Raw genomic sequence first — 115343 nt, forward strand, 5'->3', positions numbered from 1 at the left:
ATCTGCGTGGGCGCGGTCAGTTGAAGAAGACGATTCCCGACTACCATGCTCGGCTGGATCGCGAGCTTGATTGCATTAAGGCCATGAAGTTTCCGGGCTACTTCATGATCGTGTGGGACTTTATCAAGTATGCGCGGGAGCAGCATATTCCGGTGGGACCGGGGCGTGGATCGGCAGCGGGATCGCTGGTGGCGTACTGCATGGAGATTACGGATATCGATCCGCTGCAGAACGAGTTGCTGTTCGAGCGGTTCCTGAATCCGGAGAGAATTTCGATGCCAGATATCGATATCGACTTCTGCATGAACCGGCGCGGCGAGGTGATCGAGTACGTCAATCGCAAGTATGGGCGCGACCAGGTGGCGCAGATTATTACGTTCAACACGATGGCGGCGAAGGCGGCGATCAAGGACGTTGGACGTGCGCTCGACATGCCGTATGGTGAGGTCGACCGGATCGCGAAGATGATTCCGCCGACGATCGGGATCACGATTGGGCGGGCGATGACGGAGTCGCCTACGCTGGGGCAGGCTTACGACAGCGATCCGAAGATCAAGGAGCTGATCGACGCAGCGCTAAGGCTTGAAGGGCTGGTGCGGGGAGCAGGTGTTCATGCTGCGGGCGTGGTGATTGCGCCGAAGCCGTTGACGGAATTGGTGCCAGTGACGCGGGCGAAGGACGACTCGATTGTGACGGCCTATGACATGGGCGCCATCGAAAAGATGGGCCTGTTGAAGATGGACTTCCTCGGGCTGACGACGCTGACGGTGATCGACGATGCGCTGAAGCTGATCAAGCAGACGACCGGGATTGAGGTCGATATGGCGACGATCGATCTGGATGATACGCACGTGTATGAGCAGGTGTTTCACCGGGCGCTGACGTCGGGCGTGTTCCAGTTTGAATCGGGCGGGATGCGGGATGTGTTGCGGCGGTACAAGCCAAATACAGTCGCGGATCTGACGGCTTTGAATGCGCTGTATCGACCGGGTCCGATCCAGGGCGGGATGGTCGATGAGTTCATCGAACGCAAGTGGGGGCGGCGCGAGGTTTCGTACGAATTGCCGGAGCTGGAACCCATTTTGCAGGAGACCCTGGGCGTGATGTTGTACCAGGAACAGGTGATGCAGATCTCCAATCGGCTTGCGGGTTTCTCGCTTAGTCAGGCCGATATGTTGCGACGGGCGATGGGTAAGAAAGACGTTGCGGAGATGACGAAGCAGAAGGTGCAGTTCATGGCCGGCGCTGCCTCGCTCAAGCACCCGAAGGAAATCGCGGGGAACATCTTCGACCTGATGGCGAAGTTCGCGGAATATGGATTTAATAAGTCGCACTCGGCGGCGTATGCGCTGCTGGCGTATCACACGGCGTGGCTGAAGACCCACTATCCGGTGGAGTTTATGGCTGCGCTGCTGACGAGCGAAACGTCGAAGCCGGAGAATGTGGTGAAGTACATCTCGGAGTGCCGCGAGATCAACATTCCGGTGGTGCCGCCGAATGTGCAGGTATCCGATGCGAACTTTACCCCGGTGAAGACTGAGGCTGGTGCGGCGATTGGGTTTGGACTGGCGGCCATTAAGAACGTTGGACATAATGCGATTGACTCCATCATCGCGGCTCGTACGGCGCTGCAGGCAGAGGGTAAGGCGGGGTTCGCGAACGTGTGGGAGTTCTGCGAGAAGGTGGACCTGCGGCTGCTGAACAAGCGAGTGCTTGAGTCGCTGATCAAGGCTGGTGCGATGGATTGCTTCGGCGGGCGTGCGCAGGTGACGGCGGCGCTCGACAAGGCGATGGAGCGGGCCCAGAAGGCGCAGAGGGATGAGGAGTCAGGGCAGCATGGGCTGTTCGGGATCTTTGACGATGGGCCGGTGAATGTTGCAGCGAGTGAAGATGCGCTGCCGAAGGTGCCGGAGTGGGATGAGCACACGCGGCTACAGAACGAGAAGGATGTGCTGGGCTTCTTCGTGTCCGGGCATCCGATGGATAAGTACCGGGAGAAGCTGCGGAACCTGAAGGTCGTCGACACGGCGACTGCTTGCGAGATGAAGCCGGAGCCGCAGGTGTTCAAGCGTGGGCGCAGCGAGGAGCCGCAGAACGAGATCCAGATTGCGGGCGTGATTACACAGCTTAAGGTGGCGAAGTCGAAGCGGTCGGGCGAGATGTATGCGCAGGCGGCGCTTGAGGATACGGTCGGGAAAATCGAACTGATCGCGTTTCCGCAGAGCTATGAGAAGCTGGCGGAGAAGCTGAAGATCTCGGTGCCGGTGCTGGTGCGGGGGGTGCTGCGGGGTGAGGAGGATTCGGCCCCGAAGCTGGCGGTGTCCTCGATCCAGGCGCTTGAAGATGTGAAGATCAAGCTGCCGGACTCACTGCGGATCAAGGTGCCGCTGCATAGTCCGGATACGGCGCTGCTTGAGAAGCTGCTGGCGATCCTGAGGGGAGCTCCAGGGAATGGGAAGCTGCTGCTGGATCTCGAGGAGCCGGGCGAGTTTTGCGCCGTGCTGGAGCCGCATGACGTGCGGGTCGCTGCGGATCGGCTGTTTATCGATAACGTCGAGGAGTTGGTGGGAATTGGTGGAGTACGCGTTCTGGACTAGTGCCCCAAGCGCAGGTGGGAAGAAATTACCCGATCTAGTTACTTGAGTAATCAGGCTGCCTTGCAGCGTTGAGCTGGGGCGTGGAGGAATAAGGCTCACTTTGCGGTATTTATTGCGGATACCCATTACTTTGACGAATAAAGAAAATGTGCCGATATGAATCCAGCGCATAGACGTGTTACTTTAGTTTTGTTACTAATGTAACTATGTCTCAACCACATTTCCGGTTTCGAACCTCTGTTTTGTCTACATGTACGCTATTCGTGTCGGTTGCCTCCATCTTGCTGATCAACAGTTCTTCGCCGCTGCGGGCTGCGTGGGCTTCCTCATCGACTCGCACAGCGCCAGGGGCGTGCACCGCAATCAAGGATTTTCAGCTGGCTGGCGGGAAGGTACTCGGGGCGCAATCGATTGAGGCGGGCGACACGTCCGATCTTCCGGCAGGGGTGGGGAGTGCCTCGTTACCGGCGTTTTGCAGAGTGACCGTCCAGATGACGCCGACATCCGACTCCAATATCGAGATGGAACTCTGGTTACCGGAGAGCTGGAATGGCAGCTTTCGCGGTGCGGGCAATGCGGGTTTTGCCGGGTCGATCGACTACCTTGCGTTGTCCGAGGCGCTGATGCAGGGCTATGCGGCCGCAGCCACGGACGCTGGCCACACCGATGCTGCTCTTAGCGGCGGCTGGGCGCTGGAACATCCTCAGAAGGTGATTGATTTCGGCTATCGCGCGGTCCACCTGATGACCGAGGCTTCGCACCAGATTGTGCGTGGGTTTTATGGCGCGCCCGCAGCGCACTCCTTCTTCTCATCCTGTTCGGACGGCGGAAGAGAGGCGTTGATGGAAGCACAGCGCTATCCCGCGGACTATGACGGGATCGTTGCCGGTGATCCGGCGTATGACTGGACTGGTTTGATGACCAATGCGTTCAACAATGAGAAGCAGCGGAAACTGAACCCGCTTAGCTCAATTTCAACAGCGCAGCTTGCAACGATCAGTTCGGCGGTTCTGGCTGCCTGCGATGCTTTGGACGGTGTGCGCGATGGAATCATTGGAGATGCGCGGCAATGTTTCTTCGATCCCGAGGTTCTGACCTGTAAGGACAAGCAGGGGACGGCTGGAGCGAATAACTCCTGCCTGCTGCCTGTGCAGGTGGCTTATCTGAAGGCACTCTACGCTGGTTCGCACACACGCGACAACGAGGTTATCTTTCCTGGATATCTTCCGGGAGGGGAGCTTGGTGCGGGTGGCTGGGCGACGTGGATCACGGGTGGTGGGCAACTGCCAATCCCCGGCATGACGATGTACGAGCAGGGTTACTTCGCCAATATGGTTTATGACAATGCTTTGTGGACGGGAGACTCTGTCACTTCGGATGAGGCTTACCAGCAGGCAAATGCTGTGACGTCTGTTGCCGTCGATGCGACGAATCCGGTATTGACGCCGTTCTTCAAGCGTGGCGGAAAGCTCATTATGTATCACGGCTGGAACGACCCGGCGGTCTCGCCGCTCAGTTCGATCAGCTACTTCAATAGTGTGTCTGCTGCTACGAAGGGCGAGGGGAATACGTCCATGCGGCTGTATATGGTTCCGGGAATGCAGCATTGCATTGGCGGCTCTGGGCCGACCTACTTCGGCCAACTTGGCTGGTTCGACGGTGAAGGCACCGATGATGCGCACCATGATGTGAACCTGGCGATGGATGAGTGGGTGAAGACGGGAAAGGCGCCTGAGGCGATCATCGCCTCGCAATACACTGCTGCGGTGGCTGGAGGTGCAAGTGCGATGACGCGTCCGCTGTGTCCTTATCCGCAGATCGCGGCGTATCGCGGTAGCGGCAGCACGAATGATGCGGCAAACTTCGCTTGCACACAGGCGCCGAATGTCGCTATTCCTCCTCGTATGCCGCCTTCTGGTTCAGCGATACGGTAAGGGATCGATTGAGTCGCCGTCGATCGCGGGGGGTACATTGCGTCTGCGCGTGCGTACCACTAGACTGAGGACTGCATGGCCGACCTAGAGAGCAGCAGAACGATTCAGGCACCTGTTCCAGAAGCATGGATCAAAACGGAGCTCGCGCGTAACGCTCAGCGCCCACATCCGATGGACTTCATCAACGGACTGTTTACCGACTTCAGCGAGATTCACGGCGACCGTGCTTATGGCGACGACTCGGCGATGACCTGCGGGATGGCTCTATTCCATGGCGAGCCGGTGCTGGCGATCGGGAACCTGAAGGGACGGACGCTGAAGGAGCGCGTGGCGCGGAAGTTCGGCAGTCCTGATCCTGAGGGCTATCGGAAGAGCCTGCGGGCGATGAAGCTGGCCGAGAAGTTTGGACGGCCAGTGTTTACGTTTCTGGATCTTGCGGGAGCGAATCCCGGGATCGGCGCGGAAGAACGCGGTCAGGGCGAGGCGATTGCGCGAAACCTGTTGGAGATGTCGCGACTGCGGGTTCCTACGATCGCGACGATTACGGGTGAAGGCGGTTCGGGCGGTGCTTTGGCGCTGGCTGTGGCTGACCGTGTGCTGATGCTCGAGAATGCGATCTACTCGGTGATTTCGCCGGAAGGTTGCGCGTCGATCATGTGGAAGGACGCGACCAAGAAGCAGCAGGCTGCAGCGGCGCTGAAGTACACGGCGAAGGATGCGAAGGCGCTGGGCTGCGCGGATGACGTGATTCCTGAGCCTGAGGGTGGAACACAGGCTGATCCTGCGGCGGCGATGGCGCTGGTCGATCAGCGGTTGCGACATCATCTTGGCGACCTGCGCGGTTTGCCGGTCGAGGTGATGCTGGATCGCCGGTATGAGAAGTTTCGGAACATGGCGCAGTTCTATACGACTGCCTAAGCAGCAACAGGGAGTTCGCCTCATTGCCGCAATTCGCTTCAACGAGTACGCCGAATCGCAAACTGCGGCGATCGCTCCAGTTCGCGCTGTTTATTGCGTCGCTGCTGTGGTTCACGCTCTCTGAAGCGCTTGCAGGGCGCGCTGCGCGAGGGCTGACGAATCGCTTCGATATCGAGGATGCTCGACCTTTGCTGTCGGGGCTGTTCCTTATCTTCCTGCTCCTTGTAGGTTTTACGTTGTTGGCGTCGATGTCGCGCATCGGTCGCGTGACGTTGCGGAGTGCGCTTGGTCTGCCGAAGCGTCTGACTTCGGGGCGCGAATGGCTGCTTGGTGCGGCGATTGGCTGGGGAATCGCGGTGGCTTCAGTGCTGCCAATGGCGCTGGCGCGGGCGTTGCATGTGCGGTTCTGGACGGATCATCGGGCGTTTGGCTTGCTCGGCTGGCATGTTGCGGCACTGCTTTTTTCGACGCTGGCTCTCGAGGTTGCGCTGCGTGGGTTTGCGTTTCGACGGCTGATCGAGGCTGTTGGTGCTGGTTGGGCTACAGCGCTGATGGCAATTCTGCTGGGTATCGCGCATGGAATCAGCCCGGACTCAACGGGTATCAGCATCCTGGTGACGATGATTGGGAGCGTTCTGCTGTCGGTTGCGTGGCTGCGAACGCACGGGCTTTGGCTTCCGTGGGGATTGCACTTTGCATGGAGCGGCAGCCTGGCGCTGATCTTTGGGCTTCCGGTTCGCGGTGTGAGCACGTTTTCTTCTGTGGTGCAGACGCGGGCGATCGGCTCGGCGTGGCTGACTGGCGATGATTTCGGCCCGGAAGGCGCTCTGTTTACGGCTGTTGTAGTGCTTGTAGCGATCGTTATTTTGGTGAAGACTACGGATGATTACGCGTGGGATTACACGCGGCCTGAGCTGGTTGCTGCGGGTTATGAGGTGAATCCTGATTCGCCTGCGGAGCATGTGGCGATGGAGCGTGATGCGGCTGCGAGGGCTCCTTCGCTGGTGCAGATACTGCCCACTACTTCGGAAGCTATTTCGGTGGATGGCTACCCACCCCCTCCCCCCCGCCCCTAAGTACGAAAGTATTCAAAACAGAGGTTTTAGGTCCGCGCATCGGTGCGGTGTGCGGACCTGTGCAGCGTGAGGCGGGGGGCTGCGGAGGCTTGTGTTTGTCAAGTTTGCGGGAATGGTTTTGGACGCCTGAGCCTTGGGGCGCTGGTGGCGATTTGGGCGAAGTGCTCGACGATGGGGCGGGTATCGCCGACTGTTCTGGCCAGTTCAATATTGCTGACGATTTTTGCGCTGCGAAAGGGGATGCAGACGACTCCGGGGACGGCGATGCGTTCGACACATGCGGGGGCAACCGAGACGCCGAGACCAGCTCCGACGAGGCTGAGGATGGTGAGCCAGTGGGAGGCTTCCTGGACGATGCGGGGGCGGAAGCCGTGCTCCTCGAAGAGGGTGAGGGGTTTTTCGAAGGCCCGTGCGCCGGCGGTTCGGGGGTAGTAGACGAAGGGGTCGTCGCGTAGTGAGCCGGGTGAGATGGTCTTCTGGTGGGCGCAGGGGTGCGAGGTTGGGAGGACGGCTACGTAGGGCTCGGAGAAGAGGGTGGTGACGTGGAGCGTCTTGACGGCGTCGCCATCGCGAAGGATTCCGGCGTCGAGGGTTCGGTTTTCAAGGCCCTGCATGACATCTGCGGTGAACGACTCGTGAAGGTGGAGATGGACGCGGGGATAGGCGTTGCGATAGGCGCGGAAGATTGCGGGAAGCGTTGTGAGAACTGCGGAGCCGACGAAGCCGATGTGGAGCGAGCCGACCTCTCCCTGACCAATGCTGCGGGTCTCTTCGATGTCGCGCTGAACATTGCGGAGGGTGCGGCGTGCGCGTTCGAGGTAGGCTTCACCGGCGGCGGTGAGCTTGACGGAGCGCGAGGTGCGGATGAAGAGGGTGTAGCCGAGGATGGATTCGAGGCTACGGATCTGCTGCGAGAGCGGCGGTTGCGAGAGATGCAGGCGCTCGGCGGCACGGCCGAAGTGCAGTTCTTCGGCGACGGCGACAAAGTAACGGAGGTGGCGAAGCTCTACATCCTGATCCATAGGTTTGAAGTCATGATTGCATGGAACAAGATATTGGACGTCATGAAGTGGCGCTGGCACACTCTTTGTAGAGGTTGAGCGATATGTCGAGCAATGCGGTGAAGTATCCAGAGGCTGATGGCGTGGTGCCGGTGATCGAGATTCGCGCCCTGGTTGCGGGGGAGGATGCTGCGGGGTTTCGGAGCTTTCGGACTTTGAACGAGGAGTGGATTACGCGTTTCTTTACGCTGGAAGCGAGGGACGTTGAGACGCTGGGTGACCCTGAAAGCCTGATCCTGGGCAAGGGTGGGCAGGTCTTTATGGTGTATGCGGATGCTGAGGCAGTGGGGTGTGTGGCGCTGATCCCGATGAACGATGGGGTGTATGAGCTATCGAAGATGGCGGTGTCGCCGAGGCTGCGCGGGCTGGGAATCGGCCGGCGGCTGATCGAGTATGCGATTGCTCAGGCAAAGGCGATGGGGGTGCGATCCCTGTTTCTGGGGAGTAATACGAAGCTGGCAAATGCGGTTCACCTGTATGAGTCGGTTGGTTTTCGGCATGTGCCGGTTGCTTCGTTGCCGCCGATGGCCTATGGGCGGGCTGATGTGTTTATGGAGATGCCGCTGTAGAGCAGTTCCGCTTACCTCGGTCGGCCAAAGAATAAGACGTAGCCGTCAGGGTCGCAGATCTCAAAGCCGCGAAGGCCATCGTGGGTGTCCTCGAGGGGCATGCTGAATACAGCGCCTTGATCGGAGAATTCCACGGCGAGTGCATCGGGATCAGGCGAGTAGACGTAGGCATCCCACCTCATGGAAGGGTTACGTCTAGAGTTTGGCAGGGGCGTTGTGTCTCTATCAGACTTGACGAAGAGTTGTGCGCCTTCGCGACCTAGGATGGCAAAGAAGGGGTTTTCGTCCGGCTGCTGAAAGGTTGGCTCGAAGCCAAGCTTGTCACGGTAAAAGGCGATGGTTTGATCGACGTTGCTGACAATGAAGAATGGCGAAATCGCGAGGATCGCTGGTTCTGTCATACGCGTGACCCTTCCTGCCAGGAATCGATGTTGAGTAGCGACGCTGAAGCGATGCTGTCTATTTGTCGAGACGTGAGGATCACTCTGATTAAAGACTGCCAAGTAGGCTAGAATGATATTTGTGGCCGAAATACGTCTCTCAGTGAGAACGGTTCACGAAGTTGATTCTGTCGAGGATAAAAGAGAATGGCAAAGCGTCGTGGAAATCCGAATTGGGGTAAGCCTGAGCCGATCGGCCCGGTGGTCCCCACTGTTACATCGTTCGAGATGGTTGTCAAAGAGTTCAAGCTGACCCCGGACCAGTACATCCGGTCGACTCGTCTGCGGGAGTGGGCGCGGCGGAACAAGAACTCAAAGTACATCCCGGAGGCCCTCTTAGAGGCCTGGGGCTTTGAGATCGAGTCAACGCTGTAGATTTCTGGTTGTGTTTGCAACGATGCCGCCCATGAGGCGGCATCGTTGCGTTGGCGATTCCTTTTCTAAGAACCCCATTGCAGGTCCGAGCCGTCCTCCGGATAACAATGGAAAAGCACGTATTTTTTGTTGTTCGCCATGAGGCAGGACCCCTCGTAGTGGATTCCGTCCACTGGTGTCGCCTGACCGTGATACACCTTATGACCTGCCTTGATGGCGGGAAGTCTGCTGGCCCAATCGGCCATATGTGGCAGGGTGACCTGTTCATGCCAGGCAGCGCTACAGGTGGCTATGAAGCGATTGCCGCCACCCTTCTGCCTGGAACCAATGGGCTGGTCGGGGTGCTGATGCTTCAGTTGATCCTTATCGAGGCGGACACTGACGCCGAGCATGAGTAGCCTCACTGTCGACGAATCGCCCTCGAGGGTCAAGAGTGAACGCGCTGCGCCGTTATCCGCCGGAGGCTTCTGGATCTCCATGGGGCGGCTCAGAGTTGTTGCGATGATGGCGGCTGCCTGTATGACGTCAGCTTCCAGGTTGGGAAAGGAAAGAGCGTTCAACATTATGAAGATTCGCTCATAGTTGTCCTCCTTGGCTTCGAGAGGGCGTCCAGCGCCTAGCTTCATGGTGGTCAGTATGGAATGTCGCTGTGTTTCAACGGCTCTTTGGAAGCCATTTTTCTGTTGTAGGTTCATGCAATGGTGTGCCGCCGAGAAAAGGGCGAATCTCTCCTTAGATTTTTAATGTGCCTGGCGAAAGGAGGAAAAGCGCTACAAGACTGCAAAGAGATGAGGATCTTTCGCGTGCCGAGCATCTACTCTCTGCGGGCATTTGCGATGGGGCCTGAAGGTACGTCTCATCCTGAGGGTGCCGTCGCATGAAGTCAAGTGATTGGTTTCGGCGCTGATGACCTGGGCTGACCGACTAAGATAGGTAGAGGTGACGTGCATGTTTGCTGATGTTGAAGCGGCGGTAGCGGAGATTCGGGCGGGGCGGATGGTGGTGGTCGTCGATGACGAGGATCGCGAGAACGAGGGCGACCTGACGCTGGCGGCTGAGTTTGTAACGCCTGAGGCGATCAACTTCATGGCGAAGTTTGGGCGAGGGCTGATCTGCCTGACGCTGACGGAGGAGCGCGCGGACTACCTGCGGCTGGGACCGATGACGCAGGAGAATACGTCTCGCTTTGGCACGGCGTTTACGGAGAGCATCGAGGCGCGCGAGGGTGTGACGACGGGGATCTCGGCGGCGGACCGGGCGCACACGATCAAGGTGGCGATCGATTCGCGATCGACGGCGCGGGATCTGGCGAGGCCTGGCCATGTGTTTCCGCTGCGGGCACGCAAGGGTGGCGTTCTGGTTCGGGCAGGGCAGACGGAGGCTTCCGTTGACCTGGCGCGGATGGCCGGACTGGTCACGGCGGGCGTGATCTGCGAGATCATGAACGAGGACGGAACGATGGCACGGGTTCCGGACCTGATCAAATTTTGTGAAGAGCACGAGATGTTGATGGTGACGGTGGCGGACCTGATCCGCTATCGGCTGCAGCACGAGCGGTATATCAGCCGGGTGGCTGAGTCGGTGATGCCGACGGTGCATGGGGACTTCCGGATGATTGCGTACGAGAGCGAGGTCGAGGGCGACCAGTCGCATGTGGCCCTGGTGTTTGGCGATGTGACGGGTGAGGGTGATGTGGTGCCGGTTCGGGTACACACGCACTGCCTGGCGGGGGATGTATTTGGGACGACGCTTTGCGATTGCCGGGCGGTGATGGACGAATCGCTGCGCATGATTGCGGAGGCTGGACGTGGAGCGCTGGTGTATCTCCACAATGGCACGAAGGGATTTGGGATCGATGCGAGCGTGACCCCGGCTCGGGTGGTGCTGCATCGTGAGGCTCGCGGGAAGGACCGCGCGGATGACCGCAGCCATCGGACCCTGCGGCAGGTTGGTCTGGGTGGGCAGATTCTATCGGACCTAGGGATCCACCGAATCAAGCTGCTGACGAATACGCCTACGCATGTTCCGGCGCTGCAGGGCTTTGGGATCGAGATTGTGGAGCAGCTTCCGGTGGCTGTTGGCGTGAAGGCTTAACGCGGATCAGTGCGAATGAGACGGATTTACTTGCAATCGCGCTGAGGGTTTACCGCGGATGGCGCGGAGGTACGCGGATAAGTGCGGATAAGGCTATTTGGTTTTAGGTCCGTGTCCTCCCGTACTGATCGGTTTTACGGTTTTGCTTAGGGGATGGTCAGGTTGAGGGTTACGTTCCGGGTGAGGGGCGTGCCTGCGGTGGAGCTTGCGGTGACGCTGTATTGATAGGTGCCCGAGGGGGAGATGTGGAGGTTGGGGTCTCCGCCGCTGCCGCAGCCTGTGGCGACAAGCATCATGGTGCTGAAGAGGAGTGCGAGGAAGAATGAGGCTGGGTGGCCAGCCAGGCGGAGGCGCTTGCGCATTCCCCAGAAGAAGAGCGCGGCGGGAATGAGGATGCAGAAGGTGGTGGCCTCGCGGGCCTCGTGGAGTGGCGAGGTCCGAAGTCTGGATGAGGTGACGGTGTTGATGGTCACGAAGGCGGACTGCGCGGTGCCGCTGAGGGTGACGCTCGAGGGCAGCATGGAGCAGACGGCTCCGGGGGCGGCGGTGACGGCGTTGCAGGTGAGGACGACGGTGCCGGTGTAGCCGTTGAGCGGGGTGACGGCGAGGGTGTAGGTCGCGGGTCGCGTCTGGTCGACCGTGATGCTGGCGGAGGAGGTACCGTTGACGGTAAGGCTGAATGAGGCGGTGCTGGGGGTGATGGTGGTGATGCCTATGCCGGTGAGGGCTATGGCGTTTGGCGAGGTGGGATCGGAGCTGCTGATGGTGAGGGTTCCGGCGCGGGTGCCTGTGGCGGTGGGTGTGAAGGCGAGGGTAACAGAGCAGCTTGCGCCTGCGGAGAGGGTGGTGAAGGAGCAAGGGGCGGTGACGGCGTAGTCGCCCGTAGTGGCGAAGTGGATGCCGGTGATGGAGGCTGTACCGGTGTTGGCGAGGGTGAGCGAGAGGCTGGCGGTGGTGTTAACGAGGGTGCTGGCGAAGGCGAGAGTTCCGGGGTTGATCTGGAGGCGCGACTGGACGCCTACGCCGGTAAGGGTGGCGATGAGGGGCGTGGCGGAGACGTTGCTTGGGAGGCTTAGGGTGCCGGGGCGGATGCCGGTGGTGGTTGGGGTGAAGGTGACGGCGATGGTGCAGCTTGCGTTGGGGGCGAGGGCTGAGCCGGTGGCGGGGCAGGTGTTGGTGGCTGCGTAGTCGCCTGTGGTGGTGATGCCGTTGAAGGTGGCGGCCGTGGTGCCAGCATTGGTGATGAGGATGGGCAGCGTAGCGGAAACGCCGACGAGGGAGGTGCCGAAGTTGAGTGCGCCGGGCTGGAAGACGAGGGTGGAGGGGCTGGCGGTGCCGAGAAGGCTGAGGTATTCAAGCGAGGTACTGGAGTCGGAGGTGATCTCGACGGCGCCGATGCGCGTGCCTGCGGGTTGGGCGGAGATCTGCGGGGCAAAGGTGATGGTGAGGAGACAGCTTGCGCCGGGGACGAGGGTGGCGCAGGGGCCGGTGGCGGTGAAGCCCGGGGTGGTGGTGAGACCGGCGATGTGAAGGACGGTGTTCCCAGTGTTGGCGAGGGTGACGAATTGCGGGGCGGAGGTGAAGCCGATCGGCGTGGTGGCGAAGGTGAGGGAGTTCTGCGAGGCGGTGAAGGCTACGAGGGGGGCGGCGTTTGCGGGCGCGGTGACGGCGGATGGGGCGGCGGTGCCGGTGAGGTCGATGAGGTCGGGGCCGGAGACGGCGTCACTTTCGATGGTGAGGAGACCGCTGTCGGTGGTGGCGGTGGGTGATGCAGTGCCGCTGGCGACCTGATTGAGCGGCGTGTAGGCGAGGGTGACGGTGCAGCTCTGGCCGATGGTGAGGTTGGTGCCGCAGGTGGTGGTGGAGAGGAAGGGCCACTGGCTGGTGACGCGGCGGATGGTGATGGTACTGGCGGTGGTCGACGCGGCGGGGCTGGAGGTGTTGGTGAGGGTAAGGACCTGCAGGGCAGACTGGCCTGAGGGGACCTGGCCGAAGTTGATGAGGCGGCCGGGGGAGAGATTGCCCGTGATGGTGAGGGAGTTGGTGCCGGTGCCGTAGCCCTGAACGATGCCGAGGCCGTTGATGGTGGCTGAGCCGTCAGTAGGGGTGGCCTGGGCGAAGAGGGTTCCGGTGATGGGGCCGTTGGTGAGTGGAAGGAAGGACACGGAGAAGTCGCAGCTAGCGTTGGGGGCGAGGCCGGCGCAGGGAGGGCCAGAGAGGACGAATTCTCGGGGCAAGGCTATGGCGAGGGCGAGGGACTTTGCAGTGAGATTGTTGATGGTGAACTGGCGGGTTCCGCCGAGGCCGTTGACGGTAGATGGGCCGAAGTTTGCGGTGTTGGGAAGGATCTGGAGGCCGGAGTTCTCGGTGGTGTAGGTGGCAGAGAGCGGCACGGCGTAGGTGGTGGTGAGTGGGCTGCCGCCGGAGGTTGTGGTGATGGGGACACGGAGGGTGTCGGTGAGGGTGGCGGTCGCCGGGGTGTAGGTGACGACGATGGTGCAGGTCGCGGCGGGCGCGAGGGTGCCGCAGAAGCTTATGGCGGTAAAGGCGGGAATGAGTGGGGTTGGGATGCCTACCTGGAGTGGGGTGCTGCTGGTGTTCGAGACGGTGATGGTCTGCTGGGTGGCCGTGCTGCCGGGAACGTTGTTGAAGACGAGGGTGGCGGGGTTGAAGGCAACGCCGGGGTCGGCCGAGGCAAAGCCGGTGAGCGAGGCAGTGACGGTGCCGACGCCGGTGGGGAGGGTGAGGGTGCCTGTTCGCTGGCCGGTGGTGGTGGGGGCGAAGAGGACCTGGACGAAGCAGGAGGCGTTGACGCCGAGGTTGCCGTTGCAGGGCGCGCCGCCGGTGGGCGCGGTGCTGAGGATGAAGTCCCCGGTGGCGGCGGGTGCCGAGACGCTTATGGGAACGCTGCCGGGAGTGGCGTTGGTGAGGGTGAAGAGGGTGGGAGCGCTCGAACTATGGACGGCGATGGTCCCGAAGTCCTGGCTGAGTGGGGTGAGGATCAGGCCCGAGAGGGCGACGCCGTTCCCGGTGAGATTGAGGAGGTAAGGATTGCCGGAGGTCGAGGAGGCGAGGGTGAGGGAACCGGTCTGCGGACCGTTGGCTGTGGGGGTGAACTGGATGCCCAGCCAGCAGTTGATGCAGCTTCCTGTGGTGGCGGGGAGGAAGCTCGAGGGAGGAAGCTGACCGTGTCCGTAGCCGATGTCTTCGACGAGTACGACCTGAAAGGTTGAACTGAACGTGGCTGCGGTGAAGGTTGTGAAAGGCTGCGTCACTTTGAACCACTGCACGGTGGGTTGGCCGAGAGGAACGTTGCCGAGGTCGAGTGTGCCGTTGTTTGCGGTGAGGATCGGGGTGCCGGTGCCGCTGAGCGAGACGTCCGTCGATGTGGTGTTGCTGCCCGCAGTTACGGAGAGGAGGCCGTTGCGGACCCCGGGCTGTGAGGGGGCGAGGGTGAGGACGGCGCTGCAGGATGCTCCGGCGGCAAGGGTGGCTGTGCAGCTTGTCTGGTCGGTGAAGTCGCCGGTGAGGGCGAGCGCGAGCGAGAAGGCTGCGGTGCCGGTGTTCTGGATGGTGACGGTCTGGGTGGAAGTGGAAACGCCGGTGACAACGACGGCGTTGGCGAAGGCGATCGCGCCTGGGGAGACGCTCAGGGTCGGGTTGGGGGTGCTTCCGTTGACGCCGGGCTGCGGGATGGTCTCGCCGGTGACGAGGAGGGGCAGACCGTCGACGGTGAGGGTCTGGGAGTCTGAGGAAGTTGTCGCGGTGGCCTGATAGCCGAACTGGAGCAGGCAGATGGTACGCGGTTCGAGTTGGGCGGGGCAGTGGTCAGTGACGCTGAAGGGGGAGCTTCCCGCGAGGCTGATGGTGGTGTGGGAGAGGGTGGTGGAGGAGTTGTTTGAGATGTAGAGGTGGCGCGGGGAGGTGAGGCCGCCGCTGAACTGGGTGCCGAAGTCGATCGTCGCCGAGGAGAGGCTGAGCGGTGCGGCCTGGGCGTAGCCGGTAAGGAGGACGTTGCCGGTGCCGACGATCCAGAAGGCCTGGGCGATGCCGTCTTTGGTGGGGTCGCTGGCGGCGGTGAAGCTGAGGGTGATCTGGCAGGTTGCGCCGGGTGCAAGCTGCTTCGAGGAGGTGAGGCCAGCCACGGTGCAGGTGCTGGAGGACTCGGCGAAGGTGTAGGGGGTAAAGCCGGGGCGGCTGCTGAGCGAGGAGGTAAAGATCTGGGTGGTTGGACCTAGATTGGTGACGGTGATAGTGCGGGTGAGGGGCTGGTCGGCGGCGGTCTGGATGCCGAAGTCGAGCTCCTTTGGCGAGAAGACGATGGTGCTGGTTGCGGCGGTGATTGCGCTTATGGCGGCGGTCTGGGGAACGGCGTTGCTGGCCTGGGCGGTGATGCTTCCTGGACCTGCGCCGGTGAGGAGGAGGTTGCATTCTCCGCCAGCCGGGAGGGTTGTTCCGCAGGTGCTGGCCACGGTGAAGTTCTGGGCGGTGACCTGAAGGGTTTCGGCTTCGGTTGAGCCTAGATTGCGGAGGACGATGCGAGGGGCGGCATCGGTCGAGAGGGCGAGTGCGGCCCCGGCGGTTGGCGTGATGCGGGCGAGGTAGGCGGCTGATCCTGCGCAGAGACTGCCGTCGCAGGAGCCGGGGGTGAGGACGGCATCGTGGATGCTGGACAGGAGTGCATTCGTGGGGGCGTTGTTGATGGGGAGGTCGAAGGTCTCCGTGGCGAGGAGCTCGCCGCTTGCTGTCGGAGCGGCGCCACCGGCAAAGATGGCTGCTCCGGTGGTGTCGACTGCGAGTGAGGTGAGGGTGAGGGGCAGGCTGGCGAAGCCGGGATTCGCTGCGGCTAGTCCTCCGAAGCGTGCTGTTTGGTCGACGAGGGTGGCGGCCTGGGTGCCGGAGACGCGCACGGCGAATCCTGTGCCGATGCCGCTGAGTGGGGTGAGCGGGAGCAGTGGGACGGAGAGATTGCCGTCTATCCAGACCTTTCCAGAAGCGGTGGCGAGCGAGGATTGCGTGCCGGGTGCGATGACGGTCGACGAGATGACGGCGCTGCCGTCGAGCGGCATGCGGAGGAGGACTTGATAGGGCAGGTTGGCGAGCGGTGTGGGGGCGTTAAGGATGGGGAACTGGCCGAGGGCTACAGTTCCAGAGAGCAGGAGGTTGCTGGTTGCGGCGTCGATGGCGACGGAGCTGATGCCTGCACCGGGAATGAAGGTAGAGAAGGTGATGCCATCGCCTGCCGGGGTGAGTTTGATGAGGAAGCCGGAGGTCGGCGCGAGGGCTCTTGGGATGAGGGCGGCGATGGTGGGAAAGCCCGGCGCGGTGGTGAAGCCTGCGATGTAGGCGTTGTCGGTGCTATCGGCGGCGATGGCTGCTGGGGTGGTGTCGCCGGTGGCTCCGCTGAGATAGGTGGCGTAGAGGAGACGGCTGCCGTTCGCGGAGAACTTCTCGACGAAGCCGTTCTGTGTGCTGCCAAAGGCGGGGGCCTGGATGATGCCGGAGGGCGTGACGGGCAGGGTGCTGCCGTAGGTGAGGCCGGTGATGAAGACGGCATCGGCGGTGGCGGCGATGGCTGCGGCAGCGGTTCGGCCTGAGCCACAGTAGGTGGCGAATTCGAGGTTGAGGCTGGAGTCGTACTTGGCTACGAAGGAGTTGACGGAGGTGTCGGCCGGGTTGCGGAAGGCCGCTCCAGCGGTAGCGGTGAGGGCGCCGGAGGTGGTGGTTCCGGTGATGTAGACATTGCCGGAGGGGTCGAGGGCCATGGCGAGGCCTGTGTCACCTGGAGCGCCGAGCAGCGCCTGCGCGAGGATGGTGGTCGCGGTGGCGTTGGTCTTGAGGAGGCGAACGCCGTCCTTCTGGTCGAGCAGGAGGTAGAGGTTGCCTGCGCTATCGGCGGCTACGGCGTTGAACTGGCCCTGCTGCTGGACGGCGCGGAGACCGGCGAAGGTGATCTGCTGGGGGCCTGTAGTTTGCGCGCGGATGGTCGGAGCAAAGGAGAGCAGGAGAACGGCGGCGAGCGCTGCGAGGGGCCGGGATACTTTTATCATGGTTTGTGGCCGCGGTGACTGCACAGGTTGCGGCCTGACCTTCAATATCCATGAGATTGCTGACGCTATGTTGTCTTGATTTGAAAAAGGGTGACGAGCAGTACTATATGTCCCAAATTGGGAATTACAACGCTTTAGTTTTGTCGAGCGCGTCGTGAGCGGGATCATGCGGCCTCGGGTGCAGCAGGGGTCCGAAGCCCCGCGCATACATCTCATCGGCAAACTGGGCGTGATCACGATATTGAATGGTCTTCATGCCGAACTCCTGGGCGGCGGCGATGTTGTCGGCGCGGTCATCGACGAAGAGGATGCGGTCAGGGGCGGTGGCGAGGCCTTCTGTGGCGTGCTGATAGATGGCGCGCTCGGGCTTGGCGATCTGGAGGGCGTGGGACCAGGTGCAGTGGTAGAAGCCGCTGAGCCAGTCGAACTTCTTGAGGAGACCAGCGGCCATGGCATCGCCGAGGTTCGAGAGGATGCCGGTGCGGATGCCGGCCTGCTGGAGGGCGCGGGCCCACTCAACCATGGGGTAGTTGAGGTCGGTCCAGAGGTCGGTGTCTGTGGCGACGAGGTCGGCGATTTGCTCGGGCGTAAACGTGAGGCCGTTACCGGCGGCGACCAACTCCCAATAGGCGTAGGCGATGTGGGTGCCGCGGTCGTACTCGTGGCGATGGGCCCAGTATTCGCGGTGGAGTGACTCCTCATCGAGGCCGGTGATGGTGCGCATGCGGGCCCAGGCCTTGGCGTTCGGAGGGCCGGAGAGGACGAGGCCATAGTCAAAGAGGACGGCGTCGATGGGCGTGGTGATCTCTAAGGAGGTTTCGATGGTGTTGGACATGGCATGTTGATTGTAAGGGAGCGATAGCATGGAGGGGTGACGGATCGGTTTTCAGCGCGGACGAGTTGGGATACGGGGGAGAGTTTGCTGTCGGCGGCGGTGCGCGCGGCGCGTGAGGCTGGTCGGACGCTGATCGATCTGACGGTGTCGAACCCTACGGTGTGTGGGTTTCGCTACGATGAGGCAGCGATCCTCGGTGCGCTGAGGGCGGGTGAGGGGATGCGGTACGACCCTGATCCGCGGGGGATGCGGTCGGCGCGGGAGGCGGTGGCGGGGTACTACGCGGACCATGGGGCGGATGTGGATCCGGATGCGCTGGTGCTGACGACAAGCACGAGTGAAGGGTACGGGTATCTGTTTCGCTTGCTTTGCGATGCGGGGGACGAGGTACTGGTGGCGCAGCCGGGGTATCCGCTGTTCGACTTTCTGGCAGACCTTGAGGATGTGCGACTGCGGACGTATCCGCTGTTTTATGACTACGGGTGGTGGATCGACTTTGCGGAGCTGGAGCAGAGAATCGGGCCGCGAACGAAGGCGATCCTGGTGGTTCACCCGAACAATCCAACAGGGCACTGGACGGCGCGGATGGAGCGCGAGCGGCTTCGGGAGATCTGCGCGCGGCATGGGTTGGCGCTGATTGTGGATGAGGTATTTCTGGATTATCCGCTGGTGGAGTCGGCTGAGGCGGTGAGCTTTGCTGCGGAGGCTAGTCCGGTGCTGACGTTTGTGCTGAGCGGCATGAGCAAGATCGCCGGACTGCCGCAGATGAAGGTGGGGTGGCTACTGACGCTTGGGCCGGACGGGTCGAGGCGGGAGGCGCTGGCTCGGCTGGAGGTGATTGCGGATACGTTCCTGTCGATGAACGCGCCGGTGCAGTTGGCGCTGCCGCACTGGCTGGATGGACGGTGCGGGATCCAGGAGCAGATTTTAGGGCGGGTTCGGGGAAATCTGGCTGCAGTTGAGGGGTGTGGAATGCAGGTGCTCCAGACGGAGGCTGGGTGGAGCGCGGTGCTGCGGCTGGGCGGAACGGCGGAAGGATTTGTGAACGGCGTGGGTGTGGTGGTGCATCCGGGGGCGTTTTACGGGCTGGCGGGGGAGAACCGGAAGGTGGTCAGCCTGCTGACGCCTGAAGTGATCTTCAGAGCAGGAATGGAGCAGTTAGTCGATGCTACTTTCGTTAGTAGCTAGATTGGTTCGCTTTATCTGTAGGTTTCAGTTATAGGCATAGGAGGTTCATTCTAATAATCTTGAAGAAATGGGTTTGTCTCGCGTTCGACGCCAATGAAGGTGTTGCCGCCGTGACCGGGGACTACTTTAGTACTTTCGGGAAGGGTGATGAGGCGGCTCTGGATGGAGTCGATGAGGGTCTTGGTGTCGCCTCCGGGGAGGTCGGTGCGGCCTACGCTTCCGGCGAAAAGGGTGTCTCCGGCCAAGAGGAGGTTTTCGCCGGGGATGTGGAGGCAGACGCTACCCTCGGTGTGGCCGGGGGTGTGGATGATGGTGCCGCTGATGCCCGTGACGGCAATCGTCTGGCCATCGGCGAGGTGGCCGTCGGGTAGAGCTACTTCAGGTGTGGCGATGCCGAGCCAACCGGCTTGTTCGTCCATCATGCGGACGAGAGGGATGTCGCGCTCGTTGTAGAGGATGGGCGCGCCGGTAAGGCGCTTGAGGTGCTGGGCTCCGGCGATGTGGTCGATGTGTGCGTGGGTGATGATGATCTGCTTGACGGTGAGCTTGTGACGGGCGAGGACGGCGAGGATGCGGGGGATGTCGTCGCCGGGGTCAATGACCATGGCTTCGCGGGAGGTCTCATCGCCGAGGATGGAGCAGTTGCACTGGAGGGGGCCGACGCGGAGAATCTCGTGGATCATGAGTCTAGTTTAGAGCCCATGATGCAGAAAGCGCAGACCCTTAGGCCTGCGCTTTCGAAGTTGCTGAGGCTGCTTACTTCTTTGGGGTTGTCTGGGACGAGGGCGTGCCGGAGAGTACGGAGTGGTCACCGGAGGCGCGAGAGAGCAGGATGGTGAGCGCGATCGAGATGAGCATGAAGAGAACGGCCGCATAGGCAGTCAGCTTGGTAAGCAGGTTGGCCGCGCCGCGAGGACCGAAGGCGGTCTGCGAACCCTGTCCGCCGAAGGCTCCGGCTAGGTCGGCCGACTTGCCCTGCTGAAGCAGGACGACACCAATGAGGAAGAGGCAGACGATCACATGGATGACAACGAGCAGATAGATCATCGGGTTGTTTCTAAACCTTCTTGCGGCAAAATGTTGGCTTGATGTGGAGGAGTTGAACCCCAAGGCGTACGGCCACAGCACCTCAGTCCGTCTATAAGTGTACCACCGGGGTGGGACGGCTTATAGACGAACCTGCGAGCGCATCGGCTGCCCTACTCGCGGGTGAGGGTGCCGTTGACCAGGCGCATGATGGCGGTGGGGTTGGACTGTTGGAGCTCAGCGGGGAGTGCGGCGTTGGGGAAGTCCTGGTAGCAGACGGGGCGGGTAAAGCGGAAGATGGCCTGGGTGCCGACGGAGGTGGAGCGGCCGTCGGAGGTGGCAGGGAACGGACCGCCGTGGACCATGGAGTGGCAGACTTCGACGCCCGTTGGATAGCCGTTGAAGAGGATGCGGCCTACCTTGGTTTCGAGGACGCGGATGAGGTCGTGGGCGTTGGCGATGTCAGCTTCGGTGCCGTGGATGGTGGCGGTGAGATGGCCCTGTAACTTTTTGGCGGCGTTGAGGAGGTCGGACTCGGCTCCATAGTGGACGAGGAGGGTGGTGGGTCCGAAGACCTCTTCGCCCAGCTCGGGGTTGGCGAGGAAGTCGGTGAGGGTTACGGCGAAGACGAGCGCGGAGCCCGTGGCGATGCCGGGTTGTGCGGGCGTGTGGATTCCAGCGACGAGCTGGGCCTGGCCCTCGGCGAGACGTTGCTGGACGGCCTTGTTGTACTTGGTGGCGATGCCCTCGGTGAGCATTCCGTTCTGTCCGAGCGTGGAGACGCCCGTCTGGAGGGCTTCGGTGAAGGCGGCGCTATCGGCCTCGGGGATGAAGACGACGCCGGGCTTGGTGCAGAACTGGCCGGAGCCGAGGGTGAACGATCCCTGCAGGCCTTGTGCGAGTTGCGCGCTGCGTTCGCGCATGGCGTTGGGCAGGATGAAGAGGGGATTAGTGCTGCCCATCTCGGCGTAGCAGGGGATTGGTTCGGGGCGACCAGCGGCGAGGCGCATGAGGGCCTGACCGGCGGGGGCGGAGCCGGTGAAGGCTACGGCCTTAATGGTGGGGTGCTGAACGAGGGCTACGCCGATCTCGATGCCGCTGTCGAAGAGCAGGGAGAAGACTCCTGCGGGCAGGCCAGCGTTCGCGACGGCCTGACGGATGATGAGGCCGACGAGTTCGCTGGTTCCGGGATGGGCGGGGTGTGCCTTGACGATGACGGGATTGCCCGCGGCGAGGGCAGAGGCCGTGTCTCCACCGGCGACCGAGAAGGCGAGGGGGAAGTTGCTGGCACCGAAGACGGCAACCGGGCCGAGTGGGCGGAGCATGGAGCGGAGGTCGGCGCGAGGAAGTGGCTTGCGGTCGGGCAGGGCGAGGTCGATGCGGGCGTCGACCCATGAGCCTTCGTCGAGGAGATCGGCGAAGAGCTTGAGCTGGCCTGTGGTGCGGCCTAACTCTCCTGTCAACCGGGGCAGGGGCAAGCCGGACTCCTGGTTGGCTCGGGCGATGATGGCTTCGCCTTGTGCGGTGAGGCCGTCGGCGATGCTGCGGAGGAAGGCGGCGCGCTGTTTGCCGGTGAGGGCGGCGTAGGCGGGCGCGGCTGTGGCGGCGAGTGCAGCGGCCTGATCGACATCAGCCGTGGTCGCGGAATGGAATGCCGGTTCGAGCTTCGCGCCCGTGGCAGGGTTGATGCCGTAGAACTCTTTGCCGGTAGAGGCTGGGTGGTGTGTGCCGATGAGCGAGAGACCGGCGAGCTTCAGTTCCTGCGTTTCCATCTGATACCCCTTGTGTCGATTGGTACTACCTTACACATTTTGGCCGATGAGGTTTGTCAGGGCGATCATGTCGCCACCACTAAGAATGTAATCGTTGCGATCCCATGCGAGGCCGATGCCGTTGCCGGGCGTTTTACTTACCCTGAGGCGCGTCATTGTGGGCTCGCCGAGACCGACGATCTGGCCTTCGGCCGAGGTGAACTCCATCACGATGGTGCGGAGGGGCGGCCTTCCGGCCTGGCGACGCTTACCATTTTCGAGGTGGACCATGCGGACCTCTTTCATGCACCAGTCGCTGGCTTTGTACTCGGGGGTGTAGGCGATGAGCATGACGGAGGCGGTCTGCATGGCATTTTTGTAAAGCGCCTCCCAATCGCTTCGCCGTGCTCCGATGGGGAAGGCCTTTGTCTCGGAGCGCATGTGGGGGCGCATGTCGGGTGCGATATCGAGGGTGACCTTTGGCTTGTTGTGAATGGGAGCGGGAACGGGAACAAGACGAGCTACGTGGAAGTCGACATAGACGGAATCGGGGTAGCCCAGCTGGTAGCGATTCATGAGTTGGTGGCGAAGCCATGTGGCAAATTCGTAACCATGATTGGCCATGGCGAAGCTCATAATGATCCTGGCTGACATGTCGGTCTCTCCCTGAAACTGGATTCTATCCGAGCTTGATTGCAGGTGCGTCAGTCGCCCTTGATCGTATCGGGCGACGGATGTTCCCTCAGTTTGATTAGTATGGGTTGACCTTACAGGTGAGGAAAAAGACATGACGGCGTATATCGGGGCTTTGGATCAGGGAACGACGAGTACGCGATTCATGGTGTTCGACCGGTTGGGGCGCGTGGTGTCGATGGCGCAGAAGGAGCATGAGCAGATCTATCCGCATCCGGGTTGGGTGGAGCACGATGCGCTTGAGATCTGGCGGCGGACGCTGGAAGTGATCGATGAGGCGTCGGATGCGCGAGGCTTGCGGCCGAAGGACTTTGCGGCGATTGGAATTACGAATCAGCGGGAGACGACCGTCGTCTGGAACAAGGAGACGGGGCTGCCGATCTATAACGCGCTGGTGTGGCAGGACACGCGGGTAGCCGATTATGTGACGCGACTTGCAGCGGATGGTGGCAAGGACCGGTTCCGCGCGAAGACAGGTTTGCCCCTGACTACGTACTTCAGCGGGCTGAAGATTCGGTGGCTGCTCGACAACGTCAAAGGTGCACGGGCTGATGCAGAGGCAGGCAAGCTGCTGTTCGGCAATATGGATGCGTACCTGATGTGGAACCTGACGGGCGGTGCGAACGGCGGCATCCACGTGACGGACGTGACGAATGCGAGTCGGACGCAGTTGATGGGTCTGGCAACGCTCGACTGGGATGAGGAGTTGCTGCGGGAGTTCGAGATACCCCGCGCGATGCTGCCGGAGATTCGATCTTCGAGCGAGGTCTATGGGGAGATGACGCGGACGCATCTTGCGGGGGTGCCGATTGCGGGAATCCTCGGGGATCAGCATGCAGCGCTGGTGGGACAGACATGCTTCAAAGCTGGCGAGGCAAAGAACACCTATGGAACCGGGTGCTTTCTGCTGCTGAATACGGGGGAGACGCCGGTGCAATCGCAACACGGATTGCTGACCACCGTCGGTTACAAATTCGGCAAGCAGCCTGCGGTGTTCGCGCTTGAGGGAAGCATCGCGATTACGGGTGCGCTGGTGCAGTGGATTCGGGACAACCTTGGCTTGATCAACAAGAGTGAAGAGATTGAGTTGCTGTCGAATACAGTGAAGGATAACGGCGGGGTTTATTTCGTTCCGGCGTTTAGCGGTCTCTATGCGCCGTATTGGAAGGACAGCGCGCGTGGGGTGATTACGGGGCTGACGCGGTATGCGAACAAGGGCCATATTGCGCGGGCGGCGCTTGAGGCGACGGCCTACCAGACGCGTGAGGTGGTGGAGGCGATGGAGGCTGATTCGGGTATCTCGCTTGAGCAGTTGCGGACGGATGGTGGGATGGTGGCGAACGATCTGTTGATGCAGTTTCAGGCGGATATTCTGGACCGGACGGTGGTACGGCCCCTGATCAAAGAGACGACGGCGCTTGGGGCGGCGTATGCTGCGGGGTTGGCGGTGGAGTTCTATAAGGATACGGATGATCTGATTGCGAACTGGTCGATCGATCGGACGTGGCGGCCGCAGATGGAGGATGCTCAACGGGATGAGCACTACCGGCAATGGAAGAAGGCGGTGACACGGTCGTTCGATTGGGTGGATTAGAGGCGTCAGCAAAAGCAATCGCAGGTCCTTCGACTGCGCTCAGGATGACAGTACCTGTTGATGGTTCACGGTGTAGGAAACGGTACGAGGAGTAGGAATGATTTCACCGTTCTTTGGCGAGTTTATGGGTACGTTGGTGGTGATCCTGCTGGGCGAAGGGGTGAACGCAGCGGTGACGTTGAAGCGGTCGAAGGCGGAGGGTGCGGGGTGGATGGTGATCGCCGCGGGGTGGGGATTTGCTGTTTTCTGCGGCGTGGTAACGGCGATTGCGTGCGGGAGCCCGGGTGCGCATCTGAACCCGGCGGTGACGATTGCGGTGGCGATCAAGACGGGGGATTTCTCGCATGTTGCTTCGTTTATCGTGGCGCAGTTTCTTGGGGCGTTTGTGGGAGCGGCGGTGATGTGGCTGTTCTATATGCCGCACTGGGAGTTGACGGAGGACAAGGCGGCGAAGCTTGGTATTTTCTGCACGTCGCCTGCGGTGCGCAGCCCGGTGTGGAACCTGTTCTCGGAGATCGTAGCGACGATGGTGCTGCTGCTGGTGATCGGGTCGATCGGGGCCAAGACATTTGCGCCGATGGGACCTGCTCCGGGGTTGGCACCCTACCTTGTGGGCATACTGGTGTGGTCGATCGGGCTGTCGCTCGGTGCGACTACGGGTTATGCGATCAATCCGGTGCGTGACTTTGGACCGCGACTGGCGCACTTCCTGTTGCCGGTTGCCGGCAAGGGTGGGTCGGACTGGGGCTATGCCTGGGTACCGATTGTGGGGCCGACGGTGGGCGCTGTCGTGATCGGGCTGTTCCTCAGGTACTCTGGCATTTGAGTGCTATACGCGGCATTGGCATCTCATAGATATGAGGACCTGTGGATGACCCGCGCTGAGATGTTCGCGTTGTTGGATGGCGAATTTGATGTACTGGTAATTGGTGGCGGGGCGACCGGCCTTGGCATCGCTGTGGATGCGGCGACGCGAGGCTACAGGATCGCGCTGGTGGAGGCGGGCGACTTCGCGCAGGCTACGTCGAGCCGTGCTACGAAGCTTGTGCACGGCGGCGTGCGGTACCTGGCTAGCGGGCAGATTCATCTTGTCTATGAGGCGCTGCATGAGCGCGCAGTGATGGTGCGGAATGCGCCACACCTGGTTCACCCACTGCCCTTCATCATTCCTGCAAATCATCTTTGGGAGTTGCCTTACTACGGCATGGGATTGACGCTATATGACTTTCTGTCTGGCAAGTCGACACTCGGGCCGACGAAGGTGCTAGGTAAAAAGGCGACACTGGGGCGCATCCCCGGGCTGGCGAGCAAGGGCTTGAGTGGTGGGATTTTGTATCACGATGGGCAGTTCAATGATGCCCGTCTGGCGCTGGCGCTGGCGCGGACGGCTGTCGACCATGACGCTGTGGTGGCGAACTATACGCGCTGTACGAGCCTGATCCATACAGATGGGAAGGCGACTGGCGCGGTCGTTCGGGACCTTGAGACAGGAGCTGAGACCACGGTGCGGGCGAAGGTCGTGATCAACGCTACGGGCATCTTTACGGATGAGGTGCGGCACCTTGATGAACCGGGGCTACCAGACCTGCTGACGGTGAGCCGTGGCACGCACATTGTGGTGCGGGCACAGATTCTCGGTGGCGATAACGCGATCATGGTGCCGAAGACGGATGACGGGCGCGTCATCTTCCTCATACCCTGGCAGGGGCGTGTTGTGATCGGGACGACTGACCTCCCGGCGAAGGAGTCCGTGATGGAGCCGGGGCATACGGCGGCGGAGATTGACTATCTGCTGGAGCTTGCGAATCTCTATCTTGATCGAAAGATTGGCAAGGCTGACATTCTGTCGGTGTTTTCTGGGCTGCGTCCGCTGGTAACGGGAAAGGGTTCGACTACTTCGAAGTTGTCGCGGGAGCACCACATCGATGCTTCTGCAAGCGGTCTGATCACGGTGGCCGGGGGGAAGTGGACGACGTATCGCCGGATGGCTGAGGACACGCTGAACTTCGCTATCAAGCAGGGTGCGCTGGATGCCCGGAAGTGTATTTCAGCAACGATTCGACTGCGTGGAGCAGTGGGCGTGCCTTCGGCGGATGATCGGTATCTGCGGGAGTATGGATCGGATGCTGCCGCCGTTGAGGCGCTGATTTCTAGTGAGCCTGCATTGGGGGCGCTGCTGGATGCGGAGCTGCCCTACACGTTCGCGCAGGTGGTGTACGGGGTCCGGGCGGAGATGGCGCGGACGGTTGAGGATGTGTTGTCGCGGCGAACAAGGGCGCTGCTGCTGGATGCAACGGCGGCGATGCGGGCTGCTCCGGCGGTGGCTACGTTGATGGCGCGTGAGTTGGGGTATGGGGTGGACTGGCAAAAGGCGCAGGTGACGGCGTTTCTTGCGCTCGCGAAGGCTGATTATCTGCTGGCGGATTGAAGCCTGAGGGATTCAATCCGCCTTGCTGCCAACAGCTATTTTTTAGGCATGTACTCATCGCGCAGTCGCGTCTGACGGGTCTCCATCGGGATGGCTACGCCGTCAATATAGACCTGCTTGACGCTGGTGCGCACGTCGAGCGGATCACCGTTCGCGATGACGACGTTAGCTGTCTTGCCGATGTCGAGCGAGCCGAGTTTATCGGCCATGCCCCACATCTCGGCGGGATTGATTGTGAGGGCTTTTAGGGCTTCATCGTAGGGAAGTCCGTAGGCTACAGCGAAGCCGGCGGCGTAGGGCAGGTTGCGATTGAACTCTACGGAGTACGAGGCGAAGGCTATCTTGACGCCGCGCTTCTGGAGTTCGGCGGGCATGGAGTAGACGGCATCATAGCGCTCATTCGCATCGGGAAAGTCGTAGATTGGCCCGAAGATGACAGGCACCTTGTAGGCGGCAATCTTGTCGAGGACATCCTGTGAGTGCGTGACGTGGTTCAGGACTACCTTGAGGTGGAACTCCTGCGCGAGGGCCATGGCTACCTCTACGTCATGGCCTTCGTAGGCTCCGAGGATGACGGGGCGCTCGCCCCTGAGATACGGGAGTAGAGCTTCGTTGCGCAGGTCGAACTTGCCCGTTGGGCCGCCCCCTTTCCTGCCGGTAGATTCCGTCTCATCGGCCTTTGCGCTGGCTGGCTTCTTCGCGACCTCAGCCTTCTTGACCATGTACTCCTGCGCATCAAGGAGCGCCTGTCGAAGCTGTGAGATCTCGCCCATGCGGGTGGAGGGGAAGCCTCGACCCGCTCCGCCTTCACCGCCTCGTCCACCGCGTTTGGGCTCCTGGCCGAAGTTCATGGCAAGGGCTACATCTTTGGTCACGATCATGGTGTCGCGATCGCGTCCGGCGAGTTGAATGAAGATGTCCTGACCGGGCATGGTGTCGGATGATTCGGGCGCGACGATGGCGTTGGTGACACCATTGAAGCGATCGATCGGGATGCGCTCGGTTTCGGCATGGAAGGCGTCGTAGACGTGCATCTGGGGATAGATCTCTTCACTGGTTTCGACGAGATCGGAGTTGACGCGGTCTGATTCGATCTCGACAAGCCCGAGGTTGGTTTCGGAGTCGATGAGGCCGGGGTAGACGGTCATGCCGGTGGCATCGATCTTCGTTGCGCCCGAAGGAATCTTGACCGAACTTGCAGCACCTATCGCGACAATCTTGCCGCCTTGCAGGACGATGGTGCCGTGCTCAATCACGCCGTGAGTGATGGTGAGTAGCTTGCCGTTCGTAATGGCGATGGCGGCTGAGCCTGGGGTGGTGTCGACCATCCTTGCCTGCGCGTGGAGCGAAACCGGGGTAACAAGCAGGAGAGCTACCGCTGCTGCGTGACCGATGCTGATGAGGCGGGACGAGAAGCAGATTCCTTCGCTTTGCTGCGGAATGACAAAAGAGCGCATTAGTTTCCACCTTCTTCGTCGTCTGAGCCGCCGAAGCCGCCGGTGTGCATGACGCCATTGAAGTGCGTTGTTCCAAAGCCCTTGAGGCTGGAGTCAAAGAAGAGGTCGCCGTCGATGTAGACCTTCTCAGCGCGGGCGTAGGTGGAGAGGGGATCGACGTTCCAGATGACGAGGTCGGCATCCTTACCGGTGTCGATGGAGCCTACTTTATCGTCGACGCCGATGATCCACGCAGGGTTTAGCGTGATCATGCGGAGAGCCTCTTCTTCGGTCGCTCCGCCGTAGTGGATCATCTTGCCTGCTTCCTGATTCAGCCGGCGAACCTGGTCGTTGGAGTCACTCTTGAGGGCTACGCGGACGCCCTCGTGCATGGACATGACAGCGTTCCATGGAATGGCGTCCCAAGCCTCATCCTTGAAGCCCCACCAGTCAGCGAAGGTGGCGATGGCGGTGTCATCCTTGGCGATCTTGTCGCCGACCTTGTACATCTCGAGGGCGTGATGAAAGGCACGAATCTTGTAGCCGTACTCGTGCGCGAGAGCTTCCTCGGTGAGGAACTCGTCGGCGCGGTAGCAGTGAATCTGCACATAGAGCTTGCCGCTGAGAACTTCGGCGAGCGCTTCAAGCTTGAGGTCGCGGTGCGGAACTTTCAAATCTTTGTCGCCCTTGGCGAGTTTGGCGTTGTAGTCGTCCCACTCCTTGCGATAGACCTTGGCGTCTTCAAAGGCCTGACGCATGACCTCAAAGTTGCCCATACGGGTGGATGGCACCTGATTGCGGCTGCCATAGACGCGCTTGGGGTTCTCGCCGCTGGCGAATTTAATCGAGCGCGGTGCGTTCGGGAAGAGCATCTCTTCGCGGGCGAGGCCGAACTTGTTCTTGATGACGACGGCCTGGCCGCCGATCATATTGGCGGAGCCGTGGAGGAGCAGTTCCGTAGTGACGCCGCCAGCCAACGCTTGATAGAGAGCCTTGTCGCTGTTGTCGAAGGCGTCGATCATCATCATGCTTGGGGTGACGGGGCTGGTGGCCTCGTTGACGTCGTTGCCGAGTGCGGAGTGCGAGTGCGGATCGATGATGCCCGGAGTGATGAACTTGCCGGTCGCATCGACGACGGTGGCTCCAGCGGGCGCGGCTACGGTAGCTCCGACACCGGCGATCTTGCCGTTATGGACCCATACGCTGCCGTGCTCGATGGTGCCGTGAGTCACGGTCATGACGGTGGCGTTCTTGAGAACGAGATCGGGAACAGCCTGCGCGATGGCCTGCACCGCGAAGGCGAGAAAGCAGAATGTGGCGAGGCCGGTCGTGCGTGGACGTGTCAAAACATGCCTCCAAAACTGTTAGTACGAGGGTTGCTGGAATAGGCAGATAGTAGCAGATGGCTTTGAAGCAATGCGAACAGGCGGTCTAGAATCAAGAGCTATGAAGATCCTTTTCGAGGGTATACGTGGGTGTCGCAAAGGGCCCGAGCAGTGGTTTACCGGTACTGTGTGGATCGATGAGGTGGTGGCAGGTAATGCGCCATCACGGCTGAAGGTAAATCGTGTGATGTTTGAACCGGCTGCGCGGACGGCGTGGCATACCCATCCCGTAGGCCAGGCGCTCCACGTCGTCTCAGGCGTTGGGCTTGTTCAGAAAAAAGGTGAGGCAATACAGGTAATTCGATCCGGCGATTCAGTGTGGATCGAGGCGAATGAGCTGCACTGGCACGGCGCTGTTCCAGGCCGGACGTTCGTTCATCTGGCGATGCAGGAGATGGACGAACGTGGCGTGGATGTGGTGTGGCTCGACCATGTAACCGAAGAGGAGTACGACGAGTATCAGGACGAGAGTTAGCGGCTAGGCACTCTCTTGTTCAGGCTCGTTTTCTGCGGAAGGCCCGACAATCTCTGCGGTCTCGTGAAGGTCGAGACATTCTTTGCGAATGGCTCGCAGGCCTGGCAGGATCTGGCCGAGCGGAACTGCTGAGGCCTCCGACGATCCAAGGGCAAAGTAGGCACTGCGGAAGAGCGGGTAAAGGCGGTCGTACCGGGCGACCTCTTCTGGCTGTGGGTGGAAGACCTTGAAGGGCGGGCAGAGTGTATCCTGCGCTGCTTCAATCGAGGGGAAATCTCCTGCGGCCAGAAAGGCGAAGATGACGGAGCCAAGGCTGGTCACGTCGCCATCCGGCACGAGCACCGGCTTGTTCAGCGCGTTCGCGTAGATCTGATTGAGCTTCGCGTTACGCTTGGGAATGCCGCCGCCGTTGATGACGCGGTTGATGGGTGCGCCGTTCTCTTCCATGCGCTCAAAGATGACGCGCGTGTGGAGCGCTGTACCTTCTACCGCGGCGAAGAGTTCGTCTGCTGCGGTGTGATACAAGTTCCAGCCGAAGGTCACTCCGCCAAGCTCCGGGTTGACGAGGACGGTGCGGTCGCCGTTATCCCACGTGAGGCGGAGGAGGCCGGTCTGGCCAGCGAGGTAATTTTCGGTGGCTTTGGAGAGTTCGGCAACGGTCGAGTTGGCGCGCCTGGCGATTGCGGCGAAGATGTCGCCGACGGCGGACATGCCTGCCTCGATGCCAACCTTTGCCGGATCGACTGAGCCCGGGACGACGCCGCAGACGCCGGGGACGAGGGTCTGCTGATCGCTCATGCCGATGATGCAGGTGGAGGTGCCGATGACGTTGACGACATCGCCGAGGCGGATGTTTGCGCCGATCGCATCCCAGTGGGCGTCAAATGCGCCGGTAGGTATGGGAATTCCGGCTTCGAGGCCTAGTTTTGCGGCCCAGTCTTCGCTGAGATGTCCAGCGAGAAGGTCTGAGGTTTGGTACTTGCCGACAATCTTGTCGCGAACGCCGGCGAGCAGTGGATCGATGCTGACGAGGAACTCTTCCGGCGGAAGTCCACCCCATTTTGGGTTCCACATCCACTTGTGACCCATGGCGCAGATGCTGCGGGCAATCTCGTTCGGGTCCGTCACGCCGCAGAGAGTGGCGGCTACCATGTCGCAGTGCTCGACGGCGGTGACGAATTTCGCGCGCAGCGAGGGGTTGTTACGGAGCCAGTGGAGGAGCTTGGACCATCCCCATTCCGAGGAGTAGACGCCGCCGCACCACTCGATGCCTTCGAAGCTCTGGGCGTGCGCCGCGGCCGTAATCTCTTCGGCTTCGCGGGCGGCGCGATGGTCGGCCCACAGGTAATATTCGCCGAGCGGAACGAGATTTTCCCCAACCATGACGATGCTCGAGCCGGTTGTATCCAGCGCAACGGCCCGGATCTCTGAACCCTTGATGCCGCTGACCTGGACGGCCTCGTGCATGGCCTTGGTGAGCGCGTTCATCTGGTCGTCGTGGCTTTGGGTAGCCAGATTGGGATCGGTAGCGGAGCGATGAAGATGGTATTCGGCTGAAGCCATGCCCAGTTTTCCGCGCTCTTTGTCGAAGATGGAGATACGAACGCTAAGGGTTCCGAAGTCGACGCCTGCCACTATGCTCACGGGATTTGTCCTTGTTGGAAATCGTTTACTGGCTGCCCTTTGGAGTGTAGCGCAGTGCGGCAAGGCTTGAGGAGTGGCAGTCGGACAAGGAACGTTGAGGCACGCACGACACCCTATTCTCCTGCAATTCATTGTAGGAGGATAGGGTGTCTGGCGCTGTCGTTGGTGCGGAGGGGTTAGCGGGGGAGAATGCGGGAGTTTGCGGGTACTGGAGATGGGAAGCCGAGGACAGGGTAACGGCCTTTGCCCTGATCCTGAGCCTGGCAGTGGGAGAGGCAGGTCGACGGTGGCGGGGCTACTTCGACGGAGTCCTCGCCAAGAACAGCACCCATGCGGCCACCGCTTGCGACGCGCCACACTGAGGTGCCACCGCTCTGGTGGATCTTGGTGGAATCCTGTGCGGAGTCACGGCCTACGAAGAGGGGAAAGCCATCCGCTGCCATGTTGACACGCGGCGTAATCGGCACAGGTGTGCAGGACGGCGTGAATGGACCGCCAGCAGGGCAGAGGGGAAGGGGTGGTGGGGGCGGCCCGAAGTTTGGATTGTTGAAGTAGTAGATGTTCGGCCCGAGGATGTGGGTGAAGTCGGTGGCGGTGAGGTCGGCGCGCTCGGCCTCAAGCTGGAAGATGCCGCCGGAGCTACAGTCAAGAGCCTGGATCTTGATGTCGATGCCTGGGCCGCTTCGTGCGATGAGCAGGGTGCCGCCGGAGTTCTGAACGGTGACGTCGCTGGTGAGGGTGAGGCCGCGAAGGTCTGGTGACTTGCTGGCGAAGACGACGAGCGGCGTGGTGGTGAGGCGGTCGGCTGCGGGTGCGCCGGTGAGGGTGAAGTTGCGGATGCCGAGGGTAGCGGAGTCGACGTCGAACTCAACGTACTTGCCGACAACCTTGATGGTGGTGGGAATGTTCGCGACGGCGATGCCGTTCGTGTCAACGTTTGCAGCGAGGGTGAAGCCACCGTTGACGCAGCCTGCTTCTTTTGCCGCGAAGGCGGAGGTTGTAGCTGCCGCAAGGGTGAAGGTTGCAAGGAGCTTCAGCGTGTACGTCATAAAGGCCTCTTTCTCGGATAAGTGGTGCAATGAAGCAAGTCTGCTGGAAAAGTTTCCGCTAGTTGTCGAGGTTTGATCTGAGGATTGTCTCTTCTTTGTCGCCCGTCCAAAGGGGGAGAAACAGCCGTTCTTAAATGCATAAAGCCCCACTCTGCCGTGATGAGAATCCGGGAGAGTAGGGTTTTGTGCATGATCTGAGCTAGTACATCTTTACTGGTCGTTGCCTTTGACCTGGTCCGTGGCGACGGGCTTCAGGTAGCCAAAGAGGCCGCCGGTACCGTTGGTGCCTGCCGTGAAGTACAACTCGCCGCCGGGAGTAGCTGCGGGGTCGTAGCTTCCTGCAGAGGCGCTGTTCGCAGGGCTGATGGCCCAGAGGCCGTTGATGGAGATGGTCTTGCCGGTAGCGTCCACGAGGAAGCCGTCGAACTTGCCGGTGGCGAGATCATAGGCTGCGATCGTGCCGCTGTTCTCGGTCGTACCGGCCCCTGCGAACTGACCGATGAGCAGGTCGTGGCTGAAGCTGCTGAAGTCGAGCGGCGCAAGCGCTACGCCCCACGGCGCGTTGAGCTGGTCGCCATGCTGGAGACGGCGGACGAGTTTGCCCTGGGCTGTGTAGATGTTGACGTAGCCAAGACCGGGACCATCCGTTTCGAAGGGCTTGCCCGGCTGGTGCAGGACATACGTGACGACGATGTCATTGCCAATGGCCTGCACGTTGAAGGGGACGAAGTTGCGAGGAAGGAAGATATCAGTGAAGGGCTTGTCGTTGCCGCCGTTGCGATCGTCGTTGTCGCCATCACGATCGAAGTCGGAGGAGTGATCGTCTTCGGCCCGAAGCTTCACCTTGCTGAAGGCATTGTCGTAGACATCGACGCGGCCCTTGGTGAAGTTAGCGGCGTAGAGGTAGCGCTTGCCGTCGATGAAGGCGCTGGTCAGGCCGGTGTAGCTTGAGCCGTCCGTGGTCTTGACGACCGTAATGGCATTGACTGACGGCGCGGCTGCTCCCGGGAGGATCCCCACGGCAGGGTTCCATGCGGCGATGGTGCCGTCGATGGTAGCGAAGAGGAAGGCGGCAGGCTTGCCGGAGACAAGGAAGTCGGTTGGGCTGCCGTTGGCGATGGTGCCGGTCGGCGTTCCGGTCGGGAAGGTCTTGCTGATGGGATCAGCCTTCGGGATGGTCACGACAAGTGAATTCTTGGTGCCGGCGCCGTTGTAGAGCGTGCTGAGTCCGGTGCCCTGATCGGAGATCCACCACGGGCTGCCAGAGCTGCGCGAAAGACCCCATGGGTTGACGAGTTGCGGATCGGTTACGGGTGCGATGCCGGAGGTGTTCGCGACGAGATTGACCTGGGTGTAGTGCTGACCGAGGGCTATGCCGCTCAGAGTGAGAGCAAGTGAGGCGGTTGTAGTGAGGCGTGCTGCGATGTTCATGGCAATCTCCTGATGGTGTAAGTCCCCGCGGGCCCCTTTGTAAAGACAATGCGCCGTTGCTGGTGGCTGGATAGATCGCAGGCGGGGAGAAAACTGGCTTCCAAACCTTGCCAAGCTTACGGCGCTATAGGCCGTCCGTATGTCAGTGACTTGTCACGGTTGTGTCATCGTTTCAGGCGTCTGTATGCTTGTAGAACGTGCCATGGTTTGTCGGCATCGAATGGCGCACGGTTCAACTATGCTCGGTTCTGAGTCCTCAGCCCCGCAGGGTACGGTAGACGGGATATCGATGGATGAGACGAAGAATGCGGACGAAGTAATTGTGATAACGGCTGACCCGCGGGCACTTCTGGCGGCGATCGTCGATTCCTGCGAAGACGCAATTATCAGTAAGGACCTCAACGGGATTCTCACAAGCTGGAACGCTGCGGCGAGCCGCATGCTTGGCTACGCCCCGGAGGAGATGATCGGGCAGTCGATCTTCCGGCTCGTTCCAGAGGAATTACACGCCGAGGAGACCGAGATCCTTCGTAAGATCCGCGCGGGCGAGCGGGTTCCGCAACGGAATACGTTTCGGGCTACGAAGGACGGGCGTCAGGTGCGGGTGTCGCTGGTCATCTCCCCGGTGCTGGACGAGGCCGGGCATGTAGTTGGGGCTTCGAAGATCGCGCATCAACTCTCGCCGGTCAGCCTGAACGATGAGGCGCGATTTCGTCTCGCCGCGATCATCGAGTCGTCGGACGACGCGATCGTCAGCAAGAATCTCAATGGCATGATTACGAGCTGGAACGCCGCGGCCTACCGCATGTTTGGGTACACGGAGGAGGAGATTCTCGGGCATTCCATCCTGCAGTTGATCCCCGAGGATCTGCACCCGGAGGAGGCCGACATCATGTCCAAATTGCGTGCAGGCGAGCGTATCAATCACTACGAAACGACGCGGGTCAGAAAGAACGGCGAGCGATTCCATGTCTCGCTGACGATCTCTCCCGTGCGGAATAGCGCGAATGAGGTCATCGGCACGTCGAAGATTGCGCGCGATATCTCGGATCGAAAGCAGATAGAAAATCTGCTGATTCAGTCGGACAAGATTGCGACGATGGGACGGATGGCCGCGACGATCGCTCACGAGATCAACAATCCGCTCGAATCCGTCATGAACCTGATCTACCTCGCGCGGACGAATGGCACGTGTGGCGACGAGGTAACGGACTATCTCCGAACCGCCGAATCGGAGATAGAGCGTGTGTCGCATATTGCGCGGCAGACGCTTGGTTACTACCGCGACACGGGCGCACCTGTCCCGGTGCTGCTTCACGAGGTGGTGAAGGACGTACTGACGGTCTACCAGTCCAAGCTCAACAACAGGGAGATCACTGTGGAGTGTGTCTTCGAGCATGGCCGACCGATCATGGCGAGCAAAGGCGAGATGGTGCAGGTGTTCTCAAATCTCATGGCCAACTCAATCGACGCGATGCCGGACGGTGGCGTCCTCTATGTTCGGATTGTGGAGAAGGAAGATGTGCTCGAGGTTCTGGTGCGCGACGAAGGCGTAGGAATAAGGGCGGACCATATCGGCCGGGTGTTTGAGCCGTTTTTCACGACGAAGGGGAACCTTGGCACGGGCATCGGCCTGTGGGTCTCCAGGCAGTTGATAGAAAAACGCGGCGGTCGTTTAACGCTCGAAAGCAGTACGGAAGCTGGCCATTCGGGTACAAGCGTCATGATCTCACTGCCATTTGCCGGGTCTCCGGAGCAGTAATACCCGATTTACATTGACAGCCTGTCGGAGCAGCTTATTCTGTTGCTCTGGAGACATGATGGCTGAGGTTGAAAGCGGTTCGCGCAGTGGCTCGCTCTTTTTGAAGTGGCTTGGGGGAATTCTGACGGCAGTCCTGGTGCCGGTGCTGATCTTTTACTTGACCCGGCCTGCTCCGCCTCCGCCCCAGCCAATCGCGCAGAGCGAGTTCGACGGCTTTATACAGGATGCGAATTCGCATAACCTTATTCCCGGCGCCAGGCTGACGCTAACGCTTGGTCCAAACTCCATCGTTCAGACTACGGATGGCTCCGGCAAATATTCGGTCGTGTTGCCGAGCCCGAACGCAGACGCGAGCATGGGGATGATCGCCATTACGGCAACCGGCTATGAGCCCTTCACCAACTCCGTTGAGTTGAAGCCGGGAGTCAACTACTCTGTCATTCCGATCGATGCATATCCGCCCCACGCAACGCCTGTACCCGCCAACGGTGCAGCGCCAGGAGCGGGAGCTGTTGTTGCGGCGACTCCACCACCACCGCCGCCGCCTACCAAAGTTGTGCCGTCGAATCTCACTGTCATGCGCCAGTTGCCGCCTAACTTCATCAAGGCGCAGACAGCTTTTCTGAGGCGTTAGCGTGTCACTACTTCGCGAAGAGCTGCGTCACATCAGCGAAGGCTTTGAACTCGAGAGCATTGCCGGACGGGTCGAGAAAGAACATCGTCGCCTGTTCGCCGACCTCGCCCTTGAAGCGAATGTACGGCTCGATGACAAACGCAGTGTCGGCTGCGCGGAGACGATCGGCCAAGGCCTCCCACTTATCCATTGTGAGCACGACGCCAAAGTGGGGGACGGGCACGTCGTGGCCGTCAACGGGATTGTGATGCGTGTCCTGAGTTGCAGTGCGAGGTTTGAGATGGGCCACAATCTGGTGGCCAAAGAGGTCGAAGTCGATCCACTGGGCGGAGCTGCGACCCTCGGGGCAGGCGAGGACCGTGCCGTAGAAGTGGCGGGCGGCGTCCAGGTCGTCTACAGGAAAGGCTATGTGGAAAGGGGTGAGCATGGCCTATCTTAACCCAGCGCTTGGGGATAAGTGATGCCGGGAAGAGCGATTGGACCTCCTGCCCGGAGCGCAACTGGTCCGGTTTACGGCAGGGCACCGGCAAGGGTGCAAATCGTCGTAGAATGATCCCATGGTTTTTAGCAAGGTTCTCGGCTTATCGCTTGTGGTGTGTGCTGGTCTTTCTGTCGCCGTTCCCGTGGCTTATGGTCAGGAGGACAACGTTCGCCGTGGCCGGAAGTACAAGGCTCCGCCGGTGACCTCGCACATCGAGGTTACCGTGGTGAAGTCTACCAATCACAAGCCAATCCCGAACGCGGCGGTCGTCTTCCATACGATTGTGGATGGCAAGGATGACGGCAACCTCGAGGTGAAGACCGACCCGGACGGCAAGGCGATGATCGATGTGATCCCCACTGGCAGCGATGTGCGGGTGCAGGTGATCGCCAGTGGATTCGCCACCTTCGGGCAGGATTACAAGGTCGATACGGCGACGAAGGAGATCGAAGTCGCCATGATCCGGCCGCGTGCGCAGGTCTCTGCGTATACGGATAGCAACGGTCAGCCTTCGCAGCGGAAGCCGGGCGTACAGGAGCCAAATCGACCGCCACCGCCGGGAGTTCCTCCTGCCGGATCGACTCCCCCTGCGACACCGCCGGTTCCGACGCCGACGGCCCCGCAGACTGATCCTGCTTCCGTCCCCGGATCAACCTCGCCACCGAGTCTGTAGACCGTTATGACGAGGCAACTTGCAGGACAGACCGCACTAGTAACGGGCGCGGCAAAGCGGATAGGCCGGACCATCGCCCTCGCCCTGGCTGAGGCTGGAGCAAACGTAGCAATCACCTACCGCGATTCGGCTGACGAGGCTGAGGCGACGGTTCGTGTTCTGGCAGAGTTCGATATCGAGGCAATGGCTGTCCGATGCGATCTGCAGCAGCCGGAGAGCGTGACCGAGACAGTGGCCGCCGTCGTGGCGGAGTTCGGCGGACTCGACCTGCTGGTCAATAACGCCGGGGTCTTTGCCTCTGAGGCGCTCGAGTCGATCACCGTAGATCAGTGGGACAGCATGTTCGCGACCAACACGCGCGGTCCGTTCCTCATGGCGCAGGCAGCGCTTGTGCACCTGAAGGCGCGGGGGGGCCGCATCATCAACATCGGCTCGCTGGGTGGCATTCACCCGTGGGCCACGCACGGACACTACTGCACGTCGAAGGCGGCGCTGCATATGCTCTCGCAGACCATGGCGAAGGCGTGGGCTCCCGCGGTCAGCGTGAACTGCGTCGCTCCAGGCATGATTGTGCAGGGCGAGGTGGGAGCGGCGTACGAGCACTTCGCCGAGAAAACTCCCATGCAGCGGAACGGCACGGCAGCCGATGTGGCGGCGGCGGTCCTGTTCTTCGCGACCGGACCACACTTCATCACCGGGCAACTGCTTGCTGTCGATGGTGGATTAGGGCTTTAGCGCGATTACTTTTCCGTCAGCTTTGAGAACATCCGGCTGAAGAAGCCTTTTTCTTCGCGCTCATCGTAGAGGTTGCGGGGCTCTTCCTGTTGGGGCATCGGTTTACCTTCGAAGACGGCTCGCGGATTGGTGGTGCAGAGCATATCCGCATAGTCCGCGCCATACTTCTTCGAGACAATCCTGTGAGCTTCGCTGAGGCGCGGTGGGCGCGACGTCACGTTGTGGGCGTCGGTCGCCAGAAAGTGAACCCAGCGATCGGTAAGTAACTGGTGCGCCATCTTCTCGGCGGCTTTGCCCATGCTACCCCGGACTGAGTCGCCAGTGACCTGGATCAGGACGCCGCCGCGCAGCCACTCTTCCAGTCGCGACATATCGGATTGCAGGGTCGGGTTGCGCTCAGGATGGGTCAGGATCGGCGTCATCCCGGCTAGCTGCAGCTCATAAAAGATCTCCGTCAGTCCACGTGGAAGGCCGTAGTCCGGGATCTCTACGAGCAGGTAGCTGAGATTGTTGATCGTGTAGCGCGCCGGGTTGTCCTTCGCGTCCTGAATGTTGTCGTAGGAGAGATGGAAGTCGCAGCCAAGGCCGAGCGTCAGGGGCACATTGTCGGCCGCGAGCAGATCGCGGAACTCAACCACCAGTGCCTCGTTGACCGCCGGATCGTAGACGTACTTGCCGTTGGCATGGGGAGTGCAGACGACATGGGTGATCCCGTCAGCAGCGGCAAGCTTCGCCATCGCGACAGAGTTTTCCATGGTCTTGGAGCCGTCATCGAGGCCGGGAAGAAGGTGGTGGTGGAGGTCAATCATAGATAGGTCAGACTACCACTGGGAATGCATCTCTAGACTGCGCTTGCAAGCGATTGAGCCAGCGACTGAAAGAGCAGCAAGCCGTCAGCCGAGCCGAGAATACCCTCGCTCGATCGGTCCGGGTGCGGCATCATGCCGAGGACATTGCGGCCTTCGCTCAGGATGCCGGCGATATTTTCGAGCGAGCCGTTAGGATTGGCATCGGTCGTCACCTCGCCCTCAGGTGTGGCGTAGCGAAATGCGATGCGGCCCTCCGCTTTGAGCGTGGCGAGGGTTGCATCGTCGCAAAAATAGTTCCCCTCCATATGGCCGATCGGCATCCGCAAAACCTGTCCAGCGGTGAGCGCATTCGTGAAGGGCGAGTCGATCGTCTCGGTGCGGAGGTTGATCTGCTTGCAGATATAACGCTGACTCGCATTGCGCATCAACGCGCCGGGCAGCAGGCCCGCCTCGCAGAGGATTTGAAAGCCGTTGCAGATCCCCATCACCAGACCGCCGCCCTTGGCGAATCGGGTCACGGACTGCATGATTGGGGCGAATTTGGCGATAGCCCCGGTGCGAAGATAGTCGCCGTAGGCAAAGCCGCCTGGGACGAGGATCGCGTCGCAGCCCTCGAGATCTTCCGAGGCATGCCAGAGGTAGGTGACGGGCTGCTTGAGCAGCGATTCGACGACGTTGTGCGTGTCATGGTCGCAGTTCGATCCGGGGAAGACGAGGACGCCAAACTTCATAAGCTTAAGCGTAGCAGACGAGGGATTGATTCTGAACTGCTGCATTTTCGGGCGATATACTACAGAGGTGAGCAAGACTTTTTATATCGAAACATTCGGCTGCCAGATGAACGCCCACGACTCCGAAAAGGTGATCGGGACGCTGGTGCACGAGGGCTATGCGCAGGTGCAGGACGAGATGGATGCAGGGCTGATTCTCTACAACACCTGCTCGATTCGCGACAAAGCGGAGCAGAAGGTCTTCCATCGTCTGAATGAGTACAAGAAGATGAAAGGCGAAGGAAAGAAGTTCGCCGTCATCGGCTGCGTGGCGCAGCAGGAGGGCGAGAAGATCTTTGAGCGCGCCCCCTACGTGTCGATCGTCTCGGGCTCTGCCTCCTACCGCAACCTGCCGCAGATGCTGGAGCGCCTGGAGCGCGGCGAAGAGCGCATTACCGGCCTCGACGACCGGCAGACAGACGAGACCTTCGAAACCGAGTTCGTGGCCCGTACGAACCCGCATCGCGGCTACATCACCATTATTGAGGGGTGCGACAAGTTCTGCGCGTACTGCGTTGTCCCGTACACCCGCGGCAAAGAGCGGAGCAGGGCAGCCGCCTCCGTACTCGAAGAGGCACGCCGCATCGCCGATGCCGGCTTTACCGAGATTCAGTTGCTCGGCCAGAACGTTAACTCCTACGACGATCCTTCGAACAAAATGACCTTTGCGGAGTTGCTTGGAGCCGTGGGGAGCGTTCCGGGTATTCGCCGCGTCCGCTTCACAACCTCGCATCCGCGTGACTTTACGAAGGATATCGTTGACGTCATCGATGCCACCCCAACGTTGTGCGACCACGTGCATCTGCCCGTGCAGAGCGGGTCGACCGCCATCCTGAAGGCGATGAACAGGGAGTATACCCGCGACTGGTACCTCGAGCGAATCTCCTGGATCAAGGCTGCGAAGCGCAACATCAGCATTACGTCGGACATCATCGTGGGTTTTCCCGGCGAGACGGAGCAGGATCTGGAAGACACCGCTACACTCCTTGAGGCGGTCGGCTACGACGCCATCTTCGCCTTCAAGTACTCACCTCGGCCGAACACCCCGGCCATCACCATGCAGGATTCCATTCCGGACGACGTAAAGTCTACGCGACTCCAAACCTTGCTTGATCGACAACGTGACATCCAGAGAATCAACTATCAGCGGCATATGGGTGAGAACATGGAGCTTATGGTGGAAAGTCATAACAAAGTTCGCAATCAGGTGGTCGGCCGCAGCTCGCAGAATAAGACGGTCAACTTCACCACAAGCCAGTTGATTCTACCGGCTCTTGGCAGCTATCAGCAGGTCACTATTACAGAGGCTTTTCCCAATAGCCTGCTTGGTGTCAACTAGATGAAGCCCTCTCTTGAAGTGCCACTTGAGATCGAGATGCAGATTCGCGGGTTAATGATGGATCCCGTAACGAATATGCCCATCGTGGTTCTGAAAGATGTGGCGAGTGACATGATCCTGCCCATCTGGGTTGGTGTCTTTGAGGCAAACGCAATTGCGCTGGAGCTTGAGAAGAGCAGCACGCCGCGACCGATGACGCATGATCTGTTGAAGAACCTCGCACAGGGATTGAACGCACGGGTGCAGAAGATTGTCGTCTCAGAACTGCGGGAGGACACCTTCTACGCGCTGATCTGGATGGAGCAGGCGGGCGAGATCATCGCGCTCGATGCTCGTCCCTCCGATGCAATTGCGCTGGCCCTCCGCTGGGATTGTCCGATCTATGTCCATCGCGACGTGATTGCCAACACACGACAGCTCTCAGACGGCGCGCAAAGTGTGAATACGGAAGAGCTGCGGCGATGGCTCGAAAATCTCAATGACGACGACATGGGCCAGTACAAGATGTAGTTAGTTCTGCTCTCGCGGCAGGCCGGTCAGGGTGTGCAGAAGGGTATCCCAGGCGTCGCCATATTGATCCCAGCCTCCGAGACTCCTGACCCGCAGCAAGGCTGCTTCGCTGAGTCGCTGTTGCAGCGCAGGATCATCTGCCACCTGCTGGAGACGCGATGCGAGCGCGTCCACGTCGCGGTCGGGAACGATAAAGCCCTCAACGCCGTCAGTGAAGAGATCTTCAGCTCCAGTCGCGGTAGTCGCCAGAACAGGACAGCCACAGGCCATCGCCTGACCCTGCACAAGCGCCAGGCCTTCCTCGACGCTTGGCAAAACGAGCAGGTGACTCGCGCTCATCCTCGCAGAGAGTTCCGTCTGCGGAAGCGAACCGGTAAAGGTGACATTCTCTTGCGGAAAGCGGACAAGGATGTCGCGAATGTCGTCCTGAACGCTGCCTACAATGGTGAGGTGTTTCGCGGGGTGCTTGAGGCGCGCAAAGGCCTCGAGCAGGTAGGGAATACCTTTGCGCAGGCTGACCTGGCCGGCGAACAGGACCTGAAAGCTATTCTTCGGTGGCTCTGCAGTCCGCTTGAACTGGTCGAGACGCACCCCGTACGGTATGACGTGAACCTTCTCAGCGGCCAATCCCATCTGTACAAAGGAACGTTTTGAGACGGTCGACGGCACGGTGATCGCGTCAGCCTGCTGGTAGATGGCCTCTTCGCGGATGACGATGTGTGGCTTTTCGAGCGAGGGTGACACGCCCCAGCGCTTGAATTCCTCGGCGACAATATTTTCCTGATATCGCTGATGGGTTGAACCACGGTCGCAGATAAACTTTCCGCCGGCCGCCTGGACCTTCGCCCCGGTCAGCAAGCCTGCACCGGAGATGGCAATGAATGCGTCGCATGGCTTGATGACGGCGCGGGTCCAGCGATCGAACCCTCGCGCGTTCCATGAGTTCATCTTTGCGGAGACTGCGGGCGGGTAGAAGCGGGTGCGGGCCAGAAGATAGTCGGTCGTGTGCAGCAGGGGAAAGCAGCCGACGAGGGCGTGCGGCAGACCTTCGCGCTTCAGGCGCGCCCACGGCCAGGTCGAGTAGATCTTCTGGAGGTGGTGACGGCGGTGCATCTGGTGGGCGAGTTCGAAGTGGTGGAAGACGCCGAAGACCGCCTGAACGATTCGCATGGATGGTGACGAGCCTCCCGACAAGCTTAACAGGCTCCTGCGGTTAAACTGGATGGGTACATCTGAGGCGGGGGATTCGTGAGTCTAGCTCGAGCGGTAAAGGGTGCGGTGTTCGGCAGCGTTGCCGGGTTGGAGCGGACGTTGCGGCCAGGCTCCCGTAGTACAGATCTATCCACCGTTCAGAACTTTCTGCTGTTGCAGTACCCATTGGCCTTAGGGACTGCGGTTCACGCCACGCCGCTGATTCCAGCGCTGCGAGAAGCCGTTCCCGGCTGCCGTATCGCGGTTGCAGCCAGCGGACTTGCCCTTGAAGTCTTTCGCAACAACCCGGGCGTCGACTACCTGCTGGCCACGCCGAGTCCGCTGAAGGATTTCCGCGGTGCGATCCGCTCCTTGCGGGCCCAGATCCCGTTCGGCGGCGAGAGCTTTGCCGCATTGATGACGCGAGGCAACGAGCGCACGCTGGTATCGACGGCAGCCTTTCTCAGTGGGGCGGCTATCCGGATTGGATTTACAGAGGTCCCGCAGCTCTATCAAACGGCGCTGACGTTCGATCCTGAGAGGAGCCTGATCGATAACAACCTCCGCATCGTGGAGGCCCTAGGCCATCCATTCCGGCATTGCGAGCCGCAGATGTTTCCGGGCGCGGCTGATGAAGCCTGGGCTGATCAGACGCTTCGAAGCAGTGGCGTGCGCGAGGGGCAGATGGTTGCGGTCTTCGTCACCCAAACCAGTGTGACTCAGCGGAAGAGCTGGCGAGCCGAGCGATTTCAGGCGACTGCCAACTTTTTAATCGCAGAGTACGGCGCACATATCCTCTTTGTAGGCACGGCGGCAGAGGCACAGGCCATCGAGACCCTACGGCTTGGGGTCGCAAACCCAGCCGCGACCACAAGTGTGGCCGGTGGAACGACATTGCTGCAACTGGCGGCGCTGTTGGGCCGCTGCCGCGTTGGCTTGACGCTCGACACGGGGCCGCTCCACATCGGTCGGACGGTGAAGCTGCCGATGGTGATCGTCGCACCCGCATGGTCGCCGGTCATCGAGTGGCTGCCGGTTGGCGACGCCCGCTACCGCATTCTCAAAAACGCGGACATGCCGGACTGCCCGCCGGACTACATCATCGACGAGGTCTCAGTCGACGAGGTCAAGGCTGAGCTCAGCAGCCTGATTAAGGCCTACCCGCAGACCTAGCGCTGGCTCAGTGCGTCGAGGTGCTCGAAGAATTCGGGGAACGAGATCGCTGCGGCCTCGGCTCCCATGATTTCGGTCTCGCCAGTCGCCCGGAGCGCGGCGATCGCGAACGCCATGGCGATGCGATGGTCCGACCCCGAGTCGATCGTCGCGCCGTGAAGCTCCTGCCCTCCCGGGATATCGAGGCCGTCTTCGTGCTCGGTGAATTGTGCACCCATTGCCTTCAAATTTTGCGCAACGAGGGCGATTCGGTCGGACTCCTTGACGCGAAGCTCTTTGGCGTCGCGGATACGGATGCCGTCGCGCGTGTACGGAGCGATAGCGGCAAGCACGGGCAGTTCGTCGATGATCTGCGCGGAGAGGGCGCCGGTGATGTCGATTCCCTTGAGGCCGGTCGGAGCCCGGTTGACCTGGATGGTGCCGATCAATTCGCCGTGATGCTCCTCCACATTGAGAACCTTGATGACGCCGCCAAGCGCCACAATCACATCGAGCAGCGAGGAGCGCGTCGGGTTCATCCCGATCGAATCGAGGATGAGGTTCGAATCCGGAAAGAGCAGCGCAGCGCAGAGGAAGAAGGCTGCGGAGGAGAGGTCGCCGGGCACGGTGGCGTCAATCGCCGAGAGCTTCTGGCCGCCCGCGATGGAGAGCTTCTCGCCGGTGCGTGTGAGGGTCGCGCCGAACGCTCGGAGAGCCTGCTCGCTATGGTCGCGGGTGCGCACGGACTCCGATAGTGAGGTCGTGCCCTCGGCCTGAAGACCGGCGAAGAGGACGGCGGTCTTGACCTGTGCGGAGGGAATCGGCGTGTCGAAGTCGATGGCGCGCAATGCCGTCCCGTGAATTGTGATTGGCGCGTGGCCTTCCACGAGATCAAGTTGCGCGCCCATCTGGGAGAGTGGCTTGCGAATGCGCTCCATTGGCCGGAGGGTGAGCGAGGCATCGCCGATCAGAGTGTAGGTATGCGGGTGCGGGGCGATCAGGCCCGCTAGCATGCGCATCGTCGAGCCGGAGTTGCCGCAGTCCAGTGGGGTGTCCGAGGCGGTGAAGTAGCCAGCGGTTCCGGTGACGGCGATGTACTCCTTATTGCTGGTATCGATGGTCGCGCCGAGTGCCTGCATGCAGGCCAACGATGAGTGCGGGTCTGCGCCCGTCGAGAAGTTCGAGAGCCGCGTCGTGCCGCTGGCCAACCCGGCGAGCATGGCATAGCGATGCGAGATCGACTTATCGCCGGGAAGGGTGACGGAGCCTTGGAAGGAGCGAGCGGGACGGACGATCTGCGTCGTAGCGGCAAGTGTAGACATTGCTTCCATCGTAAATCGTTACGGCCTCGGCAGGATCAGGCACGGTCGCAAAGTGACGCCTTGCGACCGTTGTCCGTCAATCCTTGGAACCTTCATTCTTGCTCTTCTCTTGGGGCTTGATGGTGTTCCGGACGACCATAAACTTATTAAGCAGATCGAACCAGAACGGCGCACCCAGCGACAGGGCGAAGCCGGTAATGATCCATCCAAAAAGCTGCTCAAGAATGTGGATCGCGTTCCATTGGCCAACGTCGAGAACCTTCGCCTTGTAGTCGGCTACGGAACCGTGCCAGCCAACCGGCAGCAGATACTCCGATGTAACGTCGTTGAAAGAGCTGACCGTCGTCTGCAACTGCTTGGTGAGATCCTTCTTCATAGTGTCTGGATTGCTGTCGGTTGAGGTCACGGTGTTCTTTGTGATGTAGCCTTGGGCGGCATTCACCAGACCCGTCCTTGCATCCCGGTCGACCCAAAGGCTCTGGCCCACGCGGATGGAGTCGACGTTAAAGATCACCGATAGCGCCAGGCCGATGACAAGCAGGATCATCTGCGTCCGCTTCTTGTACCAGCCGGAGACGCGATCCATGGCGTCGTTGTACCAGTTCTCAAGGTTGACGCGGAACTTGTCGGCGGAGTCGATCGCACCCTCCGCAGTGCTCGCGGTATCGATAAGAAGCGCTCTGAGCGCCTCTGCCGCATTGTTGTTGCAGAGACTATGGACGATCGTCCCATCAGCCGCTAGTGTCTGCGGGCCACTGCTCGCTTTGCAAAGATTTTCGAGTCGTTGCTGGATGTACCCCAGCTTCGGTGCCCCGGCAGTGTTGCCGTTGTTGAGGATGTCGACGATGGTGATGGCAAACGTCCGTGCAGGAATGTAGGCGGGTAGAAGGTATTTATCCGAGACACCCGCAATGGGCTGCATATCGGGCATTTGGAGGATACGCCGTACCACGTCGCGGAAGGGACTTAGCTTATCCGGAATGTTCGTAGCTCCATTGTCCTGCTTAGGGTCGCGATAGAGTCCTCGAACGAGGCCATGTGTATAAATCAGATCCACGAGCTTCTCTCCATTTTCGAGAGTGCCGCCTGAGAAGAGACTGCGGATGCCATGCTCGAGGTTCGCAGATCGAGCTTGAATGAGTGCGGAGAGTGCTTCAAGTGCCGTTGAGGCAATAAGGCTGAGGAGCAGATAAATAAACGCCATACCAATGGCGACGTCGAGAATGGAAGAGCCGAGCATGGAGATGCCTTTACCAGGAAGATGAACAGCAGCCTGCACCAGGGGAGAGCGCAGACTAGCAGCCGCCGTGGGCCCCGTCAATGTGGATTTGATTTGGTACTGCCGCGCGGATTTAGTGGACGCGCAGGACGACTACAGTCTCATCATCGAAATGCTCCGTACCGCCCTGGAAGAGGGCCACGGCATCAAGAATGGCATCCACGGCGGCCTCGGAACTGTCCGTCGCCGTGGGATGATGCTGCAGCAGCGTACATAGCCGGTCCGATCCGAACATCTCTGCCTTGGCGTCGTTCGCGTCCACGATGCCGTCAGAAAAGAAGACCACCAGATCGCCGGGTCGGGTCGCGAGTGTCATCTCTTCGTACACGACGTTGGGGAACAGCCCGAGCGGGAAGCCCTCGACCTCAATCGTTCGCACATCGATCGCGTTGGTGAGGCTCGTCGTCTCCGCCGTGACGAAGAGCGGCTGCACGGAGCCTGCGTTCGCGATCTGCAGCGAGCGGGTCTCGTCGTCCCACACGGCGATCAGCATGGTGACGTACTGCGAGGCCAGCTTGCGCTCCTGCAACTGGTCGTTCAGCGCGGCCAGCAACGTGCCTGCTGAGAGCTTCTGTGGAGCAAGCGATCGGAGGATGCCGGACACAAGCGCAGCGTAAAGGGCCGCCGGTGCAGCCTTGCCCGAGACGTCGCCGACAGCAAGGGCTACCTTGCCCGCACCATAGTCAAGAAAGTCATAGAGGTCGCCACCAATGGAGCGTGCCGGAAGAAAACGCGCAGCGATCTCCGCATGTGCAAGACGTGGAGGGGTAGCCGGAAGCAGACGAAGCTGGACCTGCCGCGCCATCTCCAGGTCGCGCTCCATCCGCTGCTCTTCCTCATGGATGCGCTGATAGAGCCGGGCATTGGCAATCGAGATCGCGACCTGCGCAGCCAGCGTGCTCAGGGTCGTCTGATGATCCTCGTTGTAGTAATTGACCCGGGTGTGCTCGAGATCAAGCACACCGATCACCTTACCCTTATAGATCAGCGGAACGCTCAGCTCTGAACGAGTCTCGGGGTTTTCAGCGAAGTAGCGCGGATCTTTCCGCACATCGGGTGCAAGCACCGGCGCACGCTCCTCCGCTGCCGTACCGATCAATCCCTGCCCAAGCTGCACGGTCCGTATGCGCGTAATCCGCTCACCATAGCGCGACGAGAAGCGGTGTTCAAACTGTCCCTCACGCTCGTTCCAGAGCAGGATGGTGAACATCTGGAAGTCGATCACGCGCTTCAGCAGCTGGCCGATCCGCTCCAGCAGATCGTCCAGATCGAGGATGCTTGTAATCTCGCGGGAGATCTCGTTCAGCACGCTCAGCGTCTCTGCCTGGCGCGAAACCCGCGTGTAGAGCCGTGCATTCTCAATGGCGGTCGACATGCGCGATGCGACGAGTTCGAGCAACCTGCGATGCTCGTTGGTAAAGTAGCCGATCTGTTCAGATTCTAGATCGAGCACGCCGATTACCTTATTTTTCACGATCAGCGGCACAGCCAGTTCCGAGCGAACGTTCGGATTCGCCTCAACATACTGCGGGAAGGTAGTCACATCCTCGATCAGCATGGACTTGCGCTGCAGTGCCGCCTGTCCAACAACGCCATGGCCAACCTTGATGCGCATCCGTTCGATCTCCGCCGTATGTCCACTCTGGAAACGCATCCGCAGCTCGTGCGTGCGGTCGTTCAGCAGCAAAATCGCGAAGATGCGATAGTCGATCACGGCACGAACAAGGTCAGCGACGCGGTGCATCAGCGTGTTCACATCGAGCGTGGTGTTGAGTGCATCCGCGAGGCGATGCAGGAACTCAACCTGCAGCGGTTCGAGGCGGATGTGCGGGTCGGGCGCAGGCGCAACCGCGCTCTCCTGCACAGGAGGGCGGTAGTCACCTTCGAAGTGATCCTCCGGTGCGGGTGAAGTAAGGCCGGGAGTTCCGGCCTTGCGCGGCTTGTCGGTGGTCGACATGTGTAGCGATGATTCTACGTTGGCAGGCGGGTCGGCGAAGGAAGTCAGTAGCCCGAGCCTGTTGGCTCCGCGGTGACATAGCCTGCAAGCTCCGCAACGATCTTCACACTCGCGCTCGCACCGATCCGGCTGGCCCCGGCGCGGAGCATGGCGGTTGCGTCCGCAAGCGACCGAATCCCACCCGATGCCTTTACCCCGGCGTTTGTTCCCGCCGCACCGCGCAGCAGGCCGATGTCGTCCAGCGTAGCGCCGCCGGTCGAGAAGCCAGTGCTCGTCTTCAGGAAATCAGCACCCGCAGCCAGGGCGAGCTCGGCTGCGCGTAGCTTCTCCTCGAAGCTAAGGAGGCATGTCTCGAGGATCACCTTCACGATGGCTCCGCTGCCGTGAGCAAGCTCCACGACGCCGCGAATATCCTGCTTGACCGCCTCAAAGTCCTCAGACTTGCCCGACTTCAGCAGACCAATGTTCAGCACCATATCGACGTCATGTGCCCCAAGCTTCAAGACCCGCACCGTCTCATCGCGTTTGGAGCTAGAAAGCGTGGCCCCGAGCGGGAAGCCAATGACCACACCTACCGGAACGCCCGTGCCCGCAAGCGCCTGCACCGCTGTGGCGACCCAGGTCGGATTGATCATGGCGCAGGCAAACTGATGCTCCGCCGCCTCCTCACAGAGCTGGATCACCTGGGCGCGCGTAGCATCCGGCCGGAGTAGCGTATGGTCAAGCACCGAGGCAAGGGCCTGCGGCGTGGCAAGTATCTGCGCGGCAAATGCAGCGGCGTCATAGGTCAGGTTCTGCGTAGAAGTGGTCAAGGGTGCTCCTGTCGGCGGGGGTGAGGCGCGCCGAGCGTCGTTTATACCGTCTCTGAGACTAGCTGGGTTGCGGTTTGATGCGCAAGCGCAAGGTCTTCCTTCAGGTACGCATAGAGCTGGTGGCGGCTCTCCTCGTCGCGGGCGCGCAGGATAGCGCTCGGATGAATCGTCGCCATCACATGCTCGGCGTATTTTGTGTTGATCAGCTTCCCGCGATCCTTCATCAGGCCAAAGGTCCCGCCCAGCAGGCTCTTCGCTGCCGAGGCGCCAAGGCACAGGATCACCTTTGGCCGGACCGCATCGATCTCTGCCTCGAGCCACGGCCTGCAGGCCGTAATCTCCGACATCCGCGGATTCTGGTGAAGCCGCAGCTTCCCACGCTGGACAAACTTGAAGTGCTTCACCGCGTTCGTCACGTAGATCTGAGCGCGATCGATACCAAGCTCCTCGCAGGCCTTCTGGAGCAACTTCCCGGCCGGCCCAATGAAGGGCAGCCCTTGCAGATCTTCCTGGTCCCCCGGCTGTTCCCCGACAAACATCAGGCGGGCATCCACCGGTCCATTACCCGGCACAACCTGAGTGGCGTGCTTGTAGAGATCGCATCCCTTGCAGGAGGGGAGCGCGGCCTGTATGACCTTAATCGTGTGTTCGGCGGGGACGAAGGGCTGAGCAGTTGGCTGCTGCTCCTGGCGCGTGACCATGGTGGCGACTCGATTCTGGGCCTTGGTGATGAGATTTGGAAGGAGCGAGACCTCGGGCAGATCCTTCCAATAGCGGACGGGCATCTCGCTGCGCATCGTCTCAGGATTCAGCCGCGCAGGGTTGAAGATGCTGGCGTAGTAGGCGCGCCAGAGGGTTTCCAGCTCGTCTTCGGCAGGTGCAGCCTCACGCGGCAACCCGGGCGAAAAGGTAAGGCGCTTCGTAACCGGGTCCCACGACACCGAAGCATCCGGCGTCAAAATGCTCCAGCGCAGCACCGCAAAGCGCTCAGCGAAGAACGGCGCAGCCAGCGGCAGGATACGATGGTCCGGCTGGTACCACGCAATGAAGTGCTCGCAATTCTCAGTCACCTCAGAGGTTGCCGCATCGATCTCGGGCCAGCACTCCGGAATCTCCGTCTTCGTCACGCCAAAGGGCGTCGGCGTCGCGAGCACAAGGTGGTGCTCCTCGCCAAGCTCGCGACTCCCGTCCGGCACCAGAACCGTCTCGTCGATCACCGTCGGACGACCTTCAGGGTAGCTCGGCTCGCCCGGTTCAAGCACTTTGCGGAAGCGTACGAAGGCGTGCATCTTGTGAAGGTCGCGCCGCACCTGCCCGTCAAGTCGCAAAAGCTGATCGACGTCGCGATCCACCTCGACACGCATCAGGTCGCGCTCCGTCTGTAGTCGGTACAGCAAGCGGTAGAGGAGATTCCACCGCTGCGGATCTCGGTGCGCAGACGCATACTTTGCCGCTTCCAGAAAGGTCTTCGAGGTATGCGGCGCTGTAATCGGCTGCCCGGTCGGCGTCTCATCGCTACCCAGGGACAAGGCCAGGGTGGTCGGCACACTCGCGTCTTGTAGATCGATCTCCTCTGGCCGATAGCCAAGGCGGAGCGCCTCACGTGCGGCGTCCCGCCAGGCTGCAAAGTCGGGTTGGAGGAGCAAATGCTTCATACGGCGACGTTTCCTATGATGGTCGCCGCATGTTTGGCGTCTAGATCTGTGAACATGCCAGTGGGCTGAGAATAAGATTCGTGATGTTACTTACGATCTCCTCAAAGTGGTAGCGCGGGTCTGTGGAAAGCTTCTTCCACTCGGGGTCGGCACCGAATGCCTTCCAGTTCTTGTCCATGGTTGCAAGATCAGGGAAGCTGAGCATGTACGTCAGATTCGGCATGCGCGGTCCGACCAGCGTGTCGCCATAGAAGACCTGGTCAAATCCGGCGCGCCCGAAGACCCCGAACTCACCCTTGTTGAACATCTCGACCTTGCGAACATGGTCGCGGTCGCTCGGGCTCTCATACGTCCGAAGCTGAAAGAGGCGCTTTTGATGTTGCGCGGCGGACGGTGGCGGCGTCAGCTTCGGCCAGCCCTCGAACGCCGAAAGCAGCTTGCTCTCGGTTCGCAGGAACGACGGCGCAGTCGCAGGCGCGCTCCAGAAGGGATCAGCCAGCTTCAAAAACGCCTCATCCTTACTCAAGGTCAGATCCAACGTCGTCAGTGCCTCGACTGACTTGCTCGGAATCAGCACCAGGAACGTCGGCGTCTCCGGTCCGATGTCGATTTTAAAGGCACCGATCGGGTTCATTCCCATCCGGTTGACGGTCGGAATAAGCGCGTCCGCAATGAACTTCTCGCACAGCGCAGTCTGTGGCCCCGTCTGTAGATGGTAAGTCCGTAAAAGGTAGAACTCGCGCGCACCAGCGCTGGGAGTTTGGCCGGACATCTGTCCAGTCAAGGCGAGGGCGGATGCTGCGGTAGAGGCTGTCAGGAAATCACGTCGCTGCAAAGTAGTCCTCCGGGTCAAATCTTCGGTCGCACCAGTTTAGACCGAACCGGTCAATGCGCTGAAGGGTGCAAAAAGATCGAGCTGCAAAGTTGAGGCAATCGGCACAATCGGCTGAGCGTTCGGGAGGTGGTCAGCTGTAGTCATATAGGGCATGGCGCTCTTGATACGAACGTGCAGCTTCTTGAGATCATCCAGGCCAAAACGGTGGTATTTGCGAATGGACAGAATCCGCTCGACACTCCGATAGCCAATCCCAGGCACCCGCAGCAGCGCCTCGCGTGGGGCTGCATTCACGTCAATCGGAAAGAACTCCGGATGGTGCTTCGCCCAGGTGGTCTTCGGATCTTCCGTCAGCGAAAGCTCCGGCTGCTCCGGCGTCGTAAGCTCCTCGGCCTGGTATCCGTAGTAGCGCATGAGCCAGTCAGACTGATAAAGCCGGTGCTCCCGCATCAACGGCGCAGCCTTCAGCGGCAGCCGCGCATCCGCCTCCGGGTAGGGGCTGAAGCCGGTGTAGTAGATTCGCCGCAGCTTGTACTCCCGGTACAGGTGCGTGGCTGTCGTCAGGATCTGCCGATCGTTCGCCGGTGTCGCGCCGACGACCATCTGGGTCGATTGGCCCGCCATCGCGAACTTTGGCGCAAGCGTGGACTTTTTTCGATCCTCATCCGCCTCTTCTTTCCGCGTATGGATCTGGCCCATCGTCGATTCGATCACTGCCGACTTCTTCTCCGGAGCAAGCTGAACAAGATCCTGCTGGGTCGGCAATTCAATATTCGCGCTAAGCCGATCCGCCCAAAGCCCCGCCTCGTTGATCAGCCTTTCGTTCGCCCCCGGAATTGCCTTCAAGTGGATATACCCGCCGAACTTATGCACAGAGCGCAGCGTCTTCGCCACCTGGATCAGCTGCTCCATCGTGTAATCGGGCGACTGGACGATCCCCGAAGAGAGAAACAGCCCCTCTATATAGTTGCGCTTGTAGAAGTCCAGGGTCAGGTCGACGACCTCCTGCGGTGTAAACCTCGCCCGCTGGATGTCACTCGAAACCCGGTTGACGCAAAAGACACAGTCATAGGTACAAACATTAGTCAGCAGAATCTTCAGTAGAGACACGCAGCGACCATCTGGCGTATAGCTATGGCAAATTCCCATGCCATCGGAATGCCCGACACCCTCGTTGTTTCCGGCCCGTTTTGCACCCGACGAGGCGCACGACGCATCGTACTTCGCTGCGTCCGCAAGGATCTCGAGTTTGCGCTGTACATTCATCGGAAGTCGCAAGCCTGATTATAGCGAATGAAAAGCGAACTTGGCATCTACTGTCAACTGTATGTAGCCGGTACTTTCGTTTGCAAGTAACTCGTATCCGAATGGCCAGCTTCGCTATCTAATACCCTATGAGCATTTCACCCGGAGAGCTGCGGCTCTCGGTTCTCGATCAGTCGCCGGTCTCTGCAGGCAGCACCTCAGCCGACAGCCTTCAGCGCTCCATCAGTCTCGCCCGACACGTCGACGCACTGGGCTATCACCGCTTCTGGATGTCCGAGCACCACGCTATGGAGACCCTCGCCTGTACCGCGCCCGAGGTTATGCTCGCCCGCATCGGCGCGGAGACCCGCCGCATCCGCATCGGCTCCGGCGGCATCATGCTTCCGCACTATACCGCCTTCAAAGTGGCCGAGTGTTTCCGGATGCTCCACGCTCTTTATCCCGGTCGCGTGGACCTGGGTATCGGCCGTGCCCCTGGTGGCGGGCCGGTCGAGGCGCTAGCCCTCAAGCGCGATCGCACCACCCAGCAGCACGACGATTTTCCCGACCAGGTCAGCGAATTGCTCGCATTCCTTGGTCACGACTTCCCGGTGGGCCATCCCTTCGCCCGTATCCAGGTATCTCCGAACATGCCTGGCTCGCCCGACGTGTGGATGCTCGGTTCAAGCATGTGGAGCGCCTCGTCCGCAGCCGAGTTCGGCCTTCCGTACGCCTTCGCGCACTTCTTCAGCCCGGTCAACACCCGCGCCGCTATCGAAGCCTATAAGCGTGGTTTCATGATGAGCGCCCTACGGGACGAACCCGAGGCCATGGTCGCTGTCGGCGTCATCTGCGCGGATACACAGGAGGAAGCGGAATATCTCTCCACGAGTGTGCGTCTCCTCCAACGCCGTATTCGCCAGGGCGACCGGCGTCCCATCGCCTCGCCTGAGGAGTCAATTCGTGAACTGAAGCTCTTTGGCGAGACAAGCCTGCAGGCCTCTCAGGCCGCAGAAGAGGGCGAGTGGCCACGCTACTTCGTCGGTACGCCGGAGCGTGTCAAGGAGGAGTTGGGGCAGATGGCGACGGCTCTCAAAATCACTGAGGTCGTCGTAAATACCATCGTCTGGGACCACGCAGCGCGTCTCCGCAGCTACGATCTTCTTGCGGAAGCATTTACGTTGACGAGCGTCTCACCGGATCGTCGCATTCTGTCGACAGCCGCATTCTAGTTTCAAAAAGTAAAATAAAAGCGCAAACCTATTGATCTCCTAAAACTTACCGTTATATGTTGTCTGTATGACATACAGCGGTCGTCACGCCGAGAGATGCTGTTCGCCTATGAAACTGAGATAGCCAGATCGAACAGCTGGAGAGCTTGGCATGGATGAGAGCACGATAGTGAGCCCCTCGATACATCCTGCCGTCAAGGTTGAGGATCTGCTGCATACACGTGAAGACTCTGGAGGCGTACAGCCCGATCGGGACAGTCTCCTCAGCCTGAAGATTCAACAGGCCGAACTGCAGTCGCAGATCGATGAACTTCGTCGCGGCCAGATTGAGCTTGAGGAGTCCCGTGACCAGTATATGGACCTCTATGAGTTTGCCCCGACCGGCTATGTCACCCTCAGCCTGCGGCTCGTAGTCCTCCATATCAATGCAACAGGCGCTCGATTGGTCGGATCCGACAGGACGCGTCTCTTAGGCCACCGCTTCGCTCGCTTCATCGCCGCAAAGGATCGTGATCGATACCTCACCTGCATTCGTCAATTGAAGGAAGATGGGGACCGCCGCACCGTCGACGTGGACCTTGCTCTCGAAAAGGGCGGCCGTCTCGCTGTACAGCTCGATTTGGTTCGCGTGATGCCTGCAAATTCTGACGCCACGATCCGCATAGCTCTTACCGACGTGACGGAACGAAAGCGTGCCGAGGCGGAGATAAAGCGACTCGCCTTCTACGACGCACTCACCTTTCTGCCGAACCGGCGCTTTCTGTTAGACCGGTTGGAGGTGCTGCTCACCACCATCACGTTTCGGCCGCAGCACGGCTCGATCCTCTTTCTTGACCTAGACGACTTCAAAACACTCAACGACACTCACGGACACGCCTTCGGCGACATCTACCTGCAGGAGGCAGCGCGGCGCCTCACAAGCTCCGTTCGTGCCTGCGATACCGTAGCCCGCCTCGGCGGGGATGAGTTTGTCGTCATCATCGAGAAGCTCAACGAGACTGAGATTCAGGCCGCTGCGGAGACCATGCGCATCGGCGAAAAGATCCTCCTCGCCCTCAGTGAGCCCTACCTGCTCTCCGGAATCGAATATCGAAGCACCGCAAGCATAGGGGTCAGTCTCTTTTGCGACGAGCACCTGTCCGGCGAGGAACTTCTCCAGCAGGCTGATCTTGCGCTCTACAGCGCCAAAACAGCAGGGCGTAACACCATTCGCTTCTTCGATCCGCAGATGCAGGCCACCGTCGCCGCACGCGGAGCCCTGCTCACCGATCTCCGTCGAGCCCTCCAGAACCATCAGTTTCTCCTGCATTACCAGCCGCAGGTCGATCGCCAGAGGCACTTGAAGGGTGTTGAGGCGCTGGTCCGTTGGCAGCATCCGGAGCGCGGCATCCTGTCTCCCGCGGACTTCGTTCCCTTCGCGGAGGAGAAAGGTTTTATTGATTCGCTTGGCCAATGGGTGCTCGAAACCGCCTGTAGCCAGTTAAACGAGTGGAGTCGCAAGCCCGAGATGGCGCACCTCAGCATCGCCGTCAACGTCAGCGCGCAGGAGTTCCGTCATCCACACTTTGTAGACAAAATCCTTTCCATCATCGAACGCACCGGCGCCGATCCCCGCTACCTTGTCCTTGAGTTCACCGAACGCCTGATGTTCGGCACCATCAAGGACACGCTGGCCAAGATGACCACGCTTAAGTCCCATGGTCTTCGCTTCTCGCTCGATGACTTCGGCATTGGCTACTCGTCGCTAGCATACCTGCAAAGCCTGCCGCTCAATCAACTCAAGATCGATCAGACCTTTGTCCGCAACATGGTAGCGAATCCGAATGATGTAGCGATCGCGCGCTCCGTCATCGCCCTGGGTCAGAGCCTTGGTTTGGATGTGATCGCAGAAGGTGTCGAGACGCAGGAACAGCATCGGCTCCTCGAAGCGCACGGCTGTGGCGGATATCAGGGCTTCCTCTTCGGACGTCCCGCACCTGCGGAAGATCTGCGCCTGCCCTTCTAAACACGACCGAGTAGCCGCACAGAATGTCGATTGCTTCCGGTTGAAGCTCGTTAGTGGCCGCCCGTATCCGGTGGCATGATGCGGATATCTTCCACATTACGGTAGCGCTCGGCGTAGTCCATGCCGTAGCCGATCACGAAGGCATTCGGAATGCTGAATGCCACGTAGTCCGCTTCGATTGGAACCAGGCGGCGCTCCGGCTTATCGAGGCACGTCGCGATCTTCAGCGATGCGGGCTTATGCTGCAGCATCAGACCGCGCAGATAGCTCAACGTCAGACCCGTATCGAGAATATCTTCGACCAGGATCACGTGTTTGCCTTCGATCGGATTGTCGATATCCTTGATCAGCTTGACGGCACCGGAGGAGACTCGCGCTCGTCCGTAGCTCGATACTGCGACGAAGTCGAAGGTAGCGTCTACCGTGATGGCGCGTGCAAGGTCTGCGAGAAAGATCGCCGCTCCTTTCAGCACGCCGATCAGCACGATCGACTGGTCTTTGTAGTCTTCGGAGATCTGCTGACCAATCGCGGCGACACGTTCGGCAATCTGGGACTTTGAATAGAGGATTTCCATATCGGCGGCGGGAGGGAACTGAATCGTGCTTGAAGACATGCCCTTAAGGTAAACCGAATACCCCCGGAGCGAAAGTCGACATGCACTTCGCCGCCCTCGCTATACTTTAGGTTGCGAGGCATATGTACCCCTATATCAATCTTGGCCCTATCCATCTGGGCACCTTTGGCCTGCTGTTGTGGCTTGCTGCGGTAGCAGCAACGGTCGTTCTCCATAAAAACCTTCTTCGCAAAGGTGTCGACGCAGACGCGCTCAACATCGTCGCACTTGTGGTCGTCGCAGGCATACTCGGCGCGAAGGCGTGGCACGAGCTGCAAAATCTCGCCGACCTGCGCTATGCAATGCGCCAGATCACCGCCGTTGGCTGGCACCATCCCCTCGACATCGTCGTCGGCTTCCTGCACTGGTTTCAGGCGGGCTTTGCATGGTTCGGCGGAATGCTTGCCGGCATCGCCATGCTGATGTACCAGGGCCGTGTAGCAAAGGTCGGCGGAATCCGCATGCTCGATCTCGCCGCCCCCGCCGCTGCCATCGGTTACGGCGTAGGGCGCATCGGCTGCCTCACCAGTGGCGACGGCGACTACGGCATCCCGACGACCCTCCCATGGGGCGTCCACATGCGGCCCGATGCGCTCGTCCCCACAACGCTTCTCGTCCAACCAACACCGGTCTATGAACTCCTCTTCTCAATTGCGCTGGCCTGGCTGCTCTGGCGTTTAGGAGCGAAGTCCCGACCCGTCGGCTGGCTCACCGGCCTCTACCTTGCGCTAAGCGGTCTTGGTCGCTTTCTAGTCGAATTCGTCCGCATCAATCCGCGTATCTACTGGGGCATGAGTAACGCACAGGTCGCCGCGCTTGGATCAATCGTCGTAGGTCTGATCGTCATGCTCGCCGTCCGTGGCCGTGTGCCCGCCTTGCAGGATGAGGTTGTTACGGCTTAGGAGTCTGCGCAGGTTTGGGCTGGTAGGGAGGGCGATATTCTCCAGCCGCCTTCTCCCCAACCGGCACTTTGCCGGGAAAGCTCGCTGCCAGCGCAAGCACGTCGCGGCGAACGTCCTCATACGGCGGCTCGCCATCCGGATAGAACTTGAGAAAGGTGCGGCTTCGCATATTCGGATACTCGGCGAGTGCGAAGGGACGAATGTGTGCCGCCGCCTGGTACGGAAACTGATGCGCGAAGCTGGTCGCGTCCGCCGGGTTTGCCTCAAGATCGATCGAAGGCGTAAACCGCGCCGCCTTGTCGAAGCTGTTCGTGAACAGGAAACGGAAGCGAGTCGTCGCAGCCGGTCCACTCGCCGCAAACTCGAGGATCTCGATGTGCAGCGTGCCGGAGCGGTAGTCCTCGACGACATAACCTCGTTCCAGCGAAAGGTTTGGATCGCCCGTCAACGCAATCTTCTGCACGATCACGCGCTCCCGATTGAACTCCGCCCACTGGTTCATCCCGGCGTAGGTACGAGCCATGCCGAGATGAATGGAGCCGACGTAGAGCGTGTTCAAAGCAAGACACTGCTGGTAAAGAGCCAGCGCTCCCGCAAAGTCACCCGTGACCCGCGTCGCATCCGCGGCAAGAAACAACACGCGGAAGTCGCGTGGATAAGCCGCCAGAACCGGCCGAACCGCCGCCAGTGCCGAGGCATAATCGTTCAGGCTGATGAACTGAAAAACAGGAGCCAGCGCAGCCTCCCGCTTGGCCGCATACTCGGTGGCCGCCGTCTTCCCCGCAGCCGCAACCGCATCCTGCGGCAGTGGCGGTGCCTGCTGTGCGAAACCCGAAACTGCAATCAGCAACAGCGTAAACCTGCCGAATCCCATCCCGGAAGGCTAGCACGCGGCCCCCGGGACCTGCATCGTGCATCTCCCTGGACTGGGGTCATCCGCACTGATCGGTGTCCTAAGCCTTCGCCACCCACCCACAACACTGCCATCCTGACCTCATCGGTTCGACCGCAACAAGCTCACCTGCAAATCCGTCATCCCACTCGACAGACAGCCACTTCAAGCAATCCGTTATACTCACCGTACAATGTCCCTAGAACAGACAATGCATCAAATGGCAGCCTAAGTCGCCTATTATCTTATATTTGCCATTAAGTCGTTTAGAATGCTATATTTAGCAGCATCACTTTGCTATATCGTTCATTATAGAAGGTTTACGGCCAGCATCTCGACTCGTTTTTTTCGCAATCTGGAGATTATCTGAGCAGGAAGCGAGAGCCCGGAACCTCACCCCTGCACTTCATCATGCAGCTCTTTTCGCCTGAACCACCCACGCTACCTCCTCCACCCTTACCCGCCGTCCGATCCCCAAAACCCCGCGCGCCCAAAGTAGCCTCCGCCGCCCATCTGCTCCCCATCTTCGAGATGGAGTACCGCGAACTGCGCCCCCGCGCTCCGATCCCGCCGGTCGATGTCCGCTTTCGCCGCTTCACCTCACTTAACACCACGATCCGGCTCCGCGACGGCAAGCTCCACGTTCGCCTCTCTGACCTCCTCGAGACCGCGCCCGAATCCGTCCACCACGCCATCGCCCACATCCTTCTCGCCAAGCTCTACAAGAAGCCCATCGCTCCCACCCACGCCGACCGCTATCGCCGCCATACCTCATCCGAAGCCATCTCCCGCCAGGCCGAGCACATCCGTCAGACCCGCGGCCGCAAGCGCATCTCCACCGCGCAGGGTCACCGCTACGATCTCGACGAGGTCTTCAAGACCCTCAACATCCGCTTCTTCAACGGCCTGCTCGGTCGCCCCACTCTCACCTGGAGCGCCCACGCCGCGCGCCGCATGCTCGGCCACTACGACGCCGCCCACAACACCATCGTCGTCAGCCGCGTCTTCGACCGCCCCGATACGCCGCGCTGCGCCATCGAGTACCTGCTCTACCACGAGATGCTCCACCTCAAGCACCCCGTCAGCGTTAAGGCCGGTCGCCGCTGCGTCCATTCGCGAGCGTTCCAGGCCGACGAGCGTCTCTTCCCGGAGCTCGACGCAGCGAAGGCCTACCTCCGACGCCTTTAACTCAACTCAGCGTGGAGAGGTGACCGCCTCACCTTTCGTCTCTTTGGGTGGGGGATGGGCCGCAAAGTAGGTCCGTTGATCCTCGATCAGCTTCGTCGACTCCTCGCGAATATCCCGAATCGCCTCTAGTGCCAGCTTGCGCGAGACGTTATAAGCATCATGGTCCGCGGGCGATTTGATGACCGTCGCCCAGCGCTCCGTGGCGCTCAGAAGCTTCGGCAGGGCCTTCCGCATATCTCGATGTCCCGGTCCATAGTCATCCAGGTTGTCGTCAAGCTCGTCCGCGATGCTGGTGAACTGCTCCATCAGGTCGTGCAGATCCTGCTCGCGACCGGGCTGACGCGGCTTGGCGACAAGGGTCTCAATCGCCTTCGTCCGCTCATCGAGAAGCTTCACAAAGACGAGGACACGATCCGCCGCAACATAAGCCGAGTCGCGGAGCTGATCCACCTCAGAGTCGGTCAGCGCCGGACTCTCACGCTGAGCGTGCAGCTTTGGAGTGAGCACAAAGAATAGGAAGGCGAACAGGATCGCGATACCACCGCGCCAGAGAAGCGACAACGGAGAGTCGTGGTCCATATCGATATTAATGAGCGAAGACCTGGTTCAGGAGTTCGTTTTCTACCTGCGTAAGCTGCTTCAACGTGGCTTGCAGGGACTCACGATCCTCAAAGGAGGCGTGCTGCACATACTCGTCCAGACGACGGGTTGTATGGTGCATCAGCATCTGCGCGTTCATCAGGCGCTTGGTGTCGTTGGCCAGCCCAAGGTGGATCAATTCAGCATAATGGTGCACGCGCTGCAGAGTTACGGCCGCACTTTCAGGATCTCCGGCGAGCATCTGGTGTCCGGCAAGCTCGGTCATGGCGTGGACCAGCTCGGTGTAGAGGAAGCACTGTTCGCGCGGCTTGGCCTGGAGAGCGCGAGCTTCCATCTGGGCGATTGCGTTGGCGTCGGCCAGGATCTCTTCGGTTGCTGCACGGCAGGGAATGGACGACAGGAGAGTGACGGTGAACGCGGTGATCACGAGAGTACGGAGTAAACGGCCCATAACGCACCTCTGGTGCAAAGGCGGAGCGCTTGCTACTTCGAGTGTTGCAGAGCGATGAGGCGGTGACTGGCCTCCCACTCCTGATCGGGGAACTTCCCGGCCGCTGCGGTCAGGAACTGTTTATAGAGGTCGGACGCTTGCTTCGAGTGGTGCAATGAATCGTGTGCCGTAGCCGCTAAAAAGAGGGATGCGGGAGACTGTGGCAAGACGGTAGCACGTAGAGTCAGCGCTTGCAACACTATTTCCGAATTTTTGTTGTGCGACGCGGCGAAAGCCAGATTTTGTGCTGCATCTGCCATATCGGCTGGCTTCTTGAAAGCTTTAGGACTGGTGAGTGCCTGGCTAAGCGTCGCCTGGGCCTCCGGATACTGCTGAAGAGCTAACTGGGCCTCACCTTGATCAGCGAGGAGGTTTACGTCGTGCGGGGAATGGAGCAGGAGGGCGGCGTAGAGCGGTGCAGCCTTTGCAGGCTCCTTGTTATCGCTGTAGAGATGCGCCAGCAGCCGCGTAAGGTTGTCATCCGCAGGCTTCGCGGTATGCAGGGTATCAACGAGCGTTATAGCCTCAGGTGTCTTGTCCTCGGCAGCGTAGGTCGCGGCCAGTTGGCTGGTGAGCGTCGTGTCGGCCGGATGCTTCGCAAGCGCTCCGGTAAGAAGGGTCTCAGCCTCTGGAGCCCGCTTCAGCGAGAGGAGAAGATGCGCGAGCGCGGCCGTGATCGTCGGGTTACCGTCATGCGTTTTGAGTATGCGTCGGTAGGCATTTTCGGCGGTCGGCAGATCGTTCGCAGCTTCAGCCAGCTCACCTACAAGGAGCGCGTCATCGACACTTTCAGGCGAGAGTTTCAGAGCTTCGAGCAGGTCAGCCGAAGCTGCGGCGGGGTCACTCGATTGATCGAGCCGAGCGAGAGCACGGTACGCACGAGCCTTCAGCGCCGGGTCTTCGGTTGGCAGCGTGACCGCCTTGACAAGCTCCGTGTGAGCTTCAGTAAGCTTGCCCGTGCGCGCAAGCAGGAGACCAAGCGCGAGGTGCGGCGGGAAGAAGTTCGGATCGGCAGAGATGGACTTCTGATACGCCGCGGTAGCCCCGGCGTCGTTGTTCCGTGCGTCCTCGACGTAGCCAAGGTTGTAGAGCAGCGGAGCTTCGGTCGGATACTTCTCGGTGAGTGCCGTGAGAAGCTTGAACGCTGCAGGGTAGTCCTGATTCTGAAGCGCCTCGCCAGCCTGCGTACGCAAAGGATCCGTCGTGACGGTCTCGGTCTGGCTTGCGTCCGTCGTCCCCGGAGGAAGCTGGGCAACGGCAGCGAGCGGTACCGAGAGGAGGGACAGCATTACGACAAATGTCATGCAACGATCTAGGGTGAAACGAGTCATAGGAGCCGGAATCTTCAAAGGATGAGCTTGCGGAGAAGGGGACGGCGCATAAGCAGGCCCGCCCAAAGGATGATGGCAAAGACGATCGGCGCAGGCCACGTGGGATCGCTGATGCGAAGGTGGCTGGCCACAGCTCCGCCGCAGTAAGCAGTAAGGAGCAGCGCTCCAAACACAGCGGTGCGCGGTACCAGGTAGAGGACAGCGCAGACAAACTCAATTGGCGCCAGAATGTGCAGGAAGTCGGCGGTGTAGCCGAGCTTCGCGGTGCCTGCGATAACCTCCGGCGAGCTATGCCACGCTGTAACGCTGCCAAAAAGCAGAAAGCTCGCTGGAAGGATAGAAAGGACCCAACCCAGGATGTTGAGCGCTCTGGAAGGTTGAAGATCTGCGGTGCTAGACGTCATAGAAGCTCCTTACGCTGGCGATCATTTCGGTGAGCGATTCTATCGCGCCTGTGCGTGGGAGGGAACGGGTTGATGGTGTGAAGTTGCTTCAAGCACCGGTCCCAGCCAGTGGCCGGTGTGGCTGGCCGGATTGGCAGCGATCTCTTCCGGCGTGCCAACCGCAACGATCTGGCCGCCGCCGCTGCCGCCTTCGGGGCCCATGTCGATTACCCAGTCAGCAGATTTGATGACGTCAAGATTGTGTTCAATGACCAGTAGAGATCCGCCGCCGTCGATCAACTTACGGAAGGCGTTGAGAAGCTTCGCAACGTCGTCGAAGTGGAGGCCTGTCGTAGGCTCATCGAGGATGTACAACGTACGCGAACGAGCCTTTGCGGCCGCCTCGTTCGTCGACGCTCGATTCGTCACAGAGCGAGCCGTAGCAAGGTGCGCCGCGAGCTTAACACGCTGGGCCTCGCCGCCCGAGAGCGTCGTGGCGGACTGACCCAGGCGAACATAGCCCAGGCCGACTTCGTCGAGGACGAACAGTTTATCGACAATCTTCTGATGGCCCGCGAAGTAGTGCAGCGCTTCCTTAACGGTCATGTTGAGGACGTCGAAGATGCTCTTGCCCTTATATTTCACTTCAAGAATTGCGGCCTTGTACCGTGTCCCGTTACATTCTTCGCATGGCAGTTCGATATCTGCGAGGAACTGCATCTCGACCGTGACGGTGCCATCGCCTTCACAGACATCGCAGCGACCTCCCGGAACGTTGAAGGAGAAGTTGCCCGCAGTGAAGCTCTTCCGCTTGGCATCCGGTTGTGCACTGAAGAGATCGCGGATCGCGTCGAACGCCTTGATATAGGTGACAGGATTCGAACGCGGCGTGCGTCCGATAGGCGATTGGTCGACAAGGACGACATCGTTGAGGTGCTGGACGCCCGAGAGTTCGCGGTACAGCGAGGTCGGGTCCGATCCCTCGGTCTGGCCGAGCGCCTGCATCAGGGCGCGGTACAAGACCTGGTGAACGATGGTTGATTTGCCCGAGCCAGAGACGCCGGTGACACAGCAGAGCAGGCCAAGAGGAATATCGAGATCGACGCCGCGAAGGTTGTGGATGCGTGCGCCCGTAAGCTTCAGGTGCTCACGGCCAGGCTCGCGGCGATGCTTCGGGACAGGGATGGTGAGCCGGCCGGAGAGGTACTTGCCGGTGATGGAGTTCGGATCGGCTGTCACTTCGGCAACCGTTCCCGCAGCGAGCAACTCACCGCCTAGCTCGCCTGCGCCCGGACCAAGATCGAGCAGATGGTCGGCAGCGCGGATCACATCGGGATCATGCTCGACGACGAGGATCGTGTTGCCGAGATCGCGCAGGTCTTCCATGATGCGGATCAGCTTCGCGGTATCGCGGGTGTGCAGGCCAATGCTCGGCTCGTCGAGCACGTAGAGCGCGCCAACGAGCCTGGAACCGAGGCTGGTCGCCAACTGAATGCGTTGCGATTCGCCGCCTGAAAGGGTGGAACTGAGACGGTCGAGCGTCAGGTAATCGAGACCAACCTGGTGCAGGAAGGAGATGCGCTGCCGAACCTCTTCGAGGATCTTTCCGGCGATTTCAGTCTGTGCCGGTGAGAGTTGCAGATTGTCGAAGAAGTTCTGAGCGGCCGTGATGGTGAGGGCAGCCGCTTCGCAGATATTGATGTCGTTGATCAGGACAGCGCGAGCTTCGGCGCGGAGGCGCTGGCCCCGGCACTCAGGGCACGTGGCATAGCCGCGGTACTTCGAGAGGAAGACGCGCACATGCAGCTTGTACTTCTTGCGATCAAGCTCGGCAAAAAAGCCGCGAATGCCCGGAAAGCTGCCGTTGCCATCTTCGAGGAAGACCTGCTGCGGAATGGTCAGGTCATACCAAGCCACATCCGTTGGGATGCCCTGCGACTTCGCAGCACGAAGCATCTCGCCGTGATGCGGACGGTATTTCGTCGTGGTCCAGGGAGCGATGGCACCGTCGGCAAGCGACTTTGACTTGTCAGGGATGATGAGGTCAGGATCGAAGTCGATGGTGTTGCCGAAACCCTGGCAGCGCGGGCAGGCTCCGTAAGGATTGTTGAACGAGAAGAGGCGTGGCTCCGGCTCGCGATATGCCCTGTGGCAGGTGGAACATTCGAATGCTGCCGAGTAGCGAAGATGTTTCGGCTCTTCGTCGTCACGGGGCGCGGTGTGGAACTGGACCTCGCCAGACTCGCGATAGCCGGTCTCGATGGCGTCGACGATGCGGGCGCGGGAGTCGGGGCTGATCGAGAGGCGGTCGACGAGGACGAAGATCGGCTGCGCGAAGTCCAATTCAAGTAGCGACTCCGGCGTCGAGAACTCTACGATTCTGCCCGATTGATAGAGACGGTTGTAGCCGCGGCGGCGTAGTTCGGCCAGACGATCTTTGAGGGTGTCCGTTACAGACGCAAGGCCGATCACGGAGGTCGCGACTTTTGCGGACTTCTTTGCGGCGGACTTCTTCGCAGGCTTGGGTGTTTCGACCTCGGTAGAGGTGCCCTGCATCGGCTCAAGCTTCACATCAGCTCGGACGATGGGGAAGAGGGCGTACGTACGTGTTGACTCGGGCAGCGCGAGGAGCGCCGTGATGATCTCGTCGACCGTGTCGTGGCGAACGGTGCCCCCGCAGTGCAGACAGGTGACGGTGCCGCAGCGTGCGTAGAGCAGGCGGAGATAGTCATAGATCTCGGTGGCCGTGGCGACGGTCGAGCGCGGGTTGCGGGTCTGGTTCTTCTGCTTAATCGCGATAGCCGGGGCGAGACCGTCCATGAAATCGACGTCGGGCTTTTCGATCCGCTCCAGGAACTGGCGCGCATACGCAGAGAGCGATTCGACGTAGCGGCGCTGACCCTCGGCGTAGACCGTATCGAAGGCGAGCGAGGATTTGCCCGAACCGCTGACGCCGCTGACGACGGTGAGCGCGTTGTGCGGGATGTCGACATCGATCGACTTGAGGTTGTGGGTGCGCGCCCCGCGAATTGTGATCTGGTCATTCATAGGCAAATTTGTTATGTTTCGGCGTTACGTTTGATGCGAAGGCTCTGCCATGCTTCGGCGGTAATTTCAAGCGGTTCGCCGGATTCGACGCCACCAAGTAAGAGCGCGCCTAACTGCTCCTTGGCGCGGCGCTTCTGATCCTGCCGGATGAGGCTAGCGAGGTATTCCGCCGGGCTGGCGAAGCCGTTCTCGAGCACTTCAGCATCGATGACGGCCTGTAATTCAGCGGAGAGGAGAATCGTTGCCATCGGCTAAACCTCCTGCTGTGGACGGAAGATTTCGAGGATCAGCAGGCAGGCTCCAATGACGATGCAGGAGTCCGCGACGTTGAAGTCGGGCCAGTGGTAGTGGATGATCTTGACCTCGAGGAAGTCGACCACGTGCTTGAGAACGAGACGGTCGTAGAGGTTCCCGATCGCTCCACCGAGGATCAGCGCGAGAGCAATCGAGGTTGGGTTGAGTGCCCGGCCAACGCGCCAGAGCATCACGAAGACGATCACAACAGCGAGGACCGAGAAGCCGATGAGCACATTGCGGACGAGCAGCGGCGAGAAGGACTCCCCAAGCGAGAAGGCCGCGCCGATGTTGAGAACGTGCGTAAGCCGAAAGTAGCCGGGGATCAGCGTGATCGCCGAGCCGGCCTTGATGTGCGCGACGATCCAGTTCTTGCTGAGGCGATCGGCGAGAATGACGAGCGCGGTGACGATGAGGAGCGGGAGGCGGTAGTCTCGATTACGCATCAGGCTTGCGCCTCCTTTTCATACGGGGCGAAGTGGATGGCGTCGAGGGCTTCGGCGCAGCGCAGGCAGACGGTGGGGAAGCGTGCATCGTTGCCAACGTCTTCGGTGAAGCGCCAGCAGCGGTCGCATTTGGTTCCTGCGGCGGGTTTGGCCTGAACGTAGAAGGCTCCCTTTTCCGGAACGCCTTCGACTACCGTCGCGTGCTGGATCGAGACCTGCGACGCGCCGAAGAGCTCCGGCAGGATTGCCGCGTAGCCTTCGAAGAGCTGCTTGCTGGTCTGCTCAGCGGCAAGGCCTTCGATCCACCCGAGGACGATCTGGGCCTCAGAAGATTTGCCAATAGCCTTGGCTGCACGTTCCTCTTCAAGGACCTTGAGCGCCTCGTCACGAACGGTGAGGATCTTGTCCCAATCTGACTGAATTTGGTCGAAATCCAGGTCGACTATCTTGCCAGGGAAGTGGGCGAGATGCACGCTGGCTTCGCGGCCCTCAACCTTCGGCAGCAACGACCAGACCTCGTCAGCGGTAAAGCTCAGGATCGGCGCGATGAGCCGGGTAAGCGCTTCGGCGATGTGCCAAAGCGCGGTCTGGGCGCTGCGGCGGTGCTGGTGGTTGGGCGCGAAGGTGTAGAGGCGATCCTTCAGCACGTCCAGATACAGCGCAGACAGGTCGGTGTTCGTGAACTCGTTGAGGGCATGGTAGGCGCGGTGGAATTCCAAGTCGTCGTAGGCCGCGCGGATCTTCTTGTCGACCTCGGCGAGTCGCGCAAGAATGTATTGATCGAGCGGCTGCATCTCCGCGAACTTAATCTCGTTGGTGGCGGGGTCGAAGTCGTGAAGGTTGCCGAGGAGGAAGCGGAGCGTGTTGCGCAGCTTGCGGTAGTTGTCGCTGACGCGCTGCATCAGATTTTCGCTTGCGGCAACATCCTCGCGGAAGTCGACCGAGGCTACCCAGAGGCGGATGATCTCTCCGCCGAGGCGCTTCGCAATATCGACAGGATCGACGCCGTTGCCGAGTGACTTCGAGAAGGCGCGGCCCTGTTCGTCAAGCGTCCAGCCGGAGGTCGCGACCATCTTGTAGGGCGCTTCGTTACGCATCGCAACGGAGGTGAGCAGGGACGAGTGGAACCAGCCGCGATGCTGGTCGCCGCCCTCGGTGTAGAGGTCGGCTGGGAAGCTGAGTTCAGGCTCGGCCTCAAGAACGGCGTGCCATGAGGAGCCCGACTCGAACCAGACATCGAGGATGTCCATCTCCTTGCGGAACGCCGTGTTGCCGCAGTTAGCGCAAGCTGTACCTGAAGGTAAGAGGCTCGCGGCATCGTGGCTGTACCAGGCGTCGGCGGACTCCTTCTGAAAGAGCGCAACGATGCTCTTGTTGATCGCAGGATCGTTCAGCGGCGTGTGGCATTTCTCGCACAGGAAGACCGCAATCGGCACACCCCAGATGCGCTGGCGGGAGATGCACCAGTCGGGGCGCGTGGCGATCATGTTCGAGATGCGCTCTTTGCCCCATGCGGGGTCCCAGACAACCTTGTTGATCTCTTGGAGTGCTCGTTCACGGAAGGTAGCGGTGGTGTCGCCTTCCGGCATGGGCGTCTCCATGCCAATGAACCATTGCTCGGTTGCCCGCACGATCACGGGATTGTGGCAGCGCCAGCAGTGCGGGTAGGAGTGCTCGAACGAGGTGGCGGAGAGCAAGGCACCCTTTTCGCGGAGCAGTTCTGTGATCGGCGCGTTCGACTTGAAGACAGTCAGTCCTTCGTAGACTGCTCCGTCGGTGTTGCGCTGCTTGCCTGCGTTATCTACATACTGCAGGTCGGGCAGGTCGTAACGTTTGCCGGTGTAGAAGTCGTCGACACCGTGGGCGGGCGACGTGTGGACGGCTCCGGTACCCTGATCGGCGGTGACGTAATCGGCGAGAACGCCAAGGATGCTGCGTTCGAGGAACGGGTGCTGGAAGGTAGCGCGCTCAAGGACTTCGCCGGGGAAGAGCGCCACGATATCGGCCTGCGATGCGGGTTCAGCAGGGTGCTTCGCGCTCATCAGGTGGCAATGGACGATGACGGACGAGAGCAGCGCCTCGGCGACGATGTACGTGCCGGTAGTGCAGGCGAGGGCGACATACTCAAGCTTCGGGTTGAAGGCCACGGCCTGTGAGGCGGGGATGGTCCACGGCGTCGTCGTCCAGATGATCGTGTAGACATTCTGACCGGCAAGTCGCGGATGAATAGCTGCTGCATCTGACGTGAGCTTGTAGCGGATGTAGACGCTGGGCGACGTGTGCTGCTCGTACTCGACCTCTGCCTCGGCGAGGGCGGTGCGGTCGTGGATGCACCAGTAGACCGGCTTCAGGCCTTTATAGACGAAGCCCTTCTCGAAGAAGTCGTAGAAGCACTCGAGGATGCGGGCCTCGTACTCGAACGACATTGTCTTGTACGGATTGTCCCAGCGACCGAAGACACCGATGCGTTGGAACTGGCTGCTCTGCAGGTCGACGTACTTCTGCGCGTACTCGCGACAGGCCTGGCGAACCGCGATGGGGTCCATCTCAAGCTTCTTGCGGCCTAGCTGTTCGTCAACCTTGATCTCGATAGGCAGGCCATGGCAATCCCATCCGGGGACGTAGGGGGCGTCGAAGCCCGCCATGGTTTTGGTCTTGACGATGAAGTCTTTAATACACTTATTCAGGGCGTGGCCGAGGTGAATGGCCCCGTTGGCATAGGGCGGACCGTCATGCAGGATGTACTTCTCTGCTCCGGCGCGGGCGGCGCGAATCTGGCCGTAGAGGTCTTCCTCCTGCCATTTGGCGAGGCGCAGGGGCTCGTTGATGGGCAGGTTCGCCTTCATCGGGAAGGTGGTTTGGGGCAGGTTCAGTGTTGATTTGAGCGTCTTAGCTGCTGCTACGTTTTCCGGTGCTTCCGACATTCAATCCTCGTATCTGGTGCGGGCACTGCGTTTCTGTTCGGAGCCAACTTGTGGCAAACCTTTATTGTAGCCGGGGCTGTGGGGTAATGAACGTGGTGCACGTGTGACTTCTGTACGGTGGAAAGCGTCAAACCTCCTGTGCGCGGTCAGGCGAATGTTTGTAGAATATGAATCGGAGCCAGGCGCCGCGCGCCGCGAGTACGAGATGGAGCAAACCGGCGGTAGACCGGCAACGTGGTTCAGGTAACGAAATGGCGCGCGAAGAACGGGATGGGTGCGCATCTGGCGAGAGCTGGCTGCGGTGCCGAGGCGAATAGTTGAATGGCGAATACGTTTCTTACACCACCAGAGATTGACCCAGGCCACGAGACACAGTTGCGCCCGATGGGCGATACGCATCTGAGCGAGACCGAGATCTCAGATGGCGGTGTGTTCGGCTCCCTTTGGAGCAATATCCGGGATGTCTTCTTCCCGACGAAGCTTCCGCCACTTGTGCTGGAGTCGACGCCGATTCCGGTGATCGACCGGATGGCGACGAAGCAGGACCCGAAGGCGACAGGATCGGCGGTGGTGATCTATGGGCTGATGATCCTGCTTCTGCTGTGGATCGTGAAGAACAGGGCGCATCTTCTGGTTCCGCCAAAGCCGGTACAGATCGTGGAACTCGACGCTCCACCACCGAAGGCTCCGCCGAAAGCGGTGTCCATGGGCGGCGGCGGCGGCCAGCGCGGACCGACTCCTGTGACCAAGGGAACGCCGCCGAAGTTCGCGGATCAGCAGATCATCCCGCCGAAGGCTCCTCCGCTCGAAGAGCCGAAGATCAAGATCGCTCCAACCATTGAGGTGCAGAAGGACCTGAAGATGGCGAGCAGCATTCCGCAGATCGGCGTGGCCAATTCGCCGCTGGTCGGCATGTCGATGGGTAATGGCCGCGGCACGGGACTTGGATCTGGTAATGGCTCAGGACTTGGGCCGGGCTCAGGCGGCAATACTGGCGGCGGTCCGCGACGGATTGGCGGCGGTGTTTCGGCTCCGGAGCTGATCTTCTCGGTTGAGCCGGAGTTCTCGGAAGAGGCACGCAAGGCGAAGGTCGCCGGTAATGTGCTCGTGAACCTGTGGGTCGACACAAACGGGCTGCCAACACATGTTCGCGTGATTCGCGGCGTCGGCATGGGACTGGATGAGAAGGCGATCGAGGCAGTTCGGCAGTACAAGTTTCGCCCGGCGAAGGAGAACGGCAAGCCGGTCCTTGTAGAGCTGAACGTCGAAGTAAACTTCCAGATCTTCTAGTTCGTCTCGTTGGTACATAGAAGGCCTGCTCTCGAAGCAGGCCTTCTATTTGCGGCGGGAGGCTTTCTCGAGGCGGTCGCGGAGCGCTGCGCCGATCCCTGATGCGGAGGGAAGAGGGCAGATGATGGCGGCGACGCCTGTGCTGTCCAGTTCGCGAAGTCCGGCGAAGACGGTGCGGGCAAGGCCTTCGGGATCTTTCCATGCGGCCCAAGCGAAGACAACAGCGCCGGGTGGCGAAGCCCAGCCGAACGGAAGCATGACGCCGACCCGCTCCTGCAGGCCAAGTAGCTTGCTCAGTCGCTCCTGCATCTCTTCCTGATCGCGAACGAGGGTTAGCGTGGCTCGTGGAGCGTAGTGGCGGATGCCAACTCCGGGCGATGGCAAGCTTTCGGGCGACGCTTGCTGCGGAGGAGGCTGGTACGTTTGGACGGGTTTACCGAGGAGTTCGGAGAGCATTGCGGCGGTGATCGCGCCTGGACGATAGATGATGCCGGCTGATGGATCGAAGACGGTGGACTCGACGCCGACTTCCGTTGGACCACCATCGAGGATAGCGTCGATGCGACCGTCCAGATCGTCGAGAACGTGGGCTGCGGTTGTTGGGCTGGTGTGGCCAAAGCGGTTGGCGCTGGGCGCGGCGACGGGAACTCCGGCTGCTGCGATCAGGGCGAGTGCGAGCGGATGACGCGGCATGCGGACGCCGACGAGCGGACGGTTCGCCGTTATTTGGTCTGGGATTGCGCTGGAGCGTGGCAGGAGCAGGGTCAACGGACCGGGCCAGAAGGCGGCTATGAGGGTTTCGGCTGTGGCAGGGACTTCAGCTACCTGGGAGAGCATCTTACGGTCGCTGATGTGGACGATCAGCGGATCCCAATGCGGGCGCTGCTTGGCCTCGAAGATCGACTCAACGGCCTGGCTGTCGAGGGCATTTGCGCCTAGTCCGTAAACCGTCTCAGTGGGGAAGGCTACGAGCTTGCCCTGGCGGAGAAGTTCGGCGGCGCGCTTGAGTTGATCGGGGCTAAGGCGCTCCGTGATGCGTGGGGATGTCACCTTGTCATGGTAACTTCCACCGGAAATCGCCGTATACTCAGCCCATGCAGATGGCTGAGATAGAGCTCAAATTCCCCGTTGCCGATATAGACGCTCTCCAGTCCAAGCTGCCTGCTCTAGGCTTCCAACTGGTCACGGCGCGGACGTTTGAGAGCAACACGCTCTATGACACTGCTGACCGCAGATTACGGGACTCGCACCAGATCCTGCGGCTTCGGCAGTATGGCGAACTTTGGACCGTGACGCATAAACGACATCCGGACGACGAAGATCCTGCGGGCGCGGATATTCGCTATAAGGTTCGCGTCGAGACGGAGACGACGGTTGCTGATGGTCCTGCGCTGGCGGAGATCTTCAAGCGTATCGGTTATGCGCCGATGTTTCGGTATGACAAGTTTCGTACAGAATGGGCGCAGAACGATGCTCACCTGGTGATCGACGAGACGCCGATCGGGATCTTTGCCGAGGTCGAAGGGCCTATTGAATGGATCGATCGGACGCTTGTGTTGCTTGGGATCGATTCGGCAGTCTGTTTAACGGATAGTTACGGAAGGCTGTTTCTTGGGTGGAAGGAACGGACTGGAAGTGCGGCGTTGAATCTTACCTGGGATGAGATTCAAGTGGCTGTTCCTGTCGAGACGAGCAAGAGCTGACCGCAGGTCCTTCGACTTCGCTCAGGATGACAGTTTGGTGGTGATTGGCATGTCAGCCGCTGACTAGCTGGGTTGCGTAGGCGTCGAGTGAGAGGTTGCGGAGGAGATTGCGGCGCATTCCTGTGTAGACCTGGTCGAGACCTTTGCTGGCTTGCTCGATCCAGTGGAAGGTCAGGGCTGCTGAAAGGCGGTCGAGTTCGGGGCGAATGTCGGTGTTGCGGAGGAGTTCGGGCGTTCCTGAGTCGAGGAGAAGCAGGTCTTCGAGGAGGAGGGAAAGGGCTCGGAGAAGTGCGGCGGTTTTGTGCTGGCCTTCGGCTCCTGCGCGATAGGTTTCTGTCATCTTGAAGAGGGCTGAGTGATCGTTGTCCGATGAGGCATTGTGGATAAGGACGAGCGCGTCCGTGCGGGCAGCGATGTACGTAGCGAGATCGAAGCTGAGAGCTTTTCCTGCGGCTCCTTGCGCGAGGCGAGCGATGAGGGTTCGCTGCTTCGTGGGAACGTCGGGACGACCGTCGGCGAGGAGCATTTCGATCTCCTCGATCGGCAGAGCGCCGAGACGAACGGTGGCACAACGAGAGCGGATTGTGGGCAGGAGTTCGCCGGGATTCTCGGCGAGGATGATGAGGTGCGCGTAATCCGGCGGCTCCTCGAGAACCTTGAGGAGAGAGTTTGCGGCTTCCTTCATAAAGCTGGCCGCGGTGAGGATGAAGATCTTGCGCGGACCTTCGGAGGGAAGGCTGTGCGAGCGCTGGATGAGCGTGCGAACCTGGCCTAGTTTGATGAGGAGCTGCGGCGGATCGGGCGGAATGATGAGGACATCTGGATGAGGCTGGACGAGAACGCGGGTTTCCTTCTTGTCGGTCTCGCGGAGGTCTTCGCGGGCTGCGACCGCGGCTTCGATCTGCTCCTCTAAATTGACGGCGGTAACGATGCGGGTGCAGTTGCGGCAGACACCGCAGAAGCTGGCGAGCGACTGGCCGTTCGACCAGAGATCGCGAGGCTGACGTTCGCACTCGACGGCCATCGTGAGCATGAGAGCAAGGGTGTATTTTCCTGCTCCTGCGGGACCACTGAGGATGAGGGAGTGCGGAAGGCGACCTGCGGCGATGGCAGTTCGGAGCTGTTCGACGGCGGTTGAGTTGCCGTGAAAGTCGTTGAATGTTGCGGGGAAGGCCATCTCGATTTTTGTCCTTTCCGAGGTACCCCACCCCCCCGTACCTGAAGTACGAAAGTATTCAAAACAGGGCAGTTAGCAGTGACCCCTGATAAGCGATTCTGGGACTGGGAGCTTCCAGGGCGCCCCTCTGGCAGTGAGGTTTGTCAAGTTTGTGCCGCCTGTTTATTGTACAAGGGCAGTAATTCTATGAATCGTTATCTACTAGTTGGTAGTCTCATAGTCATGCAAGGTGAAACCGCAGATCGCATCCTCCAAACGGCCAAGGCGCTTATCTCTGACAGGGGATACTCGGCGTTCAGCTACGCGGATATTGCCGAGGCTGTCCAGATCAGCAAGGCCAGTATTCATCATCACTTTCCGACGAAGGCGAACCTGGTCGTTTCGGTCCTCAGGGCTCATCGAGAGAACTTTTTGCAAGGAACCGTGTCGCTGACCGAGCAGATCGACGATCCTTTGGCGCGGCTTCAGGCATACGTCCAGCACTGGGAAGGCTGCATTCGGGGAGGGAACGAACCATTTTGCATTGCCGCGCTGCTGGCTGCCGAGCTGCCGAGCCTTCCTGAGGAGGTCGGCTGCGAGGTCCAGAAACATTTTCTGGAGTTGAGTGGATGGATTCGCAGGACTCTTGAAGAGGGGATCAGTAAGAAGACGTTGAGACTTCGAAGGAGCGCCGAAGACGAGGCACAGACATTTATGGCAGTCGTCCATGGTGCGATGTTGTCGGCCCGGGCCCTTGGAAGCAGCGATGTATTTACGACCGTGACCAGCGATGCTTTGGAGCGAATTTCTATATAAATCTTAGCCGCGAAGTCTGAAGGGTGGCCTTCGTGCGCCCTTTCAACCTACCAACTAGAAGGTTACTCAAGGAGAACACATGACCACCGCAACTCTGAACGAACAGCTACAAGTACAGTCGCTCCGTAATCTTTACTTCACTCGCACCGTGATCCAGCTCCTGTGGGCTGGTGTCGTCCTCGCGGAGGCAGTCAGCAATCCTGCGCTGGCGGCTGGCTTCCTGATCTTCTATCCTCTGTGGGATGTAGTTTGCACTGTGTATGACCTGCGAACTTCCACTCGCTACACCTCCAGCACACCCACCGCGCAATACGTGAACGTGGCGCTGGGGCTTCTCGCCGCGATCGGGATCTCGGTTACCGTCTTCAAGTCGCCACAGCAGGCGGTCGTTGCGTTTGGTGCCTGGGCCTGCGCTGCCGGGCTGGCGCAACTCGCGGCTGGTATCTCTCGCCGGAAGCAATTGGGAGGTCAGTGGGCGATGATCCTGAGCGGGCTTCAGTCCACTGCAGCAGGCGTGGCGTTCATTCTGGGCGGCCTCAGCGGGAAGACCCACATCAAGGACCTGGGTGGCTACGCGATCTTTGGCGGAGTCTACTTTCTCATTGCTGGCTTTCTGTTGCATCGAAAGCTCTCCAAGATTGGGGCGGGTGTAGCCGCCGGCGCTTGATGGCTTTCCCTGCACGCTCAAGCCGAAAACGACAGTGACAACGAAAGAAGGCCAGCCGTTTCGGGCTGGCCTTGCTGTGTTTTGAGGATTGGTGCGGAGGAGGGGACTTGAACCCCTATGCCTTGCGGCGCTAGCACCTCAAGCCAATTCTGAGTGTATCACCGTGTTTCATGGAAGTCTAAGTCGTTCATTTCTATAGGGTCAGCGGTATCACAGAGTTTCATACCGTTTCGCACAACCGTTACACTTCCGTGACATTTTCCGCCATCTTCATGCGGCGTTCCATGAACTCTTTGGCGATGCCCAGATCCTCTGTATCTACGATATTGTAGCGGCGCTCCATTGAGTCAGTCTTGTGTCCGCTGATCTTCATGCGTATCACTTGCGGCACTCCTGCTCTACGCATGTTCCGCACCGCTGACCGGCGCAAGTCGTGGAACTTGAGTTCCGGAACTCCGGCTTGCTTGCAGGCGTTATCCCACGAGCTCCGAAAATCGATAATCTTTCTTCCTTCCCGGTTGAAGACCCAGGGAGAATCCGGCCAGTTCTGATCTCGCGCACTCTTAGCGGCGAGCAGATAGTCGCGCATATCCCCTTTGAGGATCGGGACGGAACGGCCCTCACGGTTCTTTGTGGAGTTGGGTTGCTGTGCGGAAAGAGTCTTTTCCGGCTCTAGCGGAAATCCTCATACCTAAAGTCGACGCTCCTTCCATCGAGTTCGAGGGATACGCCATCGAGCTTTAGACTCCTTGGACGGTTTTCCCTAAACTCCAGCCTTCCTACTCGGGCGCTCGGCTGACTTGCGGACTTACAATTGCAGTTGAAGACCATTTCGGCTGAGTCTAAAGACACCCTCCTTGCCATAAACATCACCCGCAATCCATGAATTCCAAAAGGCCTAAATATATTTCGTTGATGTAGATTTCCCACGGAGATCAGCGGCATTGCTCATCGATACCAAAGAGAACAGATCCGCTTTCAGCAAAATGATCTCGGAGATGCGAACAGGCCAGACCCTGGCTTTCACCGGCGCGGGCGTTTCAGTCGCCGCCGGTTATCCCACATGGGCTCAGCTGATCGAAAAGCTCGCACAGAAAACCCGAGAGAGGGTCGGGGATAAGATCCGGTATGGCGAAGATGATATTCCGATTGAAGTGGTGGCTGGACTCAAATTTCTCGTGGCAGCGGAGATCTTCGCCGAAGCCCTTGGCGAACACTACCACGCGATCCTCCGTCATGAATTTGCCCCGAAGAACGATTTTATCCCGGACATCCAGACGCTGGTCGGCCTGCCATTCCGGCACTTCCTTACCAGTAATTATGATCCAACCCTGGAATCCGCTCTTTCTCAACCCGGCCAGAGCTGCCCGTATCTCTGCCTCCACGACGATAAGGTAGCGGCTCAGTTCCTTTGCGATCTGACTGATAGGCAGCAGCCGCGCCATGTGGTGCATGTGCATGGGCGATACGACGTGCCAGAACGCATCGTCCTGACAGAGACACAGTATGGATCGCAGTACACCAATTCGGCGGTGGTTAAGGGGTTTTGGACCATCGTCACCATCAGGGAATCCTGCGTGTTCTTTGGTTTCTCCTTTAGCGATCTGGATCTACTGTCCGGGTTTCGAACCGCAAAGCGAGAATTCAATCTTCAGTCCCGGCATTTCGGCGTGCTCCCTCTTGCTGAAGGCGCATCTGAAATGGCCCAGCGGGCTCAACTGGGAGTGACCTACGGCATTCAACCGGTCTTCTTCTCACCCGTTGACGAAAAGTACTCCGGGTACGGCCAGTTGCTTCAGATGATCAAGGATCAGATGCAGACCAGCTTGACCCCGCGCCTGGCACCGCCGGACAGTGTTGCTCCTGAGCCGCAGACTGCACGGAGTCTCGGCGTCGAAGCTCTCTCCAGCGGGGAGTCTTCGGACGTCAACTCACTGCTGAAACTCACAAAAAACAATCTGCGAAAACATCGCACTGGAGGGCTGCTTTGATCGAACTCTCGCGAACAGGTTTGCTTAAGGGGTTGGAAGCTGCTGCCGCAGAGGCGTCCTTGTTGGTGCTGGGTGATCCCGGCGCGGGCAAGACCTGGCTGCTACAAAATTTTGTCGAACGACGCGCCAACGATGGCGACGCGGTGGTGTTCTTGTATGCGGATGACTACGCGGCAACCAGCATCAAGGAATTGGAAGAGAGCCTTGAGATCTCAAACCTGGTGGATGCGTTACGATCCTATCCGGGAAAACAGCGTTACCTTGTCATAGACTCTCTGGATTCTCTGCGGGTTGAACAAACACAAAGAGTTTTCCGGGATCTCATCCGACTCGTGCATCGAGAGCTTCCCGATTGGCGGATTGTAGCGAGCATGCGGACCTTCGATGCGCGGCAATCGACAGAATTTCACTCGCTCTTTCCAGCTCGTATGCCGATAGGATTCGAGAGTGCATCCATTCCTGCCAGAAATCTTCTTGTACCGGCTTTATCTAACGAAGAGCTGGACGATGCGATCCGTCAAGACCCGCGGCTCAAGTTTGTGTTTGACGGTGCCTCCGAAGATCTACAGGCGGTCCTCCGCAACCCATTCAACCTCTGGCTCGTGCTTCATTTGCTCGATGAAAAGGTTGAGATTGATTGGCTTTCCAAGGTTCAGTCGGAGGTCCAACTCCTTGACAGATACTGGCTGCATCGTCTTGAGAACAAAGGAGACTCACAGGCACGAAAGGCACTGTTGACGAGCTTGACTGAGGCAATGGTCGATTCAAAGATCCTCTCAGTTTCCTCCCACCATATTGCTACGGTGGTCAAACCGAGCGACTCTGTCATGCGTGGGCTGCAGAGCGACGATTTGTTACGACGGAGCATCACGGGACGTATTGCTTTTACGCACAACATTCTCTTCGACTTCGCCGTCGCGAAGTTATTGCTGGATGAGCAAAGGCTTCTGCCTTTCTTGGAGGCAGATCCGATTCGGAGCATCTTCTTCCGCCCGAGCTGCACGTACCTCTTGGCTTCGGTATGGTTTTACGATCGGGCGCTCTTCTGGAAGACGATCACTCCCTTGCTGACCGTGGGAGAGTCGCTTGCCATCCGCATTCCCGTTATTCCGGCACGCGTGATTCAAGACCTGGCGAATGACAGCTCCGATTTAGAGCCAATGTTCAAGCTCGGCAAGGATGAGAGGATTACGGCGATCCTATTCCTTCTGCGTGCTCTCCAGGCGCGCAACGGCCTTGGCTCCCACAAACATCGCTTATGGATCTGGTTCTTGGCCAGAGTTACCGATGAACTCTACCTACGGTTCGTAAATGAAACGATTGCACTCTTGGAGATCGCATCGCGAACCACAGAGCGCAAGGCAGACCAGGTCGTTGTCGCGGCGTCGGCTCTAAAGCTTCTCAGATGGATATGGATTGAGGCCGACGGGGACATGTCCCCGTCAAATGCCTACAGCTTGACTAGCCTCGCCGCAGGAAGAGTTCTTCCGCTCATCGCGAATCACTATGCCCTCATACCGATCTCTGCGAGAGCGGCTTTTTCTGAAATTCTCGACCGCGTTGGCAAACCTACAGCTTCGTCCAATGAGACCTACTGCCTCACAACCAACATCAATAACGTGATCGCCTACGATCCCGCTTTCGCTGTCGAGATATATCAGAGGGTCTTCTCCTATGAGGAAACATCACAGGACACTACCCCCATGGGTGGCAGTGGTCCGGTTATGTCTTTCACCTCGACGAGAGCGCAAGATTACTCGATGTCGTACTACATCCTTGATCAAAAGTATCCGCGCCTCCTCGAGAGAGACTTGGTATTGGCGGCTAAAGCCGCGGCTTTGGCGATCACCGCAGAGGTCACTCGTGAAGAGGGAGAGACGATCCAGAAACTGGGACTCTACAAGACCTCCTTTACGTATTTGGGCGTCCAGGTGACCTTCGAATCGGACCGCAGCGAAATCTGGGACCAATCTCACCGGACGAGCCACGCGCTTCAATTGTTGAGCCGTTTTCTAAACAATGTTCGAGATATGCTCCCCGCGGAAGAGCTGACTCGGAATCAAGTAGAGGACGCGTTAAGGGCACTGGCAAGGGAGAGCAAGTATGCAGTCGTTTGGAAACACCTGCTCCACTTCGGATGGGTTCACGACGACATCCTGCCATTCTGTGTCGAACTCCTGCAAACACCTATCATCCTTGCCGCACTCGAAACGACGGTGGAAGCAGGAAACGCCATCAAGAAGGTATTCGCATCAGAAAAATACGATACCGCGGCACGCCAAGCAATTGAGACCGCGGTCCTGGCGATCCCTCAGAGCGAGCTATCCGGGATCTACAAAGATGCGACGGTGATCCGAAACCGCCTCCTCGGCTGCATTCCGGAGGAACTGCTCGGCCCGGAGGCGCGCAGCATCGTCGAGATGGCTCGTGCCGCCGAAGGCATTCCGGAAAACCGCCCAATGTTTTCAATTGGCTCCGTCCGCACTGGCTCGTTCAGCAACGAGGACTGGCTGCGCGATCAAGGCGTAAAGCCGGAGGAACCTGATAACCAGAGACTTCTGGAACACGCCCGTCGGCTGAGCAACTTTGAGGGCGAGTTCATGAACACTGTCCCCCCGCTTGAGCGTTGCTATGAGGTCGAAGAGAATCTCCGTGAATTGCTGAATGAGATCCAAAATCCAGCGAGCGCAGATGAAAGAGTCCTCGCTCAGGCTGTGACTGCCTCGGCCGCCGTGGCGAAGGCCATTGTCAGAAACGAAAGCCTCCCAAAAGACTCCTCGTTGACTGTGCTTTGTCGGATTGCTCTCGAAAGAGCCGCTGAGCATTCCTTTCCGGTTCCTCCGGATGATGCGGACGCTACTTTCGACAGTGTGTGGGGTCCCACTCCGAAGATTGAAGCGGCACAGGGCCTTATGGATTTTGCATGGGGTCAGGGCCTCGATGCGACTCTAAGACGGCTCCTTGCAAAACTCGCTACGGATAAATCCCCCGCAGTGCGATACCAGATCGCAGCCAGAGCAGCCAATTTTCACGCCCGCGATAGGGATTTCTATTGGAAGTTTGTCGATGGACGTCTAGAGGCCGAAAAATCCCCCGCAGTGTTTAGCGCTCTCATTCGAAGTGTTGTCTTCCCGAATGTAGCCCTTTCTGAACCGGATCGAGTAGTAGGACGATTGGCGAATGCGTTGCATCAATGCCTTCCCAATAAAAAGTCTAAAGACATTATCCGGGACTCTGTCGACTGTCTAACGCAACTCTACGTGTACTTGGACAACACAAAGGCCCATTTGGTACTAGACTCGTACCTGAGCGAACCCAAGCAGTCTGAAGCTGAGCTAAATCAGATGGCATTTTCGTCTGCCTACTTCCTCCTGCAGGGACTGCCTGGTGGAACATCCGTTGACTCGGCGATCCGCCGACGTGCGCGAGCAACCATCCTCGATGTCCTCATGGCCACCGATCGTGCGATTTTGGAAATTGTCGATGCGCTGCAAACGCTAGGCTCGGGTGAAAAGGAGGGCTTACAAAACACTCTTCAAAGCCTCCTCCACGTCATTGATACAGTCGGCTTCAGATTGTATCTCAACCTAGATATCAGTCCAGACCTTCGTCGGGAAGACACTAAACTCTTGTCCGACGACACCAGGTCTATGCTCTTTGATGAAGTGCTTCCCTTGTATAGCAGCCTTTGCGAACAGAGTCGTCCTAAGCGGCGCCGACCAATCGCTGCGACGACGACGCACCACATCGTTCAGACATTCAGCCTCGTCGTTGCATATCATCCTGAAGTTGTTCTCGACCTCACGGCGAGCTTGCTCACTGGGATCACTTTGGGCTACGAGTTCGACAGCATGGCGATTGGTGAGGTAGTAAAACTCACCGAAATCGTGCTCGCAGATCACAAAGACATTCTTTCGAAGGCAAAGAATGCGGCGAATCTTGGGACCATTCTTGACGTCTTTCTTTCCGCAGGCTGGCCGGAAGCAACTCGCCTTGTGATGCGTTTGGAGAACGCAGTGAGATAAGGCACCGAGAGACTGCTTAGAGCGCAAATGACGGCAGTTCATCTCTTGAATCTTTTGCCTAATTGCTTTGGCTCCGCGACAAGTGGAGGACAGACATTAGCAATCCGCTAAAATACAACGGCATGAGGCCGGATGATGAACTTGGAAGCCTTACTAACGTTCTTCGGTTTACTGGCCGCCGCGGTCGCGATTATGGGCCCCGTTCAACGCCGCGCCCTACTGCTGTTCGTCCCGACCTGGCTTCTACCTGCTTCGAGCCTCGTCGCCCTGATACTCCTCATCATCCGTGACGCGCCATTCGGCGTAGCCCCGCCCTTTGGCTGGCGACTCGACTTGGTGACCTACCTACTCGGTCTCGGCGCGTTCGTGTTGCCGATTTGCGGGGCGATTCTAGCTTGGTTTCTCTGGTGGAACGCTAAGCTAACGAGCAGAAACTTGCCGCAGTTGGAGGAATTGCTGCAGGCAGCGCTTCGCGAAAGCGAATTTGATGAAGTGGACAGGGTACTTCGAAGAAATCGTCTAGGTCTATTGAAGCTGCCACCGAACACCGCAACCCTCCTATTTAATCCACGCCTGGTCCACCAGATGGTGAGTTCGCACTCTTTCATTCATCTGGAATTGCTTGCCCAGAGGCCATTTCTTGAATCTCTTGAAAGTCGTCTGCACTCTGTTGAAACGGTCGTTCGAGAGATTCTGGCGGCTGAGACCTCGCCGTTGCAGGCCGCGGTCGTAAGGAGATTTGGAGGAATCGAGCACCAACAATTCACCAGTTCGGACGAAACGCTGATTGAGTCGACATTTCAGAACCCTCACTGGTATCACGATACGAACGCACATTATCCGCTGATTATCACTGCGATGAACAAGATCGAAAGTGGCGTACTTGATGTCCCATACAACCTGTCTGACGAGAATTATGTCGCGAAACAAGGCGTCTCGAAGCGTGCGAACTGCCTCTTATACCTTGCGATCAAAACCGAAGTCCTCGCGCTCGACTCGGCTGTCGACCTAGGTGTAGAAGAAGATTTCTACATCTCGGATCTGTGGCAGATTTTGATGAAGATCTATAGCCACTCCAAATACGATGTGGCAGCATTAGAGAGCGCCTCAGGACCCCACATTCCCTTTACGCCATACTCGTACCTGCTAACCGAGATTACCTCTGATTTCGAAGATTTGATCCGGAACGCGGTAGCCGTGTCTGTTAGAAATAGCGGAGTGGCACCGCAGGATGCTTCGCCGTCGTCAACAGGAACGACGCTGGTCAAGTTCTGGTGTCTGTCAATCTGGGAGCTTATGAGCGAGCCCGGCCGCATAGATCCGGAACATCTCGATGAAATCGTTGAGCGCTACTTCCGATTCATGTTTGCAGTGGGCTGGCAGCCCTCCGAAGTACTCTACACGGGTGGACAACCTGTGCCACACTTGTTGGCGTGGAGGGGCGCCCTTTTTGAGGAACTTAAAGTCTGCACCATGAGCCCGAAGAGCGAACACTTCAATGTGCTCCACCGGGTCTTCGGCAAGCTTGACTGGGGAAAGCCGTTTATTTCGGACGGGTACGATTGGCTAAGGAGTCAACTGGGCATCCAGTTCTTTCCGTAGTAGTGGAACTCCTTCGAATCCATCGATCTCAGAGTGCCGGCACTTGCAATCACGTTGGACTTTTCTCTTTGAATTGACCAGTGCTTCTCATCTTCATTAGAGGAATGTTCAGCCCGACGCTCATTATTCTAGTGACCGTTTGAATACGTCGTAGCGGGAGTCTCCGAGCATTTCCTCGCCAGCAGAGTTTTGAGCAAACGAGCAGTTTTCCAAGATCGCCAAGTGGTTTCGCTTGCCCCAAGAGCGGACTAGGGTTGAACTGATTGCGAAACGAGTTGCATCTGGCGACGTTGTAAGCCATGCCTCAAGCGAGTTGAATAAAAGCTCAATCGGCTGATCCGCCTTGAGAAACCGCTCAAGCATGATCTCGATCTGAAAACCTTTGTGGAGTTCCTCATTCGCTCCAATACGATCTAATTCCTCGGCTATCTCCTGCGAAGTTGGAGCCCAATCGCGCATCGACCGACGGAGCCATGCACCTTCCTGGTCGGAGAGTCCCGGCAGGGAAAGCCTACTTCGCGCTTCCTGCAAGAGGCTAGTACGCATAAATGCGAAATATCCCCGCTTCCCACAGAAATCAATCAGTTCTCCGAGCGTCTGAGAACTAAGCCGAGTGACATAGGGAGCAAGACCTTCGAGCTGCCGGAGTGACAAACGGTCGTCGGGGCGTATCTTGTAGGCTCCCGTAAAAAAGTACCGGTCGATGTGTTCGAAAGGGTCATCGTCATCCCGCCAGCCTTCGATGGACGATTGTGCAAGCCGCCGCATCTGATCCGTTGAAACGTGTAAAGCTGCTTGGACGAACGCCTTGCGTCTTCCCACTTGATCCCAGTGCTTCACCAACAAAATCTCGCCGTCCGCAACCGGAATGTCCCGAATAATTCTTGCAAGGGCGTGCTCCATCTCGCCGTCGTCTGTGTCGGACATGTCATCAAGTTTCAAGAGCCATTCGCTAGCTACTGGCATCAGTTCTGAAGACCAGATTTCGGGCATCACGAAGAGAAAGTGCCAATCTCGCTCTAGGTAGGCCAAGTACTCTTTCGTCGCAGTGCGATCACCAGCCCTAGCTCTGCTGAAAAGCGATGATCGATCCACGGGGCACAGGTCCGGCACTTCTTTAAGAAATTCGATTTCAGGAGCAAGTTCAATCCAACATGCGAACGCATACGTCCGGAGCCATTCGGACTCTTTCAGGTCTGTCCAGATGAGCTGAAATTCATCGAGCGATTCAGGACTTATTGGGTTGCCTCCATGCTTGCTCTCCCAGTTTTCTTTCCATGTCGTCGCGTAATGGCTGAGACCCCGGGCCCTTTCCCTCCACCATGCCAGTCTGGTCGTGAGAAAGCGGATTGCCACGGGATGGTCGACATGGTCCAGAATTGCGACGATAGCCCGTTCAAAGCGTTCCTCCTTCCCAATCTCGGTCAGATATTGCAGAACCGGAATACAATACCCATGTCTTCCGGCGAAACCGACATCCGTTAAGAACCGTGCTTGTTCGCTTAGCCGTGACGGATTTTCTGTGCTGTCGTCTAGAAGGAGGATCGTCTCAAGGATCGGAGCAAGCAGCGTTGATGGTTGGTCGCCAGCGCAACGCAAAGCAGCCCACAGAATCGGCATGAGAATTCGCTTCTTTGCGTCCTCAGATGCGCGCCTCCAAAGGGACGCGATCGCCGGTTTCAACGCTGCAAGGCCTAGATATCCAGCAAGTGTCAGTGCACCATTGAGCAGACCAACATTCAACTCGTTCTGCAATATCTCAACAATTCCAGCCACGAGTTCATCTCGGTGCTGTTCATCCGCTTCCTTCAGCAACTGTTCGAACCAGTGGTTAATCGAACTAGGCGCAAAGTCGCGTGCGAGCGTCAAGGCTCCTGCCCTAGCATCGCCGCAACGCAGTCTCGCATCCCAGAGAAGTGGATCGTTCTTTCGGGACTCTGTCACTTCAAGGGTGAATGGCGTTTCAGCTTCCCGGAGCAGCTGTACAGCGTGGCGCATCGGGGCGGAAGATCGCCGGGCCTCCGAAAGCCAGGTCCCAGCTCGTTCTACTAGCTGCCGCCCATAGCCATTCAATGGGCGCGTCACAAAGCGCAGAGATGCGACCAACGCGGCGGGACTTTCCTTCGCGACACGAGTCAAGACGTCGTTTCCAAACTCGCTTCGTGCCAAGCACCGCCCTAGGTAGGGAACGTAGTAAGGATCACAAGCAAGAGTCCAGTCAGTTGAAGACCCGTGCAGGATCGCTTTGAGGGCGTTCGCTATACAGAACTCAAGGAGACGATCATGTCGAAACTCGAGGACACGAAGCGTACCTGTCTCTCGGATTCTGCATATATGTCCTTGTGCCGCTACCGAATCGAGGCGCTGGAGATTGAGAGCACTTGCTGCAAACCAATTCTGAAGTTCGGCCCAGCTTGGATGGAAAGATCGGCGTATCACCATCTGGCGCGCAAGCTCTTCGATCGCGGTGATATACGATTCATCCGACTCACCTCTAACTGAAGCCAAATCACGCATGGAACTTCGAATGAAAGTGCCAATTGCATCAAAACACAGCTCCATCGGTTGAGAGCTTGAGGACACACGAAGCATGCGAACAAACAATCCAACCAGAATCGGGTCATCTTCTAGGGCGTCAGCGTAACGATTGATCTCTATGTCGGAAAATACTCGTTGTGCCGTTCTGAGTAGGACGAGAGTTTCTGGTCTCGTAAACCGTGTAAGATGCAGCACGTCTATCCAACTGCTCATTTCTGCGTCGGAACTGATCGAAGACCAATAGGAATCCCAAAGTGGGCATAAGACCTTCACTCTGCCCATCAGACGCACCCCCGTAGTTTGCGAAGAATCGGGGCGCAACCAGCTAAGCAGCTTCTTTATCGCACGCATCGGCGCATTCGATCGGTTGATATCGTCGACAACCAAGAGGATTGGCCCATGCTCTGCGCCCAATGCGATGGTGGCGGTTCCTGCGTCACTTCCGATTTTTGGATGAAGCGCACTCAGGACGATTCGAATTGCATCCGACAAACTCAGCGAATGTTCTACGGCCTCCGACGAGAGCCACAAGCCGATACCGCCCTTTGCGACATGGCTCCGAAGAACGCCTAAGGCGGTCACACTCTTACCCACACCAGAAGAGCCAACGAGTAGGTGCATATATGCCGAGGGGTTCTGCAGCCTCTGCAGGACCAGTGCATTGGATTTAGTTTCCGTCGGAGCGAAATAATCGAACATCGCGACGTCGTTGGCATAACCGACGACGTTTGCATCGCTCAGCTTCTGAAGCAACGGTAAGGAGATTTGATCCGCATCGATACCAAGATGTTCCTGTCTCAGCCACTGCCCAACGGGATTCATGTCTAAGAAGTCCCGGAGTCTGCTTTGCTCAAGAAAGCGAACTTCCACTCCCGCCAACTGGCCCATCGTGCGAGCGCCCGCCTCCAAATCCAAAGGCAGATTCCGATTCGTAGCCAGATAGACAATAAAGGAGCCGGTTGGATTTTCCTGACGCAGCGCTGTTGCCCGCTTAATCGCTTTGGTCAAGTCGCCATCCTCTGACGGTTTCCTCTTTTTCGGCCTGGCCTTCGATGATCCGGACTTCGCTGGCGTTGACTTGCTCGCATCAGTCGGGAGTGGTGCGAGCCATTTGGCTTTCAGACTTGCGAGGTTCGTCGTGGTTGCCGCAACCATGACGAATTGTGGAGGCTCCACTCCTGGGACGCGACAAAAGCCGTCAAGGGGGGAGGGAACAGTTTTCTGCTGTGCATTCATCCCCGAATGAATGACTGCACGGCAATCGATTGCGAGTTCTCGGAGCGACCTGATCGCGAGCAATTCGTACGTCGCGTCATTCAGTCTTTCTAGTGCTTCAGCTGTTGTCATTGAGCCGGAAATACCAGTAAGCGAGCTTCACGGAGTTGATCTGCTGTTTCATGTCGGTCGCCTTTTAGTCGGAAAGCGTTCTTCCATCCTAAGCGATTCAAACGCTGAGATTGAGGCCGGAGGAAGCCTCCTCCCTCGCTCCATCACCCAGTGATTCCGCTAGGCGCCTCGCATCTGTGCATCCAGTCGATCCGTCTGCTCTTTGACCTGGCTGAGCGTGCGATAACCCCGTTCTGCGAGAGCGGTCATCGAGATGATGAGCCACGCCACCCATCGAGAAAGATCTCTTAAATCTACGAGTTGAACTTCATCGAACTCCGCACGATGAACAGCACGGGATCGTAGGCCATACAAGTCTCTCAATCGGCTCTTCATTTTAGAGTAGTCCTCTACGGTCCAAACCTGATAACCGGAAAACGTCAAAATCGTGGCCATACCACGTGCGTTTGCTTCGGTGATGTTTTCCTCTTGGAATGCGAAGAAGCATTCCACGCATGACCACAATTTGACGAAGCGCATCGTCGTATTCCGGTCGCCGTGAGCATCTGCGAACCAGTACAAGGCGCGCTCAATCGACTGTTGCAATCGCGTTTTCTCTTCCTCGGATGAAAGAGCGGACAACTGATTGAGAAAGCAATGCTCCCTCAAGTAGTCAATTAGTTTCGCATCCAACGGCAACTTCTGATCTTCTCCCCAAAGCCGGGAGACAGTCGGATCTCCACCATCTGCATCCCAACGGAAGATCGATGTCGGCATCGTTTGCCTGTGTGGCGACAAGCCAGCCCGGAGGTGCGATCTCCAGATCGAACCCTCATATAAGATCGCTCCGCACACCGCAAGAATGCCAATCACCAAAAGAGTTTGGTGGTCGAACCGTTCCAGAGAGACTTCTGGGCTTCCTTCTGTCTTGCCGATTAGCCACAGTCCTTTAGAGAAGTCTCGTTCGATCCAATCCTCTGTGATGGCCCCGCCGAACTGGACAACGCTCATCAACTTCATATCAGGCTTGTAGATCGAAATCGTTCCCAACTCGACTTTGTCCAGATCTTTCAGTTCCAATCCATCGAGCATTACGAGATGAAATCGCTCCTTGACCGTCGCCATAAGGCTCCCTGCGCATTCTTGAATGAATTCATCGGCATCCGGTTGGAGTGAACGTTTAATCCATCCTTCGTAGCTGGTGTGAACTTGTAGGGCGATCTCGTGCTGCGAACAAGCCTTTCGCAGTGCCGGGTCGTTCTCCATGATGGTCGTGATTCGGCGCAGTGCTGAGATTCCGGCCTCAGAGAGTGGGTGGCTGTTCTCGTCGGTGCGGACGGTGGGATGAACTAAGCCGACCGCCTTCCATTCCTCAATGGTGTTCAAGACAAGGAATGCCTTCAGAGAAAATAGTGTCTTCAAGTCGGCACCGATAATGCGTTTCTCTTTGGCAGTCATGCAATAATCCTAGTGCCGTCCAGACTTCGCAGGCACCGAGAACAATTAACAGCAAAGCGCAGAGGAGTTTCGTCCATAGGCCATATCAGACACGCCGGACGTGAAGGTAACCCGCTTTGCGTTTCGGATTGGTCTCATCGAACACGTCGCAGTCCCGTGAGAAGCCAAGTTCGACATTCTCGCCGAAGCGGTCTTCGCTCTAACCAGAAAACCGAAGGGTCCGTGAAGAAGGCAAAGACCTCAGCCCTTATCAGGGCGTAGGATTCGGGCAGCTCTCCGAACCGCTTCTTCACTCACCTTGCCTGTTTCTTCGCGCATCCGTCCGAGTGTGGCATCAGAACGAAATTGTGGAATTGGCCGGCTCAGATTCCGATTGAGCGTGTCGCTTCGTTTCTGTTGAATTTCACCCGCTTTCGGCGGAGTTTTGTCACGGTGACGACCATCCAAACCCGGTTCTTTCATTTTGATTCCTCCTTTGTTGCTTCCTACGAGATATTGCGACCAACGGCGAGTAGGTAGGCGCTAACCAGCCGTGACTCTCAGCTAAAGAGCCCGCACTCCAGACGCTGCCTGTTCTCTTCAACCGACAGCCATTCGAAGGCAATTGCGAGTACCAACGCTATGACCAGCACTCCCACCCACATCCTTGTGTTTCCGCCTGCCAACTTCAAACCGTGCGTAATGTTCGCTGCATTCATGGTGCCTGCCATAATCTTCTCCTTCGTCGATGAGTAGGTTAGTTTTATGCCTATGGCAGGTAGGGGGATAGCTTTCCCTGCCCAGAATCTCCATATGCACTTTCAAAGTCAGTGCAGTCAGTGATATGTTTCAAGCATGCAACATGTATCGCGTGGGCCTAATTTCGACTGTAGAGTGAAGTCCGGTCGGCTGTCAATAGGTGCAACGCGTTTCTTTGGAGAAACAGCGTGAACATCCTTAAACTAAGCAAATTGCTGGTCGAGAAGCGCGGTGAGCGCGGAGTAAGGGAATTCGCCCGCGAGATTGGCATCAGTGCTGCGACGCTCTCAAGGATTGAACGTGGCAAGCTGCCCGACATCGAGACCTTCGGGAAGCTTTGTTCAGTTTTGAAGGTTGATCCAGCCGACATCCTCGAAATCGACAACATTGAGGCCCAACCGGCTGTCGTCGCCCCAACCGTGATCGCAGCAGTTCATTTCAAAGCAGACGCGCATTACAGCCTTCAGGCTGCACAAGACCTAGCCGCCTTGATTCTGGCGGCACAGGCGTTCGCGAGTTCGAAAGTCTGAATGTTCAAGAGAGGATTCAAGACCTGGTGTGAACAGACAGCGGAAGCGACCCGCCGACAACGTGGGATGCAGCCTTGGGAGCCGTTGAGAGCTCGCGCATTGGCTGAAAGCCTGAAAGCGACAATTGTCACTCCGCAGGATTTGCCCGGTCTGCCATCCGACGTTTGCCACCGCCTGCTGTCGGAACATGAAGACATCTGGTCTGCCATTACGGTTTCGACGAGACCTCCGTTGATTGTTTACAACCCCGCTCATTCGGAAGGGCGGCAGAACAGCGACTTGATGCACGAGGTCGCACATCTCTTGATGGAGCATGTTCCAGGCACCGTTTATATCGACCCCAAAAGCAGACTCGCCTTAAGACATTTCGATGCAGATCAAGAGGAGCAGGCCAATTGGCTATCGGGCTGCCTGCTTTTGCCGCGAGCAAGTCTCCTGCGTGTCCGGCAACTGGGCTATTCCGATGAAATGGTATGCCAACAGTACGCGGTGAGTTCCAAGATGCTGAACTACCGGATGCACACTAGCGGCGTGAATATCCAATATGCTCGGCGCCGCGCATAAATTGCCATTTCTTCCCGTGTCCCGGCCGTCCGTTCCGAGCCAAACGCTTCTTAGCTCCGGCGTGACGGTAGAAACCCGCTTCCACCTGATCGACCCCGTCTTGCGAGACAAAGGGTATCCACTTTGATTGGTATCGTTGAAGAAGTCATGCTTGCCCTCCAAACAGAGAAAAGAAGCTTATGTGTGAGCCTCGGGCGTTGAGGTTGCGTGAAGGCCGGTGACTAGTCCGGCGTGCAGCCTGGGCCGTGGTGATCAGTGAAGCTCGGAGTGATCTGTCCATAGGCAAATGGGGCGAACCATCGTTGCCGACTACCACGCGTAAGCCTTCGGTGCTTCGCCGCCGGGACCAGGCCATATCTCATCGAGGCGGCGGACCGTCTCGTCGGAAAGGGAGATCTCCAATGCGCGGAGGCTCTCGGTGAGTTGCGCTTTAGTGCGTGGACCGCTGATTGGAGCGGTCACAACGGGATTGCGGAGCAGCCAAGCCATGGCCACATCGGCGGGTTGCTCTCCAAGCTCCTTGCATAAGGCCTCATAGGATTCCAACTGAGGACGAAGCTTCTCGATCTTTCCGCCCTCCTGGGAACGTCTTCCTTCTTTCGCCTTCTGCAGTGCACCGCCCAGTAGACCGCCACCCAAAGGGCTCCAAGGCACCAGACCAAGGCCGTAGTACCTGCAGGCCGGAATAACCTCCAATTCAATCGTGCGCGCCGTCAAGTTATAGAGGCTCTGCTCAGACGCGAGACCCATGAAGTGGCGGGCCGTCGCGGCTCCTTGACCCGTCGCGATGTCCCATCCGGCGAAGTTGCTGCTCCCGACATACAGGATTTTGCCCTGCTGCACGAGAAGTTCCATGGCCTGCCAGATCTCTTCCCAAGGTGTACGCCGATCAATGTGATGCATCTGGTAGAGGTCGATATGATCCGTTTGTAGGCGACGAAGGCTGTCTTCGCACGCCCTGCGGATGTGGTAAGCCGAAAGGTGCCGGTCATTCGGTCCAAGGTCCATAGGCTGGTATACCTTAGTCGCGAGAACGATATGCTCCCGTCTACCGCCCTGAGCAAACCACCTCCCGATGAACTCTTCAGAAACACCGTAGCCCTTTTTGATGTCGGGCTTCTGAGCACCACCGTATACATCAGCGGTATCGAAGTAGATCACTCCATGCGTCAAAGCCTCGTCCATGATTTCGAAGCTTGTCGCTTCGTCCGTGACCATGCCGAAGTTCATTGTGCCCAGCCCAAGACGGCTGACCTGTAAACCTGTGCGACCCAAGTACGCGTACTGCATGAGACTCCTTTTCGGTCGCCGATTCCAAATCCAACACCCGGATAGCGTACACAACGACCACACCCTCGTCAGGTTCTCCTGATTTCGGGCGATTTACTGAGCAATTGAACACAACCCATGAACTCTTCCTCCTATTCGTCTTCCGATTTTGGGGAGTCTTGGCGATGCAGCTCGCCTACCGCTCGCCGGTGCAGCCTGTCCACGGCTAACATATGGTCAATGGCGTATAAAACGATCGACGGCATCACGAGCTCAATCATTCCGTTCTATCGCGAGAGTGGCGTTATTTTCGTACTGCTTGGTCAACGGAGCCAGACGTCGAAAGCCTTCGCGAACGTCTGGGCTCTTGTTGGAGGCTTTCTCAATGCTGGTGGCGAGTCACTAGAACAGTGCGCGGCCCGCGAGCTAAGAGAAGAGACAGGCCTTGACGTCTCCGCTGCGACGATGAAGCTTGTTACCGTGCAGTCAGACCCCCGCCGCGACCCACGCGGTCAGATTGTCGATACCGTGTGGTCGACCGATCTCAAATCAAAGCTGTTTGCCGCTGCGGCGGACGATCTTCAGGCGGTCGCCTGGTACCCGCTCCGCCAGGCTCTCGTCATGGATTTGGCATTCGACCATAACGAATCGCTTCGGAGGTTTGCTGCGGACGAAGGGTCTATCGCTTGATGTGAACGAGCGCGATCATGTGACGCTTCTATTTCGCGGGCGGTAGGAATCTTCAGTTAAGATAGCCGTTCGGCGGCGGATTCAGTACGCTATCTGGCGAGCTGCCAGCCTTGCCTCGGATGAGAGTGAAAACGTCGAGGACGGCAGCAATGTTGCGAATGCTTCCCGCAACGCTCATAACCTCATTAATATCGGAATGTTTGTCCGCCAAGCTCTCTAGGCGTTCGCTCACGTTCCTCAATTGCTCGGCTTCTAAAGAGATGTTCTCAAACGGACCTAAGTAGTTCGCATTCGGCGCGCGCGAGCTTTCTACGAGCTTGTCTACGTGAGCTTCGTCCTCAAGCCTAAGAGGGACATCTGCTACCAGCCCCACCGTAGCCGCTTCTCCGAGAAGCGTAAGAAACAGTCCGAGAAGCTGCGCGATCAAGATGATACCAACCTCTACATCGCCATCTGCGTCCAGTTCTGATTCGATGTCGTTTAGGCCCTTCAGGCCGCCGTTTGCCAAAAGCTGCACTTCGCTGAGCCTGGGGGACTGCGATTTGGCTAAAGACAGAGCACGACAAGCTAAAGCCTGGAAGCCATCAGTTCCCACCGGTGCGCGCAGCTGCGTCCGTAGCTTTTCATAGACCCGTTCGGTACGAGCGGAAGGTTGATCGACGCCGACTTCGGAAGCAATCAGCCTACGGGCCCAGTCGCGAACCATCGCTTGAGGAAGCATTAATTCTCCTTGTATACTCCGACTCATCGAGACCGTGAGCATTTATCTTGCGAGTAATGCTGCATCGCCCAGTTCGAAGAAGAACCCTGAAAGATGCCATTGAGGGGCTCTAAAGAACGTACTAAAAAGGTCCTCCTGAAGACGAGCAAAATTGACCAAGGGTGAAGTAGGGTTCTTCAGCGCACGCTGAAGAAGACGCGTTGACAGGCGGACGGTTCAGGAAAGCTGTTCCTTATTGACCAGTCATTCACTTTCCTACAAGGTACACTTTGGTCGCGGAAGCTCTTGTACACGTCCGCGAACGCACGATGCAACCCTCACACGTTACGACAACGCGCGAACTCGCGAAACAACTTCTCGCTCTCGAAGAGGTGGAGGGAACGCGCGCCATTTCCGACTTTGTCGCGGCCGTTCGAGTGTGTGACAAGGTGCGTCGTCCACTGGCCCGGTTGGCAGGGTCACCGGGATTCCACTCTCTCCTGGCTAGAGCGATGAAACTGGCGAAGCAGGAGTGTCCAGTTCTTTGCGCATGGGAAGTAAAGCCGGATGGCTCCTTGCAGGGGGGCGAGGGCGCGGGCGAGCAGGGAGGCGAGGTACTTGTCTCGAACTTGCTCCGGCTGATGTTCACTGTGATCGGCGAGTCTCTTACGCTGCAGCTTCTACGTGATGTCTGGCTGGAACTGCCTAACTCCGAAACAGAATTGGAAGGGACAGAATTGAAATGAATGAAGAGAAAAAGGTCAAGATCAACCAGCTACCTACGGGCGTGCCTGGACTCGATGAGATACTTGGCGGCGGGATTCCCGAACTTTCGTTCAACATCATCGCCGGCTCCCCTGGATGTGGCAAAACGACATTGGCCCATCAGTTCATCTTCGCCAATGCCACTCCGGAGCGGCCCGCCCTGTACTTTACGGTTCTGGGCGAACCGGCGCTGAAAATGCTGCGTTATCAGCAGCAATTCACGTTCTTCGACGCTGCGAAGCTGAACAATGCCGTACGCTTTGTCAATCTTAGCCAAGATTTGATCGAGCGCGGGCTCCAGGGTGTGCTCGATGAAATTTCGAAACAGGTGGAAGCCGCGAACCCCAGCATTGTGGTGGTGGACTCGTTTCGTTCGGTACTACGCAGCGAAGTGCACAACGGTAAGGACCTGGCTGTGCAAACGTTCGTCCAGCAGTTGGCGATGCTGCTCACCACGTACGAGGCAACCACGTTCCTGATTGGGGAGTATTCCGAGTCCGAGGTGCGCGATAACCCGGTCTTTACCGTGGCTGATGGTCTCTTCTGGCTCCTCCAGCAGGTTGATCGAAACTCTGTCGTGCGTAAGATGCAGATCATGAAGCTGCGCGGACAAGCGTCGGTGCCCGGGTTGCACACCTTTCGTATCACGGATGCTGGTCTGCAGGCGTTCTCACGAACGCTCGGCTTACTTGGGGGCAGAAAGACATTCAGCAGTGTGAAGCGCCTGTCGATGGGAATTCCAGCTTTGGACGAGATGATGGGCGGAGGCGTACCGGAAGGGGACAGCCTGCTGATTGCAGGTTCTTCAGGTACTGGCAAATCGCTCATGGCGACACAGTTTCTTTCCGCGGGCTTACTCGCGGGAGAATCTGGCATCGCGGCAGTCTTTGAAGAGCGGCCTAACGAATACACCGCGCGTGCCGCGGAGTTCGGCCTAGATCTTCAGACGCCTCTGACCAACGGAAGCTTGGAGGTAATCTACCTCCGGCCACTGGATCTGTCAGTAGACGAGATGATGCAGGAGATTCTGGACGCCGTGAAAAGGACGGGAGCAAAGCGGTTGGTCATCGATTCTCTGGCCGGCTTCGAGATGGCGTTGGCGCCCGCATTCCGCGCTGACTTTCGTGAATCGCTCTATCGCATGATCTTTGCGCTTACAGCGATCGGCATCACGATCCTAAGCACGCTGGAAATGCCGGAGACGTTCACCGAACTGCTGTTCAGCAGTTATTCCATCTCGTTTCTCACCGACGACATCATCCGGATGCGTTACGTGGAAATCGACGGTCAGTTGAGCCAGATACTGATGGTGGTGAAGATGCGCCGGGGTGTTCACAGCCGGGATATCCGGCAATATCAGATCACGAGCGAGGGGATCGTGATCGGGGAACGCTTCAAGAATTATGTGGACCTGATCACGGGAATACCCCAACCGCACTCGCTTTTGCGCTCCGAAGAACGCAATCGAAAGACCTAGCACACAGCTGAGATGGCCATTGAAGTCAGTGATCAGCGCCGGGCCGCATTCGTGTACACCTCACGGTGGATTGTCCTTGACTGAAAGCTTCACTCCCGGAAGCCAGCGCTCCTGTGCAATCCGATACAACGGAAGAACTTTGCGCGGTAGACAATCAGCTTCTGAGCGATCCGGAAGGCTTCGGGATTACCGGAAAGCGCCACGTAATGCTGGACCGATCCTCAACAACGTTCCTCGCTCCCAGGTGCTCTATGACTTTCCAAGTTCTTGCTCTCTTGCCCTATATCTACCTGCCTTCCGGCATACTCATCGTTGAACCACACGAAGGTCTACTTGCCGCCCGCAGCATGCTGCTGGGCGCGGCTGATCAAAGTGCGGAGTTCTCAAGAAGGACGGATCTTGAGCCTCGGCAGAGCGATGAGCGCGACGTGACGTTCGCGGTTCTCAGCGAGAGCCTGGGTTACGCTGTGTTGTCGGAAACTGCGCAGGTGATCCGGAAGAACTGGCCGCGAGCGCGCATTCTGATTCTCGGGAGGAGCGGCGCCGCCATTGAAGACCAACTGTACGATGCGCGCATCGATCATCGAGCCCGCCCCGAGGACTTGCTGGCCGCCTTGCTCATGCTTGCAGAATATCCTCGGAGCCAGTGTGCAACGCCGCCTGCCATCTCGGCAGATGGCAGGGTAGGCAGATTATTGAATGCTACCGCGCCCTTTGCAAAGGAGGAGAGTGACCCTACAAAGCGCTTCGCAAACAGTGTGCCAACCGTGTACCCCAGAGGCATGCCGAGCCAGGAGCAGTATTTCAGGAAGGTGTCATAGAACTGAATGAACGCTAGACGTATGAGTTGCTCTGTTTACGATTGTCACCTGCTGCGTCAGGCGGACAGATTGGTCGCCAAAATTTGCTGGTCGCCATCGTTGCTACGCCGCCTCAGTAGGCAATGGGTAGCGCTCGATCGTGAACTCTTCTCCAAGTTCGTCGAGTGTAACTTCGATCACCTCATTCACCATGTCTGCGGGATCACTAAGTTCCAGGAGAAGTGCTTCGAACATTTCAAGTTGAGCCTCGGCCGACATAGTCGCTGGTCCGTTGATGCAAATCAAGCCGGCGTGAAGAGCCACGTCGGCATACTGGCCCTTTGTCCCAGGATCTTCAGCCAGGCCCCGGAAGTCGACACTGTTACGGGTGACGAAGGTCCAGTCGCCGTCAAGAATCAAAGTCTTGAGCTCCCAATCCTTCCATCCGGCCTTACCCATCCACACCACATGCGAGCTCTCCGGAAATCCGTGCTGACGCGCAGCTTCCGCAAGATCGGGACTCAAGCATTCATCAACCAGAAACTTTGCCACGGAATTTGCCTCCTATAAGGAGGTGCGTATTCGCTTTTTAACAACTATGGAGTGCGCTCCTCTGAGAGATGCCCGTTTGGGCCGACCTCTTTGGGGAACTGCCTTCGCATAGAGGGATGCGAGTTCAACTTGTTCTTGCTTAAGGCTTGGATAGGTCTTCAGAATCCGTTCGATTGGGGTTCCGAGATCGACTGCTGCGGCTACGTCATACAGAGGTACGCGTGTTCCCTTGATAACCGGTGTTCCACTCAGAATCTCCGGGTCCTCGACCACCATCTGCCGCGCTTGTGCCAAACGGCGCAAGCGGCCATCCACTGCCTTCCATAGTTCAGAGAAGTGAATGGTCACAGAATGATCGACTACAGTGCAATCTTCCCATTGGCTCCAAGTTGTGCAATGAGCCATCGCATCTCGGATGGTCTTCAGGCGTGCACCGGCAGTCAGCAAGTCGGCGGTCTGGAAATAGAAGGCAATCAATAAGCATGCGTCTGTCCGAAATGTTCTTGCCAGAGCAGTGGTGTAGAAGTCTTCCGGCAGGATCTTTTCGTCTATCATGCGGTGGATTTGAGGAATCGATACCCCGGCCGCTATAGCAGCCTCAGACGTAGTCAAACGGTCCATTGTCGCTTCCATCACGTAACCCTCCCTCTCGTTACTATAATCCTTCTGACGTGGCGGAGCAATTAGCATGCCGACGAACAGGAAGGCACCGGCTGTGCAATCCGACACAGTAAAGCTTGCGGGCGTTGGCCAAAATGGTCTAAGCCTGTTTGCAAACTGGAGCCATCTTGAAAGCGGCCGTCTACGACCCACAGCGCGTAAAAGAAGGACAACTCGTCGATATCGGGGACGCTCCACGTCCAGAACTCAAGGATGGCCATATGCTCCTCCGCGTATTGGCTTGCGGGGTCTGTCGCACCGATCTCCATATTACGGAGGGAGACCTGGCCGCACTCTGTCCAACGATCATTCCGGGTCACCAGATCGTCGGTGAAGTCGTAGAGGGGGCCACGCTTGATTTTCCACTTGGAACGCGTGTGGGGGTTTCCTGGATGGGGGGCGTGGATGGGGATTGCTGGTACTGCCGAAACCACATGGAGAACCTCTGCAATCACCCTACCTTCACCGGATACTCAGTGAACGGAGGATATGCGGAGTTCGTTTCAGTTCGTGAGGATTTCGCGTTTCGCTTGCCGGACGAACTCGAGGATGCGCAGGTCGCGCCTCTGCTATGTGCCGGGATCATCGGGTTTCGCAGCTTACGCGTAGCTGGTGTCAAGCCCGGTGAGAAGGTAGGGCTGTTCGGCTTCGGCAGTTCCGCGGCTTTGGCCATCGAGGTCTTACAGTCCTGGAAGTGTCAGGTCTATGTCGTCACGCGAGGGCAATCACACAGAGATTTCGCCACCTCACTAGGAGCAACTTGGGTGGGCGAAGAAGACGCCGTACCCCCCACCCTGCTGGATCGGGCGATTACCTTCGCTCCCAGCGGCAAGGTCGTCCTGAGTGCCCTGAGTTCTCTTCGCAAAGGCGGGGTCGTGGCGATCAACGCTATTCATCTCGATCAGATGCCGGCCTTCGACTACGATAAGCTGCTCTGGGGAGAACGGCAGATTCGCAGCGTTGCCAACATGACTCGGGACGATGCACGGGATTTTCTTGAGCTTGCGCGCAAGCTCAAGTTTCGTCCCCACGTTACTATCTTCTCGCTTGATGATGCCAACAAAGCTCTATTGGCCGTGAAAAATGAAAATGACTCTGGATCGGTCGTGATCGTGCCCTAGTCTCCATTGGAGATCAGGACCTCCTCCATCAGCGCAATCAGAGATTCGTAATCCGTCGGACCGTCATATCGTTCACCGTTGAGGAAGAAGGTCGGCGTTCCATTAACGCCGCTCCTGACACCTCCAGCGAAATCGGTGTCAATTCGCTTCTTCAAGGCCCCCTTAGACCGTGCCAGTTCCAAGTCTGAACCGGCGAGGCCTAGCCTTTTCAGGAGAGCATGGAACGTTTCCTCGTTCAACGTTTCCTGGTTTTCGAACAGCAGATCGTGCATCTCCCAGAACTTGCCATGACTCCCGGCAAACTCCGCGACCTCAGCCGCAAGCTCTGCCCATGGATGGATCTCCCGCAACGGGAAGTTGCGAAAGACGAAAGACATCTGGTCGCCAAAGCGGGCTTGCAAGCTCTTGATCGTCGGCGCGACGTCTCCGCATGAGGGGCATTCATAGTCCCCATATTCGACAAGACTGCACGCTGCATTTAGGTCTCCTTGAAGGTGATCCTGCCTGCTTACGCCGATCAATAGCTCGCTCATAGTTCCTCCTATTGCGGCAGCGCTTCCAAAGCTTTCAAGATGCCATCCGCCCCTGGACTCACCGCAACCGGAGAGCAGTAGCTCCAAGTGATGATGCCGTTCTTGTCGAGAACAAAGAGCGCCCGTTCACAGACGCCATCGCCTTCGCGGTACGCACCATAGGCACGAGCTGTCTCGCCCTTCGGCTCGAAGTCAGACAGCAAGGGGAAGTGAAGGTGCTTGTGTTTGGCGAACGCGTCGTGACACCAGGCACCGTCCACAGAAATGGCCACCAGCTCCGCACTAAATTTGAGCAACTCGGGCAAAACCTCATTGAAGATGCTGAGTTCGTCCCCGCAAACCGGACTCCAATCCGCGGGATAGAACGCGAGTACAACGGGTTTCCCCCGCAGCTCACTGAGGGATAGCCTTTGATCCGGCGTGACGTGGAGACTGAACTCTGGTGCCGTTGTTCCGGCGGTAAGGATGGCCATATTTCTCCGTTTGATTGGATCTTCCTTCGTGAAACAGCAGAGTTTACAGTGGCGGCAAAGGAGCCAGCAAACCTGCTCTAAACGACTGAGATCATGTGACGCTTGGCGATGGCCTCGATTTCGGGCGCAGTCAAAGCGGACAAATCAGCCGTCTCCGTAGCAATGACATGCCGAGAGATGTCGTGGTGGTATTCCTTCAGGTACTCCGCCAAATGATCAACTGCGCTGCTTTTTCCGGTGCCATGTCCAATGAGCACGATCTCGTTCGCCGGCAGCAGGTCCTTGGCAACCTCTTCGTAGAACGACTTCTCTTCCGGCACCCGCTCGCCCTTGTAATGCGCTTCCTTCTTATGAATCAAGTGATGGTGAAAGCCGAACGGGTCGTACGGACGAACCGTCTCCTCAACCTGCGGAACTTTCCCGTCGAGATCCTGGTATACATGCGCTCCATGATGGTCGATCACTACGACCATACGACAGGGCTGTGTCGCATCGGCAGAGGACACACTAGGACCGGCGTCCCGAAGGAACTTTCTGAGACGTGCGACTTCTTCGACCCCGAGCTCGTGAGTGTGCGGATGTTTGAAGAAGGCTCGCTGTGTTCCGACGGTAAAGACGAATTCATCCCCACCGTGAGGCTTCACGTCGCCGATCTGACCTATCAAGTCGATCGTGTCTGCCCAACTCAGATTCCGTGGCAGTTTTCCGGTGAGAAGGCTTGTGTGGAGAAGGTCAAGATCGTGGCGAAGAAGTGTACTCATCTGTTCAGCATGGCACTCGCGAGAGCGCAAAACTGTATAGCTTTGCTCACAAGGCTTTTGCACTAGGTGATGCTCAGACGCCTGAAGACAGGAATCTTGACGAAGTTCATGACAAAGAAGAACAGCGTGGCAGCCAGGAACTCGAAAGCCAAAACACGGAGTGGAAGCGAAGCCATTTCGATGCCGCGATTCGCGAGCAAGGAGATGAACGACATATCCGCCGCAGAAGACAGCACAAGCCAGCTCGTCGGACGCAGGCCCCAGAAATGTTGCCGGTCACGCACAGCATAGGTGATTGCCTGGCTGCCATAGACAACAGCGATAACACAGAACGTGCGCAAATGATCGATGTCCAAGTGCATTCTGTACCTGCCGACTGCAAGGGCGGCCGTGCAGAACATCAGAAATCCAAGCCCCAGCAGAGCCCCGGCCTCAGTGATCTTTCCGATGTCCCAGGAATTAGGACTTTGGGAGGGTCTCACGCGATCAGTAGCATAGGCCATAGAAAGGAAGTCGCCAGTGATCATCACAATGACCATCAGCATCGGCGTCAGTACCGCCTGACCGGTCATCAGAAGGCCAATGGCCAGAAACAGAAGTTGGGCGATTTTCTTGGTTGTAGACCTAAGCGTATAGCTCAAAATTCGCTGGAAGATGATTCTACCTGTCTTGGTCGCGGCCACAATCCCGCCGAGACCTGCCTCCGTCAGCACGACACCAGCCGCCGACTTCGCAACATCGGTTGCGGTCGAAACCGCAATCCCTATTTGAGCTTGTCGCAGTGCGGGGGCATCGTTGGCACCGTCGCCGCACATTCCCACAGTATGTCCGCTCTTCTGGAATGCTCTAACCAGATCGAACTTGCCCTCGGGAAGAATGCTCGCGAAGATGGAATAGTCTTCTGGTTTGACGCTAGCTGGGATTGGACCCGCTGGACAGGTGGCACCGCTGAGTCCGACTTCAGCGGCAACAATGGCGGCTGTCTCTGGAGCATCTCCGGTGATCATCACCGTGCGCACCCCGAGCGTCTTCAATTCGGAGATGAGGGACGCCGAGTCTCCGCGAGGCGGATCGCTCAAAGCGATCAAACCTACCAGTCGCATGCCGATCGGGGGTCCAAACGCTACAGCCAAGACCCGAAACCCTTGCTTTTCAAGCTTGTCTGCGGCTTCCGCTGCCTGAGTATCGGGTTGGGCGAGCTTAATGATCGTCGCGAAGGCGCCTTTGACGATCTCTACAGCCTGGCCCTGGGCGTCGGTTGCAGTCGCCTCCGACGTCTTCTTCGCAGGATCGAATGCGGTAAACGTCACTAGCTTTGGAGTGTCGGAGGCACGCTTCTTCTCGGAAGCCGCTCGAATGGCAGCATCTACTGAGTCCGCACCGCCTACGGAACTCGCCAGCGCGGCAATGCCGAGGACTTGCTCCTCCCGGAATCCGTTCATTAGGAAAACGCTGGTTACGGAAAGCTGATTCGCTGTGAGAGTGCCCGTCTTATCCACGCACAGAACGTCGATAGTTCCGGCTTCATCGACGGCAGACAGGCGCGTAGGAAGCACACCCAGCTTCGCGAGCGCGCGCGCCCCGATGGCAGAGGAAAGCGTAAACGTAGCCGGGAGTCCGACCGGAATAGCAGCCAGAATCGCGGTCAGAAACAACGGAACGATCTCGCTCCAAGGCCTCGAGTGCGCAAGAGCGTAGATGCCGATCAGCAGGATAACCGCCCCATTGAAGTAGGCAAGGTTCCGCACGATCTTCAGAACAGCCTTCTGCTGTGAGCTAACGACATGAGCCGTTCTTACCAATTCCGCGGTCTGCCCAAACTTGGTTCGAGTCCCGGTTGCCGTCACTTGGGCTGTGGCTTCGCCCCGCCTAACAAGTGCTCCTGAGAATGTATTCGCACCAGAGCCAGCCTCTACGGGGAGAGATTCTCCCGTGAGCATCGATTGGTCCAACAAGATCGATCCATCGAGAATATGCACGTCCGCTGCAACGACGCCGCCGAGCGAAAGCTTTACCAGGTCTCCGACAACCAGCTGTGCTGCGGGAATCACCTTCCACACGCCATCACGTAGGACCGAGGCATTTAGCGCGAGCCGTGATTTCAATGCGTCAAGCGTTGCTTGTGCACGACCTTCCTGCACAAACGCAAGAACGGCGTTGAAGATGAGCAGCGCAGCGATGATCACGGCCTCAACATACTTGTGGACCACGATCTGCAGGATCATTGAGGCTTCGAGAAGCCACGGAACGGGAGCCCAAAACTTCGAAAGTGCGTTTCTAAGCAGATGAGCCGATGTATCCGGCATCGCATTCGGCCCGTCATGAGCGAGCACGGCGGCGGCTTGTGAGCTGGATAGCCCCACTCCTGACCCGGGTTTGCCCGCCGTTAGTGAAGGAGCGATCGACGCTGCACTTTTCACGGATGTTGAAATGTTGGGTGTTTCAGCGCTCGTCATGGGTCCTTTGCGGGTGTCACTCTCGATACACGCCAGCGGAGCACTGAGCGGAATGCACGTTGCTTGAGCTTCGCATTCCAACCAACGCTGCACTGTGCCTTTTTGCTCACCGTAGTACGGCCAAGCTCCCACCTCCACGCGGCTGTTCAATTCTGCTCAGTCTTCCGGTTCTGTAATGAAAGACCATGATTGTGCAGCGGGCATAGCAAGCTGAAGGAGATCAAAGATGATCGAACCGTCTCGTTCGACGTTCCATCCTAAGAAAATCCTTGTACCGATCGATTTCAGCCCGTCTTCGATCTCGGCCTTAGCAACAGCGGCTGAGTTGGCTCAGGAGTTCAATGCCGAGCTATGTCTCTTGCACGTGATTCCAATGTTGCCGATCGTAACCGGGATCGAGTTTCCAACTCCGTTTTATCCGCGCCAAGAGTTCCTCGCGGATGCCGAGAAGGAATCAGCGAAGAGGTTAGCTGATCTGATTGGTAATCTCTCTGGGCAGGGAATACATGCCACTTCCAAGGTGGAGATCGGCAATGATGTAGTGGGAAACGTGCTCATGGTCATTGACCGGGAACATGCTGACATGCTGGTCATTTCCACACATGGCATTTCAGGATGGCGCCCAGTTGTATTCGGATCGATTGCCGAGAAGGTCATCAAGCTTGCTGAGTGTCCTGTTCTCCTTCTTCGGAGCGCCAAAACCGTGGTTACGGATAAACCCAAGGAGTCAAAGTGATTGCGGGGAACGTGGCAGAAGTTCCCCGGGTTCAGAAGTTTGAGAGGCCAATGAAAGAACTTGGCTTGTTCTGGTGGGCCTTCGCCGTTCGGGGCGGGGGAGCAGTACTCTTTTCAGGAATTCTGTTCTACTCAGGAAGCTTGTTCGGAACGATCTTCTTTGATCCGATCATGCTCGTTTTTCTCGCGCTGATCCTCGGCTTTTACATCCTGAGCAATGGCATTCTCCTTGGCGTGGCCTCCGGCTATGCGGCTGAACATCGAGTCGGCATCTGGCGGCTTCTCATGGCGGAGTGTATCTTCAACATTGCTTTAGGGGCATACGTGGGGCTCGTGCTCTTGCTCTCTTCGGAGTCGCTTGCGTGGTTAGCCGGTTTACACGCTTTGGGAGCGGGGTGCTTCTTGGCAGCTCTAGCTTGGAAACTACGGGCGAATAAGACTTACGCAGGTATTCTTGCGTCCGCCGGCTTGATCTCGGTCTGTTGCGGCACTGCATTTCTACTTCATCGTGCCGCTTCGACGCGAAGTGCCACTCACTGGTTAGGGGTCTTTGAACTTTTCTACGGGGCCATCGTCTTCATGTTCGCCGAGGGGCTCCATCGGCACCACGTGCCGGTACTGCGCGGCGAAAGCGCTGACTTCTAGCTCCGCCGCGATCACAGAAGCGAACTCTCTGTAGAATGACGTCGGCACTGTTCTCCGGCATTTTCAGGGTTCTCTCACTGAGGTGGAAGCTACCTTGGCAGATTGTGATTTCTCACGTTTTGTGTCGAGGAGCGCAGCACTCATGGAGTTTGCACCGGGCCTCTGGTCGTGAAGAACCACATTCAACAAGGATTTGTGGACATGGATGCGACCGTTGTAATTGATGAAGCCCATTTTCCGAAAGCGGTTCATGAAGAAGCTCACCCTGGACCGTGTGGTCCCGATCATATCGGCCAAAGTCTCCTGGGTAATGCGAGGGATCATGGTCTCCGGTTCGCCCGGTTTGCCAAAGTCTGCCATCAGGAGCAGAATGCGTGCCAGCCTTCTCTCGCTGGAGTTGAACAACTGATCTACAAGATCCGCTTGAGTTCGCATAGAGCGTTCGAGGAGGAAGGCGACAAAGATGTCGGAAAAGGCGTGCTCGTCATGAATGACCCGCATCATCTCCTTACGCTCAATTTTAAGGGCAGAACAGGCGGTAATCGCCGTTGCCGTGGACATATGCATTCCAGCGATCGCGGTGACAGACTCCTCGCCCACAAAATCGCCCGCTGCGATGAGGGTGATAGTGGCTTCCTTACCGGCCTTGGACACAACAGTAAGCTTCGCCCGTCCTTTTTGTAGATAGAACACGCAGTCCGCAGCGCTTCCTTGGGTGAAAAGAGTCCCGTTTGCCTTATATTGGACTATTCGGCGGCCCAATCCTGAGCTCGCAAGAAAAGCAACGGGATCGAACTCGCTTATTTTCGTGTGCGGCATATGACCCCTTCCATTCACAGCCCCAGAAGGCAGAGGTCTGATCAAAACCAAAGCTGAAGTGAGACTCACGATCAATGTCGCGAACAAGTGACATTCGTTTGATGCGGGATACGAACATCTGCGAGGCGTAGCAGGGAATGAGCACGAAAGACCGCGGGATCCTTTGAGTAACAGTATCATTCGGCACGTCGCGCTTTGTGAGCACTACTGTACAGTATCGATCGCTCATTCCGATGAAGATCAAGTCAGATGGTAGCGCGGCATCGTCCTGCCTAGTGTCCAGCGACGACCGTGAGGTGAAGGAATGACAGATCTTCTCGATGACTTGGAACGGAACAGCAGGTCTACCGGTTTGCAAGCGTTGAGCCCAGCCCAGCTCATTGCCTCGCTTACGGCTGCAAACGCTTTACTGACGCAATGGCAAGACTTGGCAAGTCCTCCGGGGCAGCAGCCTGCCGCCCGACGAAGCCGGGCCACGGCCTAATGTTCCAACACGGAGCGCAAGGTGGATGAGGGTGAGCGAAGAGAGCGTGAAAGGTCTGCGACCTCTGTCTTCGATGCGATGCCCTCGTACGGAAGGAAGAGTTGGAAGACTGTTCCGGATGCCCCGGGGCGCTGGCTGCTTCGAACCTCTATCGTCCCACGATGCCGCTCAATGATCTCGCAACTGATCCACAGCCCGAGACCCGTGCCGCCGATACCTTTCGTTGTAAAGAACGCTTTGTAAATGCAACTCAGCGTCTCGGCACTCATCCCGGTGCCGGTGTCCGCGACTGTGAACAAAACCCCTTCTCGCCCATTACCCCACATACCACATTCTCGGCTCCTAACGGAGAGTTGTCCCCCGTGCTCCTGCATCGCATAGATGGCATTGCTCACCAGATTACTCAGCACCTGACGGATTTCACTTTCCATACAAACGAGAGGCCGACTCGGTCGCTCGCGCACATCAGTTGTCACTCCCGCGTTGCTTGCGTGGGACTGGTACAGATCGAGGATGGGGTCCAAAAGCTCAGAAGGGCTTGTCGACTGCGCTTTCGTCGACTGTTTGAAGAATCTCAACGACTGTTCCGTGATCAGCTTGACCCGCTTTAACTCTCTGTCCGCTGTAACGAGGAAGTTCTTCGTCTCTTGCGAACAGTCTGTACTCAGGGCAAGGAAATTCAGGTTCATGACCGAAGTGAGCGGATTGTTGATTTCGTGCGCGATAGAGGAGGCTAAGCGGCCGACAGCTGCCAGCTTTTCACTTTCCCGTAGTGCGAGTTCAAGGTCGACCCGCTTCGTCACATCGGTTTGGATTCCCACGTAGTGCGTTAAGTGACCTTCGTCGTCCATGATCGGGGAGAGCGAAAGTTCATTCCAGAATGGCGTACCGTCTTTGCGAAAGTTCTTCAGAACCGCCACACCCTTGCGGCGATGCGCCAAAGCATCGCGCACGATGGCAAGGGCTGGCTGATGCCGTTCATTGCCTTCTAGAAATCGACAATTTCGTCCCTGAACCTCAGCACGGGTATAGCCTGTCATCTCTTCGAAGGCAGGATTGACATATACCAGTGGAAGATCAGGGACGGTCGCGCTCGCCACTGAGATGCCGGCCGTGATCGATCGAAAGATTCTGCGATTAAGTTGGAGCTCACGCCATGCATCCGAATAGCGTTTGGCAAAGGCACAATGCGCGTACATGATGGCAGACAGTTGAGCCCTGACCTGGGTCCCGGTCATGGGAAAAGTCAGAAGTCCATCGAAATTGCAGCCAGGTTGATGGGACGTTGGCAAGGCCTCGGTGTCCGGCCGCGTGACCGCGATGATTGCAGGACTGATCCCTTCGCCGGCCACCTCGTGCTCTTCAAACAGGAGAACGAGTTCTTGCGCGACCAAGCGATCCGCAACGATGAATTCGAATGTCTTTAGCTGGTGAATATTGTGACCATCGGCGCTGAAAATCGTCGGCTCGACCTTCATCTCGCTCGCGGCGGTCAGAATGTGTTGCAGTTCTGCCACATTCGCGAGACATATGCCGACTCCAGCTTTTCGCATGAGCATCTGCGATTCGAGTTCATGTACGTCTGCAAACTTCATCGTCCAAACAACCTTCCAGCACCTTGAATCCTTGTCCAGTCTTCCAGAAGGGAATTCTTCAAGCTGAGCACTTTCGCACGCAGTAGACTTTGCGGTCCAGTTCGCGTCCGGTATCCGCAGCAGCGCTCAGTCCCGTTGCAGCACCGAACTCTCAGGACTTTCCGCACCAGACTCGTCTCGTCGTTGTATCTCGTCAAGAGCTTCGACTTCCTCTTCGATACGGTTGCGACGGCTTGCATCGCGATATCCCTGATGCGTCGCCTTGTTCTCTATAGCAAGTTCCGCGGCCTTGAGATCATCGATCCTTCTCTCCACTTCCGACGGTTTGTTGATCACGGCGTGCACCTACCTTTCCTGCAAGCTGAAGGGCCTTTTAAGCATACGGAGACGTTTCCACATCGCAGTGGCATAGTACTGAGCAATCCGATACATGATCCCTCCTTAGGTAAGAAGAGAATGATCCTGTACTGACAGGTCTGGCTTCACTCAATGCGAGCTGCGATGTAGGTAGAACAGCAGATCGCGGCAGAGTCGCTCGTCAGATTGACCGAAGAAACGACGGCAAAATGCAGCTTCAGAGGTTCAGCTCAAGAAAATTCGCGTTTCTGCCCTCAGGGATATTGATCGTGGAGCCCGATCCGACCCTGCTCGGAGCCAGAGCCCAATTGCTGCTGGCAGCTGACAACTATGTCGCTACATCGAACGACGCTGCGCCAGGTAGCGAACTGCAGGAACTAAAAGTCAGAGTGGCCATTCTTAGCCAGAGTCTTGGAGATCCGATGGTCGAGAAAGTGGCCCAGGAAGTTCGACTCCGTTATCCGTCCGCAGCGATCCTGATCTTTGGACGTTGTTCCCCAGAGCTAAACGATCAGCTGTATGACGAAGCGATCGACGCCCACAGCCGTCCCGAGCAATTACTCGACGCCCTCTTTCGTCTCGCGCAGCGGTTCTCGAATCGGCTTACGCCTTCGCACGCGCCGACCGGGTCGCATTGTCTTGGTCATGCTGGATTGGGTCGGATCCCGTTACACAACACACCGGCCGAGAGCGACCCATCGAAGGAGCCAGGGGCCGAGGTGGAGAAGTCAACGACTGATGCTCGAGATGTGCCATCCGACGAGACCTTCCCCCACTTGGTCTGAAAAACCGCGAATCTTCTGTGATGCCCTTGAACCACCGCGAAAAACCGCATGCCGTTATCGCGGAAATATGGAGTGTGAATGAAAGAGCGAAGATCGAGGCTGAGATTAGCTGTGGTGGTTGCTGCGGGTCTTCTGTCATCGGCGTATGCGCCATCTGCAAGGGCGCAGAGCTCCAGTTCTTTGACTCCGAACATCGCGAGTGGCGTCGAAGCACTCATGCCAGGACAGTACCTTTGGGCCCCGATGGTCTCGCCATCTGGACCTGTGGTTGCTGTGATTAGCCTCACAAAGCAGCGAGTGTACGTCTATCGCAATGGTGTTCTGATTGGTGTAGCCACTGTTTCGACCGGAAAGCCTGGCCACCAAACACCAACCGGCGTGTTTACGGTCCTGCAAAAACAGGTGCATCACGAATCGAATCTCTATAAGTCGGCCCCCATGCCGTTCATGCAACGTCTGACCTGGTCAGGCGTTGCGATGCACGCCGGAAACTTGCCCGGGTACCCAGCATCACACGGTTGCATCCGCATGCCTATAGCGTTTGCGAAGCTCTTATATGGGACGACAGATCGGGGTATGACGGTCGTGATCACTGACCTGAACGGAGTGCCCCGAGTCGCTCCGACGCCTGACTTGTTGCAGAGCGAAGCCGCGACGAAAACTGAAGAGGCTGGCGGAACGATGTGGGAACCGCAGAAGGCGCTCTCAGGGCCTGTGTCGCTCATCTTGAGTGCACCCGATCGTCGACTTGTCGTTCTCCGAAACGGTGTTTTGATCGGATCTGCTCCGGTGACTGTGACCGGTGCCGTGTCTGAAACAACGGCTTACACCCTTTCCAAGGTCGATCAACAAGGATTTCACTGGTTGCAATTGCCCCTTCCGGGACAATCGTGGGAGGGTAACCGGGAACTTCCGGCCGAGGAACGCGCACGAGTGACAATGCCTGATACATTCCGGAAAGCTTTAGACGGTGTACTCACTCCCGGTGTGACGCTTGTGGTGACCGCGGATTCGCTCCTCGCAAGTTCTGCAGGTAAGAGCTTGACAGTGCTTGAATCCAAGCGTTAGCCAAGGCTGTGGTCTCCGAATGGTAACCGGGTCAGTGTGTACCGACCATTCGCCCCAAAGCGACCCCTATGGCGAACGTGATGACGCCCTCGACAGCTCCGAAGGCTGCTAGTTCAAAGCCGGAACGCCACCAGGACTGTATGGTCATGAGAGATTTCGTTGCCCCAACAGCAAAATGTGCGGCTAACGAAACCACTGCTGCAACGGCAATAGCTGGAACACCTGACATAAAGAAGAAGGGGATAATCGGAACGAAAGCGCCAACTGCCGTGGCCGCGAACCCCGTTAGCGCCGCCACCCAAGGGTTGCTGAGGTTTTCTTCTGACAGGTTGGCGCTGATACGCGCGAGGGCTTTCACGAACCCGTCTTTGTCTTCAGCCAACAGGTGTGCCAGCCTCTCGGCAACATCTTCTGGAAGCCCCCGAACTTGCAGGCTCAGCGCCAATACTTCACGCGCTTCCGCTTCGTCAAAGTCTACGGCGCGGCGTTCCCGGACCAGCCCAGCATCGTAGAGTTCTCGCTCACTCCTGGAGGTTAGATAAGCTCCGGTGCCTGTAGAAAGGGCGCTACCCACCATGCCCGCGAGTCCCGCTATAAGCACATAGTGACCTTTACCGAGAGTTGCCCCAGCCACTCCGGACACGATGCCGAAGATGGAGCCGAGTCCATCATGAGCGGCATAGATGGCGTCGTTGAGCCAACCGGCAGCCTCAGGATGTCTCTTTGCGCGAGCGGCTAAGAGGACATCGAGCGCCTTCTTAGCCTGGGAACCATCCATTGTGGGCAGGGGCGGGCGGGCACGGATCAGGCCACTCAGAGTCTTGTAGTGGTCGTTCTCGTCCGCGATCACTTCGAGCAATATCTTTTGGCAAGCGGCGTCAGTCAGTTCTGCGGATTGCTTGCTGTAGCGCTCAATCTCGCTTCGTTCGTGAATTCTAAGCTGACGGAGTTCCGAGTCGACTCCTCCGGCTTCACCCGAAAGGGTATCCGCGCGCCCGTTTGCCGGACCACTATAAATCAAGGGCGGACCGCCTAGAGTACTGATCTCCTCGGCCCATAGGAGGGCGTGATGTCTTTCGGCTGCTGCAAGGCCGCGGAGAATATTTCGCCGTCGTGAATCAGATTCGCCTAAGGCTAGAGCCTTGTAGGTAGCGTGGTCTTCCATCTCGGCCTGCCAGTTGGCTTCGAGTACAGCCAGCAGACCGCGTCCGCCATCGATGCTGAGCTTAGGCGTTTGACTCAGTGAATTGTCCTCTGACGCTGCAAGTAATGATCGACTACGTCTGTCAAACGAGCGTTCCACATACTGCAGCCCGCCACTGAGCAATCGGACAAAGCACTATCGACGCTACGCCGCTGCGTCGATTGGGACGACACAAATCAATTTCTTGTTCACGAACTCCTGAATGCCGAGACTCGAGAGCTCACGACCATACCCCGAGTTCTTGATTCCGCCGAACGGGAGATCCGGCGCCGTCCAGGTGGGGTGGTTTACGAAGACCATACCCGTCTCGATAGCTGCCGCCACTCGCTCGCCGCGCTCCAGGTCAGCGGTGAAGACCGATCCACCAAGACCGTACTTCGAATCGTTTGCAAGCGCGATTGCGGCCGCTTCATCCGGTACGCGGAAGAACAATGCCACCGGACCGAAAAACTCCTCGACGTACGCTGGAGTCCCGGGCTCAATGTCTGTAAGGATCGACGGCTCCATAAACGAACCCTTACGATCCAGTCGGTGTCCTCCGAGGACGATCCGCGCGCCCGCCTTGACCGAACGGCTGACCTGATCGAGTAGGTTGAGGAGCGCTTTCTCGGAACAAAGGGGTCCCAGGGTCGTTGTGGGATCCATCGGATCGCCGGGTCTTAAAGCTCCCAGCGCCGCTTTGAATTTTGCCAAAAAACAATCGGCTAGCGGCTCTAGGACGATGAAGCGTTTTGCTGCGACACAGCACTGGCCGGTGTTGTTCATTCTGCCCCAGACGGCCCATTCTACTGTCTTATCAAGCTCTGCATCATCGAGTACAATAAAGGCATCGCTCCCACCCAGTTCCATTGTCGACTTCTTGAGATTCTTTCCGGCTTGTGCAGCCACCACTGAGCCCGCGCGTTCACTGCCCGTCAACGCAACGCCCTTAATTCGTGGATCCTCCACAAGCTTGTCCGCCTGCTCGTCGGACAGGAACAAGTTGGTGTATGCACCTTCCGGAAGGCCAGCTTCGTGAAATAGCGCGACAAAAGCCAGCGCGCACTGCGGTACGGATGGAGCATGCTTGACCATCACGACGTTGCCGACCATAAGGTTAGGCGCTACAAAGCGTGCGAGCTGGTAGTACGGGAAGTTCCAAGGCTCAACACCAAAAAGCACACCTAATGCGGTGTTGACTACAGTCGCTTTCCCAGCAGAGCGTGGAAGTGTTTGTGGAGCCAGGAATGCCTCAGCGTGATCCGCATAATAGTCGATAATGTCCGCGCTGAGGGCGACCTCACCTCGGCTTTCGGAGATCAGCTTGCCCATCTCCAGCGTGATAAGGCCCGCGAACTCTTCCGAACGCGTTCGGAGTAGCTGAGCAGCTTGCTTCAATACGCCGGTTCGGTCAGCAAAGCTGGTTTGCTTCCACGCACCAAAGCAGGCATCTGCCGCTGCGACAGCTTGTTCGATCTGTGCATCTGTGTGTTGAGCAAAATCCTTCACGACATCGCCTGTGTACGGATTCAGAGACTGATAAGACATGGCTTCCCCATTTCAACGAACATACCGAGCTTGAGCCAAGAGCACCTACAATACTGTGCAATAAGGCACTACCGGGCGGAGCTGACGTCCATTCCGATTCAAGCCAGATTTACGCTCCTAGGGCTCCTGTGATGAGAGCCCGTCATACCCTGGTATGTCATTGAGTGCATCCCTTCTTGATCTGCAACGCTGGGTCGTGTCTTCATAAACATGTTCTAGAACGAACAGAGGGAGCGCCCAGCATAGGGCTTTCACTTCTTCCCAGACATATCCACGTTCCTCTCTAACCGGCAGGAAAGCATTTGTCAGAGCGGTTTTGCAAAGCGACTGAGTGTGAGGAAGTCTCCTCCCTGTCTTCGGCCCAGTGGGCCTTCGCCACCCACCTCTGCGGGCCTGTTCGTGCCCGCAACGCCGACCCTAAAACTTCTTTTGCGCTTTGCGCCCTGCTAGGAAACCAAACCTGCTGATGGCGCTGCCCTGGCGCGTGCAAGGGGTTTCCCGCAGTCTTCCGCGCTGCGCTTGTCCTTTCCACTCGGCTTCACTCCGTTCCCAGGATGGGAGATACCCCTCCCCTTCTACCGTTACGCCCCATGCACCATGGCATCGTTATCCCCCCGGAGACTGGAACGATTCTTTGGAGCGTTGGCGGGTAGCGCTGTTGCCGAAGACTGGGCGAAGAACTGACAGGAGACTTGGGATTCGAGGCGCGGTGGGGTGAAACCGGAGACATCAGCGCACACAGTGGAAGTTTCAACGGGCCCATGAGCACTCAGGACATGAAGGTTCGTGCTGAGAAGGCAACGGTACGTGATTTGCCGCCGACTGAAGTAGGTCAACTCCAATAGAAAACGATCCCGACCTGAGTGATCCCAACACTTTAGGGTACTTACGAATAGTTGAACGGTCGCACGAAGCGGCTCTTCCAAAAGTAGGCGAGGATGATTGTGCTCGCGATTGCGGCGTAAGCGCACCAAAGCGAGGTAAACGCGTATCGCTTAATAGCCATGACGCCGAGCAGAATGAGGACGTTTGCAATTCCGAATATGACCAGGTCGCGCACCTTAGAGAAAAGTAATGAGCCGCAGGTCGCGATAACGTACAGGACGGCAAGAGTGGTGTAGTACGTACCCTGATTTTGATAGACGATGCTGTTGCCACGGATATAGATGGAAAGCGGGAACGTCATGAGGGCCCACAACATGTACAGGCTCGTCCCTGCCCCAAGGATTGTGAACGGCAACATGCGACGCCTGCTTTTGGGGCTGGACTCGAAAAGCATCACGCTAAGAGGCATCAAGAAGGGCAGCAGCCCTTGCGCGTAGAGGACATAGGCTTCGCCCGCTTTGTGAGTGACCGCCGAGGAGAAATCACCATTCAGGCCCAGCCAGACAAATCCTTCGATGAATTGATGGGCAGCGAACATAGTGGGTAGAGCCGCGAAGAGAAGCTCACGGCGATGCCTGACTTTCGTAAAAGTGACGACACCGATCACCCCGAGAAGCCCGCTGCCTACGAAGTTCGCCGTAGCTGAAAAGCACATAAGTCCGATCATACCCGTGCAAACTTGAAGAGGCGTGGTGCTGGCTATGCACAATCGGAGCCTTTCTCTTCATGTCTGCGGGCAACAAGCATAAGCTCGATATCGGTTGGTATGTTTGAGCTTCGGCTTAGTGGGCCGTCGCCACGTAGTCAATGATGTCCGCGCTGAGGGCAACTCCCCGTGGCTTTCGAAGATAAGCTTGCCTCTCTCCAGCGTAGTAGGCTCGCAAACTTTTCCGAACGCATTCGGAGTAGACGAGCCGCTTGCTTCAACAAGCCGGTTCGAGCAGCAAAGTTGCTTTGCTTTCACGCACCAGAACAGGCATCTGCCATGGATACAGCTCCGATCTGTACATCTGTGCGTTGAGCAAAATCGTTGACGACCCGCCTTTGTACGTATTTAGGGATTGCTAAGGCGTGGCTTCCGCACTTCAACGAACACAGCGAGCTTGGGCCAAGAGCACTTAGAAGACTGTGCAAAAAACACTGCCTAGCGTGCCCGACCTCCCTTCCATTCGAGAAGAGACTACGCTCCTATCTTTCTGAAAGAATGTTTAGACGGTTCACTGTTAGCGTTCCGATGGATAGCGTTTCGATACGGGCTTCTAGGACCTTCAACCGTCTGATGCTCATAGCTCCGACAGCCAGCGCGCCTATGGCCGCTGCCCCGAATGCGACCGCCCCCATCGCAACTGCGCCGATTGCTGTACTGCCAAGTTTGACCTTGCGTATTGCATTTTCTGCTTGGATCATAATTGTTCTCCGTTTGGCTGCTACTTCTGGTTGAGTTTCTTGGTGACCCCTACCGCGAGACGGAGGATCATTTTGCGAGGCAGAAATCGAGCTCCCCAAGTACTGAGACGATTTGTCACTTTACCCGGATAAACCACATTCTTGCCTTGATCAAAGCCGCGTAAGATGTCCAGGACGACAGAGCCGGGCTGATCCATCTGGCTGGTTTTGAGCGTAGGGCTCATATTGACAAAAAAGTGGGTCGCGACAGGCCCGGGACAGGCTGCCATTACTTGCACACCCGTCCCTTTCAACTCCAATCCGAGTCCTTCGCTAAAAAACAGGACAAACGCCTTGGACGCTGCGTAGACACTGGCACCCGCAAGCGGCTGGAACGCCGCTGTGGACGCTAGGTTGATGACCCCGCCGCAATGGGCGGAGACCATATCCGGCGCGAAGGCATGGGTCAGGGATACGACAGCCCGTACATTGAGATCCACTTCCTCCAATTGCTTGGCCAGCGAAGTGTCGAGGAAGTTCTCAAAGACTCCGAGTCCGGCATTGTTGATGAGCAGGTCGATGCGAAGATCACGACGCTTCACCTCGGCTATCAGGTGCTGAACTCCCTCAGCCGAGGACAGATCCGCTGAGATAACGGTAATGTCGACGCCAGCATGTACCCGCAAAGCTTCTGCCATCCCAATAAGTTTGTTCTCAGAGCGTGCCACCAGTACGAGGTGTGCACCCCTCGTGGCCAGTTCATTCGCGAAAGCCTCGCCTAAGCCCATCGAAGCTCCTGTAATGAGAGCCGTCATACCTTGGTATGTCATCAAGCGCATCCTTCCATGGTCTGCGATGAGAAGAAGGCCTAAAAGGAACGGCTTTATTTTTCCAGACATATTCACTTTCCTCTCTAGCCATTACGAAAGCTGTGCAAAAGCGCACTGCCAAATGACTGAGTGGGAGGAAGGCTCCTCCCTGGCTTCAGCCGGCAAGCCGTCTTCCGGCCACCCACCTCTGCGGGGCCTGTTCCTGCCCGCAACGCCGACCCTGAAAGCCTCTCCTGCGCTCCGCGCCCAGCAAGGGAACCAAACCTGCTGAGGGGCTCCGCCCCTGGCGCGCGCAAGGGGTTTCCCGCAGTCTTCCGCGCTTCGCTTGTGCAGACCTTCGCTCCGCTCGTCATTTCCACTCCAGCTCCGCCTCCGTTTCAAGGATGGGTGATACCCCTCCCCTTGCACTTGCCGCCCCCGCTGGCGTGGGCCAGGGCCAAGGCGTGTTTGTGAGCAAACACAGCACAGCCATTAAAAACGGAGGAACCACCCATGAACACCACTCAGCCCACCACGAACGAAACCAGCAACATCGCCACCCTTCCCGCAACCCCCAAGCCTCAGACTTCCCGCGAAGTCATCCAGGCCAATGTGCAGCTTCTCATCGAGCAGTTGGAAGCGGGACACAGCGAAGGCCTCACCGCCTACCTCACCGCGATGGGCCGATTCCACAACTACAGCTTCGGGAACATTCTGGAGATTGCACGGCAGAGGCCAAATGCAGCCCGCGTTGCAGGTCTGTATGCGTGGAACCAACTTGGACGCAAGGTGATGAAGGGCCAGAAGGGAATCCGCATTCTTGC

99 protein-coding genes, 1 tRNA gene and 1 pseudogene (2 of these 101 cut by a window edge) are annotated in these 115343 nt (G+C 58.5%); 42 read left to right on the top strand and 59 right to left on the bottom strand.

Annotation, left to right across the window (positions count from 1 at the left end):
• From dnaE to OHL20_RS18980, 4 genes are all read left to right on the top strand, one after another.
• Positions 1 to 2597, top strand: the 3' portion of a protein-coding gene (gene dnaE, locus OHL20_RS18965) for a DNA polymerase III subunit alpha (RefSeq protein WP_263384724.1). The gene continues 949 nt to the left of window position 1, outside the view; 2597 of the gene's 3546 nt are visible here — the last part of the coding sequence; its start codon lies beyond the left edge, outside the window; its stop codon occupies positions 2595 to 2597.
• Between the two features lie 281 nt (positions 2598 to 2878).
• Positions 2879 to 4531 carry a tannase/feruloyl esterase family alpha/beta hydrolase gene (locus OHL20_RS18970; RefSeq protein ID WP_263384725.1) on the top strand — a complete coding sequence of 551 codons (1653 nt, stop codon included), beginning with the start codon at positions 2879 to 2881 and terminating at the stop codon, positions 4529 to 4531.
• 75 nt (positions 4532 to 4606) lie between these two features.
• Complete coding sequence (locus OHL20_RS18975) at positions 4607 to 5449, top strand: acetyl-CoA carboxylase carboxyltransferase subunit alpha (protein ID WP_263384726.1); 843 nt, start codon at positions 4607 to 4609, stop codon at positions 5447 to 5449.
• Between the two features lie 23 nt (positions 5450 to 5472).
• Positions 5473 to 6525, top strand: a complete 1053-nt coding sequence (locus tag OHL20_RS18980; protein ID WP_263384727.1) for a type II CAAX endopeptidase family protein — start codon at positions 5473 to 5475, stop codon at positions 6523 to 6525.
• A 98-nt stretch (positions 6526 to 6623) separates the two neighbouring features.
• Here the strand turns inward: OHL20_RS18980 and OHL20_RS18985 are convergent, their stop codons facing one another.
• Positions 6624 to 7547: a LysR substrate-binding domain-containing protein gene (locus OHL20_RS18985; RefSeq protein ID WP_263384728.1), complete on the bottom strand. Its 924-nt coding sequence runs from the start codon at positions 7545 to 7547 to the stop codon at positions 6624 to 6626.
• 83 nt (positions 7548 to 7630) lie between these two features.
• Between OHL20_RS18985 and OHL20_RS18990 the strand changes: the two genes are divergently transcribed.
• Complete coding sequence (locus OHL20_RS18990; RefSeq protein ID WP_263384729.1) at positions 7631 to 8155, top strand: GNAT family N-acetyltransferase; 525 nt, start codon at positions 7631 to 7633, stop codon at positions 8153 to 8155.
• 11 nt (positions 8156 to 8166) lie between these two features.
• Here OHL20_RS18990 and OHL20_RS18995 read toward each other — a convergent pair whose 3' ends face one another.
• Complete coding sequence (locus OHL20_RS18995; RefSeq protein WP_263384730.1) at positions 8167 to 8556, bottom strand: VOC family protein; 390 nt, start codon at positions 8554 to 8556, stop codon at positions 8167 to 8169.
• Positions 8557 to 8742: 186 nt separating this feature from the next.
• Here OHL20_RS18995 and OHL20_RS19000 point away from each other — a divergent pair, with 186 nt between their 5' ends.
• A complete protein-coding gene (locus OHL20_RS19000) occupies positions 8743 to 8970 on the top strand; it encodes a hypothetical protein (protein WP_089407742.1) in 228 nt (75 codons plus the stop codon).
• Between the two features lie 65 nt (positions 8971 to 9035).
• Here the strand turns inward: OHL20_RS19000 and OHL20_RS19005 are convergent, their stop codons facing one another.
• Complete coding sequence (locus OHL20_RS19005) at positions 9036 to 9533, bottom strand: hypothetical protein (protein WP_263384731.1); 498 nt, start codon at positions 9531 to 9533, stop codon at positions 9036 to 9038.
• A 385-nt stretch (positions 9534 to 9918) separates the two neighbouring features.
• Between OHL20_RS19005 and ribB the strand changes: the two genes are divergently transcribed.
• Complete coding sequence (gene ribB, locus OHL20_RS19010; protein WP_263384732.1) at positions 9919 to 11064, top strand: 3,4-dihydroxy-2-butanone-4-phosphate synthase; 1146 nt, start codon at positions 9919 to 9921, stop codon at positions 11062 to 11064.
• 146 nt (positions 11065 to 11210) lie between these two features.
• Here the strand turns inward: ribB and OHL20_RS19015 are convergent, their stop codons facing one another.
• Positions 11211 to 17114 carry a choice-of-anchor D domain-containing protein gene (locus OHL20_RS19015; protein ID WP_263384733.1) on the bottom strand — a complete coding sequence of 1968 codons (5904 nt, stop codon included), beginning with the start codon at positions 17112 to 17114 and terminating at the stop codon, positions 11211 to 11213.
• Positions 17115 to 17238: 124 nt separating this feature from the next.
• The gene (locus tag OHL20_RS19020; protein ID WP_263384734.1) at positions 17239 to 17949 is read right to left on the bottom strand and encodes an HAD family hydrolase; all 711 of its coding nucleotides are present in this window, start codon (positions 17947 to 17949) and stop codon (positions 17239 to 17241) included.
• A gap of 36 nt (positions 17950 to 17985) precedes the next feature.
• On the opposite strand from OHL20_RS19020, the gene OHL20_RS19025 reads away from it, so the two are divergent.
• On the top strand, positions 17986 to 19137 hold the full coding sequence (locus OHL20_RS19025; RefSeq protein WP_263384735.1) for a pyridoxal phosphate-dependent aminotransferase: 1152 nt from the start codon (positions 17986 to 17988) through the stop codon (positions 19135 to 19137).
• Positions 19138 to 19187: 50 nt separating this feature from the next.
• Here the strand turns inward: OHL20_RS19025 and OHL20_RS19030 are convergent, their stop codons facing one another.
• From OHL20_RS19030 to OHL20_RS19045, 4 genes are all read right to left on the bottom strand, one after another.
• Positions 19188 to 19820, bottom strand: a complete 633-nt coding sequence (locus OHL20_RS19030; RefSeq protein ID WP_263384736.1) for an MBL fold metallo-hydrolase — start codon at positions 19818 to 19820, stop codon at positions 19188 to 19190.
• A gap of 73 nt (positions 19821 to 19893) precedes the next feature.
• On the bottom strand, positions 19894 to 20184 hold the full coding sequence (secG, locus tag OHL20_RS19035) for a preprotein translocase subunit SecG (protein WP_263384737.1): 291 nt from the start codon (positions 20182 to 20184) through the stop codon (positions 19894 to 19896).
• Positions 20185 to 20336: 152 nt separating this feature from the next.
• On the bottom strand, positions 20337 to 21935 hold the full coding sequence (locus OHL20_RS19040; protein ID WP_263384738.1) for an aldehyde dehydrogenase (NADP(+)): 1599 nt from the start codon (positions 21933 to 21935) through the stop codon (positions 20337 to 20339).
• A 30-nt stretch (positions 21936 to 21965) separates the two neighbouring features.
• Positions 21966 to 22568 carry a toll/interleukin-1 receptor domain-containing protein gene (locus tag OHL20_RS19045; protein ID WP_263384739.1) on the bottom strand — a complete coding sequence of 201 codons (603 nt, stop codon included), beginning with the start codon at positions 22566 to 22568 and terminating at the stop codon, positions 21966 to 21968.
• Between the two features lie 133 nt (positions 22569 to 22701).
• On the opposite strand from OHL20_RS19045, the gene glpK reads away from it, so the two are divergent.
• The 3 genes from glpK (at position 22702) to OHL20_RS19060 (ending at position 26629) form a co-directional block, all read left to right on the top strand.
• On the top strand, positions 22702 to 24201 hold the full coding sequence (gene glpK, locus OHL20_RS19050; protein WP_263384740.1) for a glycerol kinase GlpK: 1500 nt from the start codon (positions 22702 to 22704) through the stop codon (positions 24199 to 24201).
• Between the two features lie 97 nt (positions 24202 to 24298).
• Positions 24299 to 25027, top strand: coding sequence for an MIP/aquaporin family protein (locus OHL20_RS19055; protein WP_263384741.1), 729 nt, complete (start codon positions 24299 to 24301; stop codon positions 25025 to 25027).
• Between the two features lie 45 nt (positions 25028 to 25072).
• Positions 25073 to 26629 carry a glycerol-3-phosphate dehydrogenase/oxidase gene (locus OHL20_RS19060; RefSeq protein ID WP_263384742.1) on the top strand — a complete coding sequence of 519 codons (1557 nt, stop codon included), beginning with the start codon at positions 25073 to 25075 and terminating at the stop codon, positions 26627 to 26629.
• A 35-nt stretch (positions 26630 to 26664) separates the two neighbouring features.
• On the opposite strand, the gene OHL20_RS19065 is transcribed toward OHL20_RS19060, so the two are convergent.
• Positions 26665 to 28086, bottom strand: a complete 1422-nt coding sequence (locus OHL20_RS19065; protein WP_263384743.1) for an amidohydrolase family protein — start codon at positions 28084 to 28086, stop codon at positions 26665 to 26667.
• Complete coding sequence (locus OHL20_RS19070; protein ID WP_263384744.1) at positions 28086 to 29411, bottom strand: amidohydrolase; 1326 nt, start codon at positions 29409 to 29411, stop codon at positions 28086 to 28088. Before OHL20_RS19070 ends, OHL20_RS19065 begins: the two co-directional genes overlap by 1 nt.
• Positions 29412 to 29511: 100 nt before the next feature.
• On the opposite strand from OHL20_RS19070, the gene OHL20_RS19075 reads away from it, so the two are divergent.
• Positions 29512 to 29925 (top strand): (R)-mandelonitrile lyase, encoded by a 414-nt coding sequence (locus OHL20_RS19075; RefSeq protein ID WP_263384745.1) that lies wholly within the window; start codon positions 29512 to 29514, stop codon positions 29923 to 29925.
• A gap of 3 nt (positions 29926 to 29928) precedes the next feature.
• Here the strand turns inward: OHL20_RS19075 and OHL20_RS19080 are convergent, their stop codons facing one another.
• The 3 genes from OHL20_RS19080 to OHL20_RS19090 all read right to left on the bottom strand — a co-directional run bounded on the left by OHL20_RS19080 (position 29929) and on the right by OHL20_RS19090 (position 34049).
• Positions 29929 to 31569, bottom strand: a complete 1641-nt coding sequence (locus OHL20_RS19080; protein ID WP_263384746.1) for a ribulokinase — start codon at positions 31567 to 31569, stop codon at positions 29929 to 29931.
• A gap of 176 nt (positions 31570 to 31745) precedes the next feature.
• The gene (locus tag OHL20_RS19085; RefSeq protein ID WP_263384747.1) at positions 31746 to 32618 is read right to left on the bottom strand and encodes a hypothetical protein; all 873 of its coding nucleotides are present in this window, start codon (positions 32616 to 32618) and stop codon (positions 31746 to 31748) included.
• Positions 32619 to 32828: 210 nt separating this feature from the next.
• Positions 32829 to 34049 (bottom strand): TIGR03118 family protein, encoded by a 1221-nt coding sequence (locus OHL20_RS19090; RefSeq protein WP_263384748.1) that lies wholly within the window; start codon positions 34047 to 34049, stop codon positions 32829 to 32831.
• A gap of 289 nt (positions 34050 to 34338) precedes the next feature.
• On the opposite strand from OHL20_RS19090, the gene OHL20_RS19095 reads away from it, so the two are divergent.
• Together OHL20_RS19095 and OHL20_RS19100 are read left to right on the top strand one after the other, a co-directional pair.
• A complete protein-coding gene (locus tag OHL20_RS19095) occupies positions 34339 to 35811 on the top strand; it encodes a PAS domain-containing sensor histidine kinase (protein ID WP_263384749.1) in 1473 nt (490 codons plus the stop codon).
• 55 nt (positions 35812 to 35866) lie between these two features.
• Entirely contained in the window at positions 35867 to 36445 is a 579-nt protein-coding gene (locus OHL20_RS19100) for a hypothetical protein (protein ID WP_263384750.1), read from the top strand.
• Positions 36446 to 36452: 7 nt separating this feature from the next.
• Here OHL20_RS19100 and OHL20_RS19105 read toward each other — a convergent pair whose 3' ends face one another.
• Positions 36453 to 36872: a VOC family protein gene (locus tag OHL20_RS19105; RefSeq protein WP_263384751.1), complete on the bottom strand. Its 420-nt coding sequence runs from the start codon at positions 36870 to 36872 to the stop codon at positions 36453 to 36455.
• Positions 36873 to 37002: 130 nt separating this feature from the next.
• Between OHL20_RS19105 and OHL20_RS19110 the strand changes: the two genes are divergently transcribed.
• A complete protein-coding gene (locus OHL20_RS19110) occupies positions 37003 to 37599 on the top strand; it encodes a carboxypeptidase-like regulatory domain-containing protein (RefSeq protein ID WP_263384752.1) in 597 nt (198 codons plus the stop codon).
• Between the two features lie 6 nt (positions 37600 to 37605).
• Positions 37606 to 38334: an SDR family NAD(P)-dependent oxidoreductase gene (locus tag OHL20_RS19115; RefSeq protein WP_263384753.1), complete on the top strand. Its 729-nt coding sequence runs from the start codon at positions 37606 to 37608 to the stop codon at positions 38332 to 38334.
• A gap of 5 nt (positions 38335 to 38339) precedes the next feature.
• Here OHL20_RS19115 and OHL20_RS19120 read toward each other — a convergent pair whose 3' ends face one another.
• A complete protein-coding gene (locus OHL20_RS19120) occupies positions 38340 to 39143 on the bottom strand; it encodes a tyrosine-protein phosphatase (RefSeq protein WP_263384754.1) in 804 nt (267 codons plus the stop codon).
• 32 nt (positions 39144 to 39175) lie between these two features.
• Complete coding sequence (gene purQ, locus OHL20_RS19125) at positions 39176 to 39874, bottom strand: phosphoribosylformylglycinamidine synthase subunit PurQ (RefSeq protein ID WP_263385055.1); 699 nt, start codon at positions 39872 to 39874, stop codon at positions 39176 to 39178.
• A 67-nt stretch (positions 39875 to 39941) separates the two neighbouring features.
• Between purQ and miaB the strand changes: the two genes are divergently transcribed.
• On the top strand, positions 39942 to 41252 hold the full coding sequence (miaB, locus tag OHL20_RS19130; protein ID WP_263384755.1) for a tRNA (N6-isopentenyl adenosine(37)-C2)-methylthiotransferase MiaB: 1311 nt from the start codon (positions 39942 to 39944) through the stop codon (positions 41250 to 41252).
• Positions 41253 to 41762, top strand: a complete 510-nt coding sequence (locus OHL20_RS19135; protein WP_263384756.1) for a bifunctional nuclease family protein — start codon at positions 41253 to 41255, stop codon at positions 41760 to 41762. It abuts the gene before it with no gap.
• Here the strand turns inward: OHL20_RS19135 and OHL20_RS19140 are convergent, their stop codons facing one another.
• Entirely contained in the window at positions 41763 to 42932 is a 1170-nt protein-coding gene (locus OHL20_RS19140) for a glycosyltransferase family 4 protein (RefSeq protein ID WP_263384757.1), read from the bottom strand.
• A 78-nt stretch (positions 42933 to 43010) separates the two neighbouring features.
• Here OHL20_RS19140 and OHL20_RS19145 point away from each other — a divergent pair, with 78 nt between their 5' ends.
• Positions 43011 to 44126: a glycosyltransferase family 9 protein gene (locus OHL20_RS19145; RefSeq protein ID WP_263384758.1), complete on the top strand. Its 1116-nt coding sequence runs from the start codon at positions 43011 to 43013 to the stop codon at positions 44124 to 44126.
• Here the strand turns inward: OHL20_RS19145 and aroA are convergent.
• The 7 genes from aroA to OHL20_RS19180 all read right to left on the bottom strand — a co-directional run bounded on the left by aroA (position 44123) and on the right by OHL20_RS19180 (position 53231).
• Positions 44123 to 45427, bottom strand: coding sequence for a 3-phosphoshikimate 1-carboxyvinyltransferase (gene aroA / locus OHL20_RS19150; protein WP_263384759.1), 1305 nt, complete (start codon positions 45425 to 45427; stop codon positions 44123 to 44125). The two genes, OHL20_RS19145 and aroA, sit on opposite strands and share 4 nt — an antisense overlap.
• A gap of 76 nt (positions 45428 to 45503) precedes the next feature.
• Positions 45504 to 46667: a hypothetical protein gene (locus OHL20_RS19155; protein ID WP_263384760.1), complete on the bottom strand. Its 1164-nt coding sequence runs from the start codon at positions 46665 to 46667 to the stop codon at positions 45504 to 45506.
• A gap of 112 nt (positions 46668 to 46779) precedes the next feature.
• On the bottom strand, positions 46780 to 48663 hold the full coding sequence (locus tag OHL20_RS19160; RefSeq protein WP_263384761.1) for a GAF domain-containing protein: 1884 nt from the start codon (positions 48661 to 48663) through the stop codon (positions 46780 to 46782).
• A gap of 44 nt (positions 48664 to 48707) precedes the next feature.
• A complete protein-coding gene (gene deoC / locus OHL20_RS19165) occupies positions 48708 to 49475 on the bottom strand; it encodes a deoxyribose-phosphate aldolase (RefSeq protein WP_317890974.1) in 768 nt (255 codons plus the stop codon).
• A gap of 41 nt (positions 49476 to 49516) precedes the next feature.
• Entirely contained in the window at positions 49517 to 51130 is a 1614-nt protein-coding gene (locus OHL20_RS19170) for a UdgX family uracil-DNA binding protein (RefSeq protein WP_263384762.1), read from the bottom strand.
• Positions 51131 to 51170: 40 nt separating this feature from the next.
• The gene (locus OHL20_RS19175; protein WP_263384763.1) at positions 51171 to 51965 is read right to left on the bottom strand and encodes an NIPSNAP family protein; all 795 of its coding nucleotides are present in this window, start codon (positions 51963 to 51965) and stop codon (positions 51171 to 51173) included.
• Positions 51966 to 52001: 36 nt separating this feature from the next.
• Positions 52002 to 53231, bottom strand: coding sequence for a putative DNA modification/repair radical SAM protein (locus OHL20_RS19180; protein WP_263384764.1), 1230 nt, complete (start codon positions 53229 to 53231; stop codon positions 52002 to 52004).
• A gap of 128 nt (positions 53232 to 53359) precedes the next feature.
• Here OHL20_RS19180 and OHL20_RS19185 point away from each other — a divergent pair, with 128 nt between their 5' ends.
• Together OHL20_RS19185 and OHL20_RS19190 are read left to right on the top strand one after the other, a co-directional pair.
• Positions 53360 to 54442, top strand: coding sequence for an LLM class flavin-dependent oxidoreductase (locus OHL20_RS19185; protein WP_263384765.1), 1083 nt, complete (start codon positions 53360 to 53362; stop codon positions 54440 to 54442).
• 151 nt (positions 54443 to 54593) lie between these two features.
• Positions 54594 to 56447 carry a putative bifunctional diguanylate cyclase/phosphodiesterase gene (locus tag OHL20_RS19190; RefSeq protein ID WP_263384766.1) on the top strand — a complete coding sequence of 618 codons (1854 nt, stop codon included), beginning with the start codon at positions 54594 to 54596 and terminating at the stop codon, positions 56445 to 56447.
• A gap of 50 nt (positions 56448 to 56497) precedes the next feature.
• Here the strand turns inward: OHL20_RS19190 and hpt are convergent, their stop codons facing one another.
• Positions 56498 to 57061, bottom strand: a complete 564-nt coding sequence (gene hpt, locus OHL20_RS19195) for a hypoxanthine phosphoribosyltransferase (RefSeq protein WP_263384767.1) — start codon at positions 57059 to 57061, stop codon at positions 56498 to 56500.
• A gap of 83 nt (positions 57062 to 57144) precedes the next feature.
• On the opposite strand from hpt, the gene OHL20_RS19200 reads away from it, so the two are divergent.
• On the top strand, positions 57145 to 57963 hold the full coding sequence (locus tag OHL20_RS19200) for a prolipoprotein diacylglyceryl transferase (protein ID WP_263384768.1): 819 nt from the start codon (positions 57145 to 57147) through the stop codon (positions 57961 to 57963).
• Here the strand turns inward: OHL20_RS19200 and OHL20_RS19205 are convergent.
• Positions 57953 to 58813: a tetratricopeptide repeat protein gene (locus tag OHL20_RS19205; protein ID WP_263384769.1), complete on the bottom strand. Its 861-nt coding sequence runs from the start codon at positions 58811 to 58813 to the stop codon at positions 57953 to 57955. The genes OHL20_RS19200 and OHL20_RS19205 overlap by 11 nt on opposite strands.
• A 573-nt stretch (positions 58814 to 59386) precedes the next feature.
• On the opposite strand from OHL20_RS19205, the gene OHL20_RS19210 reads away from it, so the two are divergent.
• Positions 59387 to 60043, top strand: coding sequence for a M48 family metalloprotease (locus OHL20_RS19210; protein WP_263385057.1), 657 nt, complete (start codon positions 59387 to 59389; stop codon positions 60041 to 60043).
• 6 nt (positions 60044 to 60049) lie between these two features.
• Here the strand turns inward: OHL20_RS19210 and OHL20_RS19215 are convergent, their stop codons facing one another.
• From OHL20_RS19215 to ileS, 8 genes are read right to left on the bottom strand one after another with little or no spacing between them, the layout of a single operon-like run.
• Positions 60050 to 60622, bottom strand: coding sequence for a hypothetical protein (locus tag OHL20_RS19215; RefSeq protein ID WP_263384770.1), 573 nt, complete (start codon positions 60620 to 60622; stop codon positions 60050 to 60052).
• 7 nt (positions 60623 to 60629) lie between these two features.
• A complete protein-coding gene (locus OHL20_RS19220; RefSeq protein WP_263384771.1) occupies positions 60630 to 61094 on the bottom strand; it encodes a hypothetical protein in 465 nt (154 codons plus the stop codon).
• Positions 61095 to 61126: 32 nt separating this feature from the next.
• Positions 61127 to 62437: a tetratricopeptide repeat protein gene (locus OHL20_RS19225; RefSeq protein WP_263384772.1), complete on the bottom strand. Its 1311-nt coding sequence runs from the start codon at positions 62435 to 62437 to the stop codon at positions 61127 to 61129.
• A gap of 41 nt (positions 62438 to 62478) precedes the next feature.
• The gene (locus OHL20_RS19230) at positions 62479 to 62868 is read right to left on the bottom strand and encodes a DoxX family protein (protein ID WP_263384773.1); all 390 of its coding nucleotides are present in this window, start codon (positions 62866 to 62868) and stop codon (positions 62479 to 62481) included.
• Positions 62869 to 62907: 39 nt separating this feature from the next.
• Positions 62908 to 65895 (bottom strand): excinuclease ABC subunit UvrA, encoded by a 2988-nt coding sequence (uvrA, locus tag OHL20_RS19235; RefSeq protein ID WP_263384774.1) that lies wholly within the window; start codon positions 65893 to 65895, stop codon positions 62908 to 62910.
• An 11-nt stretch (positions 65896 to 65906) separates the two neighbouring features.
• Complete coding sequence (locus tag OHL20_RS19240; protein WP_263384775.1) at positions 65907 to 66143, bottom strand: ribbon-helix-helix domain-containing protein; 237 nt, start codon at positions 66141 to 66143, stop codon at positions 65907 to 65909.
• A gap of 3 nt (positions 66144 to 66146) precedes the next feature.
• Positions 66147 to 66635: a signal peptidase II gene (lspA, locus tag OHL20_RS19245; RefSeq protein ID WP_263384776.1), complete on the bottom strand. Its 489-nt coding sequence runs from the start codon at positions 66633 to 66635 to the stop codon at positions 66147 to 66149.
• On the bottom strand, positions 66635 to 69559 hold the full coding sequence (gene ileS, locus OHL20_RS19250) for an isoleucine--tRNA ligase (RefSeq protein WP_263384777.1): 2925 nt from the start codon (positions 69557 to 69559) through the stop codon (positions 66635 to 66637). Before ileS ends, lspA begins: the two co-directional genes overlap by 1 nt.
• A gap of 321 nt (positions 69560 to 69880) precedes the next feature.
• Here ileS and OHL20_RS19255 point away from each other — a divergent pair, with 321 nt between their 5' ends.
• Positions 69881 to 70849, top strand: a complete 969-nt coding sequence (locus OHL20_RS19255; RefSeq protein ID WP_263384778.1) for an energy transducer TonB — start codon at positions 69881 to 69883, stop codon at positions 70847 to 70849.
• Between the two features lie 45 nt (positions 70850 to 70894).
• Here the strand turns inward: OHL20_RS19255 and OHL20_RS19260 are convergent, their stop codons facing one another.
• Complete coding sequence (locus OHL20_RS19260) at positions 70895 to 71899, bottom strand: L-threonylcarbamoyladenylate synthase (RefSeq protein ID WP_263384779.1); 1005 nt, start codon at positions 71897 to 71899, stop codon at positions 70895 to 70897.
• 50 nt (positions 71900 to 71949) lie between these two features.
• On the opposite strand from OHL20_RS19260, the gene OHL20_RS19265 reads away from it, so the two are divergent.
• Positions 71950 to 72552 (top strand): class IV adenylate cyclase, encoded by a 603-nt coding sequence (locus tag OHL20_RS19265; RefSeq protein WP_317890975.1) that lies wholly within the window; start codon positions 71950 to 71952, stop codon positions 72550 to 72552.
• Between the two features lie 52 nt (positions 72553 to 72604).
• Here the strand turns inward: OHL20_RS19265 and OHL20_RS19270 are convergent, their stop codons facing one another.
• A complete protein-coding gene (locus OHL20_RS19270) occupies positions 72605 to 73729 on the bottom strand; it encodes a DNA polymerase III subunit (protein WP_263384781.1) in 1125 nt (374 codons plus the stop codon).
• Between the two features lie 222 nt (positions 73730 to 73951).
• Between OHL20_RS19270 and OHL20_RS19275 the strand changes: the two genes are divergently transcribed.
• Both OHL20_RS19275 and OHL20_RS19280 read left to right on the top strand, forming a co-directional pair.
• A complete protein-coding gene (locus OHL20_RS19275) occupies positions 73952 to 74524 on the top strand; it encodes a TetR/AcrR family transcriptional regulator (RefSeq protein ID WP_263384782.1) in 573 nt (190 codons plus the stop codon).
• 79 nt (positions 74525 to 74603) lie between these two features.
• Positions 74604 to 75191 carry a DUF308 domain-containing protein gene (locus OHL20_RS19280; RefSeq protein ID WP_263384783.1) on the top strand — a complete coding sequence of 196 codons (588 nt, stop codon included), beginning with the start codon at positions 74604 to 74606 and terminating at the stop codon, positions 75189 to 75191.
• 89 nt (positions 75192 to 75280) lie between these two features.
• Here the strand turns inward: OHL20_RS19280 and OHL20_RS19285 are convergent.
• Together OHL20_RS19285 and OHL20_RS19290 are read right to left on the bottom strand one after the other, a co-directional pair.
• Positions 75281 to 75425 (bottom strand) — tRNA-OTHER (locus tag OHL20_RS19285).
• Between the two features lie 7 nt (positions 75426 to 75432).
• Positions 75433 to 75816, bottom strand: a pseudogene (locus tag OHL20_RS19290) (tyrosine-type recombinase/integrase); the annotation flags it as partial.
• 373 nt (positions 75817 to 76189) lie between these two features.
• Between OHL20_RS19290 and OHL20_RS19295 the strand changes: the two are divergent.
• The 3 genes from OHL20_RS19295 to OHL20_RS19305 all read left to right on the top strand — a co-directional run bounded on the left by OHL20_RS19295 (position 76190) and on the right by OHL20_RS19305 (position 82809).
• Entirely contained in the window at positions 76190 to 77182 is a 993-nt protein-coding gene (locus tag OHL20_RS19295) for an SIR2 family NAD-dependent protein deacylase (protein WP_263384784.1), read from the top strand.
• A complete protein-coding gene (locus OHL20_RS19300) occupies positions 77179 to 81207 on the top strand; it encodes an NACHT domain-containing protein (RefSeq protein ID WP_263384785.1) in 4029 nt (1342 codons plus the stop codon). The genes OHL20_RS19295 and OHL20_RS19300 overlap by 4 nt, the downstream gene beginning before the upstream one ends.
• A gap of 132 nt (positions 81208 to 81339) precedes the next feature.
• Positions 81340 to 82809 (top strand): hypothetical protein, encoded by a 1470-nt coding sequence (locus tag OHL20_RS19305; protein WP_263384786.1) that lies wholly within the window; start codon positions 81340 to 81342, stop codon positions 82807 to 82809.
• A 123-nt stretch (positions 82810 to 82932) separates the two neighbouring features.
• Here OHL20_RS19305 and OHL20_RS19310 read toward each other — a convergent pair whose 3' ends face one another.
• The 4 genes from OHL20_RS19310 to OHL20_RS19325 form a co-directional block, all read right to left on the bottom strand.
• Complete coding sequence (locus tag OHL20_RS19310) at positions 82933 to 86355, bottom strand: ATP-binding protein (protein ID WP_263384787.1); 3423 nt, start codon at positions 86353 to 86355, stop codon at positions 82933 to 82935.
• Positions 86356 to 86853: 498 nt separating this feature from the next.
• Positions 86854 to 88131 (bottom strand): HEPN domain-containing protein, encoded by a 1278-nt coding sequence (locus tag OHL20_RS19315; protein WP_263384788.1) that lies wholly within the window; start codon positions 88129 to 88131, stop codon positions 86854 to 86856.
• Between the two features lie 240 nt (positions 88132 to 88371).
• On the bottom strand, positions 88372 to 88593 hold the full coding sequence (locus OHL20_RS19320; protein ID WP_263384789.1) for a hypothetical protein: 222 nt from the start codon (positions 88591 to 88593) through the stop codon (positions 88372 to 88374).
• A gap of 77 nt (positions 88594 to 88670) precedes the next feature.
• Positions 88671 to 88841, bottom strand: a complete 171-nt coding sequence (locus tag OHL20_RS19325; protein ID WP_263384790.1) for a hypothetical protein — start codon at positions 88839 to 88841, stop codon at positions 88671 to 88673.
• Between the two features lie 216 nt (positions 88842 to 89057).
• On the opposite strand from OHL20_RS19325, the gene OHL20_RS19330 reads away from it, so the two are divergent.
• The gene (locus OHL20_RS19330; protein ID WP_263384791.1) at positions 89058 to 89399 is read left to right on the top strand and encodes a helix-turn-helix domain-containing protein; all 342 of its coding nucleotides are present in this window, start codon (positions 89058 to 89060) and stop codon (positions 89397 to 89399) included.
• A gap of 99 nt (positions 89400 to 89498) precedes the next feature.
• Positions 89499 to 89963: an ImmA/IrrE family metallo-endopeptidase gene (locus tag OHL20_RS19335; protein ID WP_263384792.1), complete on the top strand. Its 465-nt coding sequence runs from the start codon at positions 89499 to 89501 to the stop codon at positions 89961 to 89963.
• 309 nt (positions 89964 to 90272) lie between these two features.
• Here the strand turns inward: OHL20_RS19335 and OHL20_RS19340 are convergent, their stop codons facing one another.
• Positions 90273 to 91253 carry an aldo/keto reductase gene (locus tag OHL20_RS19340; protein WP_263384793.1) on the bottom strand — a complete coding sequence of 327 codons (981 nt, stop codon included), beginning with the start codon at positions 91251 to 91253 and terminating at the stop codon, positions 90273 to 90275.
• Positions 91254 to 91472: 219 nt separating this feature from the next.
• Between OHL20_RS19340 and OHL20_RS19345 the strand changes: the two genes are divergently transcribed.
• The gene (locus OHL20_RS19345) at positions 91473 to 91922 is read left to right on the top strand and encodes an NUDIX hydrolase (protein ID WP_263384794.1); all 450 of its coding nucleotides are present in this window, start codon (positions 91473 to 91475) and stop codon (positions 91920 to 91922) included.
• A gap of 52 nt (positions 91923 to 91974) precedes the next feature.
• On the opposite strand, the gene OHL20_RS19350 is transcribed toward OHL20_RS19345, so the two are convergent.
• Positions 91975 to 92643 (bottom strand): hypothetical protein, encoded by a 669-nt coding sequence (locus OHL20_RS19350; RefSeq protein WP_263384795.1) that lies wholly within the window; start codon positions 92641 to 92643, stop codon positions 91975 to 91977.
• 491 nt (positions 92644 to 93134) lie between these two features.
• Here OHL20_RS19350 and OHL20_RS19355 point away from each other — a divergent pair, with 491 nt between their 5' ends.
• The 3 genes from OHL20_RS19355 to OHL20_RS19365 all read left to right on the top strand — a co-directional run bounded on the left by OHL20_RS19355 (position 93135) and on the right by OHL20_RS19365 (position 95685).
• On the top strand, positions 93135 to 93368 hold the full coding sequence (locus tag OHL20_RS19355; RefSeq protein WP_263384796.1) for a hypothetical protein: 234 nt from the start codon (positions 93135 to 93137) through the stop codon (positions 93366 to 93368).
• Positions 93365 to 94864: an ATPase domain-containing protein gene (locus OHL20_RS19360; protein WP_263384797.1), complete on the top strand. Its 1500-nt coding sequence runs from the start codon at positions 93365 to 93367 to the stop codon at positions 94862 to 94864. The genes OHL20_RS19355 and OHL20_RS19360 overlap by 4 nt, the downstream gene beginning before the upstream one ends.
• 251 nt (positions 94865 to 95115) lie before the next feature.
• Positions 95116 to 95685 (top strand): hypothetical protein, encoded by a 570-nt coding sequence (locus OHL20_RS19365; RefSeq protein ID WP_263384798.1) that lies wholly within the window; start codon positions 95116 to 95118, stop codon positions 95683 to 95685.
• Between the two features lie 102 nt (positions 95686 to 95787).
• Here the strand turns inward: OHL20_RS19365 and OHL20_RS19370 are convergent, their stop codons facing one another.
• Together OHL20_RS19370 and OHL20_RS19375 are read right to left on the bottom strand one after the other, a co-directional pair.
• Positions 95788 to 96216, bottom strand: coding sequence for a DUF5615 family PIN-like protein (locus OHL20_RS19370; protein WP_263384799.1), 429 nt, complete (start codon positions 96214 to 96216; stop codon positions 95788 to 95790).
• Between the two features lie 12 nt (positions 96217 to 96228).
• Positions 96229 to 96849, bottom strand: a complete 621-nt coding sequence (locus OHL20_RS19375; protein ID WP_263385058.1) for a DUF433 domain-containing protein — start codon at positions 96847 to 96849, stop codon at positions 96229 to 96231.
• Between the two features lie 155 nt (positions 96850 to 97004).
• Between OHL20_RS19375 and OHL20_RS19380 the strand changes: the two genes are divergently transcribed.
• Positions 97005 to 97997 (top strand): zinc-dependent alcohol dehydrogenase family protein, encoded by a 993-nt coding sequence (locus OHL20_RS19380; RefSeq protein ID WP_263384800.1) that lies wholly within the window; start codon positions 97005 to 97007, stop codon positions 97995 to 97997.
• On the opposite strand, the gene OHL20_RS19385 is transcribed toward OHL20_RS19380, so the two are convergent.
• The 4 genes from OHL20_RS19385 to OHL20_RS19400 all read right to left on the bottom strand — a co-directional run bounded on the left by OHL20_RS19385 (position 97994) and on the right by OHL20_RS19400 (position 102220).
• Entirely contained in the window at positions 97994 to 98530 is a 537-nt protein-coding gene (locus OHL20_RS19385) for a DsbA family protein (protein ID WP_263384801.1), read from the bottom strand. The genes OHL20_RS19380 and OHL20_RS19385 overlap by 4 nt on opposite strands.
• A gap of 8 nt (positions 98531 to 98538) precedes the next feature.
• The gene (locus OHL20_RS19390; RefSeq protein WP_263384802.1) at positions 98539 to 99003 is read right to left on the bottom strand and encodes a redoxin domain-containing protein; all 465 of its coding nucleotides are present in this window, start codon (positions 99001 to 99003) and stop codon (positions 98539 to 98541) included.
• Between the two features lie 77 nt (positions 99004 to 99080).
• Entirely contained in the window at positions 99081 to 99764 is a 684-nt protein-coding gene (locus tag OHL20_RS19395; RefSeq protein WP_263384803.1) for a hypothetical protein, read from the bottom strand.
• A gap of 62 nt (positions 99765 to 99826) precedes the next feature.
• Positions 99827 to 102220, bottom strand: coding sequence for an HAD-IC family P-type ATPase (locus tag OHL20_RS19400; protein ID WP_263384804.1), 2394 nt, complete (start codon positions 102218 to 102220; stop codon positions 99827 to 99829).
• A 226-nt stretch (positions 102221 to 102446) separates the two neighbouring features.
• Here OHL20_RS19400 and OHL20_RS19405 point away from each other — a divergent pair, with 226 nt between their 5' ends.
• Together OHL20_RS19405 and OHL20_RS19410 are read left to right on the top strand one after the other, a co-directional pair.
• On the top strand, positions 102447 to 102956 hold the full coding sequence (locus OHL20_RS19405; RefSeq protein WP_263384805.1) for a universal stress protein: 510 nt from the start codon (positions 102447 to 102449) through the stop codon (positions 102954 to 102956).
• Positions 102957 to 103006: 50 nt separating this feature from the next.
• Entirely contained in the window at positions 103007 to 103600 is a 594-nt protein-coding gene (locus tag OHL20_RS19410) for a hypothetical protein (protein WP_263384806.1), read from the top strand.
• A 63-nt stretch (positions 103601 to 103663) separates the two neighbouring features.
• Here the strand turns inward: OHL20_RS19410 and OHL20_RS19415 are convergent, their stop codons facing one another.
• From OHL20_RS19415 to OHL20_RS19425, 3 genes are all read right to left on the bottom strand, one after another.
• Positions 103664 to 104419: a Crp/Fnr family transcriptional regulator gene (locus OHL20_RS19415; RefSeq protein ID WP_263384807.1), complete on the bottom strand. Its 756-nt coding sequence runs from the start codon at positions 104417 to 104419 to the stop codon at positions 103664 to 103666.
• 480 nt (positions 104420 to 104899) lie between these two features.
• Positions 104900 to 106420, bottom strand: a complete 1521-nt coding sequence (locus tag OHL20_RS19420) for a two-component system sensor histidine kinase NtrB (protein ID WP_263384808.1) — start codon at positions 106418 to 106420, stop codon at positions 104900 to 104902.
• Positions 106421 to 106624: 204 nt separating this feature from the next.
• On the bottom strand, positions 106625 to 106843 hold the full coding sequence (locus OHL20_RS19425; RefSeq protein WP_263384809.1) for a hypothetical protein: 219 nt from the start codon (positions 106841 to 106843) through the stop codon (positions 106625 to 106627).
• A 434-nt stretch (positions 106844 to 107277) separates the two neighbouring features.
• On the opposite strand from OHL20_RS19425, the gene OHL20_RS19430 reads away from it, so the two are divergent.
• Together OHL20_RS19430 and OHL20_RS19435 are read left to right on the top strand one after the other, a co-directional pair.
• The gene (locus OHL20_RS19430) at positions 107278 to 107640 is read left to right on the top strand and encodes a hypothetical protein (protein ID WP_263384810.1); all 363 of its coding nucleotides are present in this window, start codon (positions 107278 to 107280) and stop codon (positions 107638 to 107640) included.
• Positions 107641 to 107718: 78 nt separating this feature from the next.
• Positions 107719 to 108708 carry a L,D-transpeptidase gene (locus OHL20_RS19435; RefSeq protein ID WP_263384811.1) on the top strand — a complete coding sequence of 330 codons (990 nt, stop codon included), beginning with the start codon at positions 107719 to 107721 and terminating at the stop codon, positions 108706 to 108708.
• A gap of 31 nt (positions 108709 to 108739) precedes the next feature.
• Here the strand turns inward: OHL20_RS19435 and OHL20_RS19440 are convergent, their stop codons facing one another.
• From OHL20_RS19440 to OHL20_RS19460, 5 genes are all read right to left on the bottom strand, one after another.
• Positions 108740 to 110011 carry a VIT1/CCC1 transporter family protein gene (locus OHL20_RS19440; RefSeq protein ID WP_263384812.1) on the bottom strand — a complete coding sequence of 424 codons (1272 nt, stop codon included), beginning with the start codon at positions 110009 to 110011 and terminating at the stop codon, positions 108740 to 108742.
• Between the two features lie 45 nt (positions 110012 to 110056).
• Complete coding sequence (locus OHL20_RS19445) at positions 110057 to 111439, bottom strand: NAD-dependent succinate-semialdehyde dehydrogenase (RefSeq protein ID WP_263384814.1); 1383 nt, start codon at positions 111437 to 111439, stop codon at positions 110057 to 110059.
• Positions 111440 to 112325: 886 nt separating this feature from the next.
• On the bottom strand, positions 112326 to 112979 hold the full coding sequence (locus OHL20_RS19450; protein ID WP_263384815.1) for a DUF6629 family protein: 654 nt from the start codon (positions 112977 to 112979) through the stop codon (positions 112326 to 112328).
• 533 nt (positions 112980 to 113512) lie between these two features.
• A complete protein-coding gene (locus OHL20_RS19455; protein WP_263384816.1) occupies positions 113513 to 113731 on the bottom strand; it encodes a hypothetical protein in 219 nt (72 codons plus the stop codon).
• Positions 113732 to 113751: 20 nt separating this feature from the next.
• Complete coding sequence (locus tag OHL20_RS19460) at positions 113752 to 114540, bottom strand: SDR family NAD(P)-dependent oxidoreductase (RefSeq protein ID WP_263384817.1); 789 nt, start codon at positions 114538 to 114540, stop codon at positions 113752 to 113754.
• A gap of 492 nt (positions 114541 to 115032) precedes the next feature.
• On the opposite strand from OHL20_RS19460, the gene OHL20_RS19465 reads away from it, so the two are divergent.
• On the top strand, positions 115033 to 115343 hold the 5' end (the start) of the coding sequence (locus tag OHL20_RS19465) for an ArdC family protein (RefSeq protein WP_263384818.1). It continues 646 nt past the right edge of the window; the window shows 311 of its 957 coding nt (coding positions 1–311); the start codon lies at positions 115033 to 115035; its stop codon lies beyond the right edge, outside the window.

The organism is Granulicella arctica (assembly GCF_025685605.1).
GTDB lineage: Bacteria > Acidobacteriota > Terriglobia > Terriglobales > Acidobacteriaceae > Edaphobacter > Edaphobacter arcticus.

Coding starts and splice junctions, on each gene's coding strand:
- OHL20_RS18975 (WP_263384726.1), top strand. CDS start 4,607: ATGGCCGACCTAGAGAGCAGCAGAACGATTCAGGCACCTGTTCCAGAA.
- OHL20_RS18985 (WP_263384728.1), bottom strand. CDS start 7,547: ATGGATCAGGATGTAGAGCTTCGCCACCTCCGTTACTTTGTCGCCGTC.
- OHL20_RS18990 (WP_263384729.1), top strand. CDS start 7,631: ATGTCGAGCAATGCGGTGAAGTATCCAGAGGCTGATGGCGTGGTGCCG.
- OHL20_RS18995 (WP_263384730.1), bottom strand. CDS start 8,556: ATGACAGAACCAGCGATCCTCGCGATTTCGCCATTCTTCATTGTCAGC.
- OHL20_RS19000 (WP_089407742.1), top strand. CDS start 8,743: ATGGCAAAGCGTCGTGGAAATCCGAATTGGGGTAAGCCTGAGCCGATC.
- OHL20_RS19005 (WP_263384731.1), bottom strand. CDS start 9,533: ATGTTGAACGCTCTTTCCTTTCCCAACCTGGAAGCTGACGTCATACAG.
- ribB (WP_263384732.1), top strand. CDS start 9,919: ATGTTTGCTGATGTTGAAGCGGCGGTAGCGGAGATTCGGGCGGGGCGG.
- OHL20_RS19015 (WP_263384733.1), bottom strand. CDS start 17,114: ATGATAAAAGTATCCCGGCCCCTCGCAGCGCTCGCCGCCGTTCTCCTG.
- OHL20_RS19020 (WP_263384734.1), bottom strand. CDS start 17,949: ATGTCCAACACCATCGAAACCTCCTTAGAGATCACCACGCCCATCGAC.
- OHL20_RS19030 (WP_263384736.1), bottom strand. CDS start 19,820: ATGATCCACGAGATTCTCCGCGTCGGCCCCCTCCAGTGCAACTGCTCC.
- secG (WP_263384737.1), bottom strand. CDS start 20,184: ATGATCTATCTGCTCGTTGTCATCCATGTGATCGTCTGCCTCTTCCTC.
- OHL20_RS19040 (WP_263384738.1), bottom strand. CDS start 21,935: ATGGAAACGCAGGAACTGAAGCTCGCCGGTCTCTCGCTCATCGGCACA.
- OHL20_RS19045 (WP_263384739.1), bottom strand. CDS start 22,568: ATGTCAGCCAGGATCATTATGAGCTTCGCCATGGCCAATCATGGTTAC.
- glpK (WP_263384740.1), top strand. CDS start 22,702: ATGACGGCGTATATCGGGGCTTTGGATCAGGGAACGACGAGTACGCGA.
- OHL20_RS19055 (WP_263384741.1), top strand. CDS start 24,299: ATGATTTCACCGTTCTTTGGCGAGTTTATGGGTACGTTGGTGGTGATC.
- OHL20_RS19060 (WP_263384742.1), top strand. CDS start 25,073: ATGACCCGCGCTGAGATGTTCGCGTTGTTGGATGGCGAATTTGATGTA.
- OHL20_RS19065 (WP_263384743.1), bottom strand. CDS start 28,086: ATGCGCTCTTTTGTCATTCCGCAGCAAAGCGAAGGAATCTGCTTCTCG.
- OHL20_RS19075 (WP_263384745.1), top strand. CDS start 29,512: ATGAAGATCCTTTTCGAGGGTATACGTGGGTGTCGCAAAGGGCCCGAG.
- OHL20_RS19085 (WP_263384747.1), bottom strand. CDS start 32,618: ATGACGTACACGCTGAAGCTCCTTGCAACCTTCACCCTTGCGGCAGCT.
- OHL20_RS19090 (WP_263384748.1), bottom strand. CDS start 34,049: ATGAACATCGCAGCACGCCTCACTACAACCGCCTCACTTGCTCTCACT.
- OHL20_RS19095 (WP_263384749.1), top strand. CDS start 34,339: ATGGATGAGACGAAGAATGCGGACGAAGTAATTGTGATAACGGCTGAC.
- OHL20_RS19100 (WP_263384750.1), top strand. CDS start 35,867: ATGATGGCTGAGGTTGAAAGCGGTTCGCGCAGTGGCTCGCTCTTTTTG.
- OHL20_RS19105 (WP_263384751.1), bottom strand. CDS start 36,872: ATGCTCACCCCTTTCCACATAGCCTTTCCTGTAGACGACCTGGACGCC.
- OHL20_RS19110 (WP_263384752.1), top strand. CDS start 37,003: ATGGTTTTTAGCAAGGTTCTCGGCTTATCGCTTGTGGTGTGTGCTGGT.
- OHL20_RS19115 (WP_263384753.1), top strand. CDS start 37,606: ATGACGAGGCAACTTGCAGGACAGACCGCACTAGTAACGGGCGCGGCA.
- OHL20_RS19120 (WP_263384754.1), bottom strand. CDS start 39,143: ATGATTGACCTCCACCACCACCTTCTTCCCGGCCTCGATGACGGCTCC.
- purQ (WP_263385055.1), bottom strand. CDS start 39,874: ATGAAGTTTGGCGTCCTCGTCTTCCCCGGATCGAACTGCGACCATGAC.
- OHL20_RS19135 (WP_263384756.1), top strand. CDS start 41,253: ATGAAGCCCTCTCTTGAAGTGCCACTTGAGATCGAGATGCAGATTCGC.
- OHL20_RS19140 (WP_263384757.1), bottom strand. CDS start 42,932: ATGCGAATCGTTCAGGCGGTCTTCGGCGTCTTCCACCACTTCGAACTC.
- aroA (WP_263384759.1), bottom strand. CDS start 45,427: ATGTCTACACTTGCCGCTACGACGCAGATCGTCCGTCCCGCTCGCTCC.
- OHL20_RS19155 (WP_263384760.1), bottom strand. CDS start 46,667: ATGCTCGGCTCTTCCATTCTCGACGTCGCCATTGGTATGGCGTTTATT.
- OHL20_RS19160 (WP_263384761.1), bottom strand. CDS start 48,663: ATGTCGACCACCGACAAGCCGCGCAAGGCCGGAACTCCCGGCCTTACT.
- OHL20_RS19170 (WP_263384762.1), bottom strand. CDS start 51,130: ATGAAGCATTTGCTCCTCCAACCCGACTTTGCAGCCTGGCGGGACGCC.
- OHL20_RS19180 (WP_263384764.1), bottom strand. CDS start 53,231: ATGAATGTACAGCGCAAACTCGAGATCCTTGCGGACGCAGCGAAGTAC.
- OHL20_RS19185 (WP_263384765.1), top strand. CDS start 53,360: ATGAGCATTTCACCCGGAGAGCTGCGGCTCTCGGTTCTCGATCAGTCG.
- OHL20_RS19190 (WP_263384766.1), top strand. CDS start 54,594: ATGGATGAGAGCACGATAGTGAGCCCCTCGATACATCCTGCCGTCAAG.
- hpt (WP_263384767.1), bottom strand. CDS start 57,061: ATGTCTTCAAGCACGATTCAGTTCCCTCCCGCCGCCGATATGGAAATC.
- OHL20_RS19200 (WP_263384768.1), top strand. CDS start 57,145: ATGTACCCCTATATCAATCTTGGCCCTATCCATCTGGGCACCTTTGGC.
- OHL20_RS19210 (WP_263385057.1), top strand. CDS start 59,387: ATGGAGTACCGCGAACTGCGCCCCCGCGCTCCGATCCCGCCGGTCGAT.
- OHL20_RS19215 (WP_263384770.1), bottom strand. CDS start 60,622: ATGGACCACGACTCTCCGTTGTCGCTTCTCTGGCGCGGTGGTATCGCG.
- OHL20_RS19220 (WP_263384771.1), bottom strand. CDS start 61,094: ATGGGCCGTTTACTCCGTACTCTCGTGATCACCGCGTTCACCGTCACT.
- OHL20_RS19225 (WP_263384772.1), bottom strand. CDS start 62,437: ATGACATTTGTCGTAATGCTGTCCCTCCTCTCGGTACCGCTCGCTGCC.
- OHL20_RS19230 (WP_263384773.1), bottom strand. CDS start 62,868: ATGACGTCTAGCACCGCAGATCTTCAACCTTCCAGAGCGCTCAACATC.
- uvrA (WP_263384774.1), bottom strand. CDS start 65,895: ATGAATGACCAGATCACAATTCGCGGGGCGCGCACCCACAACCTCAAG.
- OHL20_RS19240 (WP_263384775.1), bottom strand. CDS start 66,143: ATGGCAACGATTCTCCTCTCCGCTGAATTACAGGCCGTCATCGATGCT.
- lspA (WP_263384776.1), bottom strand. CDS start 66,635: ATGCGTAATCGAGACTACCGCCTCCCGCTCCTCATCGTCACCGCGCTC.
- ileS (WP_263384777.1), bottom strand. CDS start 69,559: ATGTCGGAAGCACCGGAAAACGTAGCAGCAGCTAAGACGCTCAAATCA.
- OHL20_RS19255 (WP_263384778.1), top strand. CDS start 69,881: ATGGCGAATACGTTTCTTACACCACCAGAGATTGACCCAGGCCACGAG.
- OHL20_RS19265 (WP_317890975.1), top strand. CDS start 71,950: ATGGCTGAGATAGAGCTCAAATTCCCCGTTGCCGATATAGACGCTCTC.
- OHL20_RS19270 (WP_263384781.1), bottom strand. CDS start 73,729: ATGGCCTTCCCCGCAACATTCAACGACTTTCACGGCAACTCAACCGCC.
- OHL20_RS19275 (WP_263384782.1), top strand. CDS start 73,952: ATGCAAGGTGAAACCGCAGATCGCATCCTCCAAACGGCCAAGGCGCTT.
- OHL20_RS19280 (WP_263384783.1), top strand. CDS start 74,604: ATGACCACCGCAACTCTGAACGAACAGCTACAAGTACAGTCGCTCCGT.
- OHL20_RS19295 (WP_263384784.1), top strand. CDS start 76,190: ATGCGAACAGGCCAGACCCTGGCTTTCACCGGCGCGGGCGTTTCAGTC.
- OHL20_RS19305 (WP_263384786.1), top strand. CDS start 81,340: ATGATGAACTTGGAAGCCTTACTAACGTTCTTCGGTTTACTGGCCGCC.
- OHL20_RS19315 (WP_263384788.1), bottom strand. CDS start 88,131: ATGACTGCCAAAGAGAAACGCATTATCGGTGCCGACTTGAAGACACTA.
- OHL20_RS19320 (WP_263384789.1), bottom strand. CDS start 88,593: ATGAAAGAACCGGGTTTGGATGGTCGTCACCGTGACAAAACTCCGCCG.
- OHL20_RS19325 (WP_263384790.1), bottom strand. CDS start 88,841: ATGGCAGGCACCATGAATGCAGCGAACATTACGCACGGTTTGAAGTTG.
- OHL20_RS19340 (WP_263384793.1), bottom strand. CDS start 91,253: ATGCAGTACGCGTACTTGGGTCGCACAGGTTTACAGGTCAGCCGTCTT.
- OHL20_RS19345 (WP_263384794.1), top strand. CDS start 91,473: ATGGCGTATAAAACGATCGACGGCATCACGAGCTCAATCATTCCGTTC.
- OHL20_RS19350 (WP_263384795.1), bottom strand. CDS start 92,643: ATGCTTCCTCAAGCGATGGTTCGCGACTGGGCCCGTAGGCTGATTGCT.
- OHL20_RS19355 (WP_263384796.1), top strand. CDS start 93,135: ATGAAACTGGCGAAGCAGGAGTGTCCAGTTCTTTGCGCATGGGAAGTA.
- OHL20_RS19360 (WP_263384797.1), top strand. CDS start 93,365: ATGAATGAAGAGAAAAAGGTCAAGATCAACCAGCTACCTACGGGCGTG.
- OHL20_RS19365 (WP_263384798.1), top strand. CDS start 95,116: ATGACTTTCCAAGTTCTTGCTCTCTTGCCCTATATCTACCTGCCTTCC.
- OHL20_RS19375 (WP_263385058.1), bottom strand. CDS start 96,849: ATGGAAGCGACAATGGACCGTTTGACTACGTCTGAGGCTGCTATAGCG.
- OHL20_RS19385 (WP_263384801.1), bottom strand. CDS start 98,530: ATGAGCGAGCTATTGATCGGCGTAAGCAGGCAGGATCACCTTCAAGGA.
- OHL20_RS19390 (WP_263384802.1), bottom strand. CDS start 99,003: ATGGCCATCCTTACCGCCGGAACAACGGCACCAGAGTTCAGTCTCCAC.
- OHL20_RS19395 (WP_263384803.1), bottom strand. CDS start 99,764: ATGAGTACACTTCTTCGCCACGATCTTGACCTTCTCCACACAAGCCTT.
- OHL20_RS19400 (WP_263384804.1), bottom strand. CDS start 102,220: ATGACGAGCGCTGAAACACCCAACATTTCAACATCCGTGAAAAGTGCA.
- OHL20_RS19405 (WP_263384805.1), top strand. CDS start 102,447: ATGATCGAACCGTCTCGTTCGACGTTCCATCCTAAGAAAATCCTTGTA.
- OHL20_RS19410 (WP_263384806.1), top strand. CDS start 103,007: ATGAAAGAACTTGGCTTGTTCTGGTGGGCCTTCGCCGTTCGGGGCGGG.
- OHL20_RS19415 (WP_263384807.1), bottom strand. CDS start 104,419: ATGCCGCACACGAAAATAAGCGAGTTCGATCCCGTTGCTTTTCTTGCG.
- OHL20_RS19430 (WP_263384810.1), top strand. CDS start 107,278: ATGGTCGAGAAAGTGGCCCAGGAAGTTCGACTCCGTTATCCGTCCGCA.
- OHL20_RS19435 (WP_263384811.1), top strand. CDS start 107,719: ATGAAAGAGCGAAGATCGAGGCTGAGATTAGCTGTGGTGGTTGCTGCG.
- OHL20_RS19445 (WP_263384814.1), bottom strand. CDS start 111,439: ATGTCTTATCAGTCTCTGAATCCGTACACAGGCGATGTCGTGAAGGAT.
- OHL20_RS19450 (WP_263384815.1), bottom strand. CDS start 112,979: ATGTGCTTTTCAGCTACGGCGAACTTCGTAGGCAGCGGGCTTCTCGGG.
- OHL20_RS19455 (WP_263384816.1), bottom strand. CDS start 113,731: ATGATCCAAGCAGAAAATGCAATACGCAAGGTCAAACTTGGCAGTACA.
- OHL20_RS19460 (WP_263384817.1), bottom strand. CDS start 114,540: ATGACATACCAAGGTATGACGGCTCTCATTACAGGAGCTTCGATGGGC.